At 63.2% G+C, this 110,236-nt stretch carries 124 protein-coding genes, 1 tRNA gene and 1 pseudogene (1 of these 126 cut by a window edge); 37 read left to right on the top strand and 89 right to left on the bottom strand.

Translation table 11 applies throughout. The features are described from left to right. Positions 1-89 precede the first annotated feature (89 nt). Positions 90-1,007, top strand: a complete 918-nt coding sequence (locus E8M84_RS06275; RefSeq protein ID WP_137110287.1) for a LysR family transcriptional regulator — start codon at positions 90-92, stop codon at positions 1,005-1,007. A gap of 80 nt (positions 1,008-1,087) precedes the next feature. On the opposite strand, the gene E8M84_RS06270 is transcribed toward E8M84_RS06275, so the two are convergent. Both E8M84_RS06270 and uraH read right to left on the bottom strand, forming a co-directional pair. Continuing rightward, complete coding sequence (locus tag E8M84_RS06270; protein ID WP_137110286.1) at positions 1,088-2,587, bottom strand: DUF2125 domain-containing protein; 1,500 nt, start codon at positions 2,585-2,587, stop codon at positions 1,088-1,090. A gap of 104 nt (positions 2,588-2,691) precedes the next feature. Next, a complete protein-coding gene (gene uraH / locus E8M84_RS06265) occupies positions 2,692-3,045 on the bottom strand; it encodes a hydroxyisourate hydrolase (protein WP_137110285.1) in 354 nt (117 codons plus the stop codon). Positions 3,046-3,189: 144 nt separating this feature from the next. Between uraH and puuE the strand changes: the two genes are divergently transcribed. From puuE to E8M84_RS06240, 5 genes are all read left to right on the top strand, one after another. Then, positions 3,190-4,605, top strand: coding sequence for an allantoinase PuuE (gene puuE, locus E8M84_RS06260; protein WP_137110284.1), 1,416 nt, complete (start codon positions 3,190-3,192; stop codon positions 4,603-4,605). After that, entirely contained in the window at positions 4,602-5,444 is an 843-nt protein-coding gene (locus E8M84_RS06255) for a bifunctional allantoicase/(S)-ureidoglycine aminohydrolase (protein WP_137110283.1), read from the top strand. The genes puuE and E8M84_RS06255 overlap by 4 nt, the downstream gene beginning before the upstream one ends. An 82-nt stretch (positions 5,445-5,526) precedes the next feature. Beyond that, the gene (locus E8M84_RS06250; protein WP_137110282.1) at positions 5,527-6,000 is read left to right on the top strand and encodes an ureidoglycolate lyase; all 474 of its coding nucleotides are present in this window, start codon (positions 5,527-5,529) and stop codon (positions 5,998-6,000) included. A gap of 82 nt (positions 6,001-6,082) precedes the next feature. Next, positions 6,083-7,567: a nucleobase:cation symporter-2 family protein gene (locus E8M84_RS06245; RefSeq protein WP_137110281.1), complete on the top strand. Its 1,485-nt coding sequence runs from the start codon at positions 6,083-6,085 to the stop codon at positions 7,565-7,567. A gap of 107 nt (positions 7,568-7,674) precedes the next feature. Continuing rightward, positions 7,675-8,451, top strand: a complete 777-nt coding sequence (locus tag E8M84_RS06240; protein ID WP_137110280.1) for a potassium channel family protein — start codon at positions 7,675-7,677, stop codon at positions 8,449-8,451. A 43-nt stretch (positions 8,452-8,494) separates the two neighbouring features. Here the strand turns inward: E8M84_RS06240 and E8M84_RS06235 are convergent, their stop codons facing one another. Then, positions 8,495-9,364, bottom strand: coding sequence for an SH3 domain-containing protein (locus E8M84_RS06235; RefSeq protein WP_170971858.1), 870 nt, complete (start codon positions 9,362-9,364; stop codon positions 8,495-8,497). A 165-nt stretch (positions 9,365-9,529) separates the two neighbouring features. Next, a complete protein-coding gene (locus tag E8M84_RS06230) occupies positions 9,530-9,883 on the bottom strand; it encodes a cupin domain-containing protein (protein ID WP_137110278.1) in 354 nt (117 codons plus the stop codon). Between the two features lie 141 nt (positions 9,884-10,024). On the opposite strand from E8M84_RS06230, the gene E8M84_RS06225 reads away from it, so the two are divergent. Then, on the top strand, positions 10,025-10,597 hold the full coding sequence (locus E8M84_RS06225; protein ID WP_137110277.1) for a GNAT family N-acetyltransferase: 573 nt from the start codon (positions 10,025-10,027) through the stop codon (positions 10,595-10,597). A 167-nt stretch (positions 10,598-10,764) separates the two neighbouring features. On the opposite strand, the gene E8M84_RS06220 is transcribed toward E8M84_RS06225, so the two are convergent. Further along, positions 10,765-11,739, bottom strand: a complete 975-nt coding sequence (locus E8M84_RS06220) for a type I glyceraldehyde-3-phosphate dehydrogenase (protein WP_137110276.1) — start codon at positions 11,737-11,739, stop codon at positions 10,765-10,767. A 106-nt stretch (positions 11,740-11,845) separates the two neighbouring features. Further along, positions 11,846-13,861 (bottom strand): AsmA family protein, encoded by a 2,016-nt coding sequence (locus E8M84_RS06215; protein ID WP_137110275.1) that lies wholly within the window; start codon positions 13,859-13,861, stop codon positions 11,846-11,848. Positions 13,862-14,012: 151 nt separating this feature from the next. Between E8M84_RS06215 and rimO the strand changes: the two genes are divergently transcribed. From rimO to E8M84_RS06200, 3 genes are all read left to right on the top strand, one after another. Continuing rightward, positions 14,013-15,392 (top strand): 30S ribosomal protein S12 methylthiotransferase RimO, encoded by a 1,380-nt coding sequence (rimO, locus tag E8M84_RS06210; RefSeq protein ID WP_137110274.1) that lies wholly within the window; start codon positions 14,013-14,015, stop codon positions 15,390-15,392. Positions 15,393-15,474: 82 nt separating this feature from the next. Then, entirely contained in the window at positions 15,475-16,032 is a 558-nt protein-coding gene (locus tag E8M84_RS06205; RefSeq protein WP_137110273.1) for a hypothetical protein, read from the top strand. Between the two features lie 170 nt (positions 16,033-16,202). After that, positions 16,203-17,816: a hypothetical protein gene (locus tag E8M84_RS06200; protein ID WP_137110272.1), complete on the top strand. Its 1,614-nt coding sequence runs from the start codon at positions 16,203-16,205 to the stop codon at positions 17,814-17,816. Here E8M84_RS06200 and E8M84_RS06195 read toward each other — a convergent pair whose 3' ends face one another. From E8M84_RS06195 to E8M84_RS06175, 5 genes are all read right to left on the bottom strand, one after another. Further along, positions 17,817-18,179 carry a diacylglycerol kinase gene (locus E8M84_RS06195; protein ID WP_137110271.1) on the bottom strand — a complete coding sequence of 121 codons (363 nt, stop codon included), beginning with the start codon at positions 18,177-18,179 and terminating at the stop codon, positions 17,817-17,819. A gap of 67 nt (positions 18,180-18,246) precedes the next feature. Further along, positions 18,247-18,621, bottom strand: a complete 375-nt coding sequence (locus tag E8M84_RS06190) for a cytochrome-c oxidase (RefSeq protein WP_137110270.1) — start codon at positions 18,619-18,621, stop codon at positions 18,247-18,249. 100 nt (positions 18,622-18,721) lie between these two features. Further along, on the bottom strand, positions 18,722-19,087 hold the full coding sequence (locus E8M84_RS06185; RefSeq protein ID WP_137110269.1) for a YigZ family protein: 366 nt from the start codon (positions 19,085-19,087) through the stop codon (positions 18,722-18,724). A 79-nt stretch (positions 19,088-19,166) separates the two neighbouring features. After that, on the bottom strand, positions 19,167-19,415 hold the full coding sequence (locus E8M84_RS06180) for a DUF6455 family protein (RefSeq protein WP_137110268.1): 249 nt from the start codon (positions 19,413-19,415) through the stop codon (positions 19,167-19,169). A 62-nt stretch (positions 19,416-19,477) separates the two neighbouring features. Beyond that, positions 19,478-20,200 carry a M48 family metallopeptidase gene (locus E8M84_RS06175; RefSeq protein WP_137110267.1) on the bottom strand — a complete coding sequence of 241 codons (723 nt, stop codon included), beginning with the start codon at positions 20,198-20,200 and terminating at the stop codon, positions 19,478-19,480. Between the two features lie 122 nt (positions 20,201-20,322). On the opposite strand from E8M84_RS06175, the gene E8M84_RS06170 reads away from it, so the two are divergent. The 4 genes from E8M84_RS06170 (at position 20,323) to yihA (ending at position 23,950) form a co-directional block, all read left to right on the top strand. Next, positions 20,323-20,562: a hypothetical protein gene (locus tag E8M84_RS06170; protein ID WP_137110266.1), complete on the top strand. Its 240-nt coding sequence runs from the start codon at positions 20,323-20,325 to the stop codon at positions 20,560-20,562. Positions 20,563-20,700: 138 nt separating this feature from the next. Further along, positions 20,701-22,542 carry a membrane protein insertase YidC gene (gene yidC / locus E8M84_RS06165; RefSeq protein ID WP_137110265.1) on the top strand — a complete coding sequence of 614 codons (1,842 nt, stop codon included), beginning with the start codon at positions 20,701-20,703 and terminating at the stop codon, positions 22,540-22,542. After that, entirely contained in the window at positions 22,539-23,300 is a 762-nt protein-coding gene (locus E8M84_RS06160; RefSeq protein WP_240790294.1) for an MOSC domain-containing protein, read from the top strand. The genes yidC and E8M84_RS06160 overlap by 4 nt, the downstream gene beginning before the upstream one ends. Next, on the top strand, positions 23,300-23,950 hold the full coding sequence (gene yihA, locus E8M84_RS06155) for a ribosome biogenesis GTP-binding protein YihA/YsxC (RefSeq protein ID WP_137110264.1): 651 nt from the start codon (positions 23,300-23,302) through the stop codon (positions 23,948-23,950). Before E8M84_RS06160 ends, yihA begins: the two co-directional genes overlap by 1 nt. A gap of 61 nt (positions 23,951-24,011) precedes the next feature. On the opposite strand, the gene yidD is transcribed toward yihA, so the two are convergent. The 3 genes from yidD to rpmH are packed head-to-tail and all read right to left on the bottom strand — an operon-like array spanning position 24,012 to position 24,829. After that, entirely contained in the window at positions 24,012-24,260 is a 249-nt protein-coding gene (gene yidD / locus E8M84_RS06150) for a membrane protein insertion efficiency factor YidD (RefSeq protein WP_137110263.1), read from the bottom strand. After that, positions 24,257-24,664, bottom strand: a complete 408-nt coding sequence (gene rnpA / locus E8M84_RS06145; protein WP_137110262.1) for a ribonuclease P protein component — start codon at positions 24,662-24,664, stop codon at positions 24,257-24,259. Before rnpA ends, yidD begins: the two co-directional genes overlap by 4 nt. A gap of 30 nt (positions 24,665-24,694) precedes the next feature. Then, positions 24,695-24,829, bottom strand: a complete 135-nt coding sequence (gene rpmH, locus E8M84_RS06140; protein WP_103259146.1) for a 50S ribosomal protein L34 — start codon at positions 24,827-24,829, stop codon at positions 24,695-24,697. A 249-nt stretch (positions 24,830-25,078) separates the two neighbouring features. On the opposite strand from rpmH, the gene E8M84_RS06135 reads away from it, so the two are divergent. The 4 genes from E8M84_RS06135 (at position 25,079) to E8M84_RS06120 (ending at position 28,788) form a co-directional block, all read left to right on the top strand. Continuing rightward, positions 25,079-25,810 carry a TVP38/TMEM64 family protein gene (locus E8M84_RS06135; protein ID WP_137110261.1) on the top strand — a complete coding sequence of 244 codons (732 nt, stop codon included), beginning with the start codon at positions 25,079-25,081 and terminating at the stop codon, positions 25,808-25,810. Next, the gene (locus E8M84_RS06130; protein ID WP_137110260.1) at positions 25,811-27,226 is read left to right on the top strand and encodes an NAD(P)/FAD-dependent oxidoreductase; all 1,416 of its coding nucleotides are present in this window, start codon (positions 25,811-25,813) and stop codon (positions 27,224-27,226) included. 95 nt (positions 27,227-27,321) lie between these two features. After that, positions 27,322-28,662 (top strand): HAMP domain-containing sensor histidine kinase, encoded by a 1,341-nt coding sequence (locus E8M84_RS06125; RefSeq protein ID WP_137110845.1) that lies wholly within the window; start codon positions 27,322-27,324, stop codon positions 28,660-28,662. Between the two features lie 49 nt (positions 28,663-28,711). After that, positions 28,712-28,788, top strand: a tRNA-Arg gene (locus tag E8M84_RS06120). 904 nt (positions 28,789-29,692) lie between these two features. Here the strand turns inward: E8M84_RS06120 and E8M84_RS06115 are convergent. Beyond that, positions 29,693-30,316: an SOS response-associated peptidase gene (locus E8M84_RS06115; RefSeq protein ID WP_137110259.1), complete on the bottom strand. Its 624-nt coding sequence runs from the start codon at positions 30,314-30,316 to the stop codon at positions 29,693-29,695. Between the two features lie 322 nt (positions 30,317-30,638). Further along, positions 30,639-30,881 carry a 4-oxalocrotonate tautomerase family protein gene (locus tag E8M84_RS06110; protein ID WP_276607112.1) on the bottom strand — a complete coding sequence of 81 codons (243 nt, stop codon included), beginning with the start codon at positions 30,879-30,881 and terminating at the stop codon, positions 30,639-30,641. Positions 30,882-31,309: 428 nt separating this feature from the next. Here E8M84_RS06110 and E8M84_RS06105 point away from each other — a divergent pair, with 428 nt between their 5' ends. Further along, the gene (locus E8M84_RS06105; RefSeq protein ID WP_137110258.1) at positions 31,310-31,555 is read left to right on the top strand and encodes a hypothetical protein; all 246 of its coding nucleotides are present in this window, start codon (positions 31,310-31,312) and stop codon (positions 31,553-31,555) included. A 1,113-nt stretch (positions 31,556-32,668) separates the two neighbouring features. Then, positions 32,669-33,961 (top strand): site-specific integrase, encoded by a 1,293-nt coding sequence (locus E8M84_RS06100; protein ID WP_170971857.1) that lies wholly within the window; start codon positions 32,669-32,671, stop codon positions 33,959-33,961. An 869-nt stretch (positions 33,962-34,830) separates the two neighbouring features. Here the strand turns inward: E8M84_RS06100 and E8M84_RS06095 are convergent. Next, the gene (locus E8M84_RS06095; RefSeq protein WP_137110256.1) at positions 34,831-35,238 is read right to left on the bottom strand and encodes a thermonuclease family protein; all 408 of its coding nucleotides are present in this window, start codon (positions 35,236-35,238) and stop codon (positions 34,831-34,833) included. A gap of 78 nt (positions 35,239-35,316) precedes the next feature. On the opposite strand from E8M84_RS06095, the gene E8M84_RS21865 reads away from it, so the two are divergent. Both E8M84_RS21865 and E8M84_RS06085 read left to right on the top strand, forming a co-directional pair. Then, a complete protein-coding gene (locus tag E8M84_RS21865; RefSeq protein ID WP_346763682.1) occupies positions 35,317-35,631 on the top strand; it encodes an excalibur calcium-binding domain-containing protein in 315 nt (104 codons plus the stop codon). Between the two features lie 280 nt (positions 35,632-35,911). Beyond that, positions 35,912-36,874, top strand: a complete 963-nt coding sequence (locus tag E8M84_RS06085; protein WP_137110255.1) for a glycosyltransferase family 2 protein — start codon at positions 35,912-35,914, stop codon at positions 36,872-36,874. On the opposite strand, the gene E8M84_RS21925 is transcribed toward E8M84_RS06085, so the two are convergent. The 8 genes from E8M84_RS21925 to E8M84_RS06045 form a co-directional block, all read right to left on the bottom strand. Continuing rightward, positions 36,828-37,700 (bottom strand): FkbM family methyltransferase, encoded by an 873-nt coding sequence (locus E8M84_RS21925; protein WP_137110254.1) that lies wholly within the window; start codon positions 37,698-37,700, stop codon positions 36,828-36,830. The two genes, E8M84_RS06085 and E8M84_RS21925, sit on opposite strands and share 47 nt — an antisense overlap. Positions 37,701-37,717: 17 nt before the next feature. Then, positions 37,718-38,767, bottom strand: a complete 1,050-nt coding sequence (locus tag E8M84_RS06075) for a glycosyltransferase family 2 protein (protein WP_137110253.1) — start codon at positions 38,765-38,767, stop codon at positions 37,718-37,720. 476 nt (positions 38,768-39,243) lie between these two features. Further along, entirely contained in the window at positions 39,244-39,885 is a 642-nt protein-coding gene (locus tag E8M84_RS06070; protein ID WP_137110252.1) for a hypothetical protein, read from the bottom strand. A gap of 170 nt (positions 39,886-40,055) precedes the next feature. After that, complete coding sequence (locus tag E8M84_RS06065; RefSeq protein WP_137110251.1) at positions 40,056-41,186, bottom strand: helicase RepA family protein; 1,131 nt, start codon at positions 41,184-41,186, stop codon at positions 40,056-40,058. Positions 41,187-41,220: 34 nt separating this feature from the next. After that, a complete protein-coding gene (locus tag E8M84_RS06060; RefSeq protein ID WP_137110250.1) occupies positions 41,221-41,565 on the bottom strand; it encodes a hypothetical protein in 345 nt (114 codons plus the stop codon). A gap of 9 nt (positions 41,566-41,574) precedes the next feature. Next, entirely contained in the window at positions 41,575-41,796 is a 222-nt protein-coding gene (locus E8M84_RS21920; protein WP_137110249.1) for an AlpA family phage regulatory protein, read from the bottom strand. Positions 41,797-41,880: 84 nt separating this feature from the next. After that, the gene (locus tag E8M84_RS06050) at positions 41,881-42,603 is read right to left on the bottom strand and encodes a hypothetical protein (RefSeq protein ID WP_137110248.1); all 723 of its coding nucleotides are present in this window, start codon (positions 42,601-42,603) and stop codon (positions 41,881-41,883) included. 26 nt (positions 42,604-42,629) lie between these two features. Then, positions 42,630-43,844, bottom strand: coding sequence for a site-specific integrase (locus E8M84_RS06045; RefSeq protein WP_240790293.1), 1,215 nt, complete (start codon positions 43,842-43,844; stop codon positions 42,630-42,632). Positions 43,845-44,470: 626 nt separating this feature from the next. On the opposite strand from E8M84_RS06045, the pseudogene E8M84_RS06040 reads away from it, so the two are divergent. Beyond that, positions 44,471-44,905 (top strand): annotated as a pseudogene (locus E8M84_RS06040) (transposase). Positions 44,906-44,924: 19 nt separating this feature from the next. Here the strand turns inward: E8M84_RS06040 and E8M84_RS06035 are convergent. The 13 genes from E8M84_RS06035 to E8M84_RS05975 form a co-directional block, all read right to left on the bottom strand. Continuing rightward, entirely contained in the window at positions 44,925-46,604 is a 1,680-nt protein-coding gene (locus tag E8M84_RS06035) for a hydantoinase B/oxoprolinase family protein (RefSeq protein ID WP_137110246.1), read from the bottom strand. After that, positions 46,601-48,619, bottom strand: coding sequence for a hydantoinase/oxoprolinase family protein (locus E8M84_RS06030; protein ID WP_137110245.1), 2,019 nt, complete (start codon positions 48,617-48,619; stop codon positions 46,601-46,603). Before E8M84_RS06030 ends, E8M84_RS06035 begins: the two co-directional genes overlap by 4 nt. Further along, positions 48,620-49,321 (bottom strand): ABC transporter ATP-binding protein, encoded by a 702-nt coding sequence (locus E8M84_RS06025; protein ID WP_137110842.1) that lies wholly within the window; start codon positions 49,319-49,321, stop codon positions 48,620-48,622. After that, positions 49,308-50,012, bottom strand: coding sequence for an ABC transporter ATP-binding protein (locus E8M84_RS06020; RefSeq protein WP_137110244.1), 705 nt, complete (start codon positions 50,010-50,012; stop codon positions 49,308-49,310). Before E8M84_RS06020 ends, E8M84_RS06025 begins: the two co-directional genes overlap by 14 nt. Then, complete coding sequence (locus E8M84_RS06015; RefSeq protein WP_137110243.1) at positions 50,000-50,932, bottom strand: branched-chain amino acid ABC transporter permease; 933 nt, start codon at positions 50,930-50,932, stop codon at positions 50,000-50,002. Before E8M84_RS06015 ends, E8M84_RS06020 begins: the two co-directional genes overlap by 13 nt. Further along, entirely contained in the window at positions 50,929-51,807 is an 879-nt protein-coding gene (locus E8M84_RS06010; RefSeq protein WP_137110242.1) for a branched-chain amino acid ABC transporter permease, read from the bottom strand. The genes E8M84_RS06015 and E8M84_RS06010 overlap by 4 nt, the downstream gene beginning before the upstream one ends. 84 nt (positions 51,808-51,891) lie before the next feature. Next, positions 51,892-53,169 carry an ABC transporter substrate-binding protein gene (locus E8M84_RS06005; protein WP_137110241.1) on the bottom strand — a complete coding sequence of 426 codons (1,278 nt, stop codon included), beginning with the start codon at positions 53,167-53,169 and terminating at the stop codon, positions 51,892-51,894. Between the two features lie 80 nt (positions 53,170-53,249). Further along, the gene (locus E8M84_RS06000) at positions 53,250-54,656 is read right to left on the bottom strand and encodes a hypothetical protein (protein WP_137110240.1); all 1,407 of its coding nucleotides are present in this window, start codon (positions 54,654-54,656) and stop codon (positions 53,250-53,252) included. Further along, positions 54,653-55,234, bottom strand: coding sequence for an amino acid synthesis family protein (locus E8M84_RS05995; protein WP_137110239.1), 582 nt, complete (start codon positions 55,232-55,234; stop codon positions 54,653-54,655). The genes E8M84_RS06000 and E8M84_RS05995 overlap by 4 nt, the downstream gene beginning before the upstream one ends. After that, positions 55,227-56,084 carry a UPF0280 family protein gene (locus tag E8M84_RS05990; protein ID WP_346763685.1) on the bottom strand — a complete coding sequence of 286 codons (858 nt, stop codon included), beginning with the start codon at positions 56,082-56,084 and terminating at the stop codon, positions 55,227-55,229. Before E8M84_RS05990 ends, E8M84_RS05995 begins: the two co-directional genes overlap by 8 nt. 83 nt (positions 56,085-56,167) lie before the next feature. Next, a complete protein-coding gene (locus E8M84_RS05985) occupies positions 56,168-57,601 on the bottom strand; it encodes a 6-hydroxynicotinate reductase (RefSeq protein WP_137110237.1) in 1,434 nt (477 codons plus the stop codon). Continuing rightward, positions 57,598-60,315, bottom strand: coding sequence for a molybdopterin cofactor-binding domain-containing protein (locus E8M84_RS05980; RefSeq protein WP_137110236.1), 2,718 nt, complete (start codon positions 60,313-60,315; stop codon positions 57,598-57,600). Before E8M84_RS05980 ends, E8M84_RS05985 begins: the two co-directional genes overlap by 4 nt. Next, complete coding sequence (locus E8M84_RS05975) at positions 60,312-61,139, bottom strand: xanthine dehydrogenase family protein subunit M (protein ID WP_137110235.1); 828 nt, start codon at positions 61,137-61,139, stop codon at positions 60,312-60,314. Before E8M84_RS05975 ends, E8M84_RS05980 begins: the two co-directional genes overlap by 4 nt. Positions 61,140-61,239: 100 nt before the next feature. On the opposite strand from E8M84_RS05975, the gene E8M84_RS05970 reads away from it, so the two are divergent. Further along, positions 61,240-61,659, top strand: coding sequence for a MarR family winged helix-turn-helix transcriptional regulator (locus E8M84_RS05970; RefSeq protein ID WP_137110234.1), 420 nt, complete (start codon positions 61,240-61,242; stop codon positions 61,657-61,659). Between the two features lie 563 nt (positions 61,660-62,222). On the opposite strand, the gene E8M84_RS05965 is transcribed toward E8M84_RS05970, so the two are convergent. After that, entirely contained in the window at positions 62,223-63,146 is a 924-nt protein-coding gene (locus E8M84_RS05965) for a LysR family transcriptional regulator (RefSeq protein ID WP_240790291.1), read from the bottom strand. A 117-nt stretch (positions 63,147-63,263) separates the two neighbouring features. On the opposite strand from E8M84_RS05965, the gene E8M84_RS05960 reads away from it, so the two are divergent. Genes E8M84_RS05960 through E8M84_RS05905 form a run of 12 tightly spaced genes read left to right on the top strand, consistent with a single transcriptional unit; the run spans position 63,264 to position 74,700 of the window. Then, complete coding sequence (locus tag E8M84_RS05960) at positions 63,264-64,151, top strand: dioxygenase (RefSeq protein WP_137110232.1); 888 nt, start codon at positions 63,264-63,266, stop codon at positions 64,149-64,151. A gap of 12 nt (positions 64,152-64,163) precedes the next feature. Further along, positions 64,164-65,129 (top strand): VOC family protein, encoded by a 966-nt coding sequence (locus E8M84_RS05955; RefSeq protein ID WP_137110231.1) that lies wholly within the window; start codon positions 64,164-64,166, stop codon positions 65,127-65,129. After that, positions 65,126-65,773: an alpha/beta hydrolase gene (locus E8M84_RS05950; protein ID WP_137110230.1), complete on the top strand. Its 648-nt coding sequence runs from the start codon at positions 65,126-65,128 to the stop codon at positions 65,771-65,773. Before E8M84_RS05955 ends, E8M84_RS05950 begins: the two co-directional genes overlap by 4 nt. Next, positions 65,770-66,831, top strand: a complete 1,062-nt coding sequence (locus E8M84_RS05945) for a maleylacetate reductase (protein WP_137110229.1) — start codon at positions 65,770-65,772, stop codon at positions 66,829-66,831. Before E8M84_RS05950 ends, E8M84_RS05945 begins: the two co-directional genes overlap by 4 nt. 19 nt (positions 66,832-66,850) lie before the next feature. After that, complete coding sequence (locus E8M84_RS05940; protein ID WP_137110228.1) at positions 66,851-68,125, top strand: ABC transporter substrate-binding protein; 1,275 nt, start codon at positions 66,851-66,853, stop codon at positions 68,123-68,125. A gap of 45 nt (positions 68,126-68,170) precedes the next feature. Continuing rightward, entirely contained in the window at positions 68,171-68,893 is a 723-nt protein-coding gene (locus E8M84_RS05935; protein ID WP_137110227.1) for an ABC transporter ATP-binding protein, read from the top strand. Beyond that, positions 68,890-69,597 carry an ABC transporter ATP-binding protein gene (locus E8M84_RS05930; protein WP_170971888.1) on the top strand — a complete coding sequence of 236 codons (708 nt, stop codon included), beginning with the start codon at positions 68,890-68,892 and terminating at the stop codon, positions 69,595-69,597. The genes E8M84_RS05935 and E8M84_RS05930 overlap by 4 nt, the downstream gene beginning before the upstream one ends. Further along, a complete protein-coding gene (locus tag E8M84_RS05925) occupies positions 69,594-70,457 on the top strand; it encodes a branched-chain amino acid ABC transporter permease (protein ID WP_137110225.1) in 864 nt (287 codons plus the stop codon). The genes E8M84_RS05930 and E8M84_RS05925 overlap by 4 nt, the downstream gene beginning before the upstream one ends. A gap of 1 nt (position 70,458) precedes the next feature. After that, a complete protein-coding gene (locus E8M84_RS05920; RefSeq protein ID WP_137110224.1) occupies positions 70,459-71,517 on the top strand; it encodes a branched-chain amino acid ABC transporter permease in 1,059 nt (352 codons plus the stop codon). Continuing rightward, positions 71,510-72,046, top strand: coding sequence for a nuclear transport factor 2 family protein (locus E8M84_RS05915; RefSeq protein WP_205914564.1), 537 nt, complete (start codon positions 71,510-71,512; stop codon positions 72,044-72,046). Before E8M84_RS05920 ends, E8M84_RS05915 begins: the two co-directional genes overlap by 8 nt. 25 nt (positions 72,047-72,071) lie before the next feature. Beyond that, entirely contained in the window at positions 72,072-73,829 is a 1,758-nt protein-coding gene (locus tag E8M84_RS05910) for an FAD-dependent monooxygenase (protein WP_137110223.1), read from the top strand. A 1-nt stretch (position 73,830) separates the two neighbouring features. Beyond that, positions 73,831-74,700 (top strand): intradiol ring-cleavage dioxygenase, encoded by an 870-nt coding sequence (locus tag E8M84_RS05905; protein ID WP_137110222.1) that lies wholly within the window; start codon positions 73,831-73,833, stop codon positions 74,698-74,700. Positions 74,701-74,782: 82 nt separating this feature from the next. On the opposite strand, the gene E8M84_RS05900 is transcribed toward E8M84_RS05905, so the two are convergent. The 21 genes from E8M84_RS05900 to E8M84_RS05805 form a co-directional block, all read right to left on the bottom strand. Beyond that, positions 74,783-75,550, bottom strand: coding sequence for an amino acid ABC transporter ATP-binding protein (locus E8M84_RS05900; protein ID WP_137110221.1), 768 nt, complete (start codon positions 75,548-75,550; stop codon positions 74,783-74,785). Positions 75,551-75,559: 9 nt separating this feature from the next. Continuing rightward, positions 75,560-76,972, bottom strand: a complete 1,413-nt coding sequence (locus E8M84_RS05895) for an amino acid ABC transporter permease (RefSeq protein ID WP_137110220.1) — start codon at positions 76,970-76,972, stop codon at positions 75,560-75,562. 28 nt (positions 76,973-77,000) lie between these two features. Continuing rightward, positions 77,001-78,278, bottom strand: a complete 1,278-nt coding sequence (locus E8M84_RS05890) for an amino acid ABC transporter permease (RefSeq protein WP_137110219.1) — start codon at positions 78,276-78,278, stop codon at positions 77,001-77,003. A 130-nt stretch (positions 78,279-78,408) separates the two neighbouring features. Then, positions 78,409-79,425: an amino acid ABC transporter substrate-binding protein gene (locus E8M84_RS05885; protein WP_137110218.1), complete on the bottom strand. Its 1,017-nt coding sequence runs from the start codon at positions 79,423-79,425 to the stop codon at positions 78,409-78,411. Positions 79,426-79,657: 232 nt separating this feature from the next. Next, complete coding sequence (locus tag E8M84_RS05880) at positions 79,658-80,365, bottom strand: ATP12 family chaperone protein (RefSeq protein ID WP_137110217.1); 708 nt, start codon at positions 80,363-80,365, stop codon at positions 79,658-79,660. Next, a complete protein-coding gene (locus E8M84_RS05875; RefSeq protein ID WP_137110216.1) occupies positions 80,362-81,405 on the bottom strand; it encodes an RluA family pseudouridine synthase in 1,044 nt (347 codons plus the stop codon). The genes E8M84_RS05880 and E8M84_RS05875 overlap by 4 nt, the downstream gene beginning before the upstream one ends. After that, positions 81,402-81,752, bottom strand: coding sequence for a fluoride efflux transporter CrcB (gene crcB, locus E8M84_RS05870; RefSeq protein ID WP_137110215.1), 351 nt, complete (start codon positions 81,750-81,752; stop codon positions 81,402-81,404). The genes E8M84_RS05875 and crcB overlap by 4 nt, the downstream gene beginning before the upstream one ends. Positions 81,753-82,015: 263 nt before the next feature. Beyond that, the gene (locus E8M84_RS05865) at positions 82,016-83,323 is read right to left on the bottom strand and encodes a replication-associated recombination protein A (protein WP_137110214.1); all 1,308 of its coding nucleotides are present in this window, start codon (positions 83,321-83,323) and stop codon (positions 82,016-82,018) included. An 83-nt stretch (positions 83,324-83,406) separates the two neighbouring features. Further along, positions 83,407-83,997: an acyl-homoserine-lactone synthase gene (locus tag E8M84_RS05860; RefSeq protein ID WP_137110213.1), complete on the bottom strand. Its 591-nt coding sequence runs from the start codon at positions 83,995-83,997 to the stop codon at positions 83,407-83,409. 49 nt (positions 83,998-84,046) lie between these two features. Beyond that, positions 84,047-84,658, bottom strand: coding sequence for an autoinducer binding domain-containing protein (locus tag E8M84_RS05855; RefSeq protein ID WP_137110212.1), 612 nt, complete (start codon positions 84,656-84,658; stop codon positions 84,047-84,049). Between the two features lie 101 nt (positions 84,659-84,759). Beyond that, positions 84,760-85,347 (bottom strand): acyl-homoserine-lactone synthase, encoded by a 588-nt coding sequence (locus E8M84_RS05850; protein ID WP_137110211.1) that lies wholly within the window; start codon positions 85,345-85,347, stop codon positions 84,760-84,762. Between the two features lie 52 nt (positions 85,348-85,399). Next, the gene (locus E8M84_RS05845) at positions 85,400-85,993 is read right to left on the bottom strand and encodes an autoinducer binding domain-containing protein (RefSeq protein ID WP_346763681.1); all 594 of its coding nucleotides are present in this window, start codon (positions 85,991-85,993) and stop codon (positions 85,400-85,402) included. Positions 85,994-86,189: 196 nt separating this feature from the next. Then, positions 86,190-86,600: a 50S ribosomal protein L17 gene (gene rplQ, locus E8M84_RS05840; RefSeq protein WP_137110209.1), complete on the bottom strand. Its 411-nt coding sequence runs from the start codon at positions 86,598-86,600 to the stop codon at positions 86,190-86,192. Positions 86,601-86,736: 136 nt separating this feature from the next. Next, complete coding sequence (locus tag E8M84_RS05835; RefSeq protein ID WP_137110208.1) at positions 86,737-87,753, bottom strand: DNA-directed RNA polymerase subunit alpha; 1,017 nt, start codon at positions 87,751-87,753, stop codon at positions 86,737-86,739. Positions 87,754-87,873: 120 nt separating this feature from the next. Further along, positions 87,874-88,269 (bottom strand): 30S ribosomal protein S11, encoded by a 396-nt coding sequence (rpsK, locus tag E8M84_RS05830; RefSeq protein ID WP_137110207.1) that lies wholly within the window; start codon positions 88,267-88,269, stop codon positions 87,874-87,876. Between the two features lie 13 nt (positions 88,270-88,282). Then, positions 88,283-88,651 (bottom strand): 30S ribosomal protein S13, encoded by a 369-nt coding sequence (rpsM, locus tag E8M84_RS05825; RefSeq protein WP_137110206.1) that lies wholly within the window; start codon positions 88,649-88,651, stop codon positions 88,283-88,285. A 292-nt stretch (positions 88,652-88,943) separates the two neighbouring features. Then, positions 88,944-89,099, bottom strand: a complete 156-nt coding sequence (locus E8M84_RS21400) for a hypothetical protein (protein WP_170971856.1) — start codon at positions 89,097-89,099, stop codon at positions 88,944-88,946. Positions 89,100-89,315: 216 nt separating this feature from the next. Further along, on the bottom strand, positions 89,316-89,960 hold the full coding sequence (locus E8M84_RS05820; protein ID WP_137110205.1) for an adenylate kinase: 645 nt from the start codon (positions 89,958-89,960) through the stop codon (positions 89,316-89,318). Between the two features lie 4 nt (positions 89,961-89,964). Continuing rightward, entirely contained in the window at positions 89,965-91,335 is a 1,371-nt protein-coding gene (secY, locus tag E8M84_RS05815) for a preprotein translocase subunit SecY (protein WP_137110204.1), read from the bottom strand. A 102-nt stretch (positions 91,336-91,437) separates the two neighbouring features. Then, on the bottom strand, positions 91,438-91,917 hold the full coding sequence (gene rplO / locus E8M84_RS05810; RefSeq protein ID WP_137110203.1) for a 50S ribosomal protein L15: 480 nt from the start codon (positions 91,915-91,917) through the stop codon (positions 91,438-91,440). 221 nt (positions 91,918-92,138) lie between these two features. After that, on the bottom strand, positions 92,139-92,579 hold the full coding sequence (locus E8M84_RS05805; RefSeq protein ID WP_137110202.1) for a GFA family protein: 441 nt from the start codon (positions 92,577-92,579) through the stop codon (positions 92,139-92,141). A gap of 182 nt (positions 92,580-92,761) precedes the next feature. Here E8M84_RS05805 and E8M84_RS05800 point away from each other — a divergent pair, with 182 nt between their 5' ends. After that, positions 92,762-93,223 (top strand): MAPEG family protein, encoded by a 462-nt coding sequence (locus E8M84_RS05800; RefSeq protein WP_137110201.1) that lies wholly within the window; start codon positions 92,762-92,764, stop codon positions 93,221-93,223. Positions 93,224-93,261: 38 nt separating this feature from the next. On the opposite strand, the gene E8M84_RS05795 is transcribed toward E8M84_RS05800, so the two are convergent. The 29 genes from E8M84_RS05795 to rpsL all read right to left on the bottom strand — a co-directional run. Continuing rightward, entirely contained in the window at positions 93,262-93,900 is a 639-nt protein-coding gene (locus E8M84_RS05795; protein WP_137110200.1) for a hypothetical protein, read from the bottom strand. Between the two features lie 139 nt (positions 93,901-94,039). Further along, positions 94,040-94,237: a 50S ribosomal protein L30 gene (rpmD, locus tag E8M84_RS05790; protein WP_137110199.1), complete on the bottom strand. Its 198-nt coding sequence runs from the start codon at positions 94,235-94,237 to the stop codon at positions 94,040-94,042. Positions 94,238-94,239: 2 nt separating this feature from the next. Next, positions 94,240-94,812, bottom strand: a complete 573-nt coding sequence (gene rpsE / locus E8M84_RS05785) for a 30S ribosomal protein S5 (protein WP_137110198.1) — start codon at positions 94,810-94,812, stop codon at positions 94,240-94,242. Between the two features lie 107 nt (positions 94,813-94,919). Further along, positions 94,920-95,279: a 50S ribosomal protein L18 gene (gene rplR / locus E8M84_RS05780; RefSeq protein ID WP_137110197.1), complete on the bottom strand. Its 360-nt coding sequence runs from the start codon at positions 95,277-95,279 to the stop codon at positions 94,920-94,922. An 11-nt stretch (positions 95,280-95,290) separates the two neighbouring features. Next, positions 95,291-95,824 carry a 50S ribosomal protein L6 gene (gene rplF / locus E8M84_RS05775; RefSeq protein WP_137110196.1) on the bottom strand — a complete coding sequence of 178 codons (534 nt, stop codon included), beginning with the start codon at positions 95,822-95,824 and terminating at the stop codon, positions 95,291-95,293. Between the two features lie 10 nt (positions 95,825-95,834). Continuing rightward, positions 95,835-96,233 (bottom strand): 30S ribosomal protein S8, encoded by a 399-nt coding sequence (gene rpsH, locus E8M84_RS05770; RefSeq protein WP_137110195.1) that lies wholly within the window; start codon positions 96,231-96,233, stop codon positions 95,835-95,837. 13 nt (positions 96,234-96,246) lie between these two features. After that, positions 96,247-96,552: a 30S ribosomal protein S14 gene (gene rpsN / locus E8M84_RS05765; RefSeq protein WP_137110194.1), complete on the bottom strand. Its 306-nt coding sequence runs from the start codon at positions 96,550-96,552 to the stop codon at positions 96,247-96,249. Between the two features lie 18 nt (positions 96,553-96,570). Then, complete coding sequence (gene rplE, locus E8M84_RS05760; RefSeq protein WP_137110193.1) at positions 96,571-97,131, bottom strand: 50S ribosomal protein L5; 561 nt, start codon at positions 97,129-97,131, stop codon at positions 96,571-96,573. Further along, entirely contained in the window at positions 97,131-97,436 is a 306-nt protein-coding gene (gene rplX, locus E8M84_RS05755; protein ID WP_137110192.1) for a 50S ribosomal protein L24, read from the bottom strand. Before rplX ends, rplE begins: the two co-directional genes overlap by 1 nt. Continuing rightward, a complete protein-coding gene (gene rplN / locus E8M84_RS05750; RefSeq protein WP_091302592.1) occupies positions 97,436-97,804 on the bottom strand; it encodes a 50S ribosomal protein L14 in 369 nt (122 codons plus the stop codon). The genes rplX and rplN overlap by 1 nt, the downstream gene beginning before the upstream one ends. Positions 97,805-97,868: 64 nt before the next feature. After that, on the bottom strand, positions 97,869-98,102 hold the full coding sequence (rpsQ, locus tag E8M84_RS05745; protein ID WP_137110191.1) for a 30S ribosomal protein S17: 234 nt from the start codon (positions 98,100-98,102) through the stop codon (positions 97,869-97,871). Positions 98,103-98,113: 11 nt separating this feature from the next. Beyond that, complete coding sequence (gene rpmC / locus E8M84_RS05740) at positions 98,114-98,314, bottom strand: 50S ribosomal protein L29 (protein WP_137110190.1); 201 nt, start codon at positions 98,312-98,314, stop codon at positions 98,114-98,116. Positions 98,315-98,478: 164 nt separating this feature from the next. Further along, positions 98,479-99,009 carry a hypothetical protein gene (locus E8M84_RS05735; protein ID WP_137110189.1) on the bottom strand — a complete coding sequence of 177 codons (531 nt, stop codon included), beginning with the start codon at positions 99,007-99,009 and terminating at the stop codon, positions 98,479-98,481. A gap of 161 nt (positions 99,010-99,170) precedes the next feature. After that, positions 99,171-99,794, bottom strand: a complete 624-nt coding sequence (locus E8M84_RS05730) for a TIGR02466 family protein (protein WP_137110188.1) — start codon at positions 99,792-99,794, stop codon at positions 99,171-99,173. Between the two features lie 51 nt (positions 99,795-99,845). Then, on the bottom strand, positions 99,846-100,139 hold the full coding sequence (locus E8M84_RS05725; protein WP_137110187.1) for a DUF1330 domain-containing protein: 294 nt from the start codon (positions 100,137-100,139) through the stop codon (positions 99,846-99,848). Positions 100,140-100,262: 123 nt separating this feature from the next. Continuing rightward, positions 100,263-100,676, bottom strand: coding sequence for a 50S ribosomal protein L16 (rplP, locus tag E8M84_RS05720; protein ID WP_137110186.1), 414 nt, complete (start codon positions 100,674-100,676; stop codon positions 100,263-100,265). Between the two features lie 12 nt (positions 100,677-100,688). Beyond that, positions 100,689-101,405 (bottom strand): 30S ribosomal protein S3, encoded by a 717-nt coding sequence (gene rpsC, locus E8M84_RS05715; protein WP_103259187.1) that lies wholly within the window; start codon positions 101,403-101,405, stop codon positions 100,689-100,691. After that, positions 101,405-101,785: a 50S ribosomal protein L22 gene (rplV, locus tag E8M84_RS05710; protein WP_137110185.1), complete on the bottom strand. Its 381-nt coding sequence runs from the start codon at positions 101,783-101,785 to the stop codon at positions 101,405-101,407. The genes rpsC and rplV overlap by 1 nt, the downstream gene beginning before the upstream one ends. Before the next feature lie 3 nt (positions 101,786-101,788). After that, positions 101,789-102,067 (bottom strand): 30S ribosomal protein S19, encoded by a 279-nt coding sequence (gene rpsS / locus E8M84_RS05705; protein WP_103259189.1) that lies wholly within the window; start codon positions 102,065-102,067, stop codon positions 101,789-101,791. 3 nt (positions 102,068-102,070) lie between these two features. Next, on the bottom strand, positions 102,071-102,910 hold the full coding sequence (gene rplB, locus E8M84_RS05700; protein WP_137110184.1) for a 50S ribosomal protein L2: 840 nt from the start codon (positions 102,908-102,910) through the stop codon (positions 102,071-102,073). 288 nt (positions 102,911-103,198) lie between these two features. Next, on the bottom strand, positions 103,199-104,053 hold the full coding sequence (locus tag E8M84_RS05695) for a hypothetical protein (protein WP_137110183.1): 855 nt from the start codon (positions 104,051-104,053) through the stop codon (positions 103,199-103,201). Between the two features lie 164 nt (positions 104,054-104,217). Further along, positions 104,218-104,538 (bottom strand): 50S ribosomal protein L23, encoded by a 321-nt coding sequence (locus E8M84_RS05690; protein WP_137110182.1) that lies wholly within the window; start codon positions 104,536-104,538, stop codon positions 104,218-104,220. Further along, positions 104,535-105,155, bottom strand: coding sequence for a 50S ribosomal protein L4 (gene rplD / locus E8M84_RS05685; protein WP_137110181.1), 621 nt, complete (start codon positions 105,153-105,155; stop codon positions 104,535-104,537). Before rplD ends, E8M84_RS05690 begins: the two co-directional genes overlap by 4 nt. After that, positions 105,152-105,871, bottom strand: coding sequence for a 50S ribosomal protein L3 (gene rplC, locus E8M84_RS05680; protein WP_137110180.1), 720 nt, complete (start codon positions 105,869-105,871; stop codon positions 105,152-105,154). Before rplC ends, rplD begins: the two co-directional genes overlap by 4 nt. Before the next feature lie 15 nt (positions 105,872-105,886). Beyond that, positions 105,887-106,195 carry a 30S ribosomal protein S10 gene (gene rpsJ / locus E8M84_RS05675; RefSeq protein WP_128515209.1) on the bottom strand — a complete coding sequence of 103 codons (309 nt, stop codon included), beginning with the start codon at positions 106,193-106,195 and terminating at the stop codon, positions 105,887-105,889. A gap of 114 nt (positions 106,196-106,309) precedes the next feature. Continuing rightward, the gene (gene tuf, locus E8M84_RS05670) at positions 106,310-107,485 is read right to left on the bottom strand and encodes an elongation factor Tu (protein WP_137110179.1); all 1,176 of its coding nucleotides are present in this window, start codon (positions 107,483-107,485) and stop codon (positions 106,310-106,312) included. An 88-nt stretch (positions 107,486-107,573) separates the two neighbouring features. Further along, positions 107,574-109,700 carry an elongation factor G gene (fusA, locus tag E8M84_RS05665; protein WP_137110178.1) on the bottom strand — a complete coding sequence of 709 codons (2,127 nt, stop codon included), beginning with the start codon at positions 109,698-109,700 and terminating at the stop codon, positions 107,574-107,576. 9 nt (positions 109,701-109,709) lie between these two features. Beyond that, positions 109,710-110,180: a 30S ribosomal protein S7 gene (gene rpsG / locus E8M84_RS05660; protein ID WP_137110177.1), complete on the bottom strand. Its 471-nt coding sequence runs from the start codon at positions 110,178-110,180 to the stop codon at positions 109,710-109,712. Positions 110,181-110,191: 11 nt separating this feature from the next. Then, positions 110,192-110,236 carry the 3' end of a 30S ribosomal protein S12 gene (rpsL, locus tag E8M84_RS05655; RefSeq protein WP_103259202.1) on the bottom strand. Its footprint extends 327 nt past the window's final position, so only the last 45 of its 372 coding nucleotides appear in the window; the start codon falls outside the window, past its right edge — the gene reads right to left on this strand; it ends in the stop codon at positions 110,192-110,194.

The raw sequence follows: 110,236 nt of genomic DNA, 5'->3' as shown, positions 1-110,236 counted from the left end.
CCCCTTTGGCATTTTCGAAACGCTATACCGCGCGCCACCTTTCTGTTAATCCATCGAAACGCCGCATCACTTTCAAGCACGGACGTAAAATGTCCTATGTGAACAACATCCGCATGTTCGTCCGTGTCTACGAATTGGGCAGCATGTCCGCCGCCGCCCGCGATCAGCGCACCTCGCCCGCCGTCGCCTCGGCCCGGATATCCGAGCTGGAGAAACACCTCGGCGTGCGCCTGTTCAGCCGCACCACCCGCAGCCTGCAGCCGACCGAGAACGGCCGCATCTTCTATGACGGCGCCCGCCGCGTTCTGGAAGCCATCGACGATGCCGAAGCGGCCGTGATGGACGTGACGCAGAACCCGCGCGGGACGATCTTCGTCGCGGCCCCCCTTGGCATCGGCCGCCGCCTGATCGCGCCCCGGGTTCCGGCCTTCAAGGACCTCTACCCCCAGATCGACGTCCGCCTGCGCCTGTCGGACCGCGGCATCGACGTGGTCGCCGAAGGCATCGACGTGGCCTTCCACCTTGGGCTTCTGGAGGATTCCACCCTGAAGGTCCGCACCATCGCCGACTGCCCCCGCCTGCTCTGCGCGGCGCCTGCATACATCGCGCGCCGAGGCATGCCCGAGGACGGGCCCGCACTGGTGAACGACCGGCACGACTGCCTGAACCTGCGCTTCCCCGGCGCCAAGGAATTTCAGTGGACGCTGCAGACCCCCGAAGGCCCTCGGCGGTTCGAGATCACCGGGCCATTCGAGTCCGACGACGGCGATGTCCTGACCGGCTGGGCGCTGGATGGGCGCGGGATCGTGCTGAAACCCCTGTTCGAGGTCGCCGACTACTTGCGCGACGGCCGCCTTGTCCCGGTCGCCACCGCGACCCCGCCGCTGCCGATCCAGCTCTCTGCCCTCAGCCAGCACCGCAGGCTGAAGGACCCGAAGGTCCAGCTTTTCACCGACTACATGGCGGCCCAGATCCGCGACGACCTTCGGCGCATCGCGCAATCGTAAGGTGGGCGATCCGCCCACCCTACGAACAGGAAAGGGCGGGACCAAAGCCCCGCCCCCTTTTCCAGACCCGAAGGTCAGGATCACATCGGCAGCGGCTGGCCGTTCACCAGGATCTGCATGCCTTCCTTGGCCTCGATCTTCGAGGTCAGCTCGTCCGCGTTCGCGCCGGGCACCATGAACATGCCCATCATCATCCGCGCGCCCATGGCGTCTTCCTCGGCCATCAGGCCCGTCGCGATCAGCCCGTCGATCAGCGCGTTCGCGCCGGTCACGGTCACGTTCGCCTCGCCCAGCGGCATCGGCATGCCCATCGAGTTGTCGAAGGTGAACGCCCCGGTCCCGGCCAGCGCCGCGCCCGCGACCTTCAGGCCCAGTTCGGTGATGTTCAGGCTTTCCAGCGCCGGGACATAGGGCACCCCGGTCTCTTCCGCCGCGACCAGTGCGGGCAGATCCATCTTGGTCTTGCCAGAGATGTCGATGGCGATCTGCGCCGCATCGCGCGGCAGGGCGGCGTTCGGGTCGAACATCGCCCAGGCTTCCTCGTTGATGCTGAAATCGGCCAGCTTCAGGACAAAGCCATAGTCGCCCGCCGCTTCGGTCGCGATCACCGGCGAGGTCAGGCCAAACTCCAGCGGTCCGCTGGTCACCTTCACCGGCACCGGCAACGCACCCGCCGCGGATTCGATTTCCAGCCCGGCCGCCATCGACTTGATCGAGAAGGTGTCCTTGTTGAACACCGCCGTGCCTTCGCCGCCACCTGCCTTCATCACCAGGTCCATCGGCATGAAGGCGCTTTCCTGCTTCATGGTGCCCGAAGATTCACCCTGCTTGGTCGACATGGTGACAGCCAGCCCCTCGTTCAGCGCCGTGGTGAAATCGGCGGGCGAGGCGATGGCGGTCAGTGCGATGGTCGTGGGCAGCGCAAAGCTCAGCGCCAGGTCGATGCCCTGGGTGGTGCTGGTCGAGGTCTGCTTCAGCTCCATCCCCGGATCGTCGGAATTGGTCGTATAGGCCAGAGTGTCGGCCTTCAGCGACCAGCCGAAGGTGCGGTTGGTGCCGGGGGTGTCGGAATAGGTGCCCGACAGGTTGGCAAAGCTGACATCGCCCGAGGACGAGACCTTGGGCGCTTCCGATCCGTCGAAGGACATGCCCGGATAGGTGCTGTCGTAGACCACGTCCAGCTTGGCCGCGGCATAGTCATAGGCCACGCCGCCATCGGCTTCCCGCGCGGTGATGGTCAGCCCGTCATGCGTCAGCTTGACCGAGCCTTCGGTATCGCCGGTCATCGCCACGCCGATGTCCGCACCCGGGACAATCGCCACCGACCCGTCCGACTGTTCGGTCAGGGTCATGTCCGAAATCGTCAGGCCCGCCACGCCTTCCGGGGCGATCGACACGCCATTCAGCGTCAACACACCACCGGAATTGTTCTCGGTCGCGGCCGAGATGGTCAGACCCACCATCGCGCCAGCATCCTTCCAGGACTGCCAGACCTGATCCGCGGTCAGCGCGGCATGGGCGGTGCCGCTGAGCAACAAAGCAATTGCAGGGGCTGCTATGAAACTATTCATCCGAAACATGCGGTTCTCCTTGAGCCGAATAAATTTTACGCCGCCACATAATGCCGGTCGGGCGGAAATCGCAAGTGACGCTTTCAAGACCTTTTTGGGGAAAACCTAACCGGTCAGGACCCCCGGTAGGTCGAATAGCCGAAGGGCGAGATGAGAAGCGGCACATGATAATGCTGGCTGGCGTCCGGCACTCCAAAGCGGATCGGGATTTCATCAAGGAAAAGAATACCTTCGCCCGCCTGCCCACTGACCCGCAGATAGTCGCCCGCGCAGAAGACCAGCTCGTACGTCCCCGCCTCCAGCGTGTCGCCTTCCAGAAGCGGCCCGTCGGTGCGCCCGTCCGCGTTGGTCACGACCTCCTTCACCTTCCGGTGACTCTGCCCGGAAATCCGGTACAGCATGATCTTCACCCCCGCCGCGGGCTTGCCCTTCGCGGTGTCCAGCACATGCGTCGACAGCCGTCCCATGCCACATCCTCCATCGTTTGCCCGGTATCTGACCACGAAACCGGCGCCACTGCGACCCGGCGTTGTGCGCATATGACCTTTCGTGAAATCCTGAAAATATCTTCCGCGATCTTCCCCTAGTCTCGCCACAAAGGAGAGCACCCCGTGAACCGCTACCCCCGAGATTTCCGTGGCCACGGCCCCAATCCCCCCGACGCCCGCTGGCCCGGGGCTGCGAAGATCGCCGTGTCCATCGTCCTGAACTATGAAGAGGGCGGCGAGAACAACCTCCTGCACGGTGACGCCCAGTCCGAGGCGTTCCTGTCCGACATCGCAGGGGCCGCCCCCTGGCCGGGGCAACGCCACTGGAACATGGAATCGATCTACGACTACGGCGCCCGCGCCGGGTTCTGGCGGCTGCACCGGCTGTTCACCGGGATGGACATCCCCGTCACGATCTACGGTGTGACCTCTGCCCTTGCCCGCAACCCCGAACAGGTCGCCGCGATGAAGGCTGCCGGGTGGGAGATCGCCTCCCACGGCCTGAAATGGGTCGATCACCGCGACATGACCCCCGAAGAGGAAGCCCGCCAGATCGCAGAAAGCTTCCGCCTGCATGAGGAAGTCGTCGGGACCCCGCCGCAAGGCTGGTACACCGGTCGCTGCAGCATGAACACAGTGCGCCTCACCGCCGAGACCCGGAAACTGGCCTGGATCTCCGACACCTACGACGACGACCTGCCCTACTGGCGCGAATATGGCGACTATGACCAGCTGGTGATCCCCTACACGCTGGAAGCAAACGACATGCGCTTTGCCACCGCCCCGGGCTACATCACCGGGGAACAGTTCTTCCAATATCTCAAGGACAGCTTCGACACGCTTTATGCCGAGGGCGAGGCAGGCGCAGCCAAGATGTTTTCGATCGGCCTCCACTGCCGCCTGATCGGCCGCCCCGGCAAGATCGCAGGGCTGAAGCGCTTCCTCGACTATGCAAAATCCCACACCGGCGTCTGGTTCCCGCGCCGGATCGACATTGCGCGGCACTGGGAAAAAACCCACCCTCACAAGAGGTTCGAGCGACCCAGCCAGATGCCGCGCACCCGCTTCGTCGAGAAGTACGGTTCCATTTTCGAACATTCCCCCTGGATCGCCGAACGCGCCTTCGACCTGGAACTCGGCCCCGCCCACGACAGCGCCACGGGCCTTCACAATGCCCTGACCCGCATGTTCCGCAGCGCCAGCGCGGAGGAACGTCTCAACGTCCTAAAGGCCCACCCAGACCTCGCCGGGAAACTCGCCACCGCGAAACGCCTGACGCCTGAATCCACCGCCGAACAGGCCTCCGCTGCCCTCGACGCACTTACAGACGAGGAGCGAAGCCGCTTCCAGCGGCTGAACGAGGAGTATGTGGCAAAGCACGGTTTCCCCTTCATCATCGCCGTCCGCGACAACAGCAAGGCCTCGATCCTGCAGGCCTTTGAAACCCGGATATCCAACGACACCCCGACCGAATTCGCCACCGCCTGCAAACAGGTGGAGCGCATCGCCGAACTGCGTCTCAAGGACCAATTGCCATGACCGGCTACTACACGCCCCCCGGCGGCCTGCCCCCGCAGACCGCGCTGATGACCCAGCGTGCGGTCTTCACCACCGCCTATGCCTTCATCCCGAAAGGCTGCTTTTCCGACATCGTCACCAGCTACCTGCCCGGCTGGACGAAGACCCGCCTCTGGCTGATCGCGCGGCCCATGTCGGGCTTTGCCGAGACCTTCTCCCAATACGTCATGGAGGTCCAACCCGGCGGTGGCTCGGACGCGCCCGACCCGGACACAGGTGCCGAACATTGGCTTTTCTTCACTTGCGGCCTCGCCACCCTGACCATCGACGGAACGGGGTATGAGATGGAGGAAGGCTCCTACGCCTATCTCCCCGCAGGCACCCGCTGGACGCTTCTCGCCGAAGGCAGCCGGCCCGCCCGCTTCCACTGGCTGCGCAAGATCTACGAACCCGCCCCCGGGGTCGCCGCCCCCGCAGCCTTCGTCATCAACGAACGCGACGTGCCGATCCGCTGGATGCCGGACACCCACGACCGTTGGGGCACCACCCGCTTTGTCGAACCCGACGACATCCGCCACGACGCGCATGTCAATATCGTCACCTTCCAGCCCGGCGGCGTGATCCCGTTCGAGGAAACCCATGTCATGGAGCACGGGCTTTATGTGCTGGAGGGCAAGGCTGTCTACAAGCTGAACCAGGACTGGGTCGAGGTCGAGGCGGGCGATTTCATGTGGCTGCGCGCCTACTGCCCGCAGGCCTGCTATGCCGCCGGTCCGGGCCGCTTCCGCTATCTCCTCTACAAGGACGTCAACCGCCACGCCAAACTCCGCGGCCCAGGCGCATTTGGACCGGTCCGCTGATGGCTTGCTCATGTCCAGAATACTCCACGGGGGGTCCGGGGGGCGTGAAGCCCCATGATGGCCAGCCACAGGGCGCAGCACCATGAGAACCCTGCGCCCCCTTCCCCTCACCGCCGAAGCCTTCGCCCCCTTCGGCGATGTGCTGGAGGCCACCGGCGACCACCGCCTGATCAACGAAGGGATGTGCAAACGCCATCACGACCGGGCAAGGCTCGACTTCGGCGATGCCCGCGCAGGCATCTCGATCTTCAATGCAAGGCCCCGGTCGCTCCCCTACAGCTTCGACCTGATCGAACGTCACCCTGAAGGCTCGCAAGCCTTCCTGCCGATGACGGACGCCCCCTTCCTTGTCATCGTGGCGCCTGATCCGCAGGCAGAGCCGCGCGCTTTCCTGACAAACGGGTCGCAGGGCATCAACCTCCATCGCGGCACCTGGCACGGCGTGCTGACACCGCTCTCCGCCCCCGGCATCTTTGCCGTGGTCGACCGTATCGGGCCGACCCCGAACCTGGAAGAACACCGTTACACCGAACCGTGGACGGTCCTCGCCCCGTAAGGGGGCGCCTAACCGGAGCGCAGGCAGGGGCCTTGTGCAGACGGCGCGAATACAAACAAGCCCCAAGGGAAAAGGAAACCGAATGTCCACCACGCACCCCGTGGACGAGATGCTGCCCCCGCCAAAGCTGTTCACGCTTGGCCTGCAGCACGTTCTCGTCATGTATGCCGGCGCCGTCGCCGTCCCCCTGATCGTCGGCCGCGCGCTGAAACTGGAACCGGCCGACGTGGCCTTCCTGATCTCGGCCGACCTCTTCGTCTGCGGCCTTGTCACCCTGATCCAGTCCATGGGCGCGACCCAGTGGTTCGGGATCAAACTGCCGGTGATGATGGGCGTGACCTTCGCCGCCGTCGGCCCGATGGTCGCGATGGCCAACGCCAACCCCGGCCCGGAAGGCGCCCGCGCGATCTTCGGCGCGATCATCGCCGCCGGGATCATCTCGATCATCATCGCGCCGCTGGTCAGCCGGATGCTGCGCTTCTTCCCGCCCGTGGTGACCGGCACGATCATCCTCGTCATCGGCGTCAGCCTGATGCGGATCGGAATCAACTGGATCTTCGGCAACCCCGTCGGCCCGACCGCCCCATCGATCATCGACCCGGCCCATGCCGATTGGCTGAAAGCCGTGACCGAAGGCGCCGCCGCAGGCACCGTGACCGGCTTGCCTGAGCTTCCCGCGAAGTTCGCCCCGGCCCCGACGATGATGAACCCGGCCTACGCGCCCTTGGGCAATGTGGCTATCTCGGCCATCGTGCTGGTGTCCATCCTCATGATCGCCCGTTTCGCCAAGGGCTTCGTCGCCAACATCTCGGTCCTTCTCGGCATCATCATCGGCGCCGTCATCGCCGTGGCGCTGGGCAAGATGACCTTCGACAAGGTCGCCGATGCCTCGTGGTTCGGCCTGATCACACCCTTCCATTTCGGAACGCCGACCTTTGACCTGGTGATGATCGTGACCATGACCCTCGTCATGATCGTGGTGATGATCGAATCCACCGGCATGTTCCTGGCCTTGGGCGACATGACCGGCAAGCCCGTCACGCAACCGATGCTCTCCTCGGGCCTGCGGACCGACGGCCTTGGCACCCTGATTGGCGGGATCTTCAACACCTTCCCCTACACGTCCTTCAGCCAGAACGTCGGCCTCGTCGGGGTGACCGGAGTCCGCTCGCGCTTTGTCTGCGTCGCGGGGGGCATCATCCTGATCGTCCTCGGCCTCGTCCCCAAGATGGGCGCACTGGTTGAATCCGTACCCACCATGGTCCTCGGCGGCGCGGGCCTCGTGATGTTCGGCATGGTTGCCGCCACCGGCATCCGCATCCTTGCGGGCGTCGACTTTGCCAGGAACCGCAACAACCTGTTCATCGTCGCGGTCTCGGTCGGAATGGGGATGATCCCGCTGGTGGCCCCCAACTTCAAGCAGTGGATGCCGCACGACATCCACCCGCTGATCGAAAGCGGCATCCTCCTCGCCTCGATCACCGCCGTGATCCTGAACGCCTTCTTCAACGGCACCGAAGATCAGACCGACGCGATCAAGGCCGCCGCTGCGCAGGCCGACCATTGACACAAGGCGCGGCCCTTCCATGACCGGTAGGGCCGCCCCCGCTTTCCCCCCTGACAGCCTGCCCCGGCCCGGCTACTCTCGGCCCAAGCGCCCCAGGCAGGACCCGCATGACCGACACAACCCTCCGCTCCCGCCTCCGCGCGCTGTACGAAGGCGCTGGCCCGACCGGAGACCGCTTCCGCTATGGCCTCCTCGCCTTTGACCTGCTGACCGTCGCCTGGCTTGTCGCTTCCTCTTTCCTCGAACGCGGGCCGCACCACATCCGGATCGACATTGGTATCGGTCTCGTCTTCCTGGCCGATTTCATGGCGCGGCTCTGGATCTCGCGCCGCCCGCTGAAGGACTTTCTCAGCTTCTGGGGCATCGCGGACATTCTGGTCATCGTCTCGCTCCTCGTCCCGATCTGGGGCGAGGGGCTCGCGTTCCTGCGCGTCCTGCGGCTTTACCGGGTGGTCCACTCGCCGCAGACGCTGGCCCAACTGCGCGACGACATTCCCGGATTCCGCCGCAACGAAACCACGATCCGCGCCGCGCTTAATCTTGTGATCTTCATCTTCGCGATGACCTCGCTGGTCTACCAGACGCAAGGCCAGGTGAATGACAAGATCACCAACTACGTCGATGCGCTGTATTTCACCGTGACCACCCTGACCACGACCGGCTTCGGGGATATCACGCTGGTCGGCACCAGCGGCAAGCTGATTGCCGTCACCATCATGATCTTCGGCATCAGCCTGTTCCTGCGGCTGGTTCAGGTCGTCCTGCGCCCGCCCAAGGCGCATTTCCCCTGCCCGACCTGCGGGTTGCGCCGGCATGACCACGACGCCGTCCACTGCAAGGCCTGCGGGACCGTGCTGAACATCCCCGACGACGGGCTGGATTGAGACCGAAGCGCAGCAGGCTCACGCCCCGGCCAAATGCGAAGCGTCAGCCCTCGCGCAGATAGCGCCCGTTGACCCAGCCGGTGACCTGGACGCCGCCCGTTGTCTGGATCTTGCACCACCGCGTCTGCCCCGAGGTCTCGCACCCCAGGTTCCGCACCCTGGCCCCCTGCGCCAGACGGGCAATCACTTCGCCCTGCGTCGATGGCCGGGTCCGCACGTTCAGCGTGTCGCCTGCCGTCAGGCCCCGCACGACATAGAAATCGGGGCCCCCGTCATCCGGGATTGGTGGCGGCGTGACCGGAGGTCTCGCGGATTCCGTCAGATAGCGCCCCGCCACCCAGCCGGTCACGTCCATCCCCGTGGTCGACCGGATCCGGCACCACCGGGTCGATCCGGTCATCCGGCAACCCAGATTGCGGACGATCTCGCCATTGCGCAGCGTCGCCAGAACCGCGGATCCGGATTTAGGCTCCAGGCGCACGCCCAGCCGTTCGTTCGACGCCAGACCACGCACCTTCCAGTAATCCGGTCCGCCGGTCAGGCCATCGTCGGGCGGCGGGGCCGCACCCTCGACCAGAAAGCGACCCGAGACATAGCCGGAAATCCTGCCGTCCATCGTGGTGACTTCGCACCACCGCGCACTGCCGCCACCGACACACACGCCCTTGTTCACCCGGGTTCCGAATGACAGCGTCCCAACCACGGGAAACAGCGCCGTCGGACCGGCCCGGACGTTGACCCGGGTGTTTGCGGCGATGTTGCCGATCGTCACCACCCCCGGTCCCGTGACCGGCTCGGCCCGCTCGGTGGCCTGCGCGGCCACAGGCGGTGCCGCAAGCGCTTGAAAGGCGATCAGGATTACAGCGACCAGCAGACCGCGCAGAGAAACTGAAGGGGCAGAGCGTGACAGCATGTCGGTCCCTCGACTCATCCGTGACTGATGGGACCTACATAGCATGCTTCGCACCAGCGCGGGCCTTGTTTTGCAGTGACTTCAGCAGGCTATGCCTGCCCCCACCGGGATCGGGCAGTTCCTTCCTGCAAACGGTCACCTTCCCCGACAGCAGGTCCGCAAGGCCTACTTCAGCTTGATGCAGAAATGCTTCCGGACCGGAGCCTCGATCTTCCAGGTCCCCTTGAAGGTCGGCTCCACCACGAAGGCATCGCCCGGTCGCAGGGTCACCGGGCTGCCACCGTCCGGGGTGATGGTGATCTGGCCGTCGATCAGGTGGACGAATTCGTAGAACTTGTAGGATGCGTGCCACGACCCCACAGTCGCCTCCCAGGTCCCGCTGATGACGCTGCCATCTGCACTGGTATGCTGGACCCAGGTCTTCATCGAGGGTGTGCCTTCGGTCTTCACCCAGCCTTCAAGGTCGGTCACCATCGGCTCGGGGCCGGGGGCGGGAAAGCGGAAAACGGTGTCGGTCATGGCGGTTCTCCCTGTCATCGGCCTTTGGTAGGTTCCCGCTCCCGATCACGCAAGGCCGGTACGCGCCATTTCCCGTCGGTTTCCGCCTTGCAAGGCGATGCCCGGTCTGGTTCACCCTTGGCCTGACAGGAGGTGCAACCGATGCTGATCCGTGACGCCAAACCCAGTGACGCTGACCATCTGGTCCGTTTCATCAACATGGCCGCCGACGACCTGCCGCTGCATTTCTGGAAGAAGTCGGTCGGTCCTGACGGCGACCCGATGGCGCTTGGTCGCGAAAGGGCCGCGCGCGAGACGGGGAATTTCTCCTACCGCAACGCCTGGCTGGCCGAAGTCGACGGCCAGGTCGCCGCCTGCCTGCTGGGCTACCCCGCTGCGCTGGAGCCCGAACCCATCGAGCCCGACACCCAACCCCTGTTCGTGCCGCTGATCGAGTTGGAGAACCTTGCGCCGGGTGCGTGGTATCTGAACGTGCTGGCGACCTATCCCCAGTATCGCGGCAAGGGGCTTGGGTCCGCGCTATTGGCAAAGGCCGAGGAGGTGACTCGTCACATGGGCCGCACCACCATCAGCCTGATCGCCGAGGACACCCATCAGGACGCGCTGCGCCTGTACCGCGCAAAGGGGTTTACCGAGATCGCCCGCCGCCCCGTCGTCAAGGAAGACTGGCAGGTTGACGCGCGGGAGTGGATCCTGTTCACTAAGCCCATCTGACGCCTCCTCGTTCGACTTCGTCTCCTCGTTGGAGGATGCCTGCGAGGAGGGCGAAGTCCCCGACGAGCCGTCCGGAAGCCCCGGAAGGCAAACCTTTCCAAATCCCTAACGCCCGCGCCCAACCTGTTGAAATCACAGGAATCCCGGCGTTTGTCCACCGTTGACACTCACCCCATCAGCAGCGCCATGTCGAGCATCCGGTTGGAAAACCCCCACTCGTTGTCGTACCACCCGAAGACCCGCAGCATCCCGCCTGCCGAGACCTTCGTCTCCGGGCAGGCCATCACCACCGACTCCGCCCGCGCCCGCAGGTCTGTCGAGACAAGCGGCCGGTCCGTCGCCCCGATCACCCCCCCGGCCGCCCGGAAGGCTGCATTGACCTCCTCCACCGAGGGCCGTTTTTCCGTCACCAGATGGAAATCCACACAGGACACGCTGGCGACCGGCACCCGCACCGCCTGCGCCACGATCCGCCCCGCGATCTCGGGCAGCACCCCGTCCAATAGCCGCGCCGCCGAGGTCGTCGTGGGCACCATCGACAAAGCCGCCGCCCGGCTGCGCGGGTAGTCGGCGGCAGGCGCATCCACCGTCGGCTGGCTGCCGGTGTAGCAGTGGACCGTCGTCATTGACCCCGTCACGATCCCCCAGTTCTGATGAATCAGCTTCGCCAGCGGGGCCAGCGCATTCGTCGTGCAGGAGGCGTTCGAGACGATCCTCTGCCCGTCCAGCACCCCGTCATTCGCCCCCAGCACCACTGTCGCTTCCGCCGCCCCGGACGGCCCTGAGATCAGCACCCGTCCCGCCCCGGCCCGCAGCCCCCGCCCTGCCACCTCCGGCGCCTCGGCCCGGCCGGTGCATTCCATCACCAGATCGACACCCTGCAAGTCCAGCGTCGACAAGTCGGGCGTCCGATGCAGCGGCAGACACCGGCCATCCACCACCAGCCCGCTGTCCTGCAAGCCGACCGTCCCCCGCCACGGCCCGAAGACCGAGTCGTATTCGAACAGATAGGCGCACATCTCGGGTGCCGCGATGTCGTTGATCCCGACGATCTCCAGCCCCGGCCATTTTTCGGGGGTCAGCAGGTAGGCCCGGAGAACCGACCTGCCGATCCGCCCGAACCCGTTGATGAAGACCCGCATCGGTCCGCCTCCTGTGCCAAGACTGAAGCAGTCTCAACACGGGTTGGCCGAACCATCAACAAGCTTTTGATCAAAACTTGTGCCCATCACAATGCCGGGCCGGGCCTCAGTTCCCACCGAGGATTTCGTCCAGCGCCTTGCGCGCCTCGTCCTCCAGTGCCTCGCGTGCGCCGCGTTCGGCCGCTTCGCCGAGCGACTCGTCGGGGGCGACCTCGACGCCAAGCTCCTCCCTCAGCCGCTGCTCCAGTTCCGCCTTCGCGGCAGCTTCGGCGGCCTTGGCTTCGGCCTCCAACCGCTCTGCCACCGCCTTCGCCTCGGCTTCCATCTTTTCCCGCGCGATGGATTCAAGGTCCAGACGGAACCGCGGCTTGGCCCAGGGCCCGGTGATCAACAGCGGCACCATCACCCCTCCGGTCCCGTCTTCTGCCGCAAGGGCCGTCGGGCGGATGCGATAGTCGAGCGTTCGTGCCCCAAGACCGATCTCGCCCGCGCCCGAAGCGGTCAGATAGGGTGCCACCAGTTTCAGATCGCTGTTCGACAGGACCCCGTCGGCAATCGAGAATGTCCCGGCCAGTCCGTCGAAGATCGTCTTCTGCCCCTCACCGACATAGCCCGGGTCCAGCGTCCGCAGCATGCCACCGATGTCGAGCCCCCGAAGCTCCCCCTTGCCAAGTTCAAGGTTTCCCTGACCTTTCAGGCTTTGCATGATCGCCGCGACCGAATTGCCGACGCCCAGAAACTCCAGCTCGAAATCGCCGGTCGACACCAGACGGTCCCAGCCGGCAAGATCGGTGAACAGCGGTTCGGTCTGCAGGCCCGCGAACGACAGACGTCCGCCGACCGACAGGCCACCCCGCCCGTTGGTCACGAAGTCACCGCTGATCTGGCCACCATAGGCCTGCATCTCGCGGATTTCGGTCACCGCCCGCGCGCGGTCGACGGTGATCAGCACCCGGGTCTGACCCAGTTTCAGGACCCCAAGGTCGACCGAGGGCGCCGCCAGTGCGATCTCGGCATCCATCACGCCAAGGGCCGAGACGTCGATCTCGCCCTCGGGCCAGCCTTCGGCCTGCATCCCCCCGGCCTCGCCACCGCCCATCTCGCCGGCAGGTCCGGTCCCGATGGAGATCGGACCGGCGGCCAGCTGGGCCTTCAGCCGGGGGCGCGCCTCGCCGGGGGTTAGGTCGAGGTCCCCCTTGATCTGGTTGGTGTCCGCAACGATCTCGGCCCCGCGGAGGAAGGCGGCACCCGTTCCGTCCAGCGTCAGCTGCCCGCTGATCTGCAGCCGGTCATGCCCAAGTCCAGGGTTGGGCCGGGCAAGATCGCTGCCGATGAGCGACCCCAGCGCGGGCAGGTCGGACAGGTCGGCCACAAGCGCCCCCTCGGCGGCAAAGGGCGCATAGCCGCCGCGACCCTCAAAGCCCAGCTTGCTGCTACCCGCCACCAGACTGGCCTTGACCGGCACGACGCGACCCATGGCGAAGGCCGAGAACACCTCGCCCGACAGGTCGACCGCTACCTGCTGCCCGCTGGACAGGGCCGTCGCAGCCAGGGTGAAGGGGCCCGAGAAATCGGGGATCGACAGGCTGGCGTTCACCTCATCCAGCGCGATGCTGCGTCCGGTCTGGCGGTCGATGAACTGGATTCGACCACCAGTGATCGAGCCTTCGTCCAGGGTGAAGCCGGTGGCGGGGGGAGGAACGGCGCCTGCGCCGCCAGCCTCACCCGTGCTGCCTGCCGCGAAGACCCAGTTCGCCTGGCCATCGGCGGCGCGTTCAAGATTGATTTCGGGCCGGTCGGCAGTCAGGCCAAGGATCTTCACCTCGCCGCCCAGAAGCGCCCCCAGATTGACGTCGATCGACAGGCCTTCGGCGCGGAACAGGGGTTGGTCGCTCTCTGCCCAGTCGGCATTCTCGATGCTGACCGGGCCAGTGGTTACCCCAAGGCTCGGCCAGAGCCGGGGCTTGATCTCGCCCAGCACGTCCAGCTTGCGGCCAGTCATCGCCTCGAACTGGCCCGAGACCGCCTGCGCGATGCGTTCGGACGGAACGGTGGCCAGCAGTCCGAAGGCCAGCACGACCACCACCGCCAAAGCAATCCCGACCCGGATGATCCAGCGCATGCTCAACTCCTCGGATTTTCTTGTTTTGCCGAAGTTTACGTCCCACGGCGCCGGATTGCCAAGTCAGGGCCGCCCGACTGGCATCAAATGGCCGAGAGGCCCTTGCCGCGTTGGGCTTTCCAGACGGAACGGCGCGGAGTATAGGGCGCCCATGTCCGAGAACCCGCCGATCCTTCGCCCCGACCTTGCCCGCGCCCTTGTCCCCGACACCCGGAGAGAGGGGCAACCGACCATCGGCATGGTCTCGCTGGGCTGCCCCAAGGCGCTGGTGGACAGCGAACGCATCCTGACCCGCCTTCGCGCAGAGGGCTATGCGATCAGCCCGGACTACAAGGGCGCGGATGCGGTGATCGTGAACACCTGCGGGTTTCTGGATTCGGCCAAGGCGGAAAGCCTGGAAGCGATTGGCGAGGCCTTGCAGGAAAACGGCCGGGTGATTGTAACCGGCTGCCTTGGGGCGGAACCGGAGTACATCACCGGCGCGCATCCGAAGGTGCTGGCGGTGACCGGCCCGCACCAATACGAGGCTGTGCTGGATGCGGTCCATGGTGCCGTGCCGCCCGCGCCCGACCCGTTCATCGACCTTTTGCCCGCGACAGGGGTTTCCCTGACGCCGCGGCACTACAGCTATCTGAAGATTTCCGAAGGCTGCAATCACAAGTGCAAGTTCTGCATCATCCCCGACATGCGCGGGCGACTGGTGTCCCGCCCCGCCCATGCCGTCCTGCGTGAGGCGGAAAAGCTGGTCGAGGCGGGGGTGAAGGAGCTTCTGGTCATCAGCCAGGACACTTCGGCCTATGGGGTCGACCGCAAGCATGACCTGTCACCCTGGAAGGGTGGCGAGGTGCGCGCCCATATCACCGACCTGGCGCGCGAGATGGGCAAGCTGGGGGCCTGGGTGCGGCTGCACTACGTCTACCCCTACCCCCATGTCCGCGACCTGATCCCGCTGATGGCCGAAGGGCTGGTGCTGCCCTACCTCGACATCCCCTTCCAGCACGCCCACCCCGAGGTGCTGAAGCGGATGGCCCGGCCCGCCGCCGCCGCGCGCACCCTGGACGAGATCGCCGCCTGGCGCGCCATTGCCCCCGACCTGACCCTGCGGTCCACCTTCATCGTCGGCTACCCGGGCGAGACGGAGGCCGAGTTCCAGACCCTGCTCGACTGGCTGGACGAAGCGCAGCTGGATCGGGTCGGCTGCTTCCAGTACGAAAATGTTGCCGGGGCCCGGTCGAACGACCTGCCCGACCATGTGCCCGCAGAGGTGAAGCAGGACCGGTTCGATCGCTTTATGGAAAAAGCCCAGGCGATTTCCGAGGCGAAACTGGCCGCAAAGGTTGGAAAAGTGCTGGAAGTCATCGTCGACGAGGTTGACGAGGACGGCGCGACCTGCCGCACCAAGGCCGATGCGCCCGAGATCGACGGCAACCTGTTCATTGACGAGGGCTTCGAGGCGCTGAAGCCGGGGGACATCGTGACGGTCGAGGTGGACGAGGCTGGTGAGTATGATCTGTGGGGGCGGCTGGTCTAAGACCGGACAAGGATGACGTGACGCGCCACCTGTGGTAGGCTTGCGCATTGCCTGAAGTCATTCAATCCCATGCGAGGTCGCCATGCGCCGCCCGTTTGTCATTGCCGCCCTTCTGGCTGCGGCCCACGTCGCTCCTGCAACATCCGACATCCTGCGCAGTTGCAGGGCGAGCATCGAAGTGCAGACCTCCGGCAAGCCTGCGGTCGTGCTGGCTTACCTGACCGGTCAAGGACCGTGCAAGAACAAGGCCAACGCCGACAAGTGCCGCGAACGTGCGCGCGCCGAGTTGGATGAATGCCTGGACATCGTCTGGGCCGACCATCGTTTTGACGGAGCCCTGCCGTTGCAATGCGCCGACATGACTTCGGCCCGACGTGGGGCAAGAATGGCGTGGGAGGGTATCCGGCTGTATGAGCCGCCCCGCTCGCTTTTTCGCGAAGCGATCCACGAGGTCTGCTGCGTCCAGGCGCCGAACAAGAGCTCGGTCACATTTCATCTGGGCGGGTCGATCTGGGGCGGGCCGGGCTGCGCGAAAAGCATTGGCAATGACATGACGCAGTCGGATTTCACCTTCGTCTCGGGCTTTGGCGTCGACTGCAATCATTGGCGCGACGACGAAGGAATCTGCGACCGGCCTTAGGCCACCAGAACAACCCGGGCGAGCAATCCCTGGCCCGTCGAGGGAGGAGCCATAGCGGCCCCAAGCGCCCGCTTGCGACTGATCCAACGGAAATCCGCTATACTTCCGGTTGACTGTGGACAACACTGGCGGTGCGCAATTTTGACTTTGCACCTGCGGAGAGGCCCGTTTTGTTCCGGCATATCTTTCTGATCATCGCGTTGCTTTCCCCCGTCCGTTTGGCCCAGGCCGATCCCATCGAGACCCTGCTCAAGGCAGCCCATGCAGGTGACTTTGCGGCCGTAGAAGCCCAGATCAAGGACGCACCGGACCGGACAGCCCAGCGCGATCTTGTCTGGGCACTGGCCGCGACAGACCCGGACACTGTGAACTTTACCCGGTCCTGGGTCGCCGCAGCGCCGGACAATGCGACCGCGCTCACTGCGCGAGCCTGGTCTCTGTACTGGGGGGCCTCAAAGATCAGGGGAGAACGCGTCCGGCGTCACACTTGGCAGCCGCTTCTGGAAGAAGCAGATCGGATGTATGGGGAGGGCCTGTCACTGGCCGAACGGGCGACCCGTATCGATCCCCGTTTTCTGCCCGCATCGGATGCCGTTATTCTGCTTAGCGTCGTGACCGGCAGGGGCGAGGCTTCGCTTGTCGAGCTTGAGCGGATCATGGCAGTGGACCCGAACCGCCACAGCCTTGTCCTGGCCGCCAGCAATCTGACACCTGCCTGGGGTGGCTCGGTGGAACTGATGCAGGCGCTTTGCAGCTACTTTGCCGGTCAGGTCGCGGATGTGTCTGACTATAGTCCTGACATCTGCCTTGCTCAGGCAATCCTGCGCGGCCGGGTCTGGGGGGAAATGAAGGACAAGGCCATTCTGGTCGTGGAGCCCCTGGCCGACAAGAAATACCTCGAACGTGAGCTCATGGGCCTGGCCCGCGAACACCTGCTTCCCCAGAACGCCGTGGCCCTGCTTAGCGACCGTCTGAAGGCAGAGGGCAGGATGTCGGTCTACCCGATCCTTGCGCCGAACAAGGACCTGCTTCGCATGGGTGACATGCCGGACAAGGCAGGGTTTGCGACGGCCCTGGATCAGGACATAGCCGCTGCCACCCTTGCTGCGGATCGCGACCCGGGCGATCCCAAGACCCTGGTCGAGTTGGCCGAACTTTACGAAATCGAAGACCTGTTCGTCGAAGGGCAAGTGCTGCACATTCCCGACCCGACGGAAGCCGAGCGCAAGGAAATCGCAAGCCAATTGGCCGACCTGCGGAAGTGGCGCATGACAGACCTGGATGTCCGCTCCAGAAGGCTGGTCGAGCTTGCGCCCCGCAGTGCCGCGGCGCTCGACTTTGCGGCCAAACATGTTCTAGGCCCCAGCACCGACCCAATGCAGACAGACCGCTGGGCACTGTCCGCTCTGACAAATGCCGCGATCTACGCCAACTATCAGGAAATCCAGGTGGGCCAGATCGTGCTTGAGGCCAAGGCCCGGTACGCCGCCCTGCGCGAACGGATGGCAGCAGGGACGGCCCCGGCCTACCGTGACGAAAAGCTGGATGAGGTCTATCTCTGCCCCTATGTCCGCGCCGTCCGGATTGTGGACGCAATATGTGCCGAACACGAGTGGGGCGTGAACACCTGCCTGGTGGATTCGGTCTGGGTTGCTCCGTCGGAAAGCGGGCTCAAGAACACGCTCTTTTCCGAGGTCTCGGATCGCGGGGCCTGCAAGGTGGAACGCGAGGCGCCGGTGGAGGACTTGTTATACGAAATCGTCGAGTTGCAGCCGCTGCCCTGATTACCCCACCAGCACCACAATCCAGGCCACCCCCGCCGCAATCGCCGCCAGCGCCACGCAGGCCGAGCCACAGTCCTTAGCCTTCTTCGCCCGCGGATCGGGATTGGGAGAGATGTGGTCCACCACTTCCTCGATCGCGGTGTTGATCAGCTCGGCCGCCAGGACCAGCAGGCCCAGCGCCAGGATCAGCGCCCGTTCCCCTGGTGCAAGGTCCAGCCAGAACGCCAGCGCGGCTGACAGGACGTTCGCCAGGGTCCATTGCCGCAGCGTCTTTTCCGTGGCCCAGGCGGCGCGGAAGCCGTCCCAGGACCAGATCACCGTATTGGCCAGCCGCCGTGCCTCGGCCTGCAGCGCGTGAAGCATGTGTCCCCCCGTTTTCCGGAAGGTTAGCCCCGGAGGCCGCTTGCGCCAAGTCTCCGGGGCCGGGTCGTCAGGCGCGGCGGACGACGCCCACCAGCCAGAGGACCGCCCCCAGCAGGATCGCGCCCTCCAGCACCGGGAAGATCGGGCCGATGGTTGTATCGGCCACCCGGCCGGACATCATCAGGAACAGCCCAAGCAACAGCCCGAATGCACCGATCTGGTGCAGCCAGAAGTGCACCTTGGGCAAGGTGCCGTCGCCAAGCCCCGGGATCATCCGGTAGCCGAAGCCGAAGACGGTCATCAGCGTGAAGCCCAGAAGGTTGATATGCGCATGGACGGGCGCAAGAGAATGATCGCCGCTGCCGCCCATGTAAGACCCAAAAACGATACCAACGACCAGATAGACCGCACCCATCACTATGAAACCGCGTGAGATATTCATGTCCGTTCCCTCGTTCGCCGGGCTCTGACGGCCCGTGACCGAAGGCTAGCAGGTCTGCCAATCGCAGACCAACATTTTCATTCAACTTCACGAATACGACCTAGGGGCCAGAGGCGCGCAGGGCAGCCAGCGCCGCACGGGTGCAGGTGACGATATGGGCAAACCGGTCGCCGCCAAGATGCGTGCCGCCATACCAGCGGGTGACCACGACGATCGTGTCCGGTCGGGCTTCCCGCTCCAGCATCTTCAGGATGACAGCTCCCGCCCCGGCTTCGCCGTCGTCGTTCTTCAGCGGCCCGCCGTCCGCCAGAAGCGCCGCCCAGCTGTGATGCGTCGCCTTGTCGAACTTGCGGCGCTGGCGCAGGCTGGCAAGGAAAGCGTCGATCTCGGCCTTGCTGCGCACCGTCCCCACGGCGGCGGCATAGCGCGAGCCGCGGTCGCGCAGGATGTCTTCCAGGACGATCATGGCGCCGTGGTAAAGAAAGACGGGGCGGCAAGCCAGAGGGGATGGGCCGCCGCCCCGGTGCCCGAAGGACGGGCAGCATTCAGCCGAGAGCTTCGATCCCCGGCTTGTTCGGACAGAAGTCCGGCATCGCCAGCGCTGTGCCAGACTGGACCAGCCAGGTCTCGCACACCTCGCTTTGTCGACAGGCCGCGCAGCGGGCGATCAGTTCTTCCAACTCACCCCGCTGCAGCCAGCCCTCGACCACCGCGCGTGGCAGGTTGACCCCGGAAATCCGCGCCATCCCGCGCGTAAGCCACCAGGCCTTCGGCGCCTCTGGATATCCGATCATGTCATTCCCTCCGGTCTTGCGCCCATGCTGCGCAAGGCGCGACCGGGATGCCTTGACGCAGATCAAAACCCGCGCAGGCGACGCATCGTGGCGGCGACAAGCGCCTTGCGTTCGGCGTTCGGGGGATGGCTGCCCAGGAACCTGTCGCCCGGGTCCGGCAAACGGTCGAAGAAACCACTGCCCCGCACCGGATCATAGCCAGCCCGGAAGGCAATCTCGGCCCCCAGGGCATCCGCCTCCAGCTCGAACTCGCGCGAGTAGCTACGCGCCGCGACTTCCGCCCCGATGTTCTGCGCGGCGCGGACCTCCTCGGGGGAAAGGCCGCTTGCCTGGGCCAGCACCCCGGCCAGGAGTGCGCCCGACAGCGCCTGGTCCTGCCGTTTCGGGATGTGACCGGAAATGTGGTGCGCGGCCTCATGGCCCAGGACGAAGGCCAGTTCATCGGCGTTGCGGGCGTCCGCGATCAGGGCCAGCGTGAAACCGATCACCGGACGGTTGAACCGGTCGAGCGTCTGGAACGCATTCGGCGGCTGGCCGGGGCGGTCATCGACGACGATGCGGAAATCGCAGTTCTTCGCAACAGCCCGGCTGCGGCAATAGCTTTCCGCCACCGGCTCGACCCTGGCCACGACCGAAAGGAAGGTCTCGGCGGCGACCCGGGCAGGCTGGACCCGCCCATCCGGGGCCGGCGGGGCGACCGGCGGCGGGGCGGGAGAGGGCGCGACGCAGCCGCCCAGCGCAAGGGCCAGGACGAAGGTCCGGACAAGGATCAGGGGATGGCGCATCAGGGACCTCGATGGGATGCGCGAAGGGTAGCAAATCGCAGGGGAAGGGAAAGGGCGGCTCACCAAGCTGTCATCCCGCCTTTGACATTGCCGAACCGGACCCGCGCGGGTAGCCTGCCCCCATGTTCACCATCGAGCACGAATTCGACGCCACCGTAATCACCCTTGTCGACGAGGGCGGTGACCTGCCCTTGATGGAAGACATCGTGATCAACGCCTTCGAGGATTGCGTGACGGTCGAACAGGCCGATCCGCAAACGGATGAGGTGCTGCGGATCACCCTGTCCCTGACCCAGCTGCGCGACCTGGCGGCTGCGCTGAACCTGCCCGAGGGCAGCTACCGGCTGGAGCGCAAGGGCTGAGGCCGCGGGGTTGGGACAGGCCCGCGAAGTCTCAGAATTGATCGGCAGGCCCTGCCGTCGCGGGCGAAACTGCTTGACCTTTGCCAAGGGCTGTCGTTGAAGCACCGCTGATCCGATGATCGGCATGGTGGCGGGCAGATGGAAGAGCAGAACAACAAGAACCTGATCCTGGCGATGGTTCTAAGCGCGGCGGTGATGATCGTCTGGTTCGTGCTGTTCCCACCGCCCGAACCGCCGGTGACCCCGGCGACCGAGACCGTCACAGGGGCGACCACCGATGCCACCGTCACTCCGGCCGAACCCACAGCGGCCACGGCTCAGACCGAGGCAACCCCGGTGCCCGAAGCGCCGAGACTGACCATCGACACGCCAAAGCTACTGGGGTCGATTTCGCTGCTTGGCGGCCGGATCGACGACCTGTCGCTGAAGGGCTACCGCGAGACCATCGAACCGCAGTCGCAGGTTGTCCGCCTGCTGTCGCCCGCCGGTGAGGCGCTGCCCTACTTCGCGCTGTTCGGCTGGTCCCATGGCACCGGTCTTGAGGCCGCAGACGTCCCTGGACCGATGACGGAATGGCAGCTTGCAAGTGGCACCACCCTTGCGCCCGACCAGCCGGTCACACTGCGCTGGACCAATACCAAGGGCCTGACCTTCACCCGCGAAATCGCGGTGGACGAAGACTTCATGTTCACGGTCACCGACCGCGTCCAGAACGGCTCGGCCACGGCGGTGACGCTGCAGCCCTATGGCCTGATCGCCCGCCAGGGCCTGCCCCAGTTGCAGAACATCTTCGTCGTCCACGAGGGCGCGATCCAGCGCGCTGATGGCGAGTTGACCGAGACCGACTATGCCGACCTGACCGAATTCGAGGTTGTGCCCACCGAAGGCATGCCCGCCGAGGTGATCGAGGCGACGACGGACGGATGGGTGGGGTTCACCGACCACTACTGGATGACCACCCTGATTCCCCAGCAGGGCCAGCCCTACAAGCAGGTCCTGAAATACGACCCGGCCCGGAATGAATATCTTGCCGACGTGCGCCCCGCCGCCGTCAGCCTTGCCGCCGGGGCCGAGACGGTCTCGACCATCCGCCTTTTCGCCGGCGCCAAGGAATGGGCCACGATCCGCGCCTATGAAAACGAAGGCGGCATCCCGGGCTTCATCGATTCCATCGACTGGGGCTGGTTCTACTTCCTGACGAAGCCGATCTTTGCCGTCCTGCACTGGCTGAACGCCCAAATCGGCAACATGGGCTGGGCGATCATCGGTTTGACCTTCTTCCTGAAATTCCTGGTGCTGCCACTGGCCTACAAATCCTACGTCTCGATGGCGCGGATGAAGGAGCTGCAGCCCGAGATGGAGGCGCTGAAGGAACGCGCGGGTGAGGACAAGCAGAAGCTGCAACGCGAGATGATGCAGCTTTACCGCGACAAGAAGGTGAACCCGGCCGCGGGCTGCCTGCCGATCCTGATCCAGATCCCGATCTTCTTCGCGCTCTACAAGGTGATCTTCGTCACCATCGAATTGCGCCACGCGCCGTTCTTCGGCTGGCTCAAGGACCTGTCCGCGCCCGATCCGTCCTCGCTGTTCAACGCCTTCGGCCTGCTGCCCTGGGATGCGCCGATGCCGGGGACCGTGCTGCACCTGATCTTCATCGGGGTGCTGCCGATCCTTCTGGGCATCACCATGTGGGCACAGCAAAAGCTGAACCCGGCGCCCACCGATCCGGTCCAGCAGCAGATCTTCGCCTGGATGCCCTGGGTCTTCATGTTCATGCTGGGCGGTTTCGCCAGCGGGCTGGTGGTCTACTGGATCACCAACAACACGATCACCTTCATCCAGCAATATCTCATCATGTGGAGCCACGGCAAACGCCCCGACATCTTCGGCAACATCCGCGCGGCCAAGGCCGCGAAGGCCGAAGCCAAGACCAAGGCTGTGACACCCCCTGCCCCGGCACCGAAGAAGGGCAAGAAGTGACACGGCTTGTCGGGGGGCACATCGCGCAACTGGTGCGCCACCCGATCAAGTCCGCGGGCTATGAGACCGTGGCGGAGGCTGTGCTGACCGAAGGCGCGGCCTTTCCCTTCGACCGGGTCTGGGCCGTGGCCCATGCCGCCGCCCGTCTGACCGAGCCGCCGACCTGGGCACCGAAACTGCAGTTCCTGCGCGGCTGGGGCTCGGCCGACCTGATGGCGATTTCCTGCGCTTCGGATACAGCGGCGGGTCAGGTCACGCTAAGCCACCCGCGCCGCCCGAGCGAAACCTTCCGCCCCGACGACCCGGCGGATGCCGCACGGCTGATCGACTGGCTGCGCCCCCTCTGGCCGGAAAACCGCCCCGAACCCGCACGGGTGATCCGCGTGCCGGGACAGGCGCTGACCGACCAGGACCAGCCGCTGGTCTCGATCAACTCGGTCACCTCGCTGGGCGAGCTCTCGGCCCAGATGGGCACCCGCCTGTCGCCGCACCGCTTCCGCGGCAACATCTGGGTCGACGGCTGGGCCCCGTGGGCCGAACTTGACCTGATCGGCGAGGAGCTCACGATCGGCCCGGTCCGACTGCGGGTCGAGGAACCGATCGGCCGCTGCCGCGCGACAGGAGCGAACCCCGAGACCGGCCTGCAGGATGCCGACACGATGGGGGCGCTGGAAACTGCCTACGGCCATACCGATTTCGGCGTCTTCGCCCGCGTCCTGACGGGCGGCCGGATCGCGGTCAACGACGAGGTGCGCTGATGGCCATGACCTTCTCTCTGACCCCCGAGCCCGAGGACGAGGCGCGTGAGGCCGGCCGGCTGCTGTTTGCCGGGCCGGTCACCTTCGTCAAGGGCGTGGTCGCGATGTCCGGCCTGCCCCCGGCCGACCGGCTGGAGGTCTGCTTTGCCGGACGATCGAACGTCGGCAAATCCAGCCTGATCAACGCGCTCACGGGGCGCAAGACGCTGGCGCGGGCGTCGAACACCCCGGGCCGGACGCAGGAAATCAACTACTTCGCTTTGGGCGAGGAACGCTATCTCGTCGATCTGCCCGGCTATGGCTATGCCGAGGCGCCGGTGGCCATCGTCGCCAAATGGCAGGCGCTCTTGAAGCAGTACCTGTCAGGCCGCGTCACCTTGCGTCGCGCCTTCGTTCTGATCGACGCGCGGCATGGCGTGAAGGCGGTGGACGAGGAGATTCTGACCCTTCTCGACCGCAGCGCGGTGACCTTCCAGGCGGTGCTGACCAAGGTCGACAAGATCAACCGCGTCGAACGCGAGGCGGTGATCGAACAGGTGAAGGGCGCGCTGGGGAAGCATCCGGCGGCGTACCCGGAAATCGTGGTGACCAGTTCCGAGAAGGGCGAGGGGATCGAAACCCTGCGCGCGCTGATCGCGACGATGGAGTGACCCAAAATCCTTAAGCAAGGATTTTGACAAATTTCTTGCCCAAGAAATTTGGCCCCCGGCCCTACCGCTCCGCGTCATGCTCAGGGTCGGCCCCCGGCACCGGGTCATAGCCATGCCCGCCCCAGGGATGGCAGCGGCAGATGCGATGCGCGGCCAGGTAGCTCCCCTTCACCGCGCCATGCCGCTCCAAAGCCTCCAGGGCATAGGCCGAGCAGGTGGGCTGGAAGCGGCAACCGTGGCCGACCCAGGGCGACAGGAGCAGCCGGTAGGCCCGCACCGGCAGGGCCACGATCTGCGCCAAGGGCGTCACGACCGCCCCCGGTGCACAGTGGCCAGCGCCTGCTTCAGGTCGGCGCAAAGGTCGGCATAGGGCCGGGACACCGTGGCTTCGGGCCGCGCGACCAGCACATAGTCCCAGCCGGGACGCGCCTCGGGCGCCAGAATCTCGCGCGCAAGGGCGCGCAGGCGGCGCTTGGCCCGGTTGCGCAAGACGGCATTGCCGATCTTCTTCGACGCGGTGAACCCCACGCGCGCCTCGACCGTTCCGTCCGCCCGGTCGCGCGCCTGCAGAAGGAACCCTCCGGTCCCCTGCCGCCGTGCCGAGGCAGCCTTCAGGTAATCGGCCCGCTTGGCCATCACGCAAAGCGAAACCGCCGGAGGCCTCGCGGGCGCTTCGGCGGCATTGCCTTGGCCCTGGGTCTCCGGCGGTGTCATTCGCAAACCGACGCCCCGTGGGGCGCTAGGTCAGGCGGTCAGCTTGTGACGGCCCTTGGCGCGGCGGGCTGCCAGGACCAGACGGCCGTTCTTGGTGGCCATGCGCGCACGGAAGCCGTGGCGGCGCTTGCGAACCAGGTTCGACGGTTGAAAGGTGCGCTTCATCGCGGCTCTCCATTAGACTTGACCCGAACCCATAGGATTCGAGGGCCCGTAACTTGAAGCCAGTCCTTTACGGGCGGTCGGGACCCAAGTCAACGTCGCCCGCGCGGATTTCCTGCAACAATTCTGCCCCGGGCCGCGGGAAATGTTTCAGCGGACGCAGGATGAGGTCCCGTCCGATCAAGGCCGCGTGAAACCCCTGTCCCCGCACGCCGTCCTGCGCCATGTTCGACCCCCAAGCCAGGATCCATGATGACGCCCGCCGACCCACCCCTGCCCCCAAGCCGACCCTGGCTCCGGCGCCTGCCGATCCTGGTGATTCTGGCGGCGGCCCTGATTGGGGCCATCGCGTTGCGCGACGAGCTGAGCTTTCAGACCCTGGCCCGGCACCGGGAAGAGCTTCTGGCCTTCCGCGACACGCATTATGTCTGGGCCGTGGTGCTGTTCCTGTCGGCCTATGTCGCGATTGTCGCCCTCAGCCTGCCGGGCGGGACGGTGGCGACACTGGCGGGGGGGTTCCTCTTCGGGCTGTTCCCGGGGGTGCTGTACAATGTCCTTGGCGCGGGGACCGGGGCCGTTCTGGTATTCCTGGCCGCGCGGACCGGATTTGGCGATGCGCTGGCGCGCAAGCTGGACGCCGCGGACGGCAAGGCCGCGCGGCTGCAATCTGCCCTGCGCGAAAACGAATGGTCGGTCCTGTTCCTGATGCGCCTTGTGCCCCTGGTTCCCTTCTTCATCGCCAACCTGTTACCGGCCTTCGTCGGCACCAGCCTGTTCCGCTTTGCCGTCTCGACCTTTGTCGGGATCATCCCCGGGGCGCTGGTCTTCACCTCGGTCGGCTCGGGCCTGGGCGAGGTCTTCGCCCGGGGCGAGGCGCCCGATCTCGGAATCATCTTCACCCCGCCCGTCCTGCTGCCGCTTCTGGGCCTCGCCGCGCTGGCCGCGCTGCCCATGCTGCTGCGGGCCTTCAGGAAAGCGCGCTGAATGCAACGGATCGAAACGGACATCTGCGTGATCGGGGCCGGGTCGGGCGGCCTGTCCGTCGCGGCCGGAGCGGTGCAGATGGGCGCGCGCGTGGCGCTGATCGAGGCCGGAGAGATGGGCGGCGACTGTCTGAACGCGGGCTGCGTGCCCTCGAAGGCGCTGATCGCCGCCGCGAAGGCGGCCGAGGCACAGCGGCGCGGCTTCCGCGGCGTGGCCCCCGTCGCGCCACAGGTCGACTTCGGCGCGGTCAAGGATCATGTCGCCGCCGTCATCGCCCAGATCGCCCCGGTCGACAGCCAAGAGCGATTCGAAGGTCTGGGCTGCACGGTGATCCGCGCCTTCGCCCGCTTCACCGGCCCGCGTGAGGTTCTGGCCGGGGACACCATGGTCCGCGCCCGCCGCTTCGTGATTGCCACCGGGTCCCGCCCCTTTGTCCCGCCGATCGAGGGCGTCGATACTGTCCCCTACTTCACCAACGAGACGATCTTCGACCTGCGCGACCGGCCCGGGCATCTGGTCATCATCGGCGGTGGCCCCATCGGGATCGAAATGGCGCAGGCTCACCGACGCCTTGGCTGCGACGTCACGGTGATCGAAGCCGCGAAAGCCTTGGGCCGTGACGACCCCGAGCTTGCCGCCGTGATCCTGCAGGCCCTGGCCGACGAAGGGATCCGGCTGATCGAAGGCCAGCCCGTGGTGCGGCTCTCCGGCCAGCCGGGCGCGGTCGAGGTCACGCTCGGCGACGGCACGCAGGTCCGGGGAACGCATCTTCTCATGGCCGTCGGTCGCAAGGTGGCGCTTGACGGCATGGGGCTGGAGGCCGCAGGCATCGCCCACACCCCGAAGGGCGTGACGGTGGATGCCCGGCTCCGCTCGTCCAATCGTCGGGTCTATGCGGTGGGCGATGCGGCGGCCGGCCTGCAGTTCACCCATGTCGCGGGATGGCACGCGGGCATCGTCATCCGCCAGATCGTCCTGGGCCTGCCTGCCAAGGCAGACACCCGCGCGGTCCCGCGCGTGACCTATACCGACCCTGAACTGGCGCAGGTCGGCCTGACCGAAGCTGAAGCCCGAGCCGCCCATGGCACCGCTCTGACAGTGGTGCGGGCCGAGTTTGCCCACAACGACCGCGCCCAGGCCGAGGGCAAGGCAAAGGGCCTCATCAAAGTGATGGTGGTCAAGGGCCGCCCCGTCGGCGCCGGCATCGCAGGTCCGCAGGCGGGCGAGTTGATCGGCCTCTGGGCGCTGGCAATATCGGCACGGCTGAAACTGTCCGCAGTTGCAGGCATGGTTGCGCCCTATCCCACACTGGGAGAGGTTTCCAAACGCGCCGCGGGCGCTTACTTTGGCCCCAAGCTGTTCGAGAATTCCGCGCTGAAGCGGCTGGTGCGCCTTGTACAGCGCTGGCTTCCCTGAAGCGGGGCACAAGGAAGGTTCGGGTGACCGAAAGACGCAAAGGCTTTCTCAACACGCTTTCGGGGCGGTTTCTCATTCTGACAGTCATCTTCGTGATGCTGGCGGAAGTGCTGATCTTCGTGCCCTCCATCGCCCGCTACCGGGCCGATTTCCTGCTGACCCGGCTGAAGCAGGCCCAGATCGCCGCCCTGACCCAGCTTGCCGCCGACGACATGGTCTCGCCCGAGCTGGAGGCCGAGCTTCTGAAGAACGCCGAAGTCTACAACGTGGTCCTGCGCCGCGACGAGGTGCGGCAACTCGTGCTGTCCTCGCCGGTGCCAGGAGAAATCCACGATTCCTTCGACTTGCGTATGGCCGGCCCGTGGGAACTGATCCGCGACGCCTTTGCCTGCCTGCTCGACCCCGAAAACCGGATCATCCGGGTGATCGGCTATCCGGTCCAGGATGCGGGCACGCTGATCGAAGTGACGATGGAGACCCGCGCCCTGCGTGCGTCGATGGTCGACTACGGCCTGCGGATCCTGATCCTGTCCGCGCTGATCTCGGTCGTGACGGCCTTCCTTCTGTTCCTGGCCGTGCGGCGCCTTCTGGTCCTGCCGATCCGCCGGGTGGTCCAGCACATGCAGGCCTACGCCGAGGCACCCGAGGACGCCCGCCGCGTGATCGCCCCGCAAGCCAATGTCGAGGAGCTGCGGATGGCCGAAGAGGCGCTGCAGATGATGCAGACCCAGCTGACGGGCGCCCTGCGACAGAAGGAGCGTCTTGCCCAGCTTGGCGGGGCGGTCGCGAAGATCAGCCACGACCTGCGCAACATCCTCACCACGGCACAGCTCTTTGCCGACCGGATCGAAGGCAGCGCCGACCCCGCCGTAGCACGGTCCGCCCCGAAACTCGTCAACTCTATCAGCCGGGCCGTCAGCCTGTGCGAAGCGACGCTGGCCTTCGGCAAGGCCGAAGAACCGCCGCCGCAGCTCCGCCGTCTCAACCTCGCACAGCTGGTGGGCGAGGTGGCCGAAGGCGAGGGCCTGGGCGCCGACACCGCCATCACCTGCCTGATCGACGTGCCGCCCGGCATGATGATCCGGGCGGATGGCGAGCAGCTGCACCGCGTCCTGTCGAACCTGATGCGCAACGCCCGCCAGGCGATCGAGGCAACCGGGCAACCCGGCACCATCGAGGTCTCGGCCGGCGAGGACGAGGGCGAATGGTGGATCCGGGTCGGAGATACCGGCCCGGGCCTGCCCCCCAAGGCGCGTGAGCATCTGTTCTCGGCCTTCCAGGGCGGGGCTCGCAAGGGGGGCACCGGCCTCGGCCTTGCCATCGCCGCCGAACTTGTCCGCGGCCACGGCGGCCGGCTGGAGCTTGCCCGCAGCGACGCCGACGGCACCGAATTCGCCATCCATCTGCCGAAAGGCACAACCGACATCGCTGCGTGATTTCGCCCTTGCATTGCCCGCCACGCAAGGCTACATCGCCCGGCATTGCGGACCCGTAGCTCAGCTGGATAGAGCATCAGACTACGAATCTGAGGGTCGGGCGTTCGAATCGCTCCGGGTCCGCCACTCCCCCTTGAAATCATTGATTATTTGGTCACTTTGGCTTTCATACCCATCAATGAACCCACTATCTCGAAAACGCTTGCGCGCCTTTTCCCTGATTTCCGCGTGAGGCCAACTTGCCATCATATTGCCCAAGTGATCCGGCATCGTTCTGGGGCGAGCAAACAGGGTCCCCACCCCGCTCGCGAAGTTGAGCAGCACTAATTCCCCAGATCTCGATTCTGACTGCCCGGCCTAGATGGTCGGGCAGCTTTTCAGGTTTTCACGACATGGCCAGACGGCATCCCCTGCCAACTTCGCCAATGCCGCAGGACGCTCGCCTGCTAGCCTGTGCGAGGAGATGCAGCGCTGTTGGGGCAAACTAACGTCAGCCACCTTTTGCCGAAATCCTTAGGGGCGGTCGGGCCTGTAGGACTCGCTCACCCAAAAGTTGTATGCTCTCACTTTCCCAGCCAGTAGGAGGCAGAAATGTCCACAGTGACATTCATGCACTGGTATCGGCCGCAAGTTCTGGGCGGTGAGACTGTCTACATAGTGGTTGCGGAGTGCTCACGGTGCGGCCTTCGGGTCAGTGCGCCAAGCCCAGATGATGACGGGAAGAAGCTCTGCGCAAATATGCTCAAGCGCAGGTGCCGACGTGATGAGCAGAACACTTACGTGACATCGATTCTGGACGCGCTTGCAGACGCCTAGGGCCGTTGCGCACTTCTCGATGTCGAGAGCCAATCAGCGGAGTCTTCTTGCACGGAAGCCCGGGAAGGGAGGGACTCACCTTCCCGGAGCGTGGCGCATCCCTGAACCTGCTGGCCGTCCCAGTCGGCCGCTCCCGTGCCCGGGTTAATTGGGCAATCAGTATGGTAGGCCGCTAGGTCTTTGCGTCAATGCAACCAAGGTCGAACCTCTATGCCTACTCCTCCACCTCCAGCGACCCATCCGGAAGCGGCCGCTGCATCACTTTCGCCTCGGACCAGGGTGCTGACAGCCACGCCGCCCACTCCGCCGGTTCAGTGAGGATAACGGGCATAGCCTTCGGGTGGATCGCCCCAACCTCGGCATTAGGTGTGCAGGTCAGAAACGCGTAGAGGTCGTCCTTCGTCTCTCCGTCCTTCAGCTTACGAATCGAGGTCCATTCCGGCACCCAAAACCCCGCAAAGAACATCGGCTTGTCCTCACGCAGTTTGAACCAGGCATTGCCCGAGTCCCTGCCACCCGGCCTAGGTTCGGCGAATTTGGCTACCGGCACCAAGCAGCGATTATCGGGGCCGAGCCATCGCCGCCAGTGTGGCGAGCTCGTGTTGCGCACGTTGGTCACGCCCCGGTCGATCCCAGACGGGCTGTGGAACTGAGGTGGTGACGGCAGGCCCCACCGGGCGCTGCGCAGGACATGTGCTTGACCACTGCCCGTTACGATTGGGGCCATTCGGTCAGGATAGACGTCACCGGTCTCGACGTTGCCTGCCTTGTTCTCCATCCCGTCGAAAAGCTGGCGTATAGCCTCGGCCGCAGTCGTGTGGATGTAGCGATTGCACATCCCATCACCATGCGGAGGGTTGGGGCCTGCGTCAACATTCTCGCAGGCGGAGAACCACAGAGCTATCGCCGCACCCATGTTCCTGATACGTTCTCCGGCATGCCCTGGCCCAAGACAGTCCCCGACGATCTGCGACGCAAGCTTGACGCGGTGCTAGGCTACAGGAATCGCCCTACTTCTCAGGACGTTTGGGGAGCAGTGCTGGAATGGTTGGAAGCGGAAAGGGTAGAGCCATCTCAGAGAGCGGAAGATTCGAACCCGTAGCCAAACAGTTCCCGTCCATGGCGCTTACCTGCAATCAGCCAAAAAGGTCGATTCTTTGTTATTTCTGGGCATCCCTCTCCGACCAAAGCTCTGACAGTGACTTCCCCTTGCGTCCCCAGTTGTCAGTATCAACCTCGTCTATGAGCACGAACACATACTCGGGGTCGCGGCCAAGTTCCTCGACCAGAACGTCTGTCATGCGCCGGATGACCGCCCGCTTCTGCTCTATCGTGGCAACCCCTCTGGCAATCTCGACCCTTACGATTGGCATGGCACGCTCCAAGTTCGCTACGGGAACCATACTGGCATGAGTGAGGGCGAAGGCTATGAGAAAAGCACCCGCCTGAGGGGCGGGGCTTTCCATCATGTGGAAAAGGCTATGGGTCTAACTCTGACCCGGCGTCACGTCGCGGGCATTTGCCTCTGCCCGCATAGCTCCATACGTCTCATACATCGCCGCCTTCTCAGTTTCGGGCAGCCCCCGCGTGGCCCATTCCATATGTTCCTCCCACGTTTCGTGATTGGCGTAGCCAAAGAAGGGAATGGATAGCCAACCCGGAGCTTGCAGAGGCCATCGGCCTGCCCTGGAACACGCTCAACAAACTCGACAAGGGCGAGTGGAAAGCGTCTACTACGTAGCTTCTGCGGCTGACCCTGGAGGCACGGGGATCCAATCTCTCGAAAGCGGCGAGGTGGCGACGGGGCCGTGAAGACGACTTCAAGCAAGAAATGGCCAAGCTGCGGAAGTTTCGGAATGAAACAGAATGGCTCCCCAACCTAGTGATTACCCATGTGATTACCATTTTCTGGGGTGGCCTTTGGTGGCGCGGCGTCAACCCGGAGCCACAAATCAACGTTCTCTTGGGGGCCGTCGCGGTTGTCGGCTACCTCGTCTCCCCGGAAGTGCGGGCTATGCATGCCACAATTCTGCATGCGCAGATTCTTGCAGCGAAGGGCCAACACATTCGGCCCTGAGCATCCTGAGAAAGAACTGAGATTGACCGGTTTCAACCTGTAACACCAGGCGCGGGTTTGACCCTGATCCGGCTCTGTTCTCAGGCTTTGCAGGCCCCTGTTAGCAGGGCATAAGAAGCGGCCCGTGGCAGCTGTTCTGGTGCTGTTTTCAGCGCAGATCTGGGCGCACTTCCGGTTGATCCGGCTTTGTTTTGAACGGGCGTCCAGCCGACCCCTGGAGAACCTTCACGGCCCAAGACCCATGCGCGCCGGTCCGACCTTTGGGTTATACTAGGTTCCGGGCGGCGAACTTGCAGCATCTGATATGGGTCTGCTTTCAGTCTTGGCCTTCACTTCTTCATGGTGAATGCTAAGCCAACACTCGCAGTTAGAAATTGTCGCGCTGTGCTACGGGCGCCGGCACCCCTAAATCTCAGCTGTCTACTGGACGAGCGAGAAGTTCTCGTGCTCTATCGGTAAGGCCGTACTTGCTAGCGTACAGCGCCAACTCCTCTTCCAGCGCCTTGATGTGTGCCCGCAGACGAGCAAGGGACACATCGATCGATGTGCTTTCTGAGCCTGTGTCGGAGGCTTGATCATCGTTAGTTGAAGTCAATCTTATCCCCTGCCAGCTATTCGTACGAAGTGCGTCACGAGCTTTCCGTTGCTACATGGTGACGACTGCTGCCATCATCCATGCAGACGATACTGGGCAAACCATTGTTGACCATTCAAGGTATCCATTTGGACAATAGTCGCCTACCTGTGGATGTAGAGCGTCAAGCCTTCTGCAACTAGCAGGAGCAATTTCATCGCCACGCCATGCGCCAACGAGAATCATAGCGCTCCATCACGGGGTGGAGTTGCCACCAGAAGCTGAAAGGCCACCACGTAAAAGCGGATCTGCGTCTGGCCAGTTGAAAGCTACTCCGCCGTTGCAGAGGAGAGTCTCACATGACTGTGCCAAGCCTAGATCGTTCAACGCCAGTGGATTGGTCCACCACTCCCCCTTGCCCGTTCGCGCTTCTGGAGCATCGACGGCATCTAAAGGCGCGCGAAACGCCATACTGGCATTCTGTGGCCTTGTGTAGACACATCGGGATTTACAGGCCGAACGCTCGAGTGAGCACTTGGGTGGCACGCGTCATGACGGTTGAAGGGCGCTACATCCAACACAGACTGGCCTCAGCACGCATGGGCGACCCCGACGCCGCCGACTACGACGAAGCGTTGAGGAGAGCAATCGCCTGGTTCGAGAGTGAAGCAGTTCTCAGCAAAGCGCAAAGCACCCGACCCGTGGGCCGAGCAGAAGGTCTCAACTTTTGCCCGTACGGAAGTGTCTACACTGTCGGCTCTGCGCTGACCGAGTATTTAGAGTGGTCACGCATCGCCCGCTCTCCAGGTAGCCACTACAACAACGTCGTGTTGATCAACTTTCATCTCTGCGGCCCCCTCTTGATGGAAGCGTTGGAGGACTTCAACGCACGTCATCTGCGAGAGATTGCGCAACGTGTTCTTGGAGCGCACACCAAACGTGCAAGATGTAGAGGATCGAAGCTCGACCCGGCCGCCGATGTGGTCAGACGCGCAAAGAGGGTGTTCAACAGCATTATCACTGTGCTGCGTATGGCGTTCGGGCTAGCATGGGACAGCGGACGACTATCTTCTGATCGACCTCTCCGTTGCCTTCACCGAATTGCAGTTCCACCTGCTGCTCGAACCCTTTTTCTAAACCGCGAAGAGTGTCGGAAACTAGTAAGTAACTGCACACCTGCGCTCGCCCGTCTGGTCTTGGCCGGCCTTTACACGGGCTGCCGTGTTGGCGAACTGGCAAACCTTCGCGTCAGCGACGTAGGCCGAGAAGTCTTCGGGCTTCATGTTGCTGCGTTCAAACTGGCGCCTGCTCGCTTCGTTTTTCTGCCAGATGAGGCGATGGCATTCTTCCTCTCGTGTTGCGAAGGAAAGGAGCTTGGCGAACGCATTCTGCTTTCGGACAAGGGCAAAGTTTGGGCACGGCAACATCCAAATCTGTTTCGGCGTGCAGTTCGGCTGTCAGATCTTCCGACTGAGTTCGTCTTCCATGGCCTTCGGCATACCTATGCGAGTGACTTGGTACGAAACGGGGTACCGCTGAGCCTAGTGGCGAGGCAACTTGGACATTCCGATACGCGGTCCGTTTCTGCCACATATGGACACTTGGCTGAACAATATAGAGAGGACCAGATCAGAGGTAAGTTCTCACCGCTGTCAAAGGAATTTGAAGCAAGAGCAAAGCGAGAGGCTTCAAAACTTGACGCGTTGTGGGCAGACGTCCATCAAGGCGATTGGCGGAGCTATGCGAGTGGACTTGAACCTCCATCAAGGCAGTCTCGCAGCTCTGTGCGGACTCCCTTTGAAATTCTTGAGACATTCGGATTCAATGCCTAGCGTCGCCGCAGCGGGAATGTAGCACTAACTAAATCGCGCAATCATTGAAGGTCACTATGGGAATTGAATGGTCATCCTGCCAGTTTCGAAGCTTTGATGGGTGCGCCGTCCAAAGTTTCGAGTGAAACGGATCATCAGTATTTACGTCAATAGTTTCGGCGCAGGCCGATGCGGCAGAAGGAGAGATTCCACGGAACGATGAGGACCTCAATGAGCACATTGCGCGGATCTGAAGTTTAAGCAGGGTCCCGCCCCGGATCCAAAACCTCGTTCCGACCGTCGCTATTCCAAGGTGGCTGGTCAAGCCAGGGCTGCGACCTGAGCGTCTCGATTATGAGGCTTCGCGCCATTCCTCGGAACACGGCTGCCGTAGCGTGGAAGCCCTGTAAATCTGCTGCACTAGCTGCAGCCAGCATGTCGCGGTAGGTAGTGAAAGCTGATTGCATAGGTTCCTCGTTTCACATCAATGCAACAGTGATAATCCACGAAGCTTAAGGCAGTGTTAACCGCGTCGGGCCGGAGCATTCAGGGCAAGGTTCCTGGTCGTCGCAAGCTGCGCACCTGTCGGAGTTCCGGCAGTTTGGAAGCGTCGGGCCATCCGGTCCCCTGCCTGTATCGGCCTATATTAGCCCAACTGCCGCCTTCCGCCGTCGCCTCCGGGCTTACTTGCGAAAGCCTTCCCAGCGGAACACCGCATCCACGCGGCGGCTGAACAGCACTGGTTCCCCACACTCCAAGCAAGGCCACTCCCCCCACCTTGCATCATTCAGGATGCGCTGGGCACGGGCTTTCCGGTGTCGCGGGTTCCCGCAGGGCCACAGATAGACCTAAAGGTTACGGTGCACCTTGGCTGCGAAGCGGCCTAACGTCTAGCGGCACCAATCGAAGTCACCGCCGGGACGCCACTCCACTGCCAAACCCTCGGCAAGCATCACACTCCCGATGGTGCGTCCGTCAGGAAGCCTCAGAACCACAAGAGGGCGGTCGTAACGGTCAATTTCGCCGCTGTCTTCGATCAAAAGCCCAGGGGTCATGAGAAGCTCGGCCATTCGCTTCTTTGCCTCCTTTCCCAGTGCATTCTCTCGGTCACAGTTGGCGTTCCTGCCTAACTCGGGAGTGTCATATCCCGAGACAAACGGCGCTCCATCGCCCATGTCGCGCAGGTTCTGTCCGTCGCACTTCACAGTGTCGCCATCGACAGCCGTCAGGCTAGCGCAGACCATCAAGGCAAACAACGCAGTTCCTTCCCATTCAGACCGTCGGCCGCGTGACAGCATCGCATAGTTTACTCGTGCACAACACATAAACGCCACAACCCAGAGGGAGTGTGTGCCCGATTGTAGGGAGATTTAGCCATGCACTTTCGCCTCATGATTTTGCACGCCGCCGTCGCGGTTATGGCGGCGCTTTCCATGCCCACACCCGTTCTTGCTCACGGCGGTGGGCTCAACTCAGACGGATGCCACAATAACCGAAAGACCGGTGACTATCATTGCCATCGCGCTCCTACTCCCAAAGCGCAAACACTTTTCACGCAGCCAACCGGGTCGACCGGAGCCTTCCGCAACTGCGCTGCTGCGCGTGCTGCTGGGGCAGCGCCCGTTCGCATTGGCGATCCAGGGTATGGCGCGCATCTAGACAGGGACGGTGATGGCATCGGTTGCGAGTAGGCAACCAGTGGGCTGCCCCATAGAAGAACCGTGAATGAAAGCTCTTGCGGCTCCGCTCAGTGGTCGTTCAAACTGCCTCAGTCTTCGGAGCGGTTAGGGTAGTGCAGATGATGCTGACGACAGTCACAGTATGCGAGCGTTCATTTAAGGTTGAACACGGACCGCACCATCGCTTTTGGAAGCGCGTCAATCGTGGCGGGCGGGCACCAAAGACAGTCGCAATCCGCGTCCTTCAGAATGGACGCTAGGTTTACCACACTGCTGCAACTAAGCCGCTCGAATGGAGAAAAATGAAATGCAGAATGAGCTTGTTGGGCTGTGCGTTGCAAAGAACGAAGCCGACATTATCGAGCCAATGGTCCGCCACAACCTGTGCTTTCTAGACAGACTAAGAATAGTCAACAACGACAGCGCTGACTCAACGATGTCCATTCTACGAAAACTTCAACAAGAATTCGGAGACCGTGTCGACCTAACATCTGATATGAGGTCAGGCCATCCGCAAACAAGCATCATTAACGAGTGTTTGTTGGATCCTGCCTTTACGGACCGAGTAGGTCAAGTGGTCTTGCTTGACGCCGATGAGTTCATCAACGCCGATCGGGACTTCTTCCGCTATATTCTGACTCATTCGAGGTTCCCCATCCGACTCCCGTGGGTCACATACATACCTTCTAGCGAAGACGACAAGACCGAGATAAATCCCATTGTTCGTGTCGTCCATCGCAGAGTTAAAGAGAAGCCACAGTTTTACAAGGTGACGGTGCCAAGAGAACTATTCGGACATTCTTGGGTTCGCCCAGGAAGTCACTCAATTAGGTCAAAGATCTCTGGCTATGAACCCCGCCAGATCGCTGGACTGTCCATTGCTCACTTCCCCATTCGGTCTCGTGAACAAGTCATTTCAAAGCTACTGATTGGATCTTGGAACATGCGACTTCGAAGCAGAAACAGCAAGGGCGAAGCACTGCAGTGGAGAATCACAGCAGACCGCATTCTATCCGGCTGGCTACCAACAGAGGCTGACTTGCAGGAGTTGGCTCTCAATTATGCTTCGACTAAGCCAAGCGCCATGCTTCGAGAAGCTCTCGTAACGCCGACGTCGTTCGAGCTCAAATACACCACGAGCGAGCGCGATGAGCTACTAAGACGACTAATCGCATTTACTGAAGGTGCAATGCGTATGCTTGAAAAGTCTAATCAGGCAGAAGGTGAGACTTTAGCTGGTCGAGAAGATCTGTAGAGATTCCGCCCCGACCTACTAGGATTTGGCCGAGCCGCAGACACGCGCTGGCTGCACGGAAACTTAGCAATAGGATCAAAAATAGACGCCTTAGCTCTGACGTTTCTAAGTTTTCCCAGCTTGTAAAGTCTCGGAGGTAGATTGCGTCGGCGTCGACCCACTGCAACAAGTCAGTTCGGGAAAGACGCCTCTGATACCTTCTCGGAGTCCCCTCATATGCGAAACGATGCACAGATGCGAACGCAAAAAATTGCAGGCCCATCGACTGAAGAAATCTATCCTGATCCGCAAAGAGCGGCTGACCTTCATAAATGGGGACAAAGGCAGTCTCAGTTTGCACACAAAGACAATTGCGAAGTTTTTCTCGCGCTCCCGCGAATGCTTCAAGCTCCCCTCCCTGAATGTCGATCTTCAGAAAATCGATTCTGCTAATTTCTTGTAGGTCGTCCAGTCGGTGCGTTTCCAATTCAATTCTTGAGGTTACCTTCGATAGTTTTGAGAAACCGATAATCTGTGAGGTAACCTTCTCGTTCGGGCTCAGTGTCGAGCAAAATCCTGGGCTTCGAGTTATGCTTAGGGCAGCTCTTCCACCACTGCCAATCGCATATGGAAGATACCTTCGAGTTTCGTTGCTCTCCAATTTCTGGTATTCGGCCTTGTTTGGCTCAAATGCGGTTAATCTCCCGATTCCACTTGTCAAAAGATTGGTATAGGACGGCAACTCTCTTTTCGAGACGTTTGACGCGCCAACGTCTACAATTTCGACCGCTCCGTCCGCAGATTGAAGTGCGAGCAGTTGCTCAAGCAAATGTTGTGGTAGATCCATCTAACGCAGTCTCCACATTACGAGTTTTTGGCGCTGTCAGTATTTGGTAAGCTATCTGCGCCCAATGAGGCTAGCTCAGCTTGAGTCTTAGCTGTTGCATCCTGGACGACTTGTGCCATCCCAGGCAACCGATACAATTCGTTGATCATTGAGGTTGTTCTTGATTGCCAACGAAGAATTGATGTATCATCCACGTCGTTCTTATCATAGCGCTTGAAGAAGTTGTCCCGGTATCGCTCATTCTGTTGAGTCTTTCCAATGCGAACTGATGCCCGACCTCTCGCTCTCTTTAATTTGAACATCTCTGGGGTTCTAACTGCATAGTGATTTACTTGCGCAAGTTTCCAGCCAAACTCTGCTTCCTCCACGAGGTGAAAAGACTTTTCTCCTCCACCTGTGATCCATTCGATATTCCTGTCGGAAGTGTAAAGTGCTGGTTTACCACTTCCGGTCAGAAAGCACTCAGGATGAAGTTCTGTCCCAAAGTTGATTAATGGGCGGTGGCTAAATTTCGGAGAGAAGCCTCTAAAGTCGGCTCCATACCTGAAGAAGCTCTTTACTTCAAGGTTCGCAACACGCCCGCTGGCAGCTGCCTTTGTGAATGCGGGATCTATGAATCTTCCTGGGAATGTAGTATTTCCACTCGAACCAAATATCCTCCAATTAATCAGAATTCCGGAGTATCCTGCGAGCGCAGCTTGTAGATCAGATACGGTGCCGGTCCCTACATGCACATTTAGAAATTCATCGGCATCCAGCCACATATACCAATGCCCTAGCTTGTAGCCACATGATCGATTGAATTCCGCTACAGCAGCCTCATGCGGAGATTGTCCAGTTCTGACTGTGGTCCTTAGATGCTTGATGCGGCCAGCTTTGGAAAGAATTTCCAGAATCTCTTCTGTTCCGTCTGTCGACGGGTTTGAGCAGATGACGATTTCATCAAATCCTATCGCGAGGTGATACGCAATCCATTCTAGCATAAAGGGTGCTTCGTTCTTTACGTGGCAGAACAGTACAGTTCGCTCGCTCCCAAGGTCGCTGTCGATGCTTCTTCTGTTTGCCATTCAAATTCACCCAGCCTTGCTCAGGTTGCCACGTCGTGCAGAAGGAGAAGAAGCTACATGCTGGACGCGTCGGGCTCAAGTGCAATAGACGATGGGCACGACTGCATTCTGTGGGGAGTCTTGGGTGGCCTTTCTTCCGGCAGAAGGTCTGCCTTCCTTGGGTCCAGACTCAGTTCCTCTTAGGCAGATCAATACGGTTGACAGGCGGCTACTCTACTCATTCAGCGTTGCCGCAAAGGGTTTGCGCTGCGTCCTTGCCTTCCCTGCTTAGCTCAGAAACCCACCGGCGAAGCTCTTGGACCTCTCTTGTCCGCCCCCCGTGCCGATATGCGGGATTTAGCTTCCCAGGCCCAGCGCCACCGCGTGCTCCGTGCATCCGGCAGACTGCCCAGCCTCTGACTGCCGGATTGCTGCATGGAAGCCCTGTGCGCTTGCTATGGGCTGTGCAGCGTGGGGCTCTTTGCATGGGGTAGGTGTCAGGTTTCATCTTCGGCCCTCCCCCCGTGGGTCACGTTGCCTACGATTGCCTGCGCCCCATTCTCGACCGTCACACGCTCCACCCGGACAACCTGTTGCCCCTTCGATCTGTAGCGCTTTAGAGTATCCATCTGGACGGAATAGCTTCGCGCCAGCTTGTTTAAGGCGCGCTCGGCAGAGTCCTGTTGAGGAAGGTTCTCAATGTGGTTCAACCGCCGCGCCAGCATCATCGTTGCCAGGTGAACCGACGCCATTTGGGTTAGTAGTAGCGCCTCAGCCGCATCGCGCGGCTGCATGGCATCAACGAAGGCAATCGCGAAGTTGGTCGCTTCCTCGTCTGTGCGCCTCTTGTGCGAGCCTAGGCAGGCCAGGTGCGCAAGCAATCCGTTTGCCACAGTGGGGTTACCCGAGCCTTTGTATAGCCTGCCCCATCGGCCCTTGGCTTTGATCTGCAACACCCCGTCATCCGACCAGGAAAGTTCGGTTCTGGGCAGATCGCGGTGAAGGTTCTCGGCAGCCCATTTGAGTAATGCTTGATCTTCTTCCGGAGTTTCCCCTTGCGGAAGGCGAGCGATTTCATTTGCGAGACTTTCAGCCGCTGTGACGAGCCTCGGCTCCTTTTGCGTTGGTTTTCTGGGCATGTAGTTTCAGTTCCGCCTAGTTGAGGGAGGTTTAGTGTAGATCGGGGAGTCGCGCGACAACGAGTGACCGGCGTTCCATACGTTCCCTCCCAAAGGGAGAGGGAACGCACGGAACGGAAATGCCCCGCGTTCCAAATGTTCCATGGAACGGTTGGGAACGGCGGGAACGGTCATCCCTCGACCCTCCAAGCATATCCGTCCAATATTCGTATGATCCCCTTCTTGTGCAGGATGTTCTTGGCTTTGTGGAATGCGGTTCGCCAAGTGGTCGGGTTCTCGCTTCCCGATATACCGTGTCGGTCGCAATACTCGCGCCACCTCTCCAATGAGACGCACTGCCGGTTCTGTGGGAAGCTCTCCCCCACTTTCTTCTCACCGTGATCGGCAAGCGCGTCGCCAAAAGCCTGAAGGGCAATTTCAGCCTGACCGGAAACCTTGGAAGCACGCTTTTGAACCTCAGTTTCGCGCAATGCAAGGCTAGTCATGCCCTGCCCCAGTTGCATCTCGACCATATCAAAAGCCATCGGCGCGGGCGTCGGCGCATCCTTCATTTTGGTATTGATAACGGTCATGACCATGCCGTCTTTCTCCACCCTGAATTCCGCGTCCACTGCCCCAGTCAGTGCGAAGGAACCGCGTGACCGCGTTTTGTTGCCATGCCCAGTGTGGTGAACAATCAGGGCACTGCAGCCCGTCCACTGATCCTTTACGCGATCAACCGCAGCGATAAAGCGGTTCATGTCTGAAGTGCTGTTTTCGTCGCCCCCTCCGAAGTTCCGCGCCAATGTGTCCACAACGATAAGCACGGGCGGCCCTTCGCTCTCCACGGTCGCCTTGATCTCGGAAATCACCGCCTCTGTGGTCACGGTATCCAGGAAGTTCCCAGCTACCGTGCTGACAAAGAGCGGGGCTTGCCGATCCGCCAACGCAAAGCCCTTGTCGGCCTCCCAAGCCATCCGACGACGGGCGAGGCCTGAGTGCCCCTCTCCGGCGATGTAGATCACCGCCCCTGCTTTGGTTGGCCGCCCGTGGAAGTTGGTGCCAGTGGCAACACACGCGCCTAGGTCGATGGTCAGGAATGACTTGCCCGCCGCAGGATCGCCGAAGATCAGCACCATGTTCCCGCGCTCGATCAGGCCCTCCACAAGGTAGTCGGGTTCGGTCGCCTGCAGGTCGGCAAACCGAACCAGCTTGAAGGCGCGGCCCGTCCTTCCCGGCTTCCGTCCGCCGGGATCGGCGTAATTCATCCATTCGCTTTCATACTCGTTTTCTAAGTCGGTGAAGTCATGGTCCGGCCTCATGGCTTGCCCTCACCGTCGCTGGGATGGGTCTGCATCACGCTACGCCCCCCAGATAGACCAGGAAGGCCGCTCGCGTCGCAGGGGGCATGCGCCTCGCGGCTGCCACCGCATAGGCCTTCAGCTCACTCTCCGTCGCCCACCCTGCCCATTCGGTCGCATGGGTCATAAGGTTTGTCAGAGGGGCACCAGGAAGGCCTCTACGGTGGAAGTCGTCCAGCGCCTCCCAGAGGATCGGTGCGGCGTCCTCCGGCTCACACTCGGCAATCGCAAGGCACAGGGTCGTTGCCCGCTCAGCTCTTAGGCGGTATTCTTTGGACTTGAACGCATGTTCAGACTGCCCAGCGCCGGTAGCGCCCGCCAGCGCGCCGGGGTTTTCCATGCGACCCAATCAGGCCACCTTGTCAGTCTTGGGTTCTGGAGCCTTTTCCCACGCTTGCACGTCCGCCCAGCGCCACCGTGTGATCTGTGGCGAGAGTTTCACGGGGGCGGGAAATTGCCGCTCATTGGCCCAGCGCCAGATTGTGGCCCGGCTAACTCGGAAATGGGCGGCTAGGTCGGTGTCCGCTGCATAGGCATTGCGGATCGGATCGGGCGTTACGGGTTTAGCCATCATGTGCATCCCTTTTGCGTGTTGCATTGGGATGAACATGCCAACCGAATTTCGGCAGAAAAATCGAAAAGCGTTTCGAATGATTTACCGATTTCCACCCTTTGACTTTCGCCCAGGCGTTGAAGCGGCTGGGCGAGCTATGCCTAGCTCGCGCCAGAGGGCGAGCCATTCGGCTGTCTTCCTTCCTCGCCCGAAACGCATCCTCCCGATAGCTTTGTTTGTGATTTCGCCACGGTCCCAAGCCTCAACCATCTGCAACACTATGTCCTTAAACTCGCTTCCACTTTTGAAAGCGATGGCTTCCTCCGCTTCAATGCTCGCTCGCTCCAGAACCTTATCAACGAGCGCTTCTGCCTGCATAGGTATTGCGGAAAGGGAAATACAAAGGGGAAAGTTCACAATGGGGCGGAAAACTTGGTCGAATGTGCCCGCTAAATTCTCGGTAATCTTCATGCCTTCGAAGTCTATCCAGACAGTGCGAACGCTCCCTGCCCTAAGGCGACCGTCCCGCGACTCAGGAAACTGCCTGTAGTCATTGTAGTCAAAAGGGTCGTCAGTTTCGACCATCAGCAGGCTGGGTGCAATGTGCAGAACGGAGCCGCTGGGGGAAGCAACTCGGATCTCGTTTGCATACTGATCGAGAAAGCGGCCCATCAGCCAATTGGCAAATGCCTTGCATTCGTCATGTGGTGGGCCGGTGTCGATTTGAAAGCGGGGTTCTGGGGCGTCCGTTGTTCCCCGCTCAAGCTCACCAGACCAGAGCCTTTCATCGGCAACCGTGTAGAAAGCATTCAGCAACTCGGCCAAGCTGATGTAACCCTCGGGGCACCACATCAACCAATCCTCACCACGTTGCCGCCCAGTGCCCGGTCAGACAGGAAGTTGGCCCAGTCTGCCATCATCCGCCGCCGCTTTTCGATCATATCGCCTCGCCGGTAGGCCGCCTCCACCGCATTGCTGATCCGGTGGGCAAGTGCAACTTCGGCCATTTCGCCCGGATATTGCGTCCGCTCTGCCACCCAATCCCTGAAGGTGCTGCGCAAGCCATGAGGCACGGCAGGACGCTTGCTCACGCGGTCTAGATAGCCCTCAGCCCCGCGATCAACTGCCGCCGTGTGCTGGCGCTTCATAAGCATGGAGAGAGCCATGTCAGAAAGCTGCCCACCCTTGGCCCCCGGAAACACCAGAGGGTTGCGGTCCAGCCGGGGCAGAGCCTTCAACAGGTCAACCGCTTCCGCAGTTAGGGGCACGCGGTGCTCACGCTGCATTTTCATTCGGTGGGCAGGCACAATCCAAAGGGCCTTAGCAAGGTCGATTTCATCCCACCTTGCGCCCCGCACCTCGCCCGATCTGGCGGCAGTGAGGGCAAGAAACTCCAATGCTCTCGCCGGGAAGCCCTCGCGCGCCCGCAAGTCCGCAAACCACGGGGCGGCATCGTCCAGTTGCAATGCAGGGTGGTTGCTTTCCTTTGCTACCTTGCTGGCCGCTGGCAGTAGTTCCTTAAGGTTACCAGACCAGCGCGCCGGGTTGTCGCCGCTTCTGTGCCCGGCCACCGTAGCCCACGATAGAACCGCCTCGATCCGCCCGCGAAGGCGGGTAGCGGTCTCTGTCTTTGTCGCCCAGATGGGCTGAAGGCAGCGCAGAACGGCGGCTGTATCAATCGCTCCGACAGGCATCGCGCCAATTTCAGGAATGGCATAGTTGTCCAGAGTGCTGCGCCACTGGGCGCGGTGCTTCTCATTGCGGAACGCGTCCAGCTTTGCAGCAAGCGCCTTGTCCACCGCTTCGCTAAACAGCATGCCCTTTCGGCGCGCCTCGATCAGCCGCGCCCTAGCTGCTTTCCGCTCCTCAACCGGATCAACTCCCCGCTCCACCTTGTCGCGCGCCTCTCTCGCCTTCTCGCGGGCTTGTGAGAGCGTGACGGTCGGAAACCCGCCCAGTCCGATATCCCTGCGGCGGCCGCCGATCAGCATCCGCAGAATCCATGACTTCGCCCCGGTCGGGGTGAGCTGCATATAGAGGCCAGTAACTCCGCCGACCGGCACCATGAGGTTACCCTTCCCACCGGGGTGGGCTAGGCGCTTTACGTCCAGAGGGCCAAGTTCGGCAGCTATTTTCGGCATCTTCTTATTTTCCCGCAATCATACCCATCAAAGAGAATGACACAGGACAGGGTGGCATGCAACGGCATGAAACACGACACACCGACAAACGCCTGCGTTTATTGGATATATTTGCACTCCGTCGTTCAGGGATGCAACGGGAGCAAACGCAAGAATGGCGGCCTCCGGGTCCGCCACCCATTCCCATCTCTCCAGTCGCATCCCTGTGCGTGCGGGATTTCTCCCACAAGTTCCGCGGCTTGTGCAGTGGCAAGCTGGCGCGAGACGCGCAGCCTTCGGACACCACACGCTGATCGCCCCTACGAAAGTGGCGAGCATCAGGTTGCTGGTCCGGTTTCTTCTGAAACGGGGAACTGTCAGGGAATTTTCATTCTATGGGCCCTCAAAGCAGCACTTTCGCCAGTTCGGTCGAAAGATCTTCGTTCAGTGGCAGAGGCTTACACCTGATTTCCCTGTTTCACTCGCAACAGGGAACCAGGGTCAGGACCTATTGAACTGCTTGAGGCTGCTGTCGCAGCGTGATTCAAGCCTTCGAGCTGACGGGGGTGATGATTAGCAATCTTCTCTGGCTGACGGACGAGCACATGGCACGATTGAAGCCGTTCTATCCGAAGAGCCATGGCAAGCCGCGGGTCGGTGACCGGCGGGTGTTGAGCGGCATAATCTTCTTCAACCGCAATGGCTTACGTTGTAGCGATGGTGCGATGATGAGGGGTGAGCCCACCATCGGTTCGAGCGAGCCGGCGAGAGCCGACTGATTCCGAGAAGCGTTGAAGGACAAGGGGATGCGTCCCTGAGTCCCTGGTCGGACATCGCACGGGAAAGTCGTCCGCTACCACAAGCGCCGCTATCGCCGCCGCAACCGGACCGAGATCATGCTCGGTCGCCTGAAAGACTGGCGCCGTGTCGCAACCTGCTACGACAGATGCGCCAAGACCATCCTGTCCGCCGTCGCTCTCGCCGCAACGGTCATGTTCTGGCTTTGACGATCAATCCGTCTGGACCCTAGTGGTCAGGCCAAAGGCGTGCGGCGTCCGCTGGGCTGTATCGTCCCAGCCGCACGTCCTCGGCCACGAGCGCGGGGTCGCGGGCGGCAGGCGGGCCATAACCGCCGCCACCAGGGGTGCGCACCCGGACCCGGTCGCCGGGTTTAAGCGCGATGTCCTGCGCCTTGGACAAGTGCTCGGGGACAAGCGTGACACCATCGCGGATCACCTCGACCCGGTTCACGGCGCCATCCTGACCGCCCAAAGCACCCTGCGGCCCGACCCGGCCATGATCCATCACGAAACTTGCCCTGGCCTCGCCTCGCAGGAGCTCAATCTCGTAGTCCAGCCCGAACCCGCCGCGATGCTGTCCTGCGCCGCCCGAGCCTTCGTGGAGCGCGTATCGGCGGTAGAGGACGGGATAGGTCTGCTCCATGATCTCAACGGGTGGCGCCTTGGAGATGCCAATCGTCGAGCAACCGTTGGAGATCCCGTCGCCCTCAGCAAAGCCGCCATAGCCACCGCCCGAGATCTGGTACATCACATAGTCGCGGCCCCTTTCCGGGTCATGCCCGCCAAGGCCAAAGTTGCCGGAGGTGCCCGCGGGGGCTGCTGTCACCCGGTCAGGCACCGCTTGGACTAATGCGGCAAAGACCGCCTCGGCGATGCGCTGGCTGACCTCGGCCGCGCAGCCGCTGACCGGGCGGGGATACTGAGCATCGAGGAACGTGCCTTCGATGCCAGTCACGGCCAGCGGCTCGAAAGCGCCTGCCGAAATCGGCACGTCCGGGAAGATATGCCGCATCGCAAGATAGACCGCCGAGAGGGTCGTCGCTCGGACCGAGTTCATCGGACCCATGCAGGGCGTCGACGATCCGGCAAAGTCGAAGGTCAGATCGCCTGCACCTTTGGTAACGGCCAGGGCAATCGTCAGCGGTTCGTTCACGACCCCATCGCTGTCCACGATGGCCCACGACAGGTAGGTCCCGTCCGGAATGAGGCCGATCATCGCCCGCATCTGCCGCGCTGCCAGCTTCCGCATCTCGGCAATCGCTTCGGTCACAGTCGCGTCGCCGTAGCGATCGAGAACGAGGCCCAGCCGCTCGGCCCCGACCAAGAGCGCCGAGGCCTGGGCCTTGACGTCGCCGATCCGTTGTTCCGACACGCGGATGTTCGAGCAGATGATCTGGTAGATCTCCTGATCCAGCTCGCCTTTCTTGAACAGCTTGACCGGCGGGATCCGAAGCCCCTCTTGTTCAGAGCTGATGGCACTGGCGGAGAAACCCCCGGGGACCGCGCCCCCGGTGTCGGGCCAATGTCCGGTGTTCGATAGCCAGCAGTAGATCCGGCCGTCGCGCCAGACCGGCATCGCAAAGCGCACATCCATCAGATGGGTGCCGCCCAGATAGGGATCATTGACGATGTAGATGTCGCCGGGTTCGGGTGCGGCGGTCAGGCCCGCGGCGATCCGCTCCAGTATCGTGCGGGTCGAAAATTGCATGACGCCCACAAAGACCGGCAAGCCTTTGGACCCCTGCGCGATCAGACTGCCATCGGTGGCGGAATAGATGCCGTCCGACCGATCGTTCGCTTCGGCGATGACCGGCGAAAAGGCAGCGCGCGAGAAGGTCAAGTCCATCTCGTCGCAGATCTGCTGCAGGGCCGCCTGGATGACCGCAAGGGTGACGGGGTCGATCATGCCGCGACCTCCACAATCAGATTGCCTTCGCCATCCGAGGTGACGCGCGCGCCAGGGTCCACCACGACGGTCGTGTCCATCTGTTCGATTATGACGGGCCCCTTCAGGTCAATCTCCAAAGGCAAGTGATCGCGCCAGTAGACCGGCGTTTCGTGCCAGCTTTCGAACCAGACCTTGCGGTGCGAGGCGGGTTCAGCCTTGTCCAGTCTGCCCTTGGGGTCGATCAACCGCGACAGGTCCAGGGCCGGGCGCTCGCCGATGACCGAGACGTTCAGGTTCACCAGATTGGCCCGGATCGTCGGAAGATCGACGCGGAATCTTGTGCGGTAGGCGGCCTCGAAAAGCCGCTGGAGCTGTTCGCGGTCCGGTGTGGCCGAGGGCAGTTGGACCCGCAAGAGATGCGTTTGACCGACGAACTGCATGTCGGCGGAGACCTCTGTCCGAACCGAGGTCAGCGCAATCTTTTCATGGCCGATCAGGCGGCGACCTTCGGCTTCCTGTTCTGCCAGAACGCGATGAACATGGGCGAAGTCGGCTGCATCAAGCGGACGGTTCAGCGTGCGCACGAAGTCATGCCGAAGGTCTGCCAACACACATCCCAAGGCATTGGTTATGCCTGGACGCGCCGGGATCAGGACCTTGGGAACGTTCAGCTCTTTTGCCAGAGCCACGGCATGCAAGGGACCCGCGCCGCCGAAGGCGAACAGGGCAAAGTCGCGCGGATCAGCGCCCATGGAGATCGAGACCATCCGGATTGCGCCAGCCATATGGGTGTTGGCGATGCGGATGACGGCCTCGGCGGCGGCCTCGACGGACAGGTCGAGGGGTGCGGCTATCTGCGCTTGCATCGCCGAGAAGGCTGCCTCTGCGGCCTGACCGAAACGGCTTGCCGGCAAGCGGCCAAGGATCAGGTTCGCGTCGGAAATCGTGACCCTGGTGCCGCCGCGCCCATAGCAGACTGGTCCGGGGGTGGAACCCGCGCTTTCCGGCCCAACCCGCAACATGCCGCCCGCATCAATCCGCGCGATGGACCCCCCACCCGCCCCCACGGTGCGGACGTCGACCATCGGCACATGGATCGGCATGGCATATTCGACCTCGATCTCGTTCGAGACCGGCGCAACCCCGCCTTTGATCATCGCGACATCAGTCGAGGTCCCGCCCATGTCATAGGTCAAGAGGTTGGGCATCCCGGCCCGCCGCCCCGTCGCTACTGCCGCCATCACGCCTGAGGCCGGGCCCGACATCACGGTTTTCACGGCCTCTTTCGCCACGTCCTTGGCAGAAATCATCCCGCCATTGCCATTCATCACCAGAAGGTCGCGCGCATAGCCCTTTTCGGCCAGTTGATCGGCCAGTCGGACCACATAGCGTTCAAGCAAGGGCTGGACCGAGGCATTCACCGCGGCGGTGACGCCCCGCTCATACTCGCGGGCTTCCGACAGAAGCTTGTGCCCCAGCGTGATGTACGCATTCGGCCAGATCCCCTTTGCGATCTCGCCCGCCCGCACTTCATGGGCCGGGTTGGCATAAGCGTGCAGGAAGTGGATCACCAGCGCCTCGCAACCTGCGTCGCGAAGCTCGGTCACAGCCTTTCGAAGCGCAGCTTCGTCCAACGGGGTCAGCACCCGGCCGCGTGCGTCCATCCGTTCCGGCACTTCCAGGCGCAAATCGCGGGGGATGACCGGGACGAAATGCCCCTTCATGCCGTAGGCTTGCGGGCGTGTACGGCGACCAAGCTCCAGCACGTCGCGAAAGCCCATTGTCGTGATGAGGCCGGTCTTCGAAAGCTGCCGCTCCAGCACGGCGTTGGTCGTGGTCGTCGTGCCGTGAACGATCAGGTCAATGCTGGACAGGTCCGCCTCCGCCTCGGCGAAGGCATTCAGCACGCCGCCAGACTGGTTCGGTAGCGTGGTCGGTACCTTGGCCAGCCGCACCGCACCGGTCGCGGGATCAAAGATCACCAAATCGGTGAAGGTTCCGCCCACATCAACGCCTGCGACAAGCCCGGTCATTCAGACACCCACATAGGTTCGAAACACTTCGGCACCTGGCTGCAACTCCATGGCTGGGACGGTCTTCTCGATCCGCCCGCCCGTCATGAAAGCGACGCTGTCCGCCAGTTTCAGCACCGCATCGACCCGCTGTTCGACCAACACGACCGCGACACCCTGCGCCTTCAGCGTCAGGACCGCCTCCTGGATGAGCGTGATCATCGACGGCTGCAGGCCTTCGGTCGGCTCGTCGAGGAGCAGGACCTTCGGCGCAAGGCAAAGTGCCCGGGCGATCGCCAGCATCTGCTGCTCGCCGCCGGACAAGGTCTGGGCGGTCTGGGTCAGGCGCTCGCGGAGCCGGGGGAAAAGGGTCAGGACACGGTGCAGGGAGGCCTCGTCGTTGCCCTGCACCAGACCGCCAATCGCCAGGTTTTCCGCCACGGTCAGCGGGCCGAACAGGCGACGGCCTTGCGGAACATAGGCCAGGCCGCGCTTGGGCACCTCATGGGCAGGAAGGCTTTCAAGGGCCATGCCGTTCAGGTGGATGGTGCCAGATGCCGCAGGGACAAGGCCCATTAGGCATTTGAGCAGGGTGGACTTCCCCACTCCGTTCCGGCCCATAAGGCAGGTGACCTGACCAGGTTCCGCACGGAAATCAACACCGCGCAGGACGGTGACGGGGCCGTAGCCTGCGATGATGCCCTGCACGTCAAGCGCCAAGATAAGCCTCCTGCACAGCGGGGTTGGCACGGATTTCGGCTGGCGTGCCCGTGGCCAGAACCTGGCCAAAGTTCAGGACGGTGATCCGAGTGGCGAGATCCATGACCACCTCGATGTTGTGCTCGATCAGCAGGACGGTGGTTTCCGGGACCAGGCCTTGGACCAGCGACTTGAAGCCCGCGATTTCGCTGGCGGCAAGGCCCTGCGTCGGCTCGTCCAGGATCAGGAGGCGGGGGTTGAGGGCAAGCCCCATCGCAAGCTCGAGAAGGCGTTGGTGTCCGTAGGAAAGGGTCTGGGCCTCCTGTGCCTCAAGGTCCTGCAGACCGACGCGGGCCAGCGCGGCGCGGGTTTTCGCGGGCAAGTCTTTCGCGCCATGTGACTGGACGGCCAGAGCCACGTTGTCGAAGACAGTCAGGCGCGGGAAGATCGAGGTGACCTGGAAGGTGTAGGCGATGCCCTTTCTGACCCGCGCATGGGCAGGAAGTCGGCTGATGTCTTCTCCATCCAGCAAGATGGCACCGGATTGGGGCAGCCGGCGCCCCGAAAGCAGGCTGACGAAGGTTGTCTTGCCCGCGCCATTCGGGCCGATGAGGGCGTGGATTTCCCCCGGGCGCAACGTGAAATCGACCCCGTCCACGGCCTTCAGGCCGCCGAAATGGAGGGTAAGTCCGTGCGTCTCGATCAGGGGAGCCATTTGACCCACCTTTCGCGGATCGTGCCAAGGATCCCTTTCGGAGCGAAGAGGACAAGCGCCACCAGGGCCAGCCCGACGAAGAACAGATAGGCGGTGGTAAGGCCTGACGCGACCTCGATCAACGCAAACATCAAGGCCGCGCCAAGGAAGGGGCCGAGCGTCGTGCCCGCCCCGCCGAGGAGAACATAAAGCATCGGCAGGATCGAATACTGGATCGTCGCGAAGCTTGCGCCGACATAGCCAAAGAGCAGCGCGTAAGCCGCACCGGCTGCCCCCGCATAAAGACCCGATATCGTCAGCGCGGCGAGTTTCACGGCAAAGGGATTGTAGCCAAGCATCCGTGACCGCTCTTCATTCTCGCGCATCGCCACGAGGGTCCGACCGAAGGGTGAGCGTACAAGCGCAAGGCTGACAAGAAGGCCAACGGCAAAAAGGGCAAGGGCCGATAGGAAGCGAGGCGTGTCCGTGGCAAGGTCGAACCCTGCAAATGTCCGGCCGGCGGCGGCGACGGTAAATCCCTCGTCCCCGCCGGTCGTGGGCGCGAAGTAGAGGATCGTCAGATACCCGGCTTGGGCAAACATGAGCGTCACGATCATGAAGCTGACCCCGGCCGTCCGCAGCGCTAACAATCCCACTGCAGCGGCCATCGTGCCGCCTGCCAATGTTCCGACAAGCAACGCGGGTCCCGCAGCAAGACCCCAAAGCTGCGCAGAAAGCCCAGCCGCATACATCCCCGCGCCTAAGAGGAGCGCGTGACCAAGCGACAGCAGCCCCGTGTAGCCGAAGGCGAGATTGTACCCCATGGCAAAGATGGCCAGCACCATAATCCGGGCGAGGTTGGTGGTATGATAGGGCGACAGCACGAACTGCGCCGTGAACAGCGCCGCGATCAGGGCAAGGTGGAGCGCCCAGACCTTCACGATCTTGCTCCGAACAGGCCCTGCGGGCGGAAGACGAGGACCATGGCGACCAAGAGCGTGGCGAGAATTTTCGCCAGCGTCGGCGCAAAGAACATCGAGATCACGCCGTCACACAATCCGATGACAATAGCGGCGATCAGGGTGCCGCGCAGACTGCCCAGCCCGCCGATGATGACGACGATGAACGACAGAAGAAGCGTGTCGCCGCCCATCAGGTAATGCGCCTGCTGGATTGGCACGATCAGCACCCCGGCAAGGGCGGCAAGGCCAGCACCCAGGGCGAAGGTGCCCATGTAGACCCGGTCGACATTGATCCCGAAGCTGCGGGCGGTGGTACGGTCAACTTGCGTCGCACGCATGATGAGCCCCGCCTTGGTGCGCGTGATGAAGGCCCAAAGGGTGAGAAGCACCACACAGGCGGCGAGGACGACGAAAAGCTTGTAGCCGGAATAGCCGAACCACGGCAGCTGGATGCGCCATTCGAACGGGGCCTGAACCGGGTTGGCGTTGGGGCCGTACAGGCTGAGCGTGGCCTGCTCGATCATGTACAGAAGCCCGATGGTGGCGACGATGGTCGCCTCGGGGTCGTAGTTCAGACGCTTCAGGATCAGCCCGTCCGTCGCGGCCGCCAGCGCACCGACGACAAGGGGCGCGACGATGATGGCGGCGGCAAATGCGATCGCGGCAGGGCCTGGCACATGCTGCGCTACTGCCCAGGCGAGGACGGCACCCAGCATGTAGAACGCCCCATGCGCGACGTTGACGACGCGCATGACTCCGAAGACCAGCGACAGCCCGCTTGCGGCCAACGCAAGGACAGCAGCCGTCACGAGGCCTTCCATCAGGGCAAGAAGCAAGAATGGTCCGAAGGTCATCTGGGTCCAGGCATTCGGGGGGCGGCCAGACGGCCACCCCGTATCGTGCGGAAAACTGGGCGGGCCTTGCCCGCCCTTTCGGCCCTAGAAGGACATTGTCGTATAGTCGACGGCATCCTTATAGGCGCCATCGGCCATGCTGGTCTGGTGGACGCGGATCAGCTTGCCCCCCTGGACCTGGGAGATGTTCTGCGTGCCGAAGACCTGGTGGGTCTTGCCGTTGAACACCTTGGCACCCTGCGGCCGCTCGATGCCGTATGGCAGGTCCGCCATCGCTTCCATCGCTTCGACGAATTTCTGCCGGTCAGTGGGACCGGTGTACCCAGAGGCCTCCATGCCAGCCTTGATCGCGAAAAGCGTCTCCCAAGTGGAAAACATGTGGGAATAGGTCGCAACATCTGCCGTATCGCTGACCGAGGCGCCGTTGTCATCGACGCCCACGGCGGCCCGGTAGGCGGCCTCATGCTCGCCCGCGTCGGCCGGTTTCACCCGGTTGTGGCCTTCCCAGAAATAGCTACCTTCCAGGAATTCCAGACCCGGAGTGGCAGTATCAACCGCTTCCAAGGAGTCGATGAACCCGAAGAACGGCGGCTTCGCGCCCGAGCCGTAGAACTCGCCCAGTTCCTTGACGAAGGTCAGAACGGCGGGGCCGACCATGACGTGGTAAAGGACTTCGGTTTCGGCAGGTATCTGCGGGAAGTATCGAGTGAAGCTGGTCTCGGTCGGAGGGATCGCGATCTGCGCGATGACTTCACCGCCCTGGGCCGCCATCGCGGCGGTAAAGAAATCGCGGTGGTCGTGACCGAAGGCGAAGTCCGGGAAGATCATCGTGACCTTCTTTCCAAGGTTGGCCGAAACCCACGGCGCCATCGATGCAATCTGGCTGCGCACGTCGGTGATGCCGGGCTGCAGCGTCCAGCGGTTCAGCATGCCGCTTGCGACATGATAGCCTTCCGAGCAGACGAGATAAGGCACTTTCAGTTCGCCCGCCCGCGGGGCAGACCCGATGACCACATGGGAGAAGAGCGTTCCCATCACCACGTCACAGCCATCGGACTGGGTAAGCTTGTCAACGACTTCCGAGCCGCGCTTGGGATCGGTTGCGTCATCCTCAAACAGGATTTCGACCGGGCGGCCGCCAATGCCGCCGCCATCATTGATCAGTTTGATGGCAGCCTGTGCGGTGCGCTCGTACCAGCGGCCGTAGCTGGCCCCGATGCCGGTCCGGTGCAGTTGAAAGCCGATCTTGATCGGTGCCGCTTGCGCGCCGACATGCCCGGGCAGCGCCGCTGCCAGAAGTCCCGCACCGCTTGTAAGCAGCAAGTTGCGGCGGGTCGGATGAAGAAGTGTGTTTCTCGTCATGTTCGTCGCTCCACTGTTGCGGCCTCGTATCGGGCCCTTGATTGTCATGAGGCCCGCCGGCCTCGGAGAAGTCCCGTCATTCAGCCGGTCCTGGCGGTAGACAGCAGCCAAAGGCCCAGAACGGTATAGGCGACCATCAACACGGTCATCGGCAAGTGTGCGACGGGCCTTGCGTCGCGGCCTGCCAGTTTCAGCACCAGCACCACGGCCAACAGATGCGCGCCGAGGATCGCCGCAAACTGTGTTCCGTAGATCATCGGCATCACCCGGGGGTCGGTCAGGAAGCCGAACGAGACGTAGTAGGGCGGCAGACCCAGGAAGCTTTCGCCGGTGAACAGCGGGTCGTTCAAGGCAGCCAGCGTGTACTGGCCCGCCGTCAGCAACATCACCAGGTAATGCGCGGCATGGTAGCCGGCTGCAATCGCAAGAAACGACAGCATGACCGGCCCGGAGGCAAACCCGCCCCCGATGCCACGTCCCAGCACGATCGCACCCAAGATCAAGGCCAGCGTCAGCACCCAGACCGCCAGCAACCCCACCGTGTTGATCCCCATCACCGCACTGCGTCCCGTCGGCTCCAACGGGTTTTGTCCGATCAGCGCCTGCCACCAGAACGTCTCCATCAGCCCGTCAAAGGTCAGGCTGGCCAGTGCAAGGCTGACAAAGACCATCGCGGACACCGTCAGTGGTGGCATCCGAAGCACCTGGGTGCCTGGCCATCCGCCCATCAGCCGGGCACGGCGACCGCTGACCTGAAGCCAGAGCGGAGAGACTTTGGCGATGAGGGAAAAGAGCAGCGTCAGGAACTCGCCCTTCTCCAGCCACTCCTCACCCTCCAGCGTAGCCAGCACAAAGATCACCAGCCAATAGCCCAGAGCCACCGAGGCAAGAACTGCCGGGTCGTCGGGATAGAGCGAGACGAGTTGAAACCAGGCGAACCCGGCATAGCCGATGACCGCAGGCCAGTGACCAAGACGCGACAGCCCGATGGGACCGGTTCGACCCAACAGCGACCGGGCAATCCGGACCGGCGCAATCCACGGATTTATTGACCGCCAGACATTGCCGATGAGCATTGAGGCCAACGGCACCGCGATCCACACGCCGGTCCAGAAGACCAGCGTCATCAGGTTGTGCATCGGGTCCCGCTCGCCGAAGAAACCGACGAAGATCAGGCCGAGGAAGACGAGAAAGGCCAGATAGGAGGTCACGGTATCGGGCAGGATGACCGGTCTTTCCCAGACAAGCCGCTCCTCCATTGCAGGCATCAGGTGGACCATGGCCCCAAGGACTGCCGTCAGCGCAACGGTCAGTGCGGCGGCGGTGATGTAATGACCCGTGGGCAGCGTCAGGATCACCGATGGCGGCAGGGCGCAGGCAAAGCCCACCCCCGGAACTAGAACTGCCGCGACGCCCGCAAGACCAAGACGCCTGCCGAATCCCCGGCAGAAGCCCCCCTTGCGGTCTGCGCCCGGTCTGACCCTCACCGCAACCCATCCTCCCCCTTCACCTGGTCGATCTCCAGACCGCCCATGCGCGAATGGACGCGTCCCCCGCGCGCCATTGCAAGCGCAAAGAGAACCTCATGACTGCGCGGGCCATCAGGGCAGGTGACCGTGATAACGTCAAAACGCGACCGGACATAGGCCGCGTTCAGATGCCCCAGCGGAATGTCCAGCGTCGCGCCCATGCCCGCGACTTTCATCGCACTAGGCACGATCGCGCGACACTCGCCAAGCCGCTCGCGCATGCCGTAGCCGCCCGCGACGTGCCAGAGCGCCCCGTGTTCGCTTTCACCGGCTTCGCCAACGATCGCACCCTTGCCGTAGGCATCGATGCCCGTCCGCCCGCCCAATGCGGCCACGAGCCGATCGGTCAGGTCCAGCGCAAGCGGCTTCAGCGTTTCCATTGCGAACTGCAGGTCGGGCACATAGCGTCCCGCAAACGGGTTGGCGCAGATCGCATAAATCGCGCCCCGAACCGGCGGAGGCTCTGCGACCGGCCCGCCCTCGTGCCGGATCTCCTCGATCTGCAGCAATATCTTGCGCACCGCGAATTCAGCCACCCGTCACCTCCAAAGAGGAAATCCCACTCACCCTGGTTTCACCCTGCAAGAAAAGTGCGGCCCCTTCAATCAAGCCGCGCGCCCGGAACGCTTCCGCGGCGGCAAGTCCCGCATCAAGCGCCCGCGCCCTGTCCTGAGCAGAGAACGCCGGTACTTCGACTGTCACCAGCCGGTCGCCAAGATCGCTGTCCAATTGCAGGTCCCGCGCCGGACGCCGCACGATTCCCGGATGGTCAAGATCCACCGCATTCGCGATCATCGTCGCGGCGGCGTCGGCCATCGCCGCCGTCCGCGCGAGCACCGTCACCGCATCGGCGACGCCAAGCGAAAAACTCCGCCCACGCCAACCCGAGGTCGCAATGCCCCGAACCGGATCTCTGCCGCGCAGCGTCACCCGGTCTATCCCGCCGGTCACCGCCAGCGCGCAGGTCAGGCTTTCATCTCGGTCAAGCCAGACCGCGATGTCGCCGCCGTTGTTCGCATAGGCCCGCGTGATCCCCGTTCCGACAAGTGCGGCCAGGACATGCTCGGCCACAGCCCCCGCGACTGCAGCCATCGGGGTGATGAATGCGGGCCGGAACGGGGCAACCGCAGCGGTCATGCTCCGGGCGATCGCGCCTTCGACCCCGGCGCCATCGGTGCGCAAGGCGGGAAGCTCGGCCACCAGTTCCTCAAGCACGGTCGCAAAGCGCGCGGCGGCCCGTGCGTATCCCGCCCGCACGGCAGACACCTCGCCAAAGGCTTCGGCCACGATGTCGATCGGACCGTGCTGCAAATGCAGCCGACCCCCGGGAAGGAGGGCCGCAATTGCGGTACTTCCGGGATAGGCGCCGCCGCCTTTCCCCGGCAAAGGCTCTTTGGCCAAAGCGGTACGCGGCAAATTGGCAGGCGGTTGTGGGCGCCAGTCGGGCCGCCCGCTTTCACGGACGCTGCTCATTCGGGCCATGGTTCGACCCTTGCACTAGTCGGGTACTCGCCACCCTCGATCACTGACTGGACGAGCGTGCGGATGCTGTCTTCGTGCCCGCCCATCGCCAGGTAGGCATCACGCGGCAAGGTGAACTCCAGGGGCGCAACAAGCGCCGGGGTCGGCACATAGCCGAAGGCACCTTTCGGCAGGCGCGTCACGTCCACCATGAAGGTGATGCCGCCACCGGGCCAGACGTACGTCTCGGCCCCGCCGCTGGTCAGGCGTGTAACCCGTCCCTGCACCGACTGTGTGAGACGCACCGGGTTCTTGGTCACCCCAGCCCGCAGACTGCCCCCCGCACCCCCCATGAAGAGGACCGTGCAAAGCGATGGCTCGCAATTCTCCGCAATGAGATCGACCGACTTCCGCAGGCTGTCGGGCAAGGGTTGCCGCACCGGATGCAAGCCCGCGTCCAGCACATAGTAAGCAAACTCCTCGCCCGTCGTGGACACCATCAGCAAACGCAAGCCCGGCCGCGCGCCCTTCTTGGGGTTCCAGTCGCCAAGGATCTCCAGCGGGTCTGTCAGCCGGGTTCCGCCCCAACCCTGCCCAGGCTCCGAGACCCGGAAGTAGCGGCCCGGTGTGGACCGGTGACCCTTGATCTTGATCCCGGTCGGCTCCCAGCCGATGACCTTTCCGGCCTGATGCTCGCTGACCACGCCGGTGATGTGGTCATCGACCACCACCACTTCGTCCACCAGCCCCTGCCACTGCACGGCGAACATGCCGATCGTGGCCGAGCCGCAGCCGACCCGCATCCGGCGTTCCTGCACCCCATCCACGATGGGCGCCCTGCCCGCCTGGACCGTGACGCGGCTTCCGCCTTCGATCTCCATCTCGACCGCTTCGCCGTTGCAAAGCGCCAGCATGGCGGCGCAAGTGATCCTGCCTTCCGCCTTGCCACCGCCAGTCAGGTGATGGACCCCGCCAAGCGACAGCATTTGCGAGCCGTACTCTGCGGTGGTCACATGGCCGACCGGCTCTCCTTCAACCCGGACCACCGCGCCTTCGGGACCCAGGAAGCGGTCGGTGTCGATCTTCACCTTGACCCCGCAGTAGGAAAAGATCGCCTCTGTCACGACCGTGACCATATCCGCGCCATCTACATGTGAAGACACGATGAAGGGCGCAGGCTTGTAGTCTGGATAGGTTGTACCGGAGCCGATCCCGGTCACAAAGGCATCGGCGGGCACGGGCGATCCGTCCCAGTCCCGCACGGCAAAGGGGACTACCCACCCCCCGGCCTCGACCGCATGCGACAGCATCACAACCGGATCGGTTCGCACGATCCGCCCGCCCTCGTTGGCATAGCGGTCGCATGCCCCGGTCTGTCCGGGCGCGATGTAGCACATCACCGGGCAGGCATCGCATCGGATCTTTTCCTGCGCCTCGGTCATCGGGCCACCTTTTGGGGATCACCCTCAAGACCCCGAGTATAGTTGGGGACAGAGGATTGCGCATCAATTGCCGCGCGCAGTCGGTGCGGTAGCGCGGGGACTTGGGTGATCTCCACGCCCGTCGCATGGCGGATCGCATTCAGGATCGCGGGGGCGGTCGGGATCAGCACATGCTCACCCAGGCCCTTGGCGCCGAACGGACCTTCGGGATCGGGCACTTCGACCAGAATGCTTTCGATGGGTGGCACATCGCCGAAGGTCGGGATCAGGTAGTCGTGCAGGTTCTCTGTCCGGTGAGGCAGATATTCTTCCATCAAGGCAAGGCCGATGCCCTGCGCGATGCCGCCCTCGATCTGGCCACGAGCCAGCATCGGATTGATCGCCCGGCCCAGGTCATGCACAGCGGTGATCTTCAACAGGCGGACGGTTCCCAGTGCCTGATCGACTTCCAGTTCGACCATCTGCGCGCCATAGCCGTAGACCGCGTAGGGCGCGCCCTGACCGTTGGCGTCAAGCGGTGTGGTCGGCGGATCGTAGGTTGCCTCGGCCGACAGGGCGAGGCCGTGGGGATTAGGCGGCAGGGTGGCAAGGTCAAGCCGGTTGGACGTCGCGCCCGTGCGAACAAGCAGCGAGGACCCTTCTAGCGACAACACGGCCCCCTGACCTGCATTCGCCCGGCGCAGGATCGCGGCGCGCAAGCCTTCTGCTGCGGCCTTGGCTGCCCGGCCTGTGACATAGGTCTGCCGACTGGCCGATGACTTTCCCGCATCGGGGGTCAGCGCGGTATCGGGCCCGACCAGGCGAAAATTCGACAGCGGCAGCCCCAGGGCTTCGGCGGCAATCTGGGCGATGACGGTGTTTGACCCCTGTCCGATATCCGTCGCGCCCTGATGCAGGACCACCTCGCCCTGATGCGAAATCCCGATGCGGATCGTCGAGGGGTTGGGCAGCGCCGTGTTGCCGCAGCCATACCAGCACGATGCGACGCCGACCCCGCGCCCCGGACCGGCCTCGGCCAAGGCGCGTGTCCAGTGCGGGCGCAGCGCCGTCAGGCAGTCGTGAATCCCGGTCGCCCGCAAGCTCTGTCCGGTTGCCGTGACATCGCCATCGCGCAGTGCGTTCAGGATGCGGAACTCAAGCCGATCCAGACCGGCCTTCTCGGCCAGACGATCATACAGCGTCTCTTGCCAGAGCGCCCCTTGCGGAACGCCAAACCCCCGGAAGGCCCCCGATACAGGTCCATGGGTATGGATCGCCCGCGCCCTGGCTGTGATGTTCGGTGTCAGATAGGGACCCGACACATGGACGGGCACACGGTTTGCGACCGTCGGCCCCCAGCTGGAATAGGCCCCGGTGTTGAAACGGCCTTCGAACTCAACACCTGTGATCCGCCCCCTGCTGTCGCAGCCAATACGCCCGCGCATTTCCGCAGGATGCCGCTTGGTGGTCGAGGTCATGCTCTCCTGGCGCGAATAGACCATGCGGCAGGGTCGGCCGGTCTTCAGTGTCACGAGCCCAATCAGCGGCTGCAGGGAAATGTCGAGCTTGGACCCGAACCCGCCACCGACCGCCGAAGGGATGATCCTGACCCGTTCCATCGGCAGGCCAAGGATTGCGGCCGTGTCTTCGCGGTCCATTGCGGGCGCTTGCGTGCAGGCCCGGATGACAAGCGTGTCGCCCTCCATCCATGCAGAACCTGCTTCGGGTTCGATATAGGCGTGTTCGACGAAGGCCGTGGTCATCTGCCCTTCGACGACATGCGCGCTGGTTTCAAGCGCGGCGGCCGCGTCCCCCTTTGTCACTCGCCCTTCGATCAGAAGGTTGCCGGGGCGACCCGGATGCAGCGGTTTCGCCCGTTCAGCTTCTTCCGGCGTTGTCACTTCTGGCAGAGGGTCCCAACGGATCGGAAATCCCGACAGGTCAGGATCGGCGCCAGGCTCGAACGCGACCAAAGCCACGCACTCCCCGCGGAACCGCGCGGGGGATGCCGCAATCGCGGGCTGGTCGGCAAAGGGCGGGATGACGGAAAACGCATTGCGGCCCGGGATGTCGTCCACAGTGAAGATCCCCGCGACGCCGGGGCGGCTGCGAAACGCCTCAAGCGCGCCGATCTGGAAGGCCGCGTGAGCATGCGGAGAGCGCACGGCTTTCACGACCAGCACGCCCACGGGCCAGTCGTCGGCGCCAAAACTGTCACCGGCAACCTTGGCGGCGCCATCCAGACGCTGGACAGACGCCCCAACTCCGCCATCCGACACCGCAGTGTCCGCGGCTTGTCCTGCTGCAACGACCGCGGCGATGATGCTGCGATACCCCGTGCAGCGGCAAAGAACGCCGCCAAGCGCGGTCTCGACCTCTGACGCCGAAGGCTGTGGGCTCCGCTTAAGCAATTCGGCCGCCGTCATCAGCATTCCGGGCGTGCATATTCCGCATTGCGCCGCTCCGTGCGCCAGAAAACTGGAGCGCAAGCGATCAAGGTCAGGTGTCGCCGCCTCGACGGTCGTCACATTCCGTCCCGCGACGCGGGCGGCCGGGGTCAGGCAAGCGCAGACCGCTTCGCCGTCCAAGAGCACGGTACAGGCCCCGCAATCCCCCGCGTCGCAGCCGACTTTCGTGCCGGTCTTGCCCAGTCGCTCGCGCAGGGTTTCCGACAAGCGTTCGGTCGGTGGGGCGTCCACCGTCACGCGTACATCATTCAGCGTAAAGGCAATCATGCCAGCGCCTCGGCCACAGCACGGCGGACCAGTTCCACGGCGGCTTCGCGTCGGTAAGCCGAGGTCGCGCGGACGTCGTCGATTGGGGCAAGCGCTTCCTGCACGTCGGGCGCGGAAACCTTGCCAACCGCTTCAGCCACGGCGCTTCCGCGCAGCGCTGTTTCGACCAATGGCAACCTGACCGCAACCGCCGAACAGGACCCAACCGCAACCGCGGCCTCGGACACGTATCCGCGTTCGATCTCCAACCGCGCCGCGACCATCGCAATCGATATGACAAGATGTGTTCGCGCGCCAAGCTTCAGAAACGCCGACCGCCCGCGTAAGGCACTGTCGGGGATCAGGATGGCGGCCAGGATCTCGCCAGGTTCAAGCGCGATCTTGCGCGGTCCCAACAGAAAATCCTTCAAGTCGATCCGTCGGGTTCCGCCTGCCGAAAGCAATTCCACTTCGGCATCCAGGGCCAGAAGCGGCGGCACCCCATCGGCAGCGGGCGAAGCGTTGCAAAGGTTGCCGCCAACTGTGCCGGCATTCTGGATCTGCCGTCCGCCAACCTGAAGGGCAGCCTGCTGCAGCGCATCGCAGGCACGGGGCAAATCAGCTGCAGCAATCACCGACCAGGGTGTGGCGGCACCGATCCGCAGGCCACCGCCCTGCGAGATCCCGGAGAAACCGGGAATTGCCGTCACATCCAGCAGAGGCCCCGCAAGTCTGGAGCCCGCTCCGGGGTAAAGATCCGTGCCGCCCGCCAACACGCGCCAGTTGCCCCCGGCCATCAGGCGCAGTGCTTCCGTCATCGTCTCGGGGCGGGCATAGTCAGTCATCACTGGCCCTGAATTCATTTGTATAGAAACAAGATTGCGACCAAGTCTTGCGCCAGTCAACAATCTTGCTTAGCCGGATCACAGCGCGTATCGAACTTGGATGAATAGGGCAGAGCCTTATATCCTTGATGACCAGATCGGCTTTGTCCTGCGACGGGTGACGCAGCGACATCTGGCGATCTTCGCCGCCGCGATCCCCGAGGTGACCACAACGCAGTTCGCGGTTCTTGCCAGGCTGATGGAATCCGGGCCGCAGTCGCAAAATCACCTTGGCAGAGCCACGGCAATGGATGCAGCGACGATCAAGGGCGTCGTGGACAGACTGGCAAGGCTGGGGTTTGTCGCCACCGCGGCCGACCCGGACGACCGCCGCCGCCTGACCGTCAGCCTGACCGATGCCGGAGCGACGCTTTTTGCGGCGCGCTCGTCGACCGCGCTGAAGGTGTCTGCGGACACTCTGGACCCCCTGTCGCCCGAGGAACAGGCCATTCTGAAGGCGTTGCTGGCCCGCTTGACCTGAGCGCAGGGGGTGTTGGCGGAAGAACTTGCCGTGCTGCCACCCAGGGCGGTCGACGCGAATGGGCGATATTGCGGTTCCTGCGCAGGAGAACGTTAGGGAAGGTCGCCTCAGTAAATGCCTCGGTCCACAACCACTTTCCGACAGAGCGCCACCTCTCCGGGTCAGGACCCATCAATCGGCTTGAGACCGCCCGGCCTGCCAAGACCTTCCTGTCCGCGGTCGCACTCGCGGTGTGTCAGCTGGAGAAACAGCCCCGCAACACCTCCGACAGGAACCATTACGCTAATCCTGTCCCCTGAGTGGACAAGCCGTTTCAAATCAAGCGGTCCAAGTTCTGCCGCGATCCTCGGCGTTCCCCCAATACCACCCACCAATAACTGTGCGTCAGCTTGCCATGCCTTGCGACGGAGCGAAGCACGTCCTTGGAAAAATCACGCGGATGCATTGAGTATTCTGCGCCTGAAGGCGATCAACCGCGATTGATCGCAGGAGAAAAATGGCGGCCAACGGGTCCGCCATTTCCGCGTCAAGCACACTGCTGCGCCACCACCAAGGTACTGACATCAGCCCCAGACGACTGCGTTCTCGTGCCGCTTGATCAGATGCTTCAGGTCCTCGAAGGCCGAGCAGACAAAACTTGCCAGCCTGTCCGCCGCTTGCGGGCGGTTCGGGGTCACCCGGCGCAGGATGCCCAGGCTGCGGTTCGGCTGCGGAATATCCAGCGGCAGGACCGTGATCCGCTGTTCCCTCCGCTGGGCGAAGACCACTGAAAACGGCAGCACCGCCAGGGCGTTGGTCTCGGACATGTAGTTGATGACGCTCATCAGGCTGCCGCCCGAATAGCGGATGCTGATCTCGGACATCCCGTTCGCCAGCAGGATCGAATGCAGGTCCGACATCAGCGGCGATCCCGGCAGCGGCGCGACCCAAGGGTAATCCCCAAGATCCGAGATCTGCAGCCGCAGCTTGCGCAGCAGCGGATGCCCCGTGCGGCAGGACACGACGTTCCGCCCCGGCAGGATTTCGGTGAATTCGAAACCGGCGGGGGCCTCCAGCGCCCCCATCGGCACTATGGCCAGGTCGATCAGGTCGTCCTCCAGCGCCGCGGTCAGGTCGGGCAGGTTGCCATAGCTTTGCTGCACGGTCACATCCGGCTCGACATTCTGGAACTCGGCGATCATCCGGCTGATCATCGCGTCCATAAAGAACGGGACGCCCCCGACGCGGACCAACCCCTTCGTCCCCGACAGAAACCCCTTCACCGTATCCGTCGCCCGGCGCGAGGCGGTCAGGATCGCCCGGCCATGCGCCGCCAGTTGTGCAGCCAAAGGTGTCGGCTGCAAAGGCCGCTTGCCCTTGACGAACAGGGGCTGGCCGACGCGCGCCTCCAGCATGGCCAGCGACCGGCTGACCGCGGGCTGCGTCTGACCCAGCGCCTGCGCGCCGCCACTGATCGTGCCCGCGTCCAGTACGGCAGCAAGTTGCATGAGATGGGATTCGTTCAGCTTCATACCAACATGGTATAATAGACTGCGCAATTTTCATTAAACTTTCCGCATCCCGGTCGCATCTTTCTGTCTGCGGGAGGGGAGGCCCGCTGAGGCATGGACGGATCGACCCCCGAAAAGCGGCAGACCGACGTGCTGGACGAACTCAGCTTGCGCCTTGCCGCGGCCGAGACGGAAAGGCTGGGCCTGTCGCTTCTGGCCATCGTGCGGCGCATCCATGACCTGGTGGTCGAGTTGAAACCCTCGCCGGCCGAAATGCGCCATGTCGTCGAATTCCTGACCGAGGTCGGGCACGCCTCGGACGACCGGAGGCAGGAATGGGTGCTTCTGGCCGATGTGATCGGCGTCTCGACCCGGGTGGAGGAACTGCATGCGGATTGCCCGTCAGGTGCGACGCCGATGACCTTGGCCGGCCCGTTCTACCGTGCCGACGTCCCGGAAATGCCTCCCGGGTCAAACCTGTCGCGCGACGGGGTGGGCGAGGCGATGGAGGTCTCCCTCCGCGTCACCGAACTGCAGGGCGCCCCGGTTCCCGATGCGCTGGTGGACGTTTGGCAGGCCAACGCCCATGGCCGCTATGAAAACCAGGACCCGGACCTGCAGCCCGAATTCAACCTGCGCGGCCGGATGCGGGCCGACGCGCAAGGCCGCCTCACCTTCCGCACCATCAAGCCGCGCGGCTATTTCCTGCCCGAGGACGGCCCGGTGGGTCGCCTTGTAAACCGCCTTGGCCTGCGGCTGGAGCGTCCCGCGCATGTCCATTTCAAGGTGACGGCCCCCGGCTTCCGGACACTCGTCACCCATGTCTTCGACAGGGACGACCCGGCCATCGGCCGCGATGCGCTGTTCGGCGTGCGGCCCGAACTTCTGGCCGAGTTTCGCAGCCTGCCCCCGGGCGGGACTGCGAAACACGCACTGGACCTCACTCTCGTTCTTGTCCGCGATGGCCACGCGGGCGGGGCAAACCCCGAAACCACGATGTGAAAGGACACGATCATGGCCAATGCCCTTGTCAGCGGCTACCACCACCTGACCCTGTCGACCGACGGCGCGCAGGAGGACTATGACTTCTACGCCAAGACCCTTGGCCTCTACTCGGTCAAGCGCACTGTTCTGTTCGACGGCACGATCCCGGTATATCACCTGTACTACGGGTCAAAGAACGGCGACGCCTCGACCATCGTCACCACCTTCCCGTTCCGCAAACCCGGCATCTACGGCCGTCGCGGCACCAACCAAAGCCGCACGATCATGCTGTCGATCCCGGTTGGCAGCGCGGACTTCTGGGTCGACCGGCTGAACCAGCGCGGCATCAAGGCGACTAAGGGCAGCCGTTTCGGCCTGACCCGCGTCTTGCTGGAGCACCCCTGCGGCATCCCGCATGAGTTGGTGGAAAACCCCGGCGACACCCGTGCGCCCATCGTGAACCCGGCCCAGGGCACCACCGCCCAGACCGGCATCCGCGGCATCTACGGCGGCGGCATCGCGGTCTTCGATCTGGACAGCATGGACGAATTCATCACCGGCGGCATGGGGCTGACGCTTGAGGCGAAGACCGGCGAAGGCCTGATGTTCTCGGTCCCCGACAACCTTGGTCCGCATTCGGTGGTCGAAGTTATCGAGGACCGCGTGTCCAAGCAGGGCACCTGGATGCTGGCGGGCGGCACGATCCACCACCTCGCCTTGAACACCGGGACCGAGGAGAACCAGATCGCCCTGAAGGCGCGGCTGGAAGGGATGGGTTTCACCGACGTCTCGGAACAGAAGGACCGCAACTACTTCAAGTCGATGTATGTCCGCTCTCCCGGCGGCGCGCTGTTCGAGATCGCATGGACCGTCCCGGAAGGCTGGGCCAAGGACGAGCCTGCGGACGCCATCGGCCAGTCGCTCGTGTTCCCGCCGTGGTTCGAAGACCGCCGTGCCGAGCTGATGCAAGGCCTTGAGGAGGCGTCGTTCCAGTGACGCTTGACGTGCTGCATACCGGAACGGCCCTGCAGAAGGCGCGCGTCGCATGCGTCTTCCTGCATGGCCGGGGCCAGTCGCCCGAGGCGATGCTGGACCATGTGGTCCAGCATCTGCCGGGCGACGTCGCCTGGATCCTGCCCCGCGCCAAAGGGGGCAGCTGGTATGCGGCACGCGCCATCGACCCGTTGACCGACACGACGCGGACAGAGTTGGCCGCATCGTTGACGGGATTGGCGGCGGTGATGACCGATGTCCGGTCGCAGACCTTCCGCCCCGTGGTGCTGGCAGGCTTCTCGCAAGGGGCCTGCCTGTCCCTTGAACACACCTTCACCGGGGCATCGCCCGCCGATGCGGTCCTCGCCTTCACCGGCTGCCGGGTGGGAACCACCGCTGACCAACGCCCCGCAGCCCTGTTGCGGGAACTGCCAGTCTACCTCTCCGGCGCCGATGCCGATCCCTGGATTCCTGTCGCGGCCTTCGCCGAGGCCGCAGCCGAGCTTGCGCTCGCGGGGGCCTCCCTGCGCTCCGACATCTTTCCCTGCCGCGCGCATGAAGTCTCCCCCGCCGAACGCGCCATGTTGGCGACGGTCCTTGCCGCGCTCGCCGAGGACCGCCCCGTGACGATGGAGGCCCCGCGATGACCCGCGCCTTCACCTTCCCCGGCATCACCACCCGCGTCCTTTTCGGCTCCGGCACCTTGGCCCAGACCGGTGAAGAACTCGCCCGCCTCGGCCACTCCCGCGCGCTCGTCCTGTCGACGCCAAACCAGAAAGACGACGCGCAGGCGCTGGCCGACCGCTTGGGCACCTCCGCTGCAGGCGTCTTCGCAGGTGCCGCGATGCACACGCCGGTCGAGGTCACCGAACAGGCAATATCCGCCTTCGCCGAGGCAAAAGCCGATTGCGTCATCTCTCTTGGCGGCGGGTCCACCACCGGCCTCGGCAAGGCCATCGCCGTCCGCACCGGGGCGGACCAGATCGTGATCCCCACGACCTATGCCGGGTCCGAGATGACCGACATCCTGGGCGAAACCTCTGGCGGCGAAAAGACCACCCGCCGCGATCCCGCGATCCGGCCGGAAGTGGTGATCTACGACGTCGACCTGACGCTTACGCTTCCCGTCGGCCTGACCGTCACCTCGGCCCTCAACGCCATCGCCCATGCGATGGAGGCCTTCTACGCCCCCGACCGCAACCCGGTGATCGAGGCGATGTGCCGCGACGCCATGCGCGCCTTCAAGACCTCGATCCCGGTTCTGGTCGCCGACCCGACCAACCGCGACGCAAGGGCCGAGGCGCTGTATGCCGCCTGGTGCTGCTCCACCGCGCTTGGCCAGGTCTCCATGGCGCTCCACCACAAGCTGGCCCATGTCCTCGGCGGCAGCTTCGGGATGCCCCATGCCGAAACCCATGCCGTCCTTCTGCCCCACACCACCGCCTACAACGCGGCCGTGGTGCCGGATCTCCTGAAACCGATCTCCGACGTCTTCGGCGCCCCCGCCGGGGCTGGCCTCTGGGACTTCGCCAAATCCGTGAACGCCCCCCTGAGCCTTGCCGATCTTGGCCTCGCCCAGGCCGACCTCGACCGCGCCGCGACCATCGCCCTGAAGAACGCCTACTGGAACCCAAGACCCTTCACCGAAACCGACATCCGCAACCTCTTGCAGGCCGCCTGGGAGGGCACACGGCCCGCAAGCTGACCAAATGGGAGGACTATCCATGCTGACCAGACGGAAATTCCTGCGCTCCACTGCCGCGACCGGCCTGACCTTCGCCGCATCCGGCCTTGCCGCGCCTGCCATCGCGCAAGGTGCCAAGATCAAGCTCGGCTACGTCAGCCCACAATCCGGGCCGCTGGCGGGCTTTGCCGAAAGCGACGACTACAACATCAAGGCCTTCCTAGGCACGGAAGCCGGGGCCAACTTCGAAGTCATCGTCAAGGACAGCCAGTCGAACCCGAACCGCGCCGCAGAAGTCGCAAAAGAGCTGATCGTCGATGACGAGATCGACTTGATGCTCGTCGCCTCGACGCCCGAGAACACCAACCCCGTCGCCACCACCTGCGAGGCGGAAGGGATGCCCGTCATCTCGACCAAGGCGCCTTGGCAGCCCTGGTTCATCGGCCAGCAAGGCAACCCCGGCGACCCGGCCTCGTGGAAGCCCTTCGACTTTGCCTTCCACTACTTCTGGGGGCTGGAAGACGTCATCGCCGTCTTCCTGAACATGTGGAACCAGATCGAGACCAACAAAGCCGTGGGCGGTCTTTTCCCCAACGACGGCGACGGCAACGCCTGGGGCGATCCGAACGTGGGCGTCGGCCCCGGCTTTGCGGCGCAGGGCTACACGCTCACCGATCCGGGCCGCTACCAGAACCTGACCGACGATTTCAGCGCCCAGATCAACGCGTTCAAGACCGCGAACTGCGAGATCGTCACTGGTGTGGTGATCCCGCCCGACTTCACCACCTTCCGCAACCAGGCGATCCAGCAGGGCTACAACCCGAAGATCATCACCGTGGCCAAGGCCATCCTCTTCCCGCAGTCGGTCGAGGCCTTGGGCGAAGCCGGCCACAACCTGTCGTCCGAGGTCTGGTGGTCGAGCACCCACCCGTTCAAATCCTCGCTGACCGGCCAGTCGGCGGCGGACCTTGCGGCTGACTTCACCGCCCAGACTTCGCGGCCCTGGACCCAGCCCATTGGCTTCATCCACTCGCTGTTCGAAGTCGCGACCAACGTCATGGGCCGCGTCTCGGACACCAAGGATGCCGAGGGCGTGGCCGCAGCGATCGCTGCGACCAGCATGGACACGATGGTCGGCAAGATCGCCTGGGACGGCGCGGGCCTGCCGCCCTTCGCGGCCACCAACGTCTGCAAGACCCAGCTTGTCGGCGGCCAGTGGCGGCGCAATGCGGACGGGACCTTCAACCTCGTCGTGGTCGACAACCAGACCGCGCCGAACATCCCCACCGGCGGCACGATGGAGGCACTGGCCTGACCCCCCTGCCCGGCCTTCGGGCCGGGCATCCCTTGAAAGCTGACGATGACTGAAATCCTGTCCCTCTCCGGCGTCTCGAAAAGCTTCGGTGCCCTCAAGGTCACCGATGACGTTTCGTTTTCCGTCCCCAAGGGACAGGCCTTGGGCATCATCGGCCCGAACGGGGCGGGGAAATCCACCCTGTTCAACCTCATCACCGGCAACTTCGCCCCCGACGCCGGGACCATCACCCTGATGGGCCGCGACGTCACCCGCGCCCCAGCGATGGAGCGGGTCCGCATGGGCGTCGGCCGCAGCTTCCAGATCCCGCAGCCCTTCGAAGGCATGACCGTCTACGAAAACCTCGCCGTCGCCGCCAGCTTTGGCCGGGGCCAACCCGAAGCCGCCGGGGTCGAAGATTGCGCCCGCATCCTGCACGACTGCGAGCTCTTCCACCGCGCTAACACCCCCGCCGGGGCCTTGTCACTCCTCGACCGCAAACGGCTGGAGCTTGCCCGGGCGATGGCCACGGGACCCGAACTCCTCCTCCTCGACGAAATCGCCGGCGGGTTGACCGAAGGCGAATGCCAGGCCCTGATCGCCACGATCAAGGGCCTGCACGCCCGCGGCGTCACGATCATCTGGATCGAACACGTCCTGCACGCGCTGACCGCCGTCGTGGAACGGCTGCTCGTCCTCGACTTCGGGCGGGTGATCGGGTTGGGTGAGCCAGACCAGATCATGGCCTCGAAAGAGGTGCGCGAAATCTACCTGGGGATCGAGATCTGATGCTTCTGGAAACCCGCGCCCTCACCGCCAACTACGGCCAGTTCCGCGCCCTCTTCGGCGTCGAGATCACCCTGGACAAGGGCGAAACCGTCGCCGTGATCGGCGCGAACGGGGCGGGCAAATCCACCCTCCTCCGTTCGATTTCCGGCGTCCTCCGCAATGCCCGCGACATGGTCCAGCATCGCGGCGACGGCATCGGCGCCATGCCCGCGCATCAGGTCATGCAGCGCGGCATCGCGATGGTGCCCGAAGGCCGCAAGCTCTTCCCCTCGCTCAGCGTCGAGGAGAACCTCCTGATCGGCGGGCAGGTCCGCAAGACCCACGGCCCATGGTCCCTGACCACGATCTACGACCTGTTCCCGATCCTGCGCGAGAAACGCAACGCCCCCGGCACCGCGCTTTCGGGCGGCCAGCAGCAGATGGTCGCCATCGGCCGCGCCCTCATGTCGAACCCCGAGGTCCTCCTCTGCGACGAAATCAGCCTCGGCCTCGCCCCCGTGGTGATCCGCGACATCTACGCCGCCATGCCCCGGATCAAGGCTGAAGGCACCGCGATCATCGTCGTCGAACAGGACATCGGCCGCGCCCTGTCCGTGTCAGACCGGGTCTACTGCATGATGGAGGGCCGCGTGACCCTGCAAGCGAAAGCCGCCGAAGTCAGCCGCACCGCCATCCACGCCGCCTATTTCGGAGCCGCCGCATGAACTGGCTCGACATCATCGTGCAAGGTGTGCTCCTCGGCGGCCTCTACGCCCTCTTTGCCACCGGGCTGAGCCTCGTCTTCGGGATCATGCGCCTGGTCAACCTCGCGCACGGCGACCTGATCGTCTTCGCCGCCTTCGGCATCCTCCTCGCCGTCTCGACCCTCGGCCTCAACCCCTTTCTTGCCGCCCTCCTCGCAGCACCGGTGATGTTCGCCCTGGGCTGGGCCTTGCAGCGCTACGTCCTGAACCGCGTGTTAGGAAAGGACATCCTCCCGCCCCTCCTCGTCACCTTCGGCCTCTCGGTGGCCCTGCAGAACGGCCTCCTGCAAGCCTTCTCTGCCGACACCCGCCGCATCCCCGCCGGCGCGCTGGAGGGCGGCTCGCTGAACCTTGGCGTGGTCACCGTTGGCTGGATGCCGCTCCTGACCTTCGCCTCCGCGGTCCTCGTCATCCTCGCCCTAAACCGGATCTTCTACGCCACCGCCCTCGGCCGCGCCTTCCGCGCCACCAGCGACGATCCGGTCACCGCAAGCCTCATGGGCCTTGACCCCAAGGGCGTCTTCGCCATGGCCACCGGCATTGCCATGGTCGTGGTCACCGTCGCCGCCCTTTACCTTGGCATGCGCGCGAACTTCGACCCCTCCATCGGTCCCGCCCGCCTGATCTACGCCTTCGAGGCGGTCATCATCGGCGGCCTTGGCAGCCTCTGGGGCACGCTGGCAGGGGGCATCATCATCGGCGTCGCCCAGACGCTTGGCGCGGCGATCAATCCGGAATGGCAGATCCTGGCCGGGCATCTGGCCTTCCTGCTGGTCCTTCTGATCCGCCCGCGCGGCCTCTTCCCAAGGGCGGTGGACTGACATGACCGTCACCGCCACCACCCGCACCCGCGCAGGCACGATCACCGGCATCCTTGCCCTGATCCTGATCGCAGGCGCCATGGCACTTCCCGCCGTCGCCTCACGCAGCCTGATCCAGGACCTGTTCTTCATCCTGACCATGCTGACCCTCGCCCAGCTGTGGAACCTCCTCGCCGGTTACGGCGGAATGGTCAGCGTCGGCCAGCAGGCCTTTGTCGGCATCGGCGCCTATGCCATGTTCGCGGGCGTCATCCTCTGGGGCATCGACCCCGTCCTCGCCATCCCCTTGGGCGGGATCGCGGCCCTCGCCCTCGCCATCCCGACCGCCTTCTTCGCCTTCCGTCTGCAGGGCGCCTATTTCGCCATCGGCACCTGGGTCATCGCCGAGGTCACCCGCCTGCTGATCGCGCAATGGAAGGCCCTCGGCGGCGGCACCGGCACCAGCCTTCCGCGTGAAGCGACGTCGGACATCATCGGCGTCGAAACCATCCGCACCATTTTCGAGGTGCGCGAGGCTGCCGCCCGCGACATCCTCGCCTACTGGCTTGCCCTCGCCCTTGCCGTCCTGACCATCGCCGCGATCTACACGCTTCTGCGCAGCCGGCTCGGCCTTGCCCTCGCCGCCGTCCGCGACAACATCGAGGCCGCGAAATCCGTCGGCGTCGACGCCCGCCGCGTCCGCTGGGCGGTCTTCCTGGTGGCCGCCGTGATGACCGGCCTTACCGGCGCACTGATCTACGTCCAGACCGCCCGCATCTCGCCCGACGCTGCATTCAGCGTCACCGACTGGACCGCCTATGTCATCTTCATCGTCGTCATCGGCGGCATCGGCCGGATCGAGGGCCCGATCCTTGGCGTCCTCGTCTTCTGGGGCCTGCAAACCGCACTGGCCGACTACGGCGCCTGGTATCTTCTGACACTCGGCCTGATCGCTATCGCGGTCATGCTTTTTGCGCCCAGGGGCCTTTGGGGCCTGATTTCCGACCGGACCGGGCTGCAGCTTTTTCCAGTTCAACGCCGTCTAACCGGCACAGCAACCAAGGGAGGAATGCATGACTGACACAATCGATCTGACCCGCCGCGGCGCGCTTGTCGGGACGGCTGTGGGGCTTGCCGCCATGGCCGCAGCCCCTGCCGCCGCGCAGGACGATGATGCCGCCCGCAAGGCCGTCGCGGAAAGCTATCTGAAGTCGCTGGATGCGGGCGGCGTCTCGCCCACCACAGGGCTTGGCCTCTTTGACCACTTCTCGGACGATGCCGAGGTCTTCTTCCCGAAATGGGGCGTGGCCAAGGGCAAGGAAGAGGTCATCAAGATGTTCTCCGACGTCGGCGGCACGCTGAAGTCGATCAAGCATCACTATGACGGCTTCACCTGGTACATGAACGGCACCGACAGCTTTGCCGTCGAAGGCACCTCGGAAGGCGAACACCGCGACGGACCCTGGATGGCCGATCAGCCCAAATGGGGCGCGGGCCGCTGGTGCGACTGCTTTACGGTGAAGGACGGCAAGATCACCCGGCTCTTCATCTATCTCGACCCCGACTATGCCGGGAAGGACACTGCCCGCTACGGCTGGATTCCGGCCTGAAGACTGACCAACGAGGAGGACCCCTATGACCGCCGATATTACCACCGACGTCCTTGTCATCGGCACCGGCCCTGCCGGGTCGGCAACAGCGGCCCTCCTCGCCCGCTACGGGGTCGAGGTGCTGGTCGTGAACCGCTACCGCTGGCTGGCCAACACCCCCCGCGCCCACATCACCAACCAGCGCACGATGGAGGTCCTGCGCGACCTTGGCCCCGAAGTCGAGGCCGAGGCGATGCTGCATGCGACGCATCAAGAACTGATGGGCAACAACGTCTTCTGCGAAAGCCTGGCGGGTGAGGAACTGGGCCGGATGCAGTCCTGGGGCACCAGCCCCGAATCCAAGGCCCGCCACCTGCGCGCCTCTCCGTGTGAGATGAACGACCTGCCGCAGACCTTCATGGAGCCGATCCTTTTCAAGACCGCCTGCGCCAGCGGCGCGCAAAGCCGGATGAGCACGGAATACCTCAGCCATGTGCAGGACGCTGACGGCGTGACCACCACCTGCCGCGACCGGCTGACCGGCAAAGACGTCGTGATCCGGTCGAAATACCTTGTCGGCGCAGATGGCGGCAACAGTCTGGTGGCCGAACACCTTGGCCTGCCGTTCGAAGGCAAGATGGGTGTCGGCGGGTCGATGAACATCCTCTTCCGTGCCGACCTGTCGCGCTATGTCGCCCACCGGCCCTCGGTTCTCTACTGGGTCATGCAGCCCGGCGCAGATGTCGGCGGCATCGGCATGGGCCTCGTCCGCATGGTGCGGCCCTGGAACGAATGGCTGATCGTCTGGGGCTATGACATCAACCAGCCCGCCCCCACCGTCGATGCCGCCATGGCCACCCAGGTCGCCCGGCAGCTGGTCGGCGTGCCCGACCTGGAGATCGAACTCATCAGCGCCAACACCTGGACGGTGAACAACTGCTTTGCCACCCACATGCAAAAGGGCCGCGCCTTCATCATGGGCGACGCCGCCCACCGGCATCCGCCGTCTAACGGCCTTGGGTCCAACACCTCGATCCAGGACGCCTTCAACCTCGCCTGGAAGCTGGCCGCCGTCATCAAGGGTCACGCGACGCTCAAGCTGCTGGACAGCTACAGCGCCGAACGCGCCCCCATCGCGCGCCAGATCGTAACCCGCGCCAACCAGTCGATCGCCGAATTCGGTCCGATCTTCGAAGCCCTCGGCATGGACGGCGGCGTCGACCACGAAAAGATCCAGCGCAACATGGCCGCCCGCTGCGACGCCACTCCCGCCGCCGAAGCCCAGCGCGCCGCACTCCGCAAAGCCATCGAGTTCAAGAAGTACGAATTCGACTGCCACGGGGTCGAGATGAACCAGCGCTACGCCTCCTCAGCCGTGGTGAGCGATGGTCAGACCCCGCCCGCGCCCAACGCAGACATGGAACTGTACTATCAGGCCACCACCTACCCCGGCGCGCGTCTGCCCCATGCCTGGGTCTACGACCGTCACGGCGGGCGGCACTCCACGCTGGACCTGACCGGCCACGGGCAGTTCACGCTTCTGACCGGCATCGGCGGCGAAGCTTGGATCGCTGCGGCAGAGGCGGCGACAAAGACGCTCGGCCTCCCCATCCGCTGCGTGAAGATCGGCCCGCGCTGCGACTACGAAGACCACGTCGGCGACTGGGCGCAAGCGCGCGAGATTGGCGATGCGGGTTGTATCCTTGTCCGCCCCGACCACCACGTCGCCTGGCGGGCCGCCGGGCCCTCGGCCAGTTCTGAGGCCGACCTGACCCGCGTCCTCAAACAGATTCTGGGGCACTGACATGACCGAACAGGGATTTTTCACCGAAGCCGACAGCGCCGATGTCGTCATCAGCCGCAACGCCGCCGCCAAGGACGCCCGTTTGGCCGAGGTCATGGCGGTCCTGATCCGGCACCTCCACGCCGCCGTCAAGGAAATCGAACCGACCGAGGAGGAATGGTTCAAGGCCATCATGTTCCTCACCGACACCGGCCACATGTGCAACGACTGGCGGCAGGAGTTCATCCTCTTGTCCGACGTCCTCGGCTTGTCGATGCTGGTCGACGCGATTAACAACCGCAAACCCTCGGGCGCTTCGGAGTCGACTGTGCTCGGTCCGTTCCACGTCGCCGACGCCCCGGACCTGCCGATGGGCGCCAACATCTGTCTGGACCAGAAGGGCGAGCCGATGCGCGTCCACGGCCGCATCCTCGACACCGAGGGCAACCCCATCGCGGGCGCGAAGATCGACGTCTGGCAGGCCAATGACGAAGGCTTCTACGACGTCCAGCAAAAGGGCATCCAGCCCGACTTCAACCTGCGCGGCGTGTTCCGGACTGGGGCGGACGGCAGCTATCACTTCCGCGGCGTGAAGCCCAAATTCTACCCGATCCCCGACGACGGCCCGGTCGGGAAACTCCTGCGCCAACTCGGCCGCCACCCCTATCGCCCCGCGCACCTGCACTACATCGTCGAGGCCCCGGGCTATGACCGCCTCGTCACCCACATCTTCGACCCTGACGATCCCTACATCCGCTCGGACGCGGTCTTCGGGGTGAAGGAAAGCCTGATGGCCAAGTTCCAGCCGGTCCCCGCCGACCCGGCCGCAGGCTTCGACACCCCGTTCCTGGACGTGGCCTTCGACTTCGTCCTGTCGCGGACTGCGACCTGACAGCCTCCAAAAATGCAAAAGCCCCGGCGGTGCTCGACGGGGCTTTTGATTTCTGCTCAATCAGACCGAGCGCGCAAAAGGCTCAGTGCCCCAGAATCTGGCTCAGGAACAGCTTGGTCCGCTCGCTCTTCGGGTTATTGAAGAACTCCTTCGGCTCGTTCTGCTCCACGATCTGGCCCTGGTCCATGAAGATCACCCGGTTCGCTACCGCCTGGGCGAACCCCATCTCGTGCGTCACGCACAGCATGGTCATGCCTTCCTGCGCCAGCTGGATCATCGTATCCAGCACTTCCTTGATCATCTCGGGGTCAAGGGCCGAGGTCGGCTCGTCGAACAGCATGATCCGCGGCTTCATGCACAGCGACCGCGCGATGGCCACCCGCTGCTGCTGACCGCCGGACAGCTGACCCGGATACTTGTGCGCCTGTTCCGGGATCTTCACCTTGGACAGGAAGTACATCGCGGTCTCTTCCGCCTCGCGCTTCGGCACCTTGCGCACCCAGATCGGCGCCAGCGTCAGGTTCTCCAGGATAGTGAGGTGCGGGAACAGGTTGAAGTGCTGGAACACCATCCCGACCTCGGACCGGACCTTGTCGATGTTCTTCAGGTCGTTGGTCAGCTCGGTCCCGTCCACGACGATCTGGCCCTGCTGGTGTTCCTCCAGCCGGTTGATGCAGCGGATCAGCGTCGATTTCCCCGACCCCGACGGCCCGCAGATCACGATCCGCTCGCCCCGCTGCACCGTCATGTTGATGTCGCGCAAGACGTGGAACTGACCGTACCACTTGTTCATGCCGGTGATCTGGATCGCAATCTCGTCCGAGACCTGCATTTTAGCTGCTTCTGCCATGATGTGCCCTTAGCGATGATCGGTCTTCAGCTTGCGTTCCAGGTACATCGAGTACCGGGACATGCCGAAGCAGATGACAAAAAAGATGACGCCCACGAAGATATAGGGCTCCCAGTAGATGCCCTTCCAGTTGGTGTCGGCGCGAACCAGTTGGGTAATACCCTTGAGCGGTTCGTACAGCCCGATCAGGCCCACCAGCGTGGTGTCCTTGAACAGGCCGATGAAGGTAGAGACGATCGCCGGAATCGAGATCTTCAGCGCTTGCGGCAGGATGATCAGCCGCTGCGCACGCCAGTAGTCCAGGCCCAGCGCATCCGCCGCCTCGTACTGGCCACGCGGCAGCGCAGCCAGACCGCCCCGGATCACCTCGGCCAGATAGGCGGCCGCAAAGAACGTCACCAGGATGATGACGCGCAGGATGATGTCGAAGTTCGTCCCCGGCGGCAGGAAGTATTGCAGCAGAAGCGAGGCGGTGAAGAGAAGCGTGATCAGGGGCACGCCCCGGATGAACTCGATGAACCCGACCGACAGTGTCTTGACGATCAGCATGTCCGACTGTCGGCCCAGCGCCAGCAGGATGCCGATAGGCAAAGAGAAGGTGATCGCGGTCACGCCGATGACGGTGGCAAGAAGGAAGCCGCCAAACTCATCAGAATCGATCGACGGGATGCCGAAGGGCAACAGGCCCTGCAGCTGGTTGACGACCGGAACGTCGATGTAAAGCCACCACAGCGCCGCCGCAACCACGCCGAGCCCCGCCGCTGGTGCCAGGCCAATGAAGGGCGAGGCGAGGCGGAAGACGAAGTAAAGGACGCCAAAGCCCGCCATGCCCACGATGGGCAACCAGACCGATCCGCCCCACAGAAGCCACAACATCAGCGCGGGGTAGATCAGTGTGAACCAAAGAAGCTTGGCCGGTGCCACTTGCGCCAAGGCCAGAAGGCCAAGGATCAGCACCATGCTAAGGACAAAGGCGGTCGCCGGAGTTTCGGCAAGGTAAAGCGCGACGACGAGGAACAGCGCCGCCCCAGCGATCACGATTGTCAGGTTGCGCTTCTGCCCAGCAAACAGGGCGGGCGACAACGCGGCAAACAACAGGCCAAGTGACAGGATTGGGCGCCACCATTCCGCGCTCGGGTAGAAGCCGAAGATGAAGCCGCTCCACCAAACCCGAAGCATGGCCCAGCAGGCCCCGGTCGCGCCTGCGCCTGCCGAAGCTTCGACGATGGCACGGCACTCGGACAGCGAGGACGCGTTCCAGACCGAGTTGAGCCACCAGGGCAACGCGGATTTGACCAGCCACAAGATGACCAGCACGCCCAGAACGGTCAACGCGATGTTCAGGGGCGTCGAGAACAGGTTCTCGCGCGCCCATTTCACGGCCCCCCGTTCGCTGACCGGCGGCGGCAGCGGCGGAAGCATGTCTTTGCGGGAAAACTCGATGGCCATCTTACCGCGCCTTCAGCTGGACTGACTTGTTGTAGATGTTCATCAGCGTCGAGATGGTCAGGCTGATGGTCAGGTAGATCAGCATCATCAGAAGCATGCACTCCAGCTCGCGACCCGTCTGGTTCAGCGTGATGCCGCCCAGCGTGCCGCGCAGGTCCAGATAGCTGACCGCGATCCCCAGCGAGGTGTTCTTGGTCAGGTTCAGGTATTGGCTGATCAGCGGTGGGATGATGACCCGCAGCGCCTGCGGCAGGATGATCAGGTTCATCGTCCGCCCCGGGCGCAGGCCCAGCGCAAAGGCCGCCTCGGACTGCCCCCGGCTGACCGCCATGATCCCCGCCCGCACGATCTCGGCGATGAATGCGGCGGTGTACAGGGTCAGTGCGATTAGAAGCGCCGTGAAGGAATGCGCCACCAGGATGCCGCCCGCGAAGTTGAAGCCTTTCAGCTCCGGGATCTCCAGATGGAAGCCCAGCGCGATCAGAAGCGCGATCAACGGCGCGAACAGGACCAAGATCGACTTCCACCAGGTCACCGGCCGGACGCCCGTCGCCTCTTGCGTGGCGCGCGCGCTGGCCAGGATGCGACGGTTGACCCAGACCGACCCCGCAATCACCGCAACAATGGCCCAGAAGGTCAGGTTCAGGCTCAGGAAGCCCAGATCCAACGTGCCCAGCCCGCGCTCGAACAGCGGCGACGGGATGTTGGTGCCCCGGTTCGTGACGGCAACCGTGTCGAACAGCATCATCGCTGCCGCAGGTTCCTTCCCAGCTGCGGCCATCTCATCGGTCACGCGGAAATCGCGCGGCTGCGGCGTCGTCTCGGACAGGATCACATAGGACAGCAGGATCCACAGAAGCAGCGGCACGTTCCGGAACATCTCGACGTAGATCGTCATCAACCGGCTGACCAGCCAGTTCTTCGACAGCCGCAGGACGCCGATCAGCACGCCCAGGATCGTCGCGAAGATGCAGCCGAAGAAGGCCACCACCAGCGTGTTGATCAGACCCACCAGAAGCGCGCGGAAATGCGTGCTGTCGTTGGTGTAGGGGATCAGCTGCTGGCCAATGTCATAGCCCGCGCGCTGCCAGAGAAAGCCGAAGTTGAACTCTTTCCCGCGCGCTGCCAGATTCTGCACCGTGTTGCTCAGCAGCCAGGCAACCGCCAGCGCAAACAGCACCAGCACGACCAGCTGGATCGTGTAGGATCGGTACCGCGTATCGTAGATAAGCATCGAGAGCCGAAAGCCGTCTTTCGGCACGTCCGTTGCCATTGCCATGGCTACCCCCTGTTTCCCGCTGGCAGTCCCGAGTTTCCGGTGACGGCGAGGTCAAGCCTCAGGCCAGGCGGGGTCTATTGTCTTGAAGAAGGAACGGGGGCGCCCGAAGGCACCCCCAAAGACCTGTGGATCAACGGAAGGGCGGAGCGTACTGCAGACCGCCCTGGGTCCACAGCGCGTTCAGGCCGCGGGCCAGGTTGATCGAGGTGCCTTCGCCGATGTTGCGGGCGAAGATCTCACCGTAGTTGCCGACGGCCGCAATGGAGCGCTTGAAGGCATCGTTGTCGAGGCCGATCTTCGCACCCATGTCGCCCGAAGCGCCGAGGAGACGCTTGACTTCCTCGTCGGCGGTCGAAGCCAGCACTTCCTCGACATTGGCCGCGGTCACGCCTTTTTCTTCAGCGACAAGCAGTGCGAAGTAGGTCCAGCGCACGATGTCGCCCCACTGGTTGTCGCCATGGCGGACGACCGGGCCCAGCGGTTCCTTCGAGATGATTTCCGGAAGGATGACGTGGTTTTCCGCATCCGGCATGGTCGCGCGGCTGGCGGCCAGGCCCGAGGCGTCCGTGGTGTAGGCGTCGCAAGCCCCGGCCAGATACTGGCGCTGCGCTTCCGAGTCGTCGGCCACGGTGACCGGCTGGTAGCTGATGTTGTTCTGCTTGAAGAAGTCAGCGAGGTTCAGTTCCGTGGTGGTGCCGGTCTGGATGCAGACGGTGGCGCCATCAAGCTCCTTGGCCGAGGAAACGCCGAGGTCCTTCTTCACCATGAAGCCCTGGCCGTCGTAGTAGTTCACCGCGACGAAATCCAGCGCCAGTTCGGTATCGCGCGAGAAGGTCCAGGTCGAGTTGCGGACCAGCAGGTCGACTTCGCCCGACTGCAGCGCGGTAAAGCGGGTTTCGCCGGTCGTCGGCACGAACTTCACCTTGTTCGCATCGCCCAGAACCGCTGCCGCAACTGCGCGGCACAGATCGACGTCAAAGCCGGACCAGTTGCCGCTGGCATCGGGCGAACCGAAGCCGGTCAGACCGGTGTTCGACCCGCACAGAAGCTCGCCGCGCGCCTTGACGTCGTCAAGGGTGGCAGCCAGCGCCATTCCCGAGACGAGAGTGGTGGCCGCGAGCGCGCCGAAGAATACGGATTTTTTCATTCTTACCTCTTCCTGAGTAAGTGGCCTTCTAGGGCCAGTTCTTTTTGTGGCGCGAGCGGATCGCGCCCCGATGTTGCAGAAGGTTTGCCTCCCACTGCGCGACAGTTTCGGCGAAAGCGCTTTTGTTGGTCAAGCGGGCACTGAAGGATTCAGGAAAAAGGCTTGTTTTCGCAAGGTTGTGGCAGGCAAACCGCCTTCGCACCCCGCCTTGCACAGTCTTTGGGCAAAGTTGTTACCCGCACAATCCATAGAATCGGTCGGCCTGCAGGAACGCCTGGCGCTTCAGCGCGGCGATTTCAGCCGCCTCCTCGTCCTCGCCCCACAGCGAAATCTGCCAGTCCTCGTCGATCCGCGACAGGCTCCAGGCCTCCTCGGCCGACAGCCGTCCATGCGTCACCGCCAGTGCCAGCACCAGCGAGCCAGAGATCGCGACCAGATCATGAAAGGCCGACAGCTGGAACGGCGTCAGGGCGCTGACCTGCGCCTCCAGGGCCGCAAGGCTTTGGCCCGGCTGGTCGATGTGGATCACCCCTGCCGTCGCGGTCAGTGGCGCCCCCAGCGTAACTGCCGCCCACTCCAGCAGCGGGTCCCAGGCCGCCGCATGTCGCGCCACCAGCTCCGGCGGTCCCTCGGCGCGGTAGCACAAGAGATCGCTGTCGCCATAGGCCGTCAGCATCTCCACAACCTCGGCCTGTTGCGCCGCAACCTTGTCGATGGCCGAATTCGCCGTCCGGGTGAACGGCATCGTCTCGGGCCTGACCGTCCCCTCCTGCGCCTGCCATTCCGCCGCCACCGCCTCGGCCAGCCCTGGCGTCGGCAGGACCAGCGGCGCCTTCAGGGGCGTCCGCACCGGGCGGCCGTCCAGATGCACGGTAAAGCCCCCGTCCGCCGGAACCGCAGTCGCCGTGGTCCAGAACCGGCGCGCAACCCAGACGCTCACCGGATCACCTCGAACGGATCTGCCGGCACGTCATCTTCCTTCCAGTCCAAAAGCTTCCAGGTCCGCGCCATGTGTTCCGGCAAGGGCGCGGTGAAGGTCAGCAGAACCTTGGTGATCGGATGCTCGATTGTCAGCGACCGCGCATGCAGGTGCAGCTTTTTCGACAGATCGCCCCCGGCCCCGGCCCCCCAGCCATCGCCCAGGTTCTCGGTCTCGGACCCGCCATACTTGCCGTCCCCGATGATCGGATGCCCGATCTCGGCCATATGCGCGCGCAGCTGGTGGGTGCGGCCAGTAATGGGCTCCAGCGCCATCCACGACAGTCGCGTGCCCAGGAACCACAGCGTGAAGTAATCGGTCTGCGCACGCTTGGCGTCCGGATGCTCGGCCATCTTCGCCGGGTGGACGCAGATCATCTTCTCGCCCTCGCCCCCCCTGCCCCGACCCGGAGCCTTCTCCAGCGCGAACTTGATCGACCCCTTGCGCGGATGGGGCACGCCCGCCACCACGGCCCAATAGATCTTGCGCGCATTGCGGTGCCGCAGCGCCTCGGACAGCGCCCGCGCCACCCGGTCGGTCCGCGCCAGCATCAGGACGCCCGAGGTGTCCTTGTCCAGCCGGTGCACCAGCTTGGGCTTTTCCTTGTAGCCGAACTTCAGCGCCTCGGCCAAACCATCGACATGCCGGTCGCCCTGGCCACTGCCGCCCTGCGACGGCAGCCCCGCGGGCTTGTTGAGCACAATCATGTGCTCGTCCTTCCACAGGACCGCCGCCTGGATCATCCGCGCATCCGCCGCCGACACGCCCTGCACCCGCGCCTCGGTCCGCGGTGCCGCATCAGGCAGTGGAGGCACCCGCACGGTCTGGCCCGGCAGCACCCGGTCGGACGCCTTCACGCGACCCGAGTCCACCCGGATCTGCCCCGTGCGGCACAGCTTTTCCACCGCCACCTGGTTCAGGTGCGGGAACCTCCGGCGCAGCCACTTGTCCAGGCGCTGTTCGCCTTCGTCCTCGGTCACGGTCAGCATCTGGACAGTCATGTCATGCCTCGGGCTAGCGCCACGCCAAGCGCGACAGCGATCAGGGACAGGGCCACCGACCCCAGGACATAGGCAGCGGCCTGCACGGACTGCCCCGCCTCGACCAGCTTCAGCGTGTCCAGCGAGAAGGCGGAAAAGGTGGTGAACCCGCCCAGGACGCCGGTCATCAGCAGGAAATGCCAGCTTTCCCGGCTGCCAAGGACAACGAACAGCACGCCGATCGCAAAGGACCCCAACACGTTCACCGCCGCCGTGCCCAAGGGCGCTCCGATGGCCGAAACCATCAGGTAGCGCAGGACGGAACCCGCAGCGCCGCCAAGCGCGATCAGTGGAAGGGTCAGGGACATGGGCGTCCTTTGCGGCGGGCGGGACGGATTGTCAATGTCGGGACCTTGCCGCCCTTCCCGCCGATTCGCCAAGCTTGGTTAACCGCTTCCCGGACATACGCGCGTATGCATGCGATGTAGATGGAAAGAAGACGCCTTGTAGACGCCAGGATTGTTCGGAATCTGCAAGGATTAACTCAACGATTCAAGGGGTTTGAGCGATCTCGCACCGGGGTGTTGCGGGGCCGTCCTCCCGGTCGCATTCACTTCTGATTAACCTCGGCTTAGCCGTCCTGCCGCTTGGCCCGCAGCTTGGCGAAATACTCCACCCGCTTCTTCAATTCGCGCTCGAACCCGCGTTCGGGGGGCAGGTACCAGACCGGCCGCTTCATGCCCTCCGGGAAGTAGTTCTGCCCCGAAAACCCGTCCTCGGCATCATGGTCATAGGCATAGCCCGACCCATAGCCCTGCTCTTTCATCATCTTGGTCGGGGCGTTCAGGATATGCTTCGGCGGCATCAGGCTCCCCGTCTCCCGCGCCGCGGCGCGGGCCGCCTTGTAGGCCGTGTAGACGGCGTTCGATTTGGGGGCGAGTGCAAGATAAACAACGGCTTGCGCGAGGGCGAGCTCGCCTTCCGGCGACCCCAGCCGCTCGTACGTCTGCCAGCCATCCAGACAAACCGCCTCGGCCTGCGGGTCGGCCAGACCGATGTCCTCCACCGCCATCCGGGTGATCCGCCGCGCCAGGAACCGCGGGTCCTCGCCGCCTTCCAGCATCCGGGCGAACCAGTACAGCGCGGCGTCCGGGTCTGACCCCCGCACCGATTTGTGCAAGGCCGAGATCAGGTTGTAATGCTCATCCCCCGACTTGTCGTACTTCGCCGCCCGCCGCATCAATCTTTGGGAAAGCTGGTCACGGGTAAGGTTGCCATCGACCTTCCAGGCCGCCACCTGCTCGATGAGGTTCAGCAAGGCCCGCCCATCCCCATCCGCCATCTCCAGCATCGCCTCGCGCGCCTCGCCCTTCAGCGGAAGGGCCCGGCCCAGGTCCTGCTCGGCCCTTTGCGCAAGCCGCTCCAGATCGGTCAGGGAAAGTCTTTCCAGAACAATGATTTGGCTGCGCGACAACAGCGCGGCGTTCAGTTCAAAGCTGGGGTTCTCGGTCGTGGCCCCCACCAGCAGGATCGTCCCATCTTCCATATGCGGCAGGAACCCGTCCTGCTGCGCCTTGTTGAAGCGGTGGATCTCGTCAACGAACAGCAGCGTCCCTTTCCCGTTCGTCCGCCGCAACTTGGCCGCTTCGAACACCTTCCGCAGGTCCGGCACCCCGGTGAAGATCGCGGAAATCTGCACGAAATGCAGGTCCGTCTCATCTGCCAGCAGCCGGGCGATCGTGGTCTTCCCCACCCCCGGCGGGCCCCAGAGGATCAGCGAAGACAAGGACCCCGCCGCCAGCATCGCCCCCAGTGGGCCTTCGCGTGACAAGACCTTTTCCTGCCCGATCACCTCGGCCAGCGACTTCGGCCGCAGCCGGTCAGCCAGCGGGCGCGGGCCGCTGTCGGGCTGGGCGGGCATGTCGAAAAGGTCGGCCATACCGCTATTCTAGGCGGCCTTCCCCGCAAGTGAAAGTCGACTGGCTACCGCCCCTCCGGCAAGAGGGGCAGCGCCCGACGGGATCAATGCTTCGTGCCCGAAAAGTCCATTTCGACCACCTGGTTCTCGATCCCGTCGATCACCAGAACCGGCCCCATCGCCCGCATCTTGACCCCGACCCGATCCGCCCAGCGCGGCCAGGTCGCCGAGAGAAGCGTCAGGCAATGCGTGGCATCCAGGCTGCGCACCGTCTCGCCCAACTGCATGATCAACTGGGTGTGGACCCGGCGGCGGATGGCAGCGGGCGTGTCATGCGCCACGAACAGACGCGAGCTTTCCCAGATGTGCCCCGCAGTTGGCGCGGCATCGTAAAGGAGGTTCGCCGGGATCGTCTCAAGCAGACCGCGCTGCGCGTCGCGGATCATGTAGCTGTAGATGCCGCAGCCATGCGTCGTGGGCGTCAGCCGGTTGCCTGCCAGCACTTTCCCGGTTTCGTCATGGACCACCACCCAGCGGCTGGCGGGAGTGTCGTACTGGTCGTACTCCATGCCCATCGCTTCGGGCAGGTTCCACTTGTTGTGGCCGATGAAAAGCTCGCGCCGGGCGCGCAGCATGTTGGCAAAAAGCTCGCCGTGGTTGTGCATGTTGGCAAAGGAAAGCGTCGTGGTCTGCATAGTTCTCTCCTGCAGGTTGGGTTAAGTCGTAACCTTGCAGGAGACGCCGTCAGATCAGACGATTGTCCTTTGCACGCTGAATGGCCTCGGCTGTCGTCCGCGCCATCAAGCGGTCGCGGGCAGAACTGATCCGGGCTTTTAGCGCACTTTCCGAGATTCCCAGCTTTTCTGCTGCTGCAGCAAACCGGTCGCCCCCTGCAATGCATCTCAAGGCCTCGATCTGGGCCTCGGTCAAGGCTTCGGGCGGTTCACTCAGCTCGTGCAGGCGCTTCACCGCCCGTTCAAGCTTCACGATCTCTTCGTCCCGAAACTCCCGGTCATCCCGGGCAAAACTTGCAATGGTGCGCGACTTGATCGGACCGAAGGCGACAGTGGCGCCGAAGTTCAGCCCATATCCAGCGGCTTCCTTGAAAAGTCCAAAGGGATCAAGCAGGGCCGGATCGCTCCATCGGATCCAGCCTGTCCGCGAAAACCCCCAGGCGGTCATCGGGTCTCGCAGCACATATCCATTCTCGGTGTAATGATCGATCCACCGCTGATCGTAGGTCTGAAACGTCAGCAGGGGCGAAGTAAAGCGAATGTGCAGGCCGATGAAATACCCTGCATTCGCCATCCTGGCCACATTTCGAAGCTCGACGTCGATACTCGTCCGGTTACTCATTCCAACTCTTCAAGCCTTCAGAGGCCGCACAACTATAGCGTGTCGACCTCGCAAATCCAATCTCTCTTTGCCGCATCCGGGCCATGTGTCGGGCGGGTCGATCAATGCATCTTGGGCGCCATGTTGATGGTCACGCAGACGCAATCCAGACCGTCAAAATTCAAAAGCGGCCCGACCGGCTCACATTCCAGTCCGACCCGGCGCCCGATCCGGCGCGACGCTTCCGGAATGAGGCCCAGAACCGACGTCGCCCCAAGGTCTCGCGCGGCGTTGACCATTTCCTGGCGCAATTGCAGCTGGACCCGAAGCCGCATCGCTGCGGGCACGGATTCGGATACGAAGACGCGGCTGCTTTCCCAGATGGTCTCGGACACCGGGGCCGGGAAATTCAGCAGGTTGGACGGAATCGATTCCAGCAACCCGCGTTGAGCGTCCCGGATCATGTAGCTGTAGATCCCGCAGCGGTGCGTCGTCGGTGTCAGCCGGATGCCGGCCAGAACCTCGCCGCCCTCGTGCACCGCGACCCAGCGGCTGGCAGGCGTGTCGTACTGGTCGAACTCCATGCCGTTCGATTGCGGCAGGTCCCACTTGTTGTGCTGGATGAACGCCCGATGGCGCGCCCTGAACATGTTGGCGAACAGCTCGCCATGATTGTGCAGGTTGTCATATGACAGCGTCGTAACTTCCATTTCCGTCTCCTTCTGCTTTGTCGTCGCACAGTCAGAGGGAAACATCACAAACCTACAGCAGTCGATACTCGCGCGCTTTCCGGAGTGCTTCGGTCGCGGTTCTGGCCTCCAGTCTGATCCGAGCCGAATTCAGTCTCGCCTTGAAGGCACTTTCAGAAATCCCGAGCTTTGCTGCAGCAGCTGTGTGACGGTCCCCATTCGCAATACATTGCAGCGCTTCGATTTGCGCTTTCGTAAGTTCAGAGGGCGGCTTCGCAGCGATATGCAGGCGCGCGGTAATATCGGCGAGTCGCTCCAACTCTGCATCGGTGAACTCACGGTCCGACCGGGTGATCCCCGCCATCGAACGGGAGGTAATCGGCCCATAGGACGACACCGCACCGAACTTCATACCGTAGGTCGCCGCCTTCTTCAGCAATTCGAATGGGTCCGGCAGCGGAATCTCGCTCCATCGGCGTGTTCCAGCGGTTCCGATTCCCCAGAAGATCACAGGGTCTCGCAGATAGTAGGAGTGTGAATTGTAGTATTCGACCCATTCCGCAGGGTATCGGCTGTGATAGATAAGCGGGCTGGCAAACCTGATGTGAAGACCAACGGCATACCCTTCGGGTGCCAGGTCGTGCAATTCCTCGTACAGTTCGGTCAACTTCTTACTCTGCGACATCAGCCTTTGTTCCCCCGCAAGGCTTCTCTCAACCTTAAGTGTAAAGTTCAGGGTATACCAGTATCTTGCTGACAGAACATGGCGTCAGTCAGGCCACGATCTGGCCAGACAGTGCCCGCAAAGCCGAAGGCCCGCCAAGATTGACGGGCCTTCAGAAATCTTCAGGAGGAAGCCTCGATCAGGCTTCGGCAGCCTCGGTGCGCGCGTGGTCGGCGGCGCCTTTTGCCGAAGTGTCACGGTCGACGAACTCGATGATCGCCATCGGCGCCATGTCGCCATAGCGGAAGCCGGCCTTCAGGATCCGGACATAGCCGCCCTGACGGTCCTTGTAGCGGGCCGCGATCACGTCGAACAGGCGCGCGACATGCATGTCCTGCTTCAGCTGCGCCGCGGCCTGGCGGCGGGCGTGCAGGTCGCCGCGCTTGGCCAGAGTGACCAGCTTCTCGACGATCGGGCGCAGTTCCTTGGCCTTGGGCAGAGTGGTCTTGATCTGCTCGTGCTCGATCAGCGAGCCGGCCATGTTGGCGAACAGCGCCTTGCGGTGTTCGTGGGTACGGTTCAGGCGGCGGTAGCCGCGGGCGTGACGCATGATGGTCTCCTATCGTCTCGTTTTGCTTTGTGTTGCTGCTCGTGCGTGCGGACAGCGTCGTTGGGGCGGGATTGCCCAGGGTTCCCCGGATGGCCGGGCATTGGTAGGGTGGGCAATACTGCCCACCCTACGATTGTCAGAACTGGTCCTCGAAGCGCTTGGCCAGGTCCTCGATGTTCTCCGGCGGCCAGCTTTCGACATCCATGCCAAGATGCAGACCCATGCCCGAAAGCACTTCCTTGATCTCGTTCAGCGACTTGCGGCCGAAGTTCGGGGTGCGGAGCATTTCCGCCTCGGTCTTCTGGATCAGGTCGCCGATGTAGACGATGTTGTCGTTCTTCAGGCAGTTCGCGGACCGGACCGAAAGCTCCAGCTCGTCCACTTTCTTCAGCAGCAGCGGGTTGAACTCGAGGCCCGAGTCGATCTCGCCGACCTTGGCCGATTCCGGCTCTTCGAAGTTCACGAAGATCGACAGCTGGTCCTGCAGGATGCGCGCGGCATAGGCCACGGCGTCGTCCGGCGTCAGGCTGCCGTCGGTTTCGATCTTCATCGTCAGCTTGTCATAGTCCAGCACCTGGCCCTCGCGGGTCGGCTGCACTTCGTAGCTGACCTTCTTGACCGGCGAATAGATCGCGTCGATCGGGATCAGGCCGATCGGAGCGTCCTCAGGGCGGTTCTTGTCCGCCGAGACATAGCCCTTGCCGGTGTTCACCGTCAGCTCCATGAACACGTCCGCGCCCTCGTCCAGGTGACAGATGACGTGGTCCTTGTTCAGGACTTCGATGCCGCTGGATTCGGAAATGTCGCCTGCAGTGACAACGCCCGGGCCCTTGGCCGAGATCGACAGCCGCTTCGGGCCGTCCACGTCCATCTTGATCGACACGCCCTTCAGGTTCAGGACGATGTCGGTCACGTCTTCACGGACCCCGGCCACCGACGAAAACTCGTGCAGCACGTTGTCGATCTGGACCGAGGTGATGGCCCCGCCCTGCAGCGAAGACATCAGCACACGGCGCAGCGCGTTGCCCAGCGTGAGGCCGAAGCCACGCTCCAAGGGCTCGGCGATGACGGTCGCGACGCGGGCGGCATCTGCCCCCGGCTTCACGACCAGCTGCGTCGGCTTGATGAGTTCCTGCCAGTTCTTATGGATCATTCTGAAGCCCCTATTCTTGTCCGCTGCCGATGTCCGAAAGCCGGCGGACGCCCGAGGATCGTAAACGACGAAAACCGGGCCGCGAGGGAACACCCTCACGGCCCGGTCGAAATCAAAACCTTAAACGCGGCGGCGCTTCGGCGGACGGCAGCCGTTGTGGGCCAACGGCGTCACGTCGCGGATCGACGTGATCTGGAAGCCCACGGCAGCCAGAGCGCGCAGCGCCGATTCACGGCCCGAACCCGGCCCCTGAACTTCGACTTCCAGCGTGCGGACGCCGTGTTCCTGCGCCTTGCGGCCAGCATCTTCGGCGGCCATCTGGGCAGCATAGGGCGTCGACTTGCGCGAGCCCTTGAAGCCCATGGTCCCCGAGGACGACCACGAGATCGCGTTGCCCTGAACGTCCGAGATCAGGATCTTGGTGTTGTTGAACGACGAGTTCACATGCGCCACACCAGCGGCGATGTTCTTGCGTTCTTTTTTCTTGGTGCGGGCGGTTTTGGTATCGCGTGCCATATCTCAGCGCCCCTTATTTCTTCTTGCCGGCAATGGCCTTCGCGGGGCCTTTGCGGGTACGAGCGTTGGTGTGCGTGCGCTGGCCGCGGACCGGCAGGCCCTTGCGGTGACGCAGGCCGCGGTAGCAGCCCAGGTCCATCAGACGCTTGATGTTCATCGTGACTTCGCGGCGCAGGTCGCCTTCGACAGTCAGGTTCGCGTCGATGTATTCGCGGATCGCCAGCACTTCGCTGTCGGTCAGCTGGTTGACCCGGCGGGCGGTGTCGATCTTCAGCGCTTCGCAGATGGTCTGGGCGGTGTGGGGGCCGATCCCGGTGATGTAGGTGAGCGCGATCGGAACCCGTTTCGCGGTCGGAATGTTGACGCCAGCAATACGTGCCAAACGTGTCGTCCTTCTTCGTTGCGGTTCCGTAACGCCAGAACCTTTTTTCACAACACCGCACGGGCAGTTAACCCGGCGATACGATCTTCCAATATGGAAGGCCCGCAAGGTGATTCCACCGCGGGACGCCGTGCCATATGGGGTTTTCCTGGTGCCGTCAAGTGGATCGGGCAGCCTGTTGGCTCGCAGGACCTGACGGGCGTATCTGATCGCTCACGCCCATCCTGAAAAACGAAGAACCGCGCCAGTCGAATGGCGCGGTTCCCGATACAGGCCGCCTTCGGTATGGAGCCTACTTCTTCGGAAGATCGTCGAATGCGGGCGAGTAGCCACCCCTCTCGTACAGCTCGCGGGTCAGCCCGAGCGGGTTCTTCGTCCCCTTGTCGACGTAGGCTACCTCCATGCCGTTCGGCAGGGTTGTACGGTACAATGGTTTGGCATCAGACATGCAGTTGGCTCCGCTAACGTTAACAATGTGTGGCGAAATGATCCGGAAATTGTGGCAGAAATAATCTGTCGCGATGTGCCACGCCTGATCTTTTCCGGGCCAATTTATGGCCGAAAATCAAGGGGTGCCGCATTTGCTACGGCACCCCCGGAATGCTTCTCATCATTGCCACAATTGGCGGTCGTTGCGGCCCGCCGCACCGGTCGGGCGACGCGCTCAGTCCAGAACGGACGAGATCTCGGATGAAACCGAATCCACATCCGCCAGGCCATCAACCGAGGCCAGCAGACCCTTGGCATAGTAGTAGCCAATCAGCGGCGACGTCTTCTTGTAGTATTCCATCAGCCTGGTTTTCAGCGTCTCGGCGTTGTCGTCAGCCCGCCGCTTGAGGTTCGTGCTGCCGCAAACGTCGCAGGTGCCTGCGACCTTCGTCGGGTGGGTCTTGTCGTGATAGACCGCGCCGCAGTTGCCGCAGGTGTACCGACCGGTGATCCGGTCGACCAACGCTGCGTCGTCCACCTGCATCTCGACCACACGGTCAAGTGTCGACCCGGTCCGTGTCAACAACTCGCCAAGCGCATCAGCCTGTTTCAGCGTGCGCGGGAAGCCGTCGAAGATGAAGCCACCTTTTGCGCCATCCTGCATCTTCGCCTCGATCAGGCCGATCACGATCTCATCCGTGACCAGCTCGCCCCGGGCCATGATGCCTTCGACCTGCTTGCCCAGCGCAGTGCCCTTGGCGATCGCTTCCTTAAGCATGTCGCCAGTCGACAGCTGAACCATGCCGCGGCTCTCTTCCAGCCGCTTGGCCTGCGTTCCCTTGCCCGCCCCCGGCGGCCCCAGAAGGATGATGTTCGTCATCGGATCAGCGCCGCGCCGGGGCCTTGGATGCCGACTTCGCACCCGGCTTCTTGCGGCCGCGCAGTTGCGACTTCTCGATCAGCGCCTCGTACTGGTGCGCCAGAAGATGCGACTGGACCTGCTGGATCGTATCCATGGTGACCGACACCACAATCAGAACCGAGGTGCCCCCGAAGTAGAACGGGATCCCCAGTTCGGCGATCAGAACCTCGGGCAGCAGACAGACCGCCGCAAGGTAGGCCGAGCCAAGGACAAGGATGCGGTTCACCACGTATTCCAGGTACTCTTCAGTCTTCTTGCCCGGACGGATACCCGGAACCGAGGCATTCTGGTTCTTCAGGTTCTCGGCCACTTCGTCGACCTTGAACGACACGTTCAGGGTATAGAAGTAGGCAAAGAACACGATCATCGCGGCCAGGAACGCCAGGTGCAGCGGCTGGCCATAGCCAAGGTTTGCAGCCAACCAGGACAGGACCGGGTTGGTGGTCGAACCCGAAAACGTGCTGATGGTCGTCGGCAGAAGCAGAATGGACGAGGCGAAGATCGCCGGGATAACGCCCGCCGGGTTGACCTTGATCGGCAGGTGCGACGAGCCGCCCTCATAGACCTTCATCCCCACCTGACGGCGCGGGTAGAGGATGCTGATCTTGCGCAGCGCGCGTTCCATGAACACGACGAAGGCGATGACGGCCACGACCATCACGATCACGCCCAGGATCACCGGGGTCGACAAGGCGCCGGACCGGCCCTGCGCAAAGAACTGCGCGATGGCCGCCGGGATCTCGGCCACGATGCCGACGAAGATGATAAGAGAGATGCCGTTGCCGATGCCGCGCGCAGTGATCTGTTCGCCGAGCCACATCAGGAACATCGTGCCGCCGACCAGCGTGATGACGCAGGAGGCGATGAAGAACGGACCAGGGGTATGCGCGAGCCCCCCACCCTGGATCGACATGGCGATGCCGTAGCCCTGCAGGATCGCCAGCGCCACCGTGCCGTACCGGGTATACTGGTTCAGCTTCTTGCGGCCCTGCTCGCCCTCTTTCTTCAGCTGTTGCCAGGGGCCGTACATCGTGCCCAGAAGCTGCACGATGATCGAGGCGCTGATGTAGGGCATGATGCCAAGCGCGAAGATCCCCATCCGGGCCAGGGCGCCGCCGGTGAACATGTTCAGCATGCCGCCGACGGTCTGCGTCGCATCCGCCATGAACTCACGCAGCGCCGTGCCGTCGATGCCCGGGACCGGGATATAGGTGCCCAGACGGTAGACGATCAGCAGGCCGATCGTGAAGAAGATGCGCTGGCGCAGGTCGGTCGCCTTGCCAAGCATGCCCCAGCTAAGGTTCGCGGCCATTTGTTCGGCAGCTGATGCCATGTCAGGTCTCTTTCAAGCCAAGCGCCGCCGGACCGTTCTCCGGTTCGGCGGCGCGGGAAAACTGGGTGTTGATGTAAGCGACCTTTGGGCCGCTCACAATGGTTATTCAGCCGCAGCCGCCACAGGTGCCAGGAGAGTGACCTTGCCGCCGGCCTTTTCCACGGCTTCGACAGCCGAGGCCGAGGCGCCGGTGACGGTCAGGTTGACCTTGGACTTCAGTTCGCCCTTGGCCAGCACGCGGATGCCGTCGCGCTTGGTCGAGGTGACACCGGCCGCGACCAGCGCGTCTTCGGTGATCTCGGCCTTCACGTCCAGCTTGCCCGCGGCGATGAACTTCTCGATCATCCCGAGGTTGACCACCGCGTAGTGCAGCTTGTTCGGCTTGGTGAAGCCGCGCTTGGGCAGGCGGCGATACAGCGGCATCTGGCCGCCTTCGTAGCCACCCAGCGCCACGCCCGAGCGGGACTTCTGACCCTTGATACCACGGCCAGCGGTCTTACCCTTGCCCGAACCCGGGCCGCGCGCCACGCGCTTCTTCTTCTTCGCCGCGCCTTCGTTGTCGGCGAGTTCATGCAGTTTCATGTCGCTTCTCCTTGCCGGATGTGCCCCCGAAGCGAGAACGGGACACCCACGGCTCTTCTTGATTCTCGTGGCCGGACTTGGCCACCGGGGGGCGATACAGCACGGGACCCCGAAAAGCAAGGGCGAGGCTGTCCACGGTGGACACCCTTGCCTTTTCCCTTTTTTCCCAACGGGATACCAGATTCCGTTAGGGTGGTGTTAACCCTCTGGGAGCCGTCGGATCATTGCCCCTGCGGCCAGACGAAACTGGGCTGCAGTCCCGAATAGACCGGGCGGCCGTCGGTGGGGGCCGGGTAGCCCTTCGTCTCGTCCCAGAAGGCGTGGTAGGTGGCCTTGGGGAACTTGGCGTCGTCGTAGCCCATGACATTCGGCACCGCCACGCGGATGCGGCCCTGCTTGTCGTCCAGCATCAGCGCCGCCCCGCATTCCTTGCAGACGCAGATCTCCAGCGGGCCGTTCGGGTTGTCCTTGTTGAAGGGCACCCGGTTCATCAGTTCGGGGTGGTCGACCTGGATGTCCCCGTGGTTGAAGAAGGCGACATGGGTCGTGTGCTGGCCGGTCACGCCCTTGCAGACGTTGCAGTGGCACTCGTGGTTGTCGATGGGTTCGGCGGTGGCAGTGACATGGACGTGCTGGCAGCCGCCAGCGTAGTGGGTGGTCATTGGCAGTCCTCCCTGTGCGCGGCCCCCTGCCCCCTCCCGGGGTGGTTCGAGTCGCAGGCGCAGGTTAGCACCGCGCCACGACGCCAAGTAGAGATTTGCGACACCGGCGGGGCAGTCCTCGCCAACCGGACATTGACAGAAGCGGATGCGGTCCCGACCCTCGCCTTAGGGGAGGGACAACCATGGACACACTCACCATCGAGAACCCGGCCTTTGTCACATACCTGATCGCCACGGCGCTGACCGTGCTGAAGGTGATGGGCCAGGGCTGGATGACCGTCTACCGGATGATGAAGGTTGGCGGTGGCTATGCCGCGCCCGAGGACCTGCGGCCCGGCCTGATCAACAAGGCGCCGGATCCGAAGCAGCTGGAGGTCAACGACTATGTCGACCGATCCCGTCGGATGCACCGCAACGACCTGGAGAACATCCCGGCCTTCTGGGCGGCAGGGCTGGTTTTCGTGGCGGTCGCCCCGCCCCTGTGGCTGGCGCAGATGCTGATGTACGGCTTCGTCGCAGCCCGGGCGGCGCATGCGGTGGCCTATGGCACGGCGCAGTCGCATGAGGTGCGGGCGACGTTCTACACCATCGGGTCCCTGATCGTGATGGCGATGGCAGTTTATGCGCTGGTGGCAGTCATGTGAGCATGATGGGATATGAGGCCGAAGATCAGTGTCCCACGCTATTGGGGAAGTGGCTGTCCCAAGCTTAAGGCGTCAAAGATATCATCGACCTCGTCATCCGACAGCAGGCGTACCAAACCGCTGCGCCTGAGCCAGATGGCGCGCATCGCGTTCAGATGTGAGTTATCGCTCGCCGTTCCGTTCAGAACGTCCCTTACGAACGTCTTTTCCAACGGATCAGAAGACTTACCGATCAGTCCAAGCAGATACTGTCCGCTGCCGACATCTGCCGCTGCCACCAGAGCATCAAGCTGATCAAGCACGTCGATTTGCCCAGACTCGAATCCAAATAGCGCTTCATTGTCGTCCGGATTCTGCTCAACCCATTTCAGAATAGTTCGAAAGCAATCCGTCAACGCGGGGGGATACATCTTCTGCGCCGCCTCCACACACGCTGAAAGAACCCAGGGCCGATTCCTTGTCTTGAGGTTAGCCAGAAACTGGGCATGCCCTCCATTCATGACTTCGCCCCAATGCAAGCCAAGCGCGTAGAACAAGGGAAGTTCTTCTGGCAACTCGTCGAGAGTGCAAAGATCCAATAGATAATCTGCACGCTCCCAAGCCTCCATTTCGGTATCGGCTGGCTTATGCCAGTCTGCCTCGTCCGCCGTCATAGGAATGAAGTCTAGGCGTCCCACTCAGGTCTCCCTTGGCCCATCGACTATTTTTCACAAAATCATTGCGAACCGGGTAGGGAAAGGCAAATGAATAACGCCCCCGCGTTTCCGCGAGGGCGTTCGTTGTCGATGCGGTGGGGTAGAACCCCACCCTACGGGCTTAGCCGCGCTCTTCGATGATCTCGACGAGGTGGCTGATCGAGTTCACCATGCCGCGGACGGAAGGGGTATCTTCCAGCTCGCGGGTGCGGTTCAGCTTGTTCAGGCCGAGGCCCTTCAGGGTCGCGGTCTGCACGGCCGGACGGCGGGCGGCCGAACGGATCTGCTTCACGACGATGGTTTTCTTCTTGTCAGCCATGATCAGGCCTCCACGGTTTCAGCTTCGGGCTTCCGAAGAATTTCGGCGACCTTCTTGCCACGACGCGCGGCGACCGAACGGGGCGAGGCTTCGTGCTTCAGCCCGTCGATGGTGGCGCGGATCATGTTGTAGGGGTTTTGCGAGCCGATCGATTTGGCGACGACGTCCTGGATCCCCAGCATCTCGAACACGGCGCGCATCGGGCCGCCGGCGATGATGCCGGTACCGGCCACGGCGGTCCGCATCACGACGCGGCCGGCGCCATGGCGGCCTTCCATGTCGTGGTGCAGCGTGCGGCTGTCTTTCAGAGCGACGCGGATCATCGAGCGCTTGGCCTGTTCGGTGGCCTTGCGGATCGCTTCCGGCACTTCCTTGGCCTTGCCCTTGCCGAAGCCGACGCGACCGCGCTGGTCACCGACGACGACGAGAGCCGCAAAGCCGAAGCGCTTGCCACCCTTGACGGTTTTCGAGACACGGTTGATCGCGACCAGACGGTCGGCGAATTCCGGGGTTTCTTCCGGGCGGTTGTCGCGACGGTCGTCACGACGCTCCCGGCGGTTCTCACGTTCTGCCATATGGCAATTCCTTCGTGGTGGCACGCTGTGCCGTTAAAGCCAATCCTGGTGGGCGCCGCAGGGGCGCCCCCGGATCATCGGGGCGGCATCACTGCCGCCCGCCTGATTTAGAACTTCAGACCGCCTTCGCGGGCTGCATCGGCAAGCGCCTTGATCTTGCCGTGGAACAGGAAGCCGCCGCGGTCGAAGTAGCACTCTTCGACGCCCGCCTTCTTGGCCCGCTCGGCAATCGCCGCGCCCACCTTGGCCGAAGCCTCGATGTTGTTCTTGCCGACCACGCCGAGGTCTTTCTCGAGCGAGGAGGCCGAAGCCACCGTCACACCCTTCACGTCGTCGATCAGCTGGACGCTGATGTTCTTCGACGAGCGGTGCACCGACAGCCGCAGGCGGCCATGCGAGGTCGCCTTGATCTTGTTCCGGACGCGCAGGCGGCGCTTGAGGAACAACTCTCTCTTGTTGTTTGCCATTTTCGCCACCCTTACTTCTTCTTGCCTTCCTTGCGGAAGATGTACTCATCCTTGTAGCGGATGCCTTTGCCCTTGTAGGGCTCGGGCGCGCGCCATTCGCGGATGTTCGCTGCCACCTGGCCGACCTGCTGCTGGTCGATGCCTTCCACGGTGATTTCGGTCTGCTTCGGGACGGTGATGGTCACCCCCTTCGGCACGTCGAAGTTCACTTCGTGGGAATAGCCCAGAGACAGTTTCAGCACGTTGCCAGCCATCGCGGCGCGGTAGCCGACGCCCTGGATTTCCAGATCCTGCTTGAAGCCGGTGGAAACGCCGGTGACGAGGTTCGCGATCATCGATCGGGTCATCCCCCACTGCTGGCGCGCACGCTTCGACAGGCCACGCGGGGTCACCTTGACGGTATCGCCCTCGATGGTCAGCGTGACGTCGTCGCCCGCGGTGAAGGAACGGGTCCCTTTCGGGCCCTTCACTTCGATGGTCTGGCCGCTGATCGAGGCAGAGGTGCCTTTGACGAGCGCGACGGGTTTCTTGCCGATACGAGACATTCCACCCTCCTCAGAACACGGTGCAAAGCACTTCGCCGCCGACATTGGCAGCGCGTGCATTTGCATCAGACAGAACGCCCTTGGGGGTCGAGACGATGGCGACGCCCAGGCCGTTGCGGACCGAGGGAAGCTCGCTCACACCCATGTACACGCGACGGCCGGGCTTCGAGACACGCTTCACTTCGCGGATCACGGGCTCGCCTTCGTAGTACTTCAGGCTGATGGTGAATTCGCCCTGCTTGTTGGCGGTCTCCGACTTCTCGTAGCCACGGATGTAGCCTTCCGAGAGGAGCACGTCGAGCACGCGGGCGCGCAGCGTCGAGGCGGGGGTCGTCACGGTGGACTTGCCGCGCATCTGGGCGTTGCGGATACGGGTCAGCATATCGCCGAGAGGATCGTTCATGGACATGTGATGCCTCCCTTTACCAGCTGGACTTGACCATGCCCGGGATCTGGCCGAACGAGGCCAGGTCACGCAGCATGATGCGCGAGAGTTTGAGCTTGCGGTAGAACGCATGCGGACGGCCCGTCAGCTGGCAGCGGTTGTGCAGCCGGACGGCGGACGAGTTGCGGGGCATCTCGGCCAGTTTCAGAGTCGCCTTGAAGCGCTCTTCCATCGGCTTCGACTGGTCGTTGATCACCGCCTTGAGGCCGGCGCGCTTGGAAGCATGCTGCTTCACCAGCTTCGCCCGCTTCACTTCGCGGTTCACCATGGATTTCTTTGCCATATCTCAGGTTCCTCGCGCTTACGACGTGAAGGGCATGTTGAAATGCTTCAACAGCGCCTTGGCTTCCGCGTCGGTTTTCGCGGTGGTGCAGATGATGATGTCCATCCCCAGAACCTCGTCGACCTTGTCGAAGTTGATTTCGGGGAACACGATGTGCTCTTTCAGGCCCATGGCATAGTTGCCGCGACCATCGAAGCTGGTGCCTTTCACGCCGCGGAAGTCGCGGACGCGGGGCAGAGCCACGTTGATGAGCCGGTCGAGGAATTCGTACATCCGGTCGCCGCGCAGCGTGACCTTGCAGCCCAGCGGCATCTCTTCACGGACGCGGAAGCCGGCGATCGACTTCTTGGCCTTGGTGATGACGGCCTTCTGACCGGCGATCTGGCCAAGTTCCTCGGCGGCCTGCTTCACCTTCTTGGTGTCCTTGACCGCTTCGCCGACGCCCATGTTCAGGACGATCTTGTCCAGACGCGGGATCTGCATGTCGTTCTTGTAGCCGAATTCCGACTTCATGCCCGCGCGGATCTTGCCCTTGTATTCGGCCTTCAGGCGCGGCGTGTAGGTGGCTTGGTCGAGCATCAGATGACCTCCCCGGTGGTCTTGGCGAAACGGACCTTCTTGTCGCCTTCCATGCGGAAGCCCACGCGGGTCGCCTTGCCGTTCTTGTCCACGATGGCGAGGTTCGACAGGTCGATCGGCATCGCCTTCGGCACCCGGCCGCCCTGCGAGGACGCCGACTGCTTGGTGTGGCGGATCGCGACGTTCACGCCGTCGACGATGGCCTTGTTCTCGGACGGCATGACGGCGGAAATCTCGCCCTTCTTGCCCTTGTCCTTGCCGGTGAGCACGACGACCGTGTCACCCTTCTTCAGCTTGGCAGCCATCAGAGCACCTCCGGAGCCAGCGAGATGATCTTCATGAAGTTCTTGGCACGCAACTCGCGCACGACCGGCCCGAAGATACGGGTGCCGACCGGTTCGCCCTGGTTGTTCAGGATGACGGCGGCGTTGCGGTCGAAACGGATGGTGGTGCCGTCTTCACGGCGAACTTCCTTGGCGGTGCGAACGACGACGGCTTTACGCACGTCCCCCTTCTTCACGCGGCCTTTAGGAATGGCTTCCTTGACCGACACCACGATGATGTCGCCGACGGAAGCATAACGGCGGTGCGAACCGCCAAGAACCTTGATGCACTGAACCCGGCGAGCGCCGGAGTTGTCAGCCACATCCAGATTCGTCTGCATCTGGATCATTTGAAAGTCTCCCGACCTTCGGGGCTAGGCCCCGGGGTTTCGTTCGGGACGAAGGGGTTCTGGCTTACGCCTCGACCACCACCGTCCAGCGTTTCGTCTTCGAGATCGGCGCGCACTCTTCGATACGGACAGTATCGCCGACCTTGAACTTGTTCTCCGCGTCATGGGCGCGGTATTTCTTCGACTTGCGGACGGTCTTCTGCAGCAGCGGGTGCTTGAAGCGACGTTCCACGAGAACGGTGATCGTCTGCTCGTTCTTGTCCGAGGTGACGACGCCTTGCAGGATGCGTTTCGGCATTGGTTTTCCCCTTACTTCGCAGCTTCAGCGGCTTTTTGGCCGAGAACGGTCTTGATGCGGGCGACGTCGCGGCGGACGGCACGCATGCGGGCGGTGTTCTCAAGCTGGTTGGTCGCTTGCTGGAAGCGCAGGTTGAAGGCTTCCTTCTTCAGCTGAACCAGGCTGTCACGCAGCTGGTCCGGCGTCTTCGAACGCAGTTCTTCGGCTTTCATGCCGGTCTTTCCTTTTCACAATCGCCAGTCGGCCCCTACGGGAGGGTCACCGAGGACCTGGCGGATCAATGACAAACCGCCGACTCCGAGTCACCCCGGAATCGCGGATGCGCCCGTATAGGGGGGAAGGCGGCGGGGGGCAAGGGGGAAGTTGGGGGGCAGGTCTAGTGATTGTCGCTGATGACCATCTGCATGACCTTGAACTGTTTCAGCCACTGCTCGGTCCACACGATGTAATGCTCGCCCGTGTCATCGAAATTCTGGTAAAACTCCCGTAGCCATTCCCTGCCCCACCGAAACGGATATTCAAGAAATGGCTCGACTTCCTGCAAGCATTTCTCCCCAACGTCTGCATCAGATAGGAGGCTGATGCCCCGTTCCTTCCACTTAGCTCGAAGCAGCTTAGCGAACTCAATGGGCAGTGGATGCGGCTGGCCGAACAGCTCTGCGAGTTTCTTGCCTGCCTCGGCAGTGCAAGTCAGGCACGCAATGAAGCACAGCGCTTCAAGGGTTATGAGTCTCTTTTCTTGGAATTTGCCCAGATCACTGAGCCTAATAGCGATCTTGCTTGCCGTTAGGAACTCAGGCGTGTCGCTGCCTGGTCCATCATCCAAAACCAAAGCGTCATAAAGGTTCTTTGCGAGAACCTCATGCCTATTCGGCTTCGTCCCTTTGATCTTACTCAGCCACTTCAACTGCTGCTACCTAATGTCCGCTCAAGCAGCCTACCCCAACTTCTCCGCAATCCACATCTTGATCAGCGACTGCCGCGTGACGCCGAGCACAGGGCGAAAATGTAGGGTGCGCTACAGCGCACCAGCGGACGGTGCGCTATAGCGCACCCTACGATGCCGCCCTAAGCCCACCCATAGTTGAAGCTGACCGAGATCCGCTCTTCCTCGGACATGTTCATCGGGACTTCGTGGCGCAGCCAGCTTTCCCAGAGGAGGACCTCCCCCACTGCCGGTTTGACGTAGACGAAGCGCTGTAGCTCTTGCGGGGCGGTTTTCAGGGGGACGGGGGCCAGCATCATCATCGGCAGGCGGGGGTCTTCCAGCTTTAGCGCCGAGGTCCCCTCCGGCATCGCGACATAGGTCGTGCCCGAGATCACCGAATGCGGGTGGATGTGGCTGGCGTGGGTGCCGCCTTCGGGCAGGATGTTGATCCAGAGCGAGTTGCACTTGAGCTTCCTGTCGCCCAGGTCGAAGCCCAGATCCTGGCAGAAGGCCGCGACGTGGCGGTCCAGCGCCTTTTCCAGATCGCCGAAGATCGGCATCCGCCAGGGCAGGTCGTTCAGCGAGGCATAGGAGGTGTAGCCCGGGTAGCCATTCGCCTCGCACCACTCATGCCCGGCGTCGTCATCCTCGGCGACGGTTTCGCAGGTGACGCGCAACTCGTCGTAGTCCACCTTCTTCTTGGCGAGTTCATTCAGCTTCGCGCGATACAGGCGGGTGACGAAGAGAGAGGTGATGTCTGGCATGGGCCGGGCTCCGCTGAAAGGGACCACCGGCTTCTGCCACCTCGACAGGTCTTAGGCAACGCCCTCAACAATGCGGATGTCACGTACAACAGCATCGCCAAGGAGTTTCAACGATGCCTGATAGGCTGGGCTGTCATGCGCGGCGATTGCCGCGTCAACACTGTCGAACTCCAGGACCACGGTCCGCTCGTTCAGACCGTTGTCATAAGTCATGGCGGGCAAGCCGCGTACCATGATCCGCCCACCGGCGGCCTGCAGGGCTGGTCCTGACACCTTGGCGTAAGCCTCCAGTGCCTCCGGGTTCTTCACTTCATGGTACATCGCAATCCAGTAGGCTTTCGGCATGGGGCTCTCCTCGACTGGAATCGGAGAGAGCTTAGCACAACCGCCTCACCTCGCTGAAAAGCAAAAAAGCCCCCGCCGTTTCCAGCGGGGGCCGATGTCGTAGGTCGGGGTTCACCCCGACTCTTACCAGTCTTCCTTCGCGACGATGCGCGTGGTGACCGGAAGCTTCATCGCGCCGAGGCGCAGGGCCTCACGCGCAATCTCGTCGTTCACGCCGTCGATCTCGAACATGATCCGGCCGGGCTTGACCTTGGCCGCCCAGTAGTCGGTCGACCCCTTGCCCGAGCCCATGCGGACTTCGACGGGCTTCGCCGAAACCGGAACGTCCGGGAAAATCCGGATCCAGACCCGGCCCTGGCGCTTCATGTGGCGGGTGATCGCGCGGCGGGCCGCTTCGATCTGCCGCGCAGTGACGCGCTCGGGCTCGGTCGCCTTGAGGGCGTAGGAGCCGAAGTTGATCAGGAACCCACCCTTGGCTTCGCCATGGATGCGGCCCTTGTGCATCTTGCGGAATTTCGTGCGCTTTGGTTGCAGCATCTAGGTTACTCCTTACGCGCGTTCACGGTCGCGGCGCGGACCACGGGGGGCCGGGCCGTCAGCCGCTTCGGCAAGACGACGATCATGGGCCTGCGGATCATGCTCAAGGATTTCGCCTTTGAAGATCCAGACCTTCACACCGATGATCCCGTAGGGGGTCTCGGCTTCCGACAGCGCATAGTCGATGTCGGCGCGCAACGTGTGCAGCGGCACGCGGCCTTCGCGGTACCATTCGGTCCGGGCGATTTCGGCACCGCCAAGACGGCCGGCGACGTTCACACGGATACCAAGCGCACCCATCCGCATCGCGTTCTGCACGCCACGCTTCATCGCGCGACGGAAGGAAACGCGACGTTCCATCTGCTGGGCGATCGACTCGGCCACCAGCTGGGCGTCAAGCTCCGGCTTGCGGACCTCGACGATGTTCAGGTGCAGTTCGGACTTGGTGAACACGGTCAGCTTCTTGCGAAGCGTCTCGATGTCCGCGCCCTTCTTGCCGATGATCACGCCCGGACGTGCGGTGTGAATGGTCACACGGCACTTCTTGTGCGGACGCTCGATGATCACGCGGCTGATGCCGGCGGCCTTCAGTTCCTTGTGGATGAACTCGCGCATGCGGAGGTCTTCCAGCAGGAGGTTGCCGTAGTCTTTCGACTCCGCGAACCAGCGGCTGTCCCAGGTGCGGTTGACCTGGAGGCGCATACCGATCGGATTGACCTTCTGACCCATTATGCGGTCTCCCCGGCTTGACGGACCTTGATGGTGATTTCAGAGAACGGCTTCATGATCTTGCCGAACCGGCCGCGAGCCCGCGGACGGCCCCGCTTCATCACCAGGTTCTTGCCGACCCAGGCCTCGGCCACGACAAGGCTGTCGACGTCGAGGTTGTGGTTGTTTTCCGCGTTGGCGATGGCCGACTGCAGGCACTTCTTCACGTCACCGGCGATGCGGCGCTTGGAGAAGGTCAGGTCGGCAAGCGCCTTGTCCACCTTCTTGCCGCGGATCATGCCCGCGACCAGGTTCAGCTTCTGCGGGGACGTGCGCAGCATGCGCAGCACGGCCATCGCTTCGTTGTCCGCCACGCGGCGGGGGTTCTTTTCCGCACCCATGGCTTATTTCCTCTTCGCTTTCTTGTCGGCAGCGTGACCGTAGTAGGTCCGCGTCGGCGAGTATTCACCGAACTTCTGGCCGATCATTTCTTCCGTCACCGCAACGGGGACGTGCTTCTTGCCGTTGTAGACGCCGAAGGTCAGGCCCACGAACTGCGGCAGGATGGTGGAACGGCGCGACCAGATCTTGATCACTTCCGACTTGCCGCCAGCCTTGGCTTTCTCGGCCTTCTTCAGGACGTAGCCGTCGACGAACGGGCCTTTCCAGATGGAACGTGCCATGGATTAACGCCCTTTCTTCTTGGCGTGGCGCGAGCGGACGATCAGGCTGTCAGAAGCCTTCGGCTTGCGCGTCTTGTTGCCCTTGGTGCCCTTGCCCCACGGGGTAACCGGGTGACGGCCGCCCGAGGTGCGGCCTTCGCCGCCGCCATGCGGGTGGTCGATCGGGTTCATCGCGACGCCGCGGACCGTCGGGCGGATGCCCTTGTGGCGCATACGTCCGGCTTTACCGAAGTTCTGGTTCGAGTTGTCGGGGTTCGACACGGCACCGATGGTGGCCATGCATTCCTGACGAACCATGCGAAGCTCGCCCGAGGACAGGCGGATCTGCGCGTAAGAGCCGTCACGGCCGACGAACTGGGCATAGGTGCCCGCCGCACGGGCCAGCTGGCCGCCCTTGCCGGGCTTCAGCTCGACGTTGTGGACGATCGCGCCGATCGGCATGCCGCTGAAGGGCATCGCGTTCCCCGGCTTCACGTCGGTTTTCGCGCCAGCGATGACGCTGTCACCCACGGCCAGGCGCTGCGGCGCAAGGATGTAGGCCAGTTCACCGTCCTGATACTTGATCAGCGCGATGAAGGCGGTGCGGTTCGGGTCATATTCGATCCGCTCGACGACCGCCGGGATATCATATTTGCGACGCTTGAAATCGACCACCCGGTAGAGACGCTTTGCGCCCCCGCCCTGGTGCCACATCGTGATACGTCCGGTGTTGTTCCGGCCACCAGAACGGTTCAATCCCTCGGTGAGGTGCTTGACCGGGCGGCCTTTCCACAGCTCCGAACGGTCGATCAGAACCAGCCCGCGCTGGCCAGGCGTCGTCGGCTTATACGACTTGAGTGCCATGTTCTCTGTCTTCCGTTTGCTTCGCGACCCTTGCGGGCCTCGGGTGAAGGGCTCCGAAGATCCCCGATTTAGTGTCCTTTCCTCCTGCGGCTGCATCGGGAACGAACAAACCAAGAGCCCCGGACGAATCCGGGGCTTCTGGCGTGGCGCGGGATTAGCAGACGGGGGTGGGGGTGGCAAGGGGTAGACTAGGAAATTCTTTGGACGCCAGCAGTTGGAAAATTTGAGCAGTGTGGAGGCATCACGTCCCACGCCGTCCGAAGAACTCCTGTCTGTTAGGCGTTGCTACTACGCGAGAGAAAAGTATCGAACTCCAAACGCATCTGAGAATATCTCGATGATTTGGATCGCGTCATACAAGGAACCTGGATCAAGCGTTTCCAGTTCCCGCGCCGTCTGTACCTGTCGGAAAATCGGTGTGACAAGATCACTGCCACTGGTGGCCTCCACTATAGCTGCCGCCGTCTTCTTCAGATGCTGATTGAGCGGGAGTGGATTATTTCTATCAAGGCCCAGTGAGATTATCTCCTTAAGCGGCTGACTTTCAATATCAACTGTCTCGGAGTGACCTTTGCCAAAGCACCCAGCCTCGATGTAGCTGTAGTGCCCGTGCCCCTTTAGTTTGCCGACACTGGCAATGTTACTATGATCGACAACGGTCGAACCCCTGACATACGACCAAAGATCGGAAGCCTGCCAGAATGCTGGACTAGCATAGATCGTCGCAGCGCGCCCGAAGCTCTGCGCATCTATTCTTTCCAGCGCTTCTTGCTGGTGTGGCATAGTTTGGTAGCGATAGTAGCTCTGGTTCCAGTCAGACCATTCCTTTGCGCCACGTGAGCGGAGGAACGTCGGTCGTTTGAATTGCACGAACAGATTAAGCTTGAAATCCGGCAAGTGGCTGGCAATCGTTTTGCCAGTCATATTGAACTCATCAATTTCGACGCCGGTAAGACGGCGCTGGCGGTGGCGCCTGACATACGGCCCAAAACGGAAGAACCACTCCATTGGAAGAAAAAATGCCTCATCGAACCCAAGCCACGACTCATCACACTGATCCGGCGAAAACGTAGCATTGGTTAAGCGGGCCAACTCGTGCCCAAAGCTTTTCTCAAAGGTCTTTTCTTTGAACTCAATGTCCATATTCGTTCAGCCCAGAAGTGACACCTGCACCCTAGACGTATCTAACTTGCTGAGACGGCGCTATCGAAATTCTAATGGCATAGCGGGCTTTCAGACCACTCACCCCTTAGCAAAAAGCCCCCACCTTCCGGCAGGGGCTCTCTCATTTCACTCAAGCCTAAGGCTCAGAGGCCGGTCGTCACGTCGATCGTCTGACCGTCTTCCAGCATCACATAGGCCTTCTTCTTGTCCGAACGCTCGCCTGCGCGACCGCGGAAACGTTTGGCCTTGCCCTTGGTAATGGTGGTGTTCACCGCCTTCACCTTCACACCAAAGATCGCCTCGACGGCTTCCTTGATCTGCGGCTTGGTCGAGTCCATCGCGACCTGGAACACGACGGCACCCGCCTCGGAGGCCATGGTGGCCTTTTCGGTGATGACCGGCTTCTTGATCAGGTCGTAGTGCTCCGGCTTGACGGCCGCAGCGGTTTTCGGTGCTTTGCTCATTTCAGGCGAGCCTCCAGGGCTTCGATACCGGCCTTGGTGATGACCAGGGTATCACGCTTCAGGATGTCGTAGACGTTGGCGCCCATGGTGGGCAGAACGTCGACGCCGTCCAGGTTGCGGGCGGCCAGGGCGAAGTTGGCATCAACCGAAGCGCCGTCGATGATCAGGACGCGCTTCCAGCCGAGTTCCGACTTCATCTTCGCGAGGTTGGCGGTCTTGGCTTCGGCGAGGGTCGCCGCGTCCAGGATCACCAGCTCACCCGCCTTGGCCTTGGCCGACAGAGCGTGCCGCAGCCCGAGGGCGCGGAACTTCTTCGGCAGGTCATGGGCGTGGCTGCGCGGGATCGGGCCTTTGACAACGCCACCGTGACGGAAGATCGGGGCCTTCTTGGAACCGTGGCGTGCGCCGCCGGTGCCTTTCTGGCGATAGATCTTCTTGGTCGAGTAGCTCACCTCGGCACGCGTCAGCACCGAGTGGGTGCCAGCCTGGGCGCGGGCACGCTGCCAGCGCACAACGCGGTGCAGGATGTCGGCACGCGGCTCAAGGCCGAACAGCGCTTCGTCCAGGTCGATGGAGCCGGCCTTCTTGCCGTCCAGCTTGATCACATCGAGTTTCATGCTTCACCCCCTTCGGCGGCGACTTCTGCTGCCGGAGCAGCCGCAGTGCGGATACCAGCCGGACGCGGTGCGTCCTTGGCTTCCGGCTTCTTCACGGCGTCCTTGACGGTGACCCAGCCACCCTTCGATCCGGGGACAGCGCCCTTGATCATGATCAGGCCGCGGTCGGCGTCGGTGCGGACGACCTGCAGGTTCTGCGTGGTCACCCGGACGGCGCCCATGTGGCCAGCCATCTTCTTGCCCTTGAACACCTTGCCGGGGTCCTGGCACTGGCCGGTCGAGCCGTGCGAACGGTGCGAAACCGACACACCGTGCGAGGCGCGGAGGCCGCCGAAGTTGTGCCGCTTCATCGCACCGGCAAAGCCTTTACCGATCGAGGTGCCCGCCACGTCAACGAACTGGCCTGCGAGGTAGTGGTCGGCCGTGATTTCCGCGCCCACGTCGATCAGGCAGTCCGGGGTGACCCGGAATTCCGCGATCTTGCGCTTCGGGGCCACGTTCGCCTTGGCGAAGTGACCGCGCTGCGCGGCGGTGGTCCGCTTGGCCTTGGCCACGCCCGCACCCAGCTGGACGGCGGTGTAGCCATCCTTGTCAGCGGTGCGCTGTGCCACGACCTGAAGGCTGTCCAGCTGCAGAACCGTGACCGGAACCTGCTTGCCGTCTGCCAGGAACAGCCGGGTCATGCCCAGCTTCTTTGCAATAACTCCAGAGCGCATCTGTTTCATGCCCCCTTAAACTTTGATCTCGACGTCCACGCCGGCAGCGAGGTCGAGCTTCATCAGCGCGTCCACGGTCTGCGGGGTGGGGTCGACGATGTCGAGAAGACGCTTGTGCGTGCGAATCTCCCACTGGTCGCGCGACTTCTTGTCGATGTGCGGACCACGGAGAACCGTGAACTTCTCGATCTTGTTGGGCAGCGGGATCGGCCCGCGGACGGTGGCACCGGTACGCTTCGCGGTGTTCACGATTTCCTGGGTGCTGGCGTCCAGCACACGGTAATCGAACGCGCGGAGCCGGATGCGGATGGTCTGACCTTGCATCGGTTTTTTCCCTTTAGAACATCGGCGCAGGACGCGCTGCCCCACCCGAGAGGTTCTGTTTCGTTGGTCGAAGGGCGGGCAGATACAACCCGCCCCTCGGAAGTGCAATACGCTTTACGCGATGATTTTCGAGACGACGCCTGCGCCGACGGTGCGGCCGCCTTCACGGATGGCGAAGCGCAGCTTCTCTTCCATCGCGATCGGGGCGATCAGTTCCACGACGAACTTCAGGTTGTCGCCCGGCATCACCATCTCGGTGCCTTCCGGCAGCTGCACGGTCCCGGTCACGTCGGTCGTGCGGAAGTAGAACTGCGGACGGTAGTTCGCGAAGAACGGGGTGTGGCGGCCGCCTTCTTCCTTGGTCAGGATGTAGGCCTCGGCTTCGAACTTGGTGTGCGGCTTGACCGAGCCGGGCTTGCACAGCACCTGGCCACGTTCCACGCCGTCACGGTCCACGCCGCGCAGGAGCGCGCCGATGTTGTCGCCCGCCTCACCGCGATCCAGGAGCTTGCGGAACATCTCGACGCCGGTGCAGACCGACTTCTTGGTGTCGCGGATGCCGACGATCTCGACTTCGTCACCGACGTTGATCACGCCACGCTCGACCCGGCCGGTCACGACGGTGCCGCGGCCCGAGATCGAGAACACGTCTTCGATCGGCATCAGGAAGGGCTGGTCCACGGCACGGGCCGGGGTCGGGATGTATTCGTCGACGGCCTTCATCAGCGCGCGGATCGAGTCCTCGCCGATCTCCTTCGACTCGCCGATCATCGCCTGGTGGGCCGAGCCCTTGATGATCGGGATGTCGTCGCCCGGGTATTCGTAGGACGACAGCAGTTCGCGGACTTCCATCTCGACGAGCTCCAGGAGCTCCTCGTCATCCACCAGGTCGACCTTGTTCATGTAGACGACCATGTAGGGGATGCCCACCTGGCGGCCGAGCAGGATGTGCTCGCGCGTCTGCGGCATCGGGCCGTCCGAAGCGGCCACGACCAGGATCGCGCCGTCCATCTGGGCGGCACCGGTGATCATGTTCTTCACATAGTCGGCGTGGCCGGGGCAGTCGACGTGGGCGTAGTGACGGTTCGCGGTCTCGTATTCCACGTGCGCGGTCGAGATCGTGATCCCGCGAGCCCGCTCTTCCGGCGCGCCGTCGATCTGGTCATAGGCCCGGAATTCGCCAAAGTACTTCGTGATCGCCGCCGTCAGCGTCGTCTTGCCGTGGTCAACGTGGCCGATCGTGCCAATGTTGACGTGCGGTTTGTTCCGTTCAAACTTTGCCTTGCCCATCAGGGTCTCTCCTCATTCGGTTGTCGGTGGCGGTGGGGTCGAACCCCACCCTACGGGGTGGTAGGGCGGGGCAATCCCCGCCGCACCGTCATGCGTATTTCTTCTGTATTTCCGCGCTCAGGTTCTCTGGAACCGTGTCGTAATGGTCGAACTCCATCGAGAACACCGCGCGGCCCGAGGTCATCGAGCGGAGCTGGTTGATGTAGCCGAACATGTTGGCCAGCGGGACCATCGCCGAGATGACGTTCGCGTTGCCGCGGCTGTCCTGCCCGGTGATCATGCCCCGACGCGAGGTCAGGTCGCCGATGACGCCGCCGGTGAACTCTTCCGGGGTGACAACTTCGACCTTCATGATCGGTTCGAGAAGCTTCGCACCGGCCTTCTTCAGGCCGTCACGCATCGCCGCACGAGTCGCGATTTCAAAGGCCAGAACCGAGGAGTCGACGTCGTGGAACGCGCCGTCAACCAGCTGGACCTTGAAGTCGATGACCGGGAAGCCCGCGAGCGGACCCGAGTCCATGACCGACTTGATGCCCTTTTCGACGCCGGGGATATATTCCTTCGGCACCGCGCCACCGACGATCTTCGATTCGAACGAATAGCCCTCGCCGGGTTCGGTCGGGTCGATGATCAGCTTGACGCGGGCGAACTGGCCCGTGCCGCCGGTCTGCTTCTTGTGGGTGTAGTCGATCTCGGTCGAGCGCGAGATGGTCTCACGATAAGCCACCTGCGGGGCGCCGATATTCGCCTCGACCTTGAACTCGCGACGCATGCGGTCGACGAGGATGTCGAGGTGAAGTTCGCCCATGCCCTTCATGATGGTCTGACCCGATTCCAGGTCGGTTTCCACGCGGAAGGACGGGTCTTCGGCAGCCAGACGGGCCAGAGCAATGCCCATCTTTTCCTGGTCGGCCTTGGTCTTCGGTTCCACCGCGATCTCGATCACCGGGACCGGGAAGGTCATGGTTTCAAGAACGACGGGGGCGTTCGGATCACACAGGGTGTCCCCGGTGGTGGTTTCCTTCAGACCGCCCAGCGCGATGATGTCGCCCGCGAAGGCTTCGGTGATTTCCTCACGCTCGATGGCGTGCATCATCATCATGCGGCCCACACGCTCACGGCGCTGCTTGGTCGCGTTCATCATCGGGTCGCCCTTGGCCAGCTTGCCCGAATAGATCCGGGTGAAGGTCAGGGAGCCGACGAAGGGGTCGTTCATGATCTTGAACGCGAGGCCCGAGAAGGGCTGATCGTCATCGGCCGACCGCGCGATGTTGCGGGTTTCCGACTCGTCGCCCGGCGCGAAGCCCATGTAGGGCGGCACGTCGAGAGGCGAAGGCAGATAGTCGATGACGGCGTTCAAAAGCGGCTGGACGCCCTTGTTCTTGAAGGCCGAACCGGCAAGAACCGGGATGAAGTCGATGGCGAGCGTGCCCTTGCGGATCAGCGCGCGGAGTTCCTCCGGCGACGGCTCGTTGCCTTCGAGATAGGCTTCCATCGCGGCGTCGTCCTGACCCACTGCCGTTTCCAGCAGGTTCAGGCGCCATTCGTCGGCCTGGTCCTTGAGTTCCGGGCGGATCGGCTTGCGCTTCCAGGACGCGCCCAGGTCTTCGCCCTCGTAGACCCATTCTTCCATGGTCACGAGGTCGATGATGCCTTCCAGCTTGTCTTCCGCGCCGATCGGCAGGGCCACCGGCATCGCGTTCGCCCCGGTGCGGTCCTTGATCATGCGGACGCACTTGAAGAAGTCGGCGCCGGTCTTGTCCATCTTGTTGACGAAGACGATGCGCGGAACCTTGTAGCGGTCAGCCTGACGCCAGACGGTTTCGGTCTGCGGTTCCACACCGGCGTTGCCGTCCAGCAGAACGACAGCGCCGTCAAGCACGGCCAGCGAGCGTTCAACTTCGATGGTGAAGTCGACGTGGCCGGGGGTGTCGATGATGTTGAAGCGGAACTTCGTGGCCTTGTCGCCGACGCCCGAGGTGGGGTCGACCTGACGGTTCCAGAAGGTGGTCGTGGCAGCCGAGGTGATCGTGATGCCGCGTTCCTGCTCCTGCTCCATCCAGTCCATCGTGGCGGCGCCGTCATGGACTTCGCCGATCTTGTGGGACTTGCCGGTGTAGTAGAGGATGCGTTCCGAGGTCGTGGTCTTGCCCGCGTCGATGTGGGCAATGATCCCGAAGTTGCGGTAGCGTTCCAGCGGGTAATCGCGTGCCATTGTGCCCTCTTACCAGCGGTAATGGCTGAACGCTTTGTTCGCGTCGGCCATCTTGTGGGTGTCTTCGCGCTTCTTCACGGCGGTGCCGCGGTTCTGCACGGCGTCGGCCAGTTCGGCGGCCAGACGCTCTTCCATGGTGTTCTCGTTGCGCTTGCGGGCGGCGGTGATCAGCCAGCGGATTGCCAGAGCCTCACGACGCTCGGTCCGAACTTCGACGGGGACCTGGTAGGTCGCACCGCCGACGCGGCGCGAGCGGACTTCGACCGAGGGCTTCACGTTGTCGAGTGCTTCGTGGAAAGCCTCAACCGCGGGGCGCTTCAGGCGGGTCTGGACGCGGTCAAGCGCGCCATAGACGATGCCTTCGGCGACGGACTTCTTGCCGTCCAGCATCAGGTTGTTCATGAACTTGGTGACCACCCGGTCGCCAAACTTGGCATCGGGCAGGATTTCGCGCTTTTCGGCGGCGTGACGACGGGACATCTGTTATCTCCTCACTTCGGACGCTTGGCGCCGTATTTCGAACGACGCTGACGACG

Origin of the sequence: Rhodobacter sp. SY28-1, assembly GCF_005222785.1 — a bacterium.
Taxonomy (GTDB): Bacteria; Pseudomonadota; Alphaproteobacteria; order Rhodobacterales; family Rhodobacteraceae; genus Tabrizicola.
The sequence above is the reverse complement of the archived record's forward strand: the minus strand, read 5'-3'. Positions and strand labels throughout refer to the sequence as shown.

Bases quoted from the DNA above. Each gene is read 5' to 3' on its own strand.
- E8M84_RS05940 (WP_137110228.1), top strand. From the start codon at position 66,851: ATGCTGACCAGACGGAAATTCCTGCGCTCCACTGCCGCGACCGGCCTG.
- E8M84_RS06070 (WP_137110252.1), bottom strand. From the start codon at position 39,885: ATGCCCAGAAAACCAACGCAAAAGGAGCCGAGGCTCGTCACAGCGGCT.
- E8M84_RS05805 (WP_137110202.1), bottom strand. From the start codon at position 92,579: ATGACCACCCACTACGCTGGCGGCTGCCAGCACGTCCATGTCACTGCC.
- E8M84_RS05985 (WP_137110237.1), bottom strand. From the start codon at position 57,601: ATGACCGAGGCGCAGGAAAAGATCCGATGCGATGCCTGCCCGGTGATG.
- E8M84_RS06235 (WP_170971858.1), bottom strand. From the start codon at position 9,364: ATGCTGTCACGCTCTGCCCCTTCAGTTTCTCTGCGCGGTCTGCTGGTC.
- E8M84_RS05855 (WP_137110212.1), bottom strand. From the start codon at position 84,658: ATGAGTAACCGGACGAGTATCGACGTCGAGCTTCGAAATGTGGCCAGG.
- fusA (WP_137110178.1), bottom strand. From the start codon at position 109,700: ATGGCACGCGATTACCCGCTGGAACGCTACCGCAACTTCGGGATCATT.
- rpsJ (WP_128515209.1), bottom strand. From the start codon at position 106,195: ATGCAAGGTCAGACCATCCGCATCCGGCTCCGCGCGTTCGATTACCGT.
- tuf (WP_137110179.1), bottom strand. From the start codon at position 107,485: ATGGGCAAGGCAAAGTTTGAACGGAACAAACCGCACGTCAACATTGGC.
- rpmC (WP_137110190.1), bottom strand. From the start codon at position 98,314: ATGAAAGCCGAAGAACTGCGTTCGAAGACGCCGGACCAGCTGCGTGAC.
- rplN (WP_091302592.1), bottom strand. From the start codon at position 97,804: ATGATCCAGATGCAGACGAATCTGGATGTGGCTGACAACTCCGGCGCT.
- rplR (WP_137110197.1), bottom strand. From the start codon at position 95,279: ATGGCAAACAACAAGAGAGAGTTGTTCCTCAAGCGCCGCCTGCGCGTC.
- crcB (WP_137110215.1), bottom strand. From the start codon at position 81,752: ATGTCCCTGACCCTTCCACTGATCGCGCTTGGCGGCGCTGCGGGTTCC.
- rplB (WP_137110184.1), bottom strand. From the start codon at position 102,910: ATGGCACTCAAGTCGTATAAGCCGACGACGCCTGGCCAGCGCGGGCTG.
- E8M84_RS06175 (WP_137110267.1), bottom strand. From the start codon at position 20,200: ATGCGCCATCCCCTGATCCTTGTCCGGACCTTCGTCCTGGCCCTTGCG.
- E8M84_RS05960 (WP_137110232.1), top strand. From the start codon at position 63,264: ATGGACGGATCGACCCCCGAAAAGCGGCAGACCGACGTGCTGGACGAA.
- rimO (WP_137110274.1), top strand. From the start codon at position 14,013: ATGTCCGAGAACCCGCCGATCCTTCGCCCCGACCTTGCCCGCGCCCTT.
- rpsC (WP_103259187.1), bottom strand. From the start codon at position 101,405: ATGGGTCAGAAGGTCAATCCGATCGGTATGCGCCTCCAGGTCAACCGC.
- E8M84_RS05925 (WP_137110225.1), top strand. From the start codon at position 69,594: ATGAACTGGCTCGACATCATCGTGCAAGGTGTGCTCCTCGGCGGCCTC.
- E8M84_RS21865 (WP_346763682.1), top strand. From the start codon at position 35,317: ATGCACTTTCGCCTCATGATTTTGCACGCCGCCGTCGCGGTTATGGCG.
- E8M84_RS06105 (WP_137110258.1), top strand. From the start codon at position 31,310: ATGGCCAAGCTGCGGAAGTTTCGGAATGAAACAGAATGGCTCCCCAAC.
- E8M84_RS06005 (WP_137110241.1), bottom strand. From the start codon at position 53,169: ATGACGAGAAACACACTTCTTCATCCGACCCGCCGCAACTTGCTGCTT.
- rplC (WP_137110180.1), bottom strand. From the start codon at position 105,871: ATGCGCTCTGGAGTTATTGCAAAGAAGCTGGGCATGACCCGGCTGTTC.
- rpmH (WP_103259146.1), bottom strand. From the start codon at position 24,829: ATGAAGCGCACCTTTCAACCGTCGAACCTGGTTCGCAAGCGCCGCCAC.
- E8M84_RS05915 (WP_205914564.1), top strand. From the start codon at position 71,510: ATGACTGACACAATCGATCTGACCCGCCGCGGCGCGCTTGTCGGGACG.
- E8M84_RS05885 (WP_137110218.1), bottom strand. From the start codon at position 79,425: ATGAAAAAATCCGTATTCTTCGGCGCGCTCGCGGCCACCACTCTCGTC.
- E8M84_RS06205 (WP_137110273.1), top strand. From the start codon at position 15,475: ATGCGCCGCCCGTTTGTCATTGCCGCCCTTCTGGCTGCGGCCCACGTC.
- E8M84_RS05690 (WP_137110182.1), bottom strand. From the start codon at position 104,538: ATGAGCAAAGCACCGAAAACCGCTGCGGCCGTCAAGCCGGAGCACTAC.
- E8M84_RS05800 (WP_137110201.1), top strand. From the start codon at position 92,762: ATGGACACACTCACCATCGAGAACCCGGCCTTTGTCACATACCTGATC.
- E8M84_RS21400 (WP_170971856.1), bottom strand. From the start codon at position 89,099: ATGTCTGATGCCAAACCATTGTACCGTACAACCCTGCCGAACGGCATG.
- E8M84_RS06010 (WP_137110242.1), bottom strand. From the start codon at position 51,807: ATGACCTTCGGACCATTCTTGCTTCTTGCCCTGATGGAAGGCCTCGTG.
- E8M84_RS05890 (WP_137110219.1), bottom strand. From the start codon at position 78,278: ATGGCAATGGCAACGGACGTGCCGAAAGACGGCTTTCGGCTCTCGATG.
- E8M84_RS06075 (WP_137110253.1), bottom strand. From the start codon at position 38,767: ATGGCAAACAGAAGAAGCATCGACAGCGACCTTGGGAGCGAGCGAACT.
- E8M84_RS06095 (WP_137110256.1), bottom strand. From the start codon at position 35,238: ATGCTGTCACGCGGCCGACGGTCTGAATGGGAAGGAACTGCGTTGTTT.
- E8M84_RS21925 (WP_137110254.1), bottom strand. From the start codon at position 37,700: ATGGATCTACCACAACATTTGCTTGAGCAACTGCTCGCACTTCAATCT.
- rpsE (WP_137110198.1), bottom strand. From the start codon at position 94,812: ATGGCAGAACGTGAGAACCGCCGGGAGCGTCGTGACGACCGTCGCGAC.
- E8M84_RS06030 (WP_137110245.1), bottom strand. From the start codon at position 48,619: ATGACCGGGCTTGTCGCAGGCGTTGATGTGGGCGGAACCTTCACCGAT.
- E8M84_RS05945 (WP_137110229.1), top strand. From the start codon at position 65,770: ATGACCCGCGCCTTCACCTTCCCCGGCATCACCACCCGCGTCCTTTTC.
- E8M84_RS05935 (WP_137110227.1), top strand. From the start codon at position 68,171: ATGACTGAAATCCTGTCCCTCTCCGGCGTCTCGAAAAGCTTCGGTGCC.
- E8M84_RS05860 (WP_137110213.1), bottom strand. From the start codon at position 83,997: ATGCAGACCACGACGCTTTCCTTTGCCAACATGCACAACCACGGCGAG.
- E8M84_RS05895 (WP_137110220.1), bottom strand. From the start codon at position 76,972: ATGCTTCCGCCGCTGCCGCCGCCGGTCAGCGAACGGGGGGCCGTGAAA.
- rpsK (WP_137110207.1), bottom strand. From the start codon at position 88,269: ATGGCACGCGATACCAAAACCGCCCGCACCAAGAAAAAAGAACGCAAG.
- E8M84_RS05820 (WP_137110205.1), bottom strand. From the start codon at position 89,960: ATGACGAACATCATCCTTCTGGGGCCGCCGGGGGCGGGCAAGGGAACG.
- E8M84_RS06085 (WP_137110255.1), top strand. From the start codon at position 35,912: ATGGAGAAAAATGAAATGCAGAATGAGCTTGTTGGGCTGTGCGTTGCA.
- rplF (WP_137110196.1), bottom strand. From the start codon at position 95,824: ATGTCTCGTATCGGCAAGAAACCCGTCGCGCTCGTCAAAGGCACCTCT.
- E8M84_RS06130 (WP_137110260.1), top strand. From the start codon at position 25,811: ATGCAACGGATCGAAACGGACATCTGCGTGATCGGGGCCGGGTCGGGC.
- E8M84_RS05905 (WP_137110222.1), top strand. From the start codon at position 73,831: ATGACCGAACAGGGATTTTTCACCGAAGCCGACAGCGCCGATGTCGTC.
- rpsG (WP_137110177.1), bottom strand. From the start codon at position 110,180: ATGTCCCGTCGTCACGCCGCCGAAAAGCGCGAAATCCTGCCCGATGCC.
- E8M84_RS05920 (WP_137110224.1), top strand. From the start codon at position 70,459: ATGACCGTCACCGCCACCACCCGCACCCGCGCAGGCACGATCACCGGC.
- yihA (WP_137110264.1), top strand. From the start codon at position 23,300: ATGGCCATGACCTTCTCTCTGACCCCCGAGCCCGAGGACGAGGCGCGT.
- E8M84_RS06045 (WP_240790293.1), bottom strand. From the start codon at position 43,844: ATGGTGCCGGTCGGCGGAGTTACTGGCCTCTATATGCAGCTCACCCCG.
- rpsS (WP_103259189.1), bottom strand. From the start codon at position 102,067: ATGGCACGTTCCATCTGGAAAGGCCCGTTCGTCGACGGCTACGTCCTG.
- rplD (WP_137110181.1), bottom strand. From the start codon at position 105,155: ATGAAACTCGATGTGATCAAGCTGGACGGCAAGAAGGCCGGCTCCATC.
- E8M84_RS05865 (WP_137110214.1), bottom strand. From the start codon at position 83,323: ATGGCCGACCTTTTCGACATGCCCGCCCAGCCCGACAGCGGCCCGCGC.
- E8M84_RS06035 (WP_137110246.1), bottom strand. From the start codon at position 46,604: ATGATCGACCCCGTCACCCTTGCGGTCATCCAGGCGGCCCTGCAGCAG.
- E8M84_RS06250 (WP_137110282.1), top strand. From the start codon at position 5,527: ATGAGAACCCTGCGCCCCCTTCCCCTCACCGCCGAAGCCTTCGCCCCC.
- E8M84_RS06275 (WP_137110287.1), top strand. From the start codon at position 90: ATGTCCTATGTGAACAACATCCGCATGTTCGTCCGTGTCTACGAATTG.
- rpmD (WP_137110199.1), bottom strand. From the start codon at position 94,237: ATGGCTGACAAGAAGAAAACCATCGTCGTGAAGCAGATCCGTTCGGCC.
- rplO (WP_137110203.1), bottom strand. From the start codon at position 91,917: ATGAAACTGCATGAACTCGCCGACAACGAAGGCGCGGCGAAGAAGAAG.
- E8M84_RS06020 (WP_137110244.1), bottom strand. From the start codon at position 50,012: ATGGCTCCCCTGATCGAGACGCACGGACTTACCCTCCATTTCGGCGGC.
- E8M84_RS05875 (WP_137110216.1), bottom strand. From the start codon at position 81,405: ATGACTGTCCAGATGCTGACCGTGACCGAGGACGAAGGCGAACAGCGC.
- E8M84_RS05695 (WP_137110183.1), bottom strand. From the start codon at position 104,053: ATGGACATTGAGTTCAAAGAAAAGACCTTTGAGAAAAGCTTTGGGCAC.
- E8M84_RS06270 (WP_137110286.1), bottom strand. From the start codon at position 2,587: ATGTTTCGGATGAATAGTTTCATAGCAGCCCCTGCAATTGCTTTGTTG.
- E8M84_RS05910 (WP_137110223.1), top strand. From the start codon at position 72,072: ATGACCGCCGATATTACCACCGACGTCCTTGTCATCGGCACCGGCCCT.
- secY (WP_137110204.1), bottom strand. From the start codon at position 91,335: ATGGCATCAGCTGCCGAACAAATGGCCGCGAACCTTAGCTGGGGCATG.
- rplQ (WP_137110209.1), bottom strand. From the start codon at position 86,600: ATGCGTCACGCCCGCGGCTACCGCCGCCTGAACCGTACCCACGAACAC.
- E8M84_RS05965 (WP_240790291.1), bottom strand. From the start codon at position 63,146: ATGCAACTTGCTGCCGTACTGGACGCGGGCACGATCAGTGGCGGCGCG.
- E8M84_RS06170 (WP_137110266.1), top strand. From the start codon at position 20,323: ATGTTCACCATCGAGCACGAATTCGACGCCACCGTAATCACCCTTGTC.
- E8M84_RS06110 (WP_276607112.1), bottom strand. From the start codon at position 30,881: ATGGTTCCCGTAGCGAACTTGGAGCGTGCCATGCCAATCGTAAGGGTC.
- yidC (WP_137110265.1), top strand. From the start codon at position 20,701: ATGGAAGAGCAGAACAACAAGAACCTGATCCTGGCGATGGTTCTAAGC.
- E8M84_RS06125 (WP_137110845.1), top strand. From the start codon at position 27,322: ATGCTGGCGGAAGTGCTGATCTTCGTGCCCTCCATCGCCCGCTACCGG.
- E8M84_RS05970 (WP_137110234.1), top strand. From the start codon at position 61,240: ATGAATAGGGCAGAGCCTTATATCCTTGATGACCAGATCGGCTTTGTC.
- E8M84_RS06220 (WP_137110276.1), bottom strand. From the start codon at position 11,739: ATGCGGGTCTTCATCAACGGGTTCGGGCGGATCGGCAGGTCGGTTCTC.
- rnpA (WP_137110262.1), bottom strand. From the start codon at position 24,664: ATGACACCGCCGGAGACCCAGGGCCAAGGCAATGCCGCCGAAGCGCCC.
- E8M84_RS06185 (WP_137110269.1), bottom strand. From the start codon at position 19,087: ATGATCGTCCTGGAAGACATCCTGCGCGACCGCGGCTCGCGCTATGCC.
- E8M84_RS05725 (WP_137110187.1), bottom strand. From the start codon at position 100,139: ATGCCGAAAGCCTACTGGATTGCGATGTACCATGAAGTGAAGAACCCG.
- E8M84_RS06190 (WP_137110270.1), bottom strand. From the start codon at position 18,621: ATGAATATCTCACGCGGTTTCATAGTGATGGGTGCGGTCTATCTGGTC.
- E8M84_RS06180 (WP_137110268.1), bottom strand. From the start codon at position 19,415: ATGATCGGATATCCAGAGGCGCCGAAGGCCTGGTGGCTTACGCGCGGG.
- E8M84_RS06255 (WP_137110283.1), top strand. From the start codon at position 4,602: ATGACCGGCTACTACACGCCCCCCGGCGGCCTGCCCCCGCAGACCGCG.
- rpsH (WP_137110195.1), bottom strand. From the start codon at position 96,233: ATGTCCATGAACGATCCTCTCGGCGATATGCTGACCCGTATCCGCAAC.
- E8M84_RS06195 (WP_137110271.1), bottom strand. From the start codon at position 18,179: ATGCTTCACGCGCTGCAGGCCGAGGCACGGCGGCTGGCCAATACGGTG.
- E8M84_RS05850 (WP_137110211.1), bottom strand. From the start codon at position 85,347: ATGGAAGTTACGACGCTGTCATATGACAACCTGCACAATCATGGCGAG.
- E8M84_RS06135 (WP_137110261.1), top strand. From the start codon at position 25,079: ATGACGCCCGCCGACCCACCCCTGCCCCCAAGCCGACCCTGGCTCCGG.
- E8M84_RS06225 (WP_137110277.1), top strand. From the start codon at position 10,025: ATGCTGATCCGTGACGCCAAACCCAGTGACGCTGACCATCTGGTCCGT.
- E8M84_RS21920 (WP_137110249.1), bottom strand. From the start codon at position 41,796: ATGGCTAAACCCGTAACGCCCGATCCGATCCGCAATGCCTATGCAGCG.
- E8M84_RS06215 (WP_137110275.1), bottom strand. From the start codon at position 13,861: ATGCGCTGGATCATCCGGGTCGGGATTGCTTTGGCGGTGGTGGTCGTG.
- uraH (WP_137110285.1), bottom strand. From the start codon at position 3,045: ATGGGACGGCTGTCGACGCATGTGCTGGACACCGCGAAGGGCAAGCCC.
- E8M84_RS05980 (WP_137110236.1), bottom strand. From the start codon at position 60,315: ATGATTGCCTTTACGCTGAATGATGTACGCGTGACGGTGGACGCCCCA.
- E8M84_RS06065 (WP_137110251.1), bottom strand. From the start codon at position 41,186: ATGAGGCCGGACCATGACTTCACCGACTTAGAAAACGAGTATGAAAGC.
- rplX (WP_137110192.1), bottom strand. From the start codon at position 97,436: ATGGCTGCCAAGCTGAAGAAGGGTGACACGGTCGTCGTGCTCACCGGC.
- E8M84_RS05975 (WP_137110235.1), bottom strand. From the start codon at position 61,139: ATGACTGACTATGCCCGCCCCGAGACGATGACGGAAGCACTGCGCCTG.
- E8M84_RS05900 (WP_137110221.1), bottom strand. From the start codon at position 75,550: ATGGCAGAAGCAGCTAAAATGCAGGTCTCGGACGAGATTGCGATCCAG.
- rpsN (WP_137110194.1), bottom strand. From the start codon at position 96,552: ATGGCAAAGAAATCCATGGTGAACCGCGAAGTGAAGCGGGCGAAGCTG.
- E8M84_RS05835 (WP_137110208.1), bottom strand. From the start codon at position 87,753: ATGATCCATAAGAACTGGCAGGAACTCATCAAGCCGACGCAGCTGGTC.
- E8M84_RS06230 (WP_137110278.1), bottom strand. From the start codon at position 9,883: ATGACCGACACCGTTTTCCGCTTTCCCGCCCCCGGCCCCGAGCCGATG.
- rplE (WP_137110193.1), bottom strand. From the start codon at position 97,131: ATGCTCGACCAAGCCACCTACACGCCGCGCCTGAAGGCCGAATACAAG.
- E8M84_RS05955 (WP_137110231.1), top strand. From the start codon at position 64,164: ATGGCCAATGCCCTTGTCAGCGGCTACCACCACCTGACCCTGTCGACC.
- E8M84_RS05730 (WP_137110188.1), bottom strand. From the start codon at position 99,794: ATGCCAGACATCACCTCTCTCTTCGTCACCCGCCTGTATCGCGCGAAG.
- E8M84_RS06245 (WP_137110281.1), top strand. From the start codon at position 6,083: ATGTCCACCACGCACCCCGTGGACGAGATGCTGCCCCCGCCAAAGCTG.
- rplP (WP_137110186.1), bottom strand. From the start codon at position 100,676: ATGCTGCAACCAAAGCGCACGAAATTCCGCAAGATGCACAAGGGCCGC.
- rpsQ (WP_137110191.1), bottom strand. From the start codon at position 98,102: ATGCCGAAACGCATCCTGCAAGGCGTCGTCACCTCGGACAAGAACGAG.
- E8M84_RS06060 (WP_137110250.1), bottom strand. From the start codon at position 41,565: ATGGAAAACCCCGGCGCGCTGGCGGGCGCTACCGGCGCTGGGCAGTCT.
- rplV (WP_137110185.1), bottom strand. From the start codon at position 101,785: ATGGGTGCGGAAAAGAACCCCCGCCGCGTGGCGGACAACGAAGCGATG.
- E8M84_RS06240 (WP_137110280.1), top strand. From the start codon at position 7,675: ATGACCGACACAACCCTCCGCTCCCGCCTCCGCGCGCTGTACGAAGGC.
- E8M84_RS06115 (WP_137110259.1), bottom strand. From the start codon at position 30,316: ATGTGCAATCGCTACATCCACACGACTGCGGCCGAGGCTATACGCCAG.